This window comes from Herbaspirillum sp. RTI4, assembly GCF_034313965.1.
In the GTDB taxonomy this organism is placed as follows: Bacteria; Pseudomonadota; Gammaproteobacteria; order Burkholderiales; family Burkholderiaceae_D; genus Herbaspirillum.
On sequence record NZ_JAVIWQ010000002.1, the window covers coordinates 1,958,929 to 2,074,271 of the forward strand.

Genomic DNA, 115,343 nt, shown 5'->3' on the forward strand with positions numbered 1-115,343 from the left:
CGAAGCCGTCGCTTTCGCCAGCGGCGCGCTTGATATCTTGCAGTCGGCGCGCATCGTTGGCAGCGTCGAAGAGGCGCTGGAGGGCTGCAATTTTGCGGCGGCGGTCAGCGCCCGTCTGCGGGAATTTTCCCCGCCTATCGTTGCGCCGCGCGCGCTGGCGGCGCAGCTGGCGGGAGATGCCGCTTTGCATGCGGCGTTTTTGTTCGGCAACGAGCGTTTCGGCCTGCCTAACGAGGCAGTGCAGAAATGCAATGTGCTGATCAATATTCCCGCTAATCCGGCGTACTCGTCGCTCAATCTGGCGCAGGCGGTGCAGGTATTGGCGTATGAATGCCGTACCGCGACGCCAGCCACGCCGGTGCTGGCACCCAGCGGTGCCGAGATCGGATTCCAGGGGATGAACGCCGATGTGACCCAGATTGACGGTATGTTCGCGCATCTGGAACAGGCACTGGTGGCGATTGAGTTCCTCGATCCCGAAAGCCCTAAAAAATTGATGCCGCGCCTGAAACGCCTGTTTTCACGGACGCAGCTGGAAACCGAGGAAGTCAATATCCTGCGCGGGATCGCCCGCCAGATATTGGCCCTCAAAAATAAGGCAACACAATGAGTAAACTGAGTCTGCTGAGTCTGGACCGCATTCTGCAATCGCAAGGTTTTGGCACCCGCAAATATTGCCGGGGATTGATTGAAGACGGCGAGGTCGCCATTGCCGGTGAGGTGGTAACCGACTACAAAAGCGCGATCGATACCGAGGGCTTGGTGTTTACGCTGTTCGATGAGGAGTGGACTTACCACGAGCATGTTTATATCGCGCTGAACAAACCGGCCAATATCGAATGCTCACGCAAGCCTAGTCACCATCCCGGCGTGTTGTCGATTTTGCCGGAGCAATTCACCTGGCGCGAAGTGCAACCGGTGGGACGGCTCGATCATGACACTACGGGTTTTTTGCTGATGTCGGATGACGGCGCGTTCATCCATGCGCAATCGTCGCCGAAGCGCCATGTGCCGAAACTGTATGTGGCGACCACGCAGGAAGAGGTCAGTGATGAATTGATCGCACTGTTGCTGGGCGGGGTGCAGTTGCACGATGAGCCGACGCCGCTGGCGGCGCTGAGCTGCCGTCGTTTGGGCTCACATCAGATTGAGATCGTGCTGGAGCAGGGCAAATACCATCAGGTCAAGCGCATGCTGGCAGCGGCGGGTAATCATTGCTGCGCACTTGAGCGTACGGCTATCGGTAGCCTGACGCTGGTCGGGCTGGGTCTGGAAGAGGGCGAGTGGTGTTATCTGGATGCGGCGCAGCGGGCCTTGCTGGCTCCCGCCTGAAATAGCGGGGCCGGGCTGCTAGTGAAGAATGGTGCTGCTACCGGCAATGCCTTCCGGCAGCGCGGCGGCATCGGCAAACAGCTGGGCGCAATCGACTTTGTCGAACTCGTAATGCTGCCGGCAAAATTCGCAATCGATACTGAGATGACCGAGTTCGGCAATCGCTGAATCGATTTCATCTTGTCCCAGCATACGCAGCATGTCGCCGACTTTTTCGCGTGAGCAGGTGCAATAGAACTCGGGATGCAGGGGGTCGAACACGCGCACCGTCTCTTCCCAGAACAAGCGGTGCAGCAGGGTAGCAATATCGGTGCTCAGCAATTCCTCTTCGCGCAGAGTGTCGCCCAGCAGTGCGAGGCGATTCCAGCTGTCTGCTTCGTCGACGGGGGCGTCCTTGCCGCCGTTGGCCGGCAGTTTTTGCAGCAGCAGTCCGCGCGAGACATTGCCGTCGGCCGCCAGCCAGAGCTTGGTATCGAGCTGCTCGGAGCGCAGCATGTAGTTTTCGATGACCTCGGCCACCGTTTCTCCATCGAGCGGCACGATGCCCTGATAGGCTTGCTGGCCCGGCATTTTATCTTTGGGGTCGAGCGTGATGACGAAGCGTCCTTTGCCATGCTGATTGACCAGCTGCGGCAAGCTGGCATCAGCAGCGATGTCTGCGGCAACGGTATCTTCGGATAATTTGGCCGTAGCGCGCATGCGCAGATCGGCGTCGCATTCGACCACCAGCAGCCGCACCGGCCCGTCGCCATGGATTTGCATCACGATCACGCCATTGAATTTGATGTTGGCGGAGAGCAGCGCCGCGGCCGACATCATTTCCCCTAGCATTTTGCGTACGGCGTGCGGGTACTCGTGGTGGGCTTGCACCTGTTGCCAGGTGTGTACCAGCTCGACCAGTTCGCCGCGTACGGGAGCCTGATCGAACATGAATTTTTGCAGGGTGTCTTTCACTCTATTTATCCGATTCGTTGCAGATTTTTTTTGAACAGCTGGCCGCGTGCGACGTAGCTGGCCGCGCTTTTCGCCAGACCGGCAATCTCGTCTTCCGTCAGCGTACGCACCGCTTTAGCGGGCGCGCCGATGATGAGCGAATTGTCGGGAAATTCTTTGCCTTCTGTGACCAGTGCGCCAGCGCCGACCAGTGAATTCTTGCCGATGCGCGCACCGTTCAGAATCACGGCCTGAATGCCGATCAGGGAGCCGTCGCCGATGGTGCAGCCGTGCAGCATGGCCTGATGTCCGATCGTGACATTGCTGCCGATGGTCAGCTTCATGCCTTCATCGGTGTGCAATACGGTGGATTCCTGGACATTGCTGTTATCGCCGATGTTGATCCAGTCGTTGTCGCCACGGATGGTGACGTTGGACCAAATGCTGACATTGGCGGCAATCCGCACCTGGCCGATGACTTCGGCGGACTCGGCGATATAGGCGGAGTCATGGATATCAGGGATGCGGTGTTCCAATTGATAAATAGGCATGATAGAAGCGGTCTCCTGGGTTTTTGTGAGTCTGATTCAGGCCTGTTGTGTGGGCAGGACTGAAGGTACGTTCAGGCGATGAGTTCAGGGGCTGACTTCCCGGATTTTTTTTATGACCAGTGCCTGAATTTTCGGGTGCAGTGCTAACGCGACGTGACCGATCCCGCTGACACCTATATTCTGCGCGCCATCCAATAATGATGATCTTTGTGGCGAGATGATGTTGTCGTGGTGCGAATAGATCGAAACGGTCAGGGCGCGCATTTGCGGAGATTCCGATTCTGCCAGCATGCGTAACCATGGGCTACCGCCACCGTCTTTGATCGGTCCCACCCAGTTCATCTCACGGCAATTGATGCCATATCCTTTGTTTGCCAGGGTAGTGCCGTGATGCGGCGTGCCGAGGGTGATGATTCTGGCGATGCGTGCGCTGCCGTGGGCGCGCAGATAGGCGCGGGCGGCTAGTCCGCCCATGCTGTGGGCGACCAGCACGACGCGGGCTTGTCCGGTTTGTTGGCACAGACGTTCGACGGCCGCATGCACCAGCGGGGCGTAAGCATCGATGCTGCCGAACAGCGGCTCCATATCGAGTGCGCTGTGCGTGATGCCGGCTTTCTGGAAGGCCTTGCTCATCCAGTGCCAATAGCCGCTGTTACAGCCGTAGCCGTGGATCAGTAGCACCGGTAACGTGATGTTATCCGCGACAAGTTTTTCATCAAATCGCTTGAATGGCATGCCCCAGCAAGAGCAAAGCATGCTGGCATTGAACTCACCGAAGAAGAGGCGGGTGAACTGCATCCAGTTCAGATTCTGTGCCGCGACGTTCATGTCCCGCGTGGGCCAGGTCATGAAAAAATTATTGGCGACGATCATTGCGCGGCATACCCCCACCAGCCCGAGGCTCAGGATAAGGTTCCAGACAGCGGGCAAAGGGGTAGCGAACGGCCACAGGTGTGTCAGCAAGAGATAAAACATCATCAGCATGGCGAGCTGGACCAGGAACAAGGTTTTGGTGATACGAGCAATCATGCGCGAGCAATTTCTGTAGAGTCAGGGACGGGATTGTTTTTACATCGAAACGCGGGTGTTGCCAGGCCTGCTCAAAATAAATTTGTGCAAGGCATCTCTCTCAGAAAGTGTGCTTGCAAGGGGCATGGTCTGGCGGGTAGCGGGCCCATTGGCGATATCGTGCAATGAAACCAATGCGTTTACTGCGGACGGTTCGCTTCAGCGAACGCCTGCCTGATGCTCTCAATCGTAAATTCATTGTAAAAAGACGCTGCGCAACATGGCCGAATCTTACAAGAATACGCCAATTATCAGACTTTAGCGGGAGGGGCTACTTTAGCAGATTGTGGCGATACATCGATCAGACGGGTTCCTGCCACGATGTCATGAAGGAATTGACGTTGTGGATTGGCAAATACCGACAGTGCCCACAACAGCAGATTGAATGTGGGTATGCCGACCAGCATCCACCCTTTTGCATCGAGCGCCCAGGCCAGCACCAGCCCTGGCAAGAACCAGCCCCACGATAACAAATAGCGGGTTGTGGCCCGGAACAGGTTGACCCGGCCGCCGGTTTCATCCACCAGCCGGATACGCCAGGTTTTCATGGCCAGTGTCTGACCGCCATGACACCAGAACCAGAGAAAATAAACTGCAAGAACCAGGAATAGCCACATGCCCAGTGCATGACGTAAATTCAGTGCGTGTCTTTGCTGAAAAATCGTGGAAAACAGCATTCCTGCAATAAAAAGCACGCCAAATAACAGCATGGATTCATACAGCATGCTGCTCAGTCGGCGGCGGAGGGAGGGGGCTAGGAGCGTATCCAACTTGGCAGACTATTTTTCTGTCTGCAACGGCTGCGTTGACGGTGATGCACTGGCCTGGCTCAGATCCGGTTCCGGCGTGAGTTGTATGGCACGGGAGCTGCGGGAGGGCAGCGATGGTAAGCCAGCCGCATTTTTAGGGAGTTTCGACTCCGAAAATTTCCTTTTTTGCTCTTCTGACAGTTGCAGGTATTCTTTCCACTGAGTATTTTTTTGCTCTGCATCCAGCTTTTGTGCGCGTGAGTAGTTTTCTCGCACGGCCTTGCGTTGTCCCGGTGTCAGTTTCAGCCACTCGCGCATGCGTTCCTGTACGCGCTGTTGATCGGTCGTCGTCATGCTGGCATAGCGATTGCCGATAACCAGCCATTTTTCTTTACGGCTTGATTCGATTTTGTCCCATTCGGCAGCCAGTGGGGCCAAGCCTTGTTTTTGAGCTGGCGTTAGTTCAGACCAGGCTGGCTTGGTAGCTTCGATTTTCTTGGCTTGCTTGGCGATCGGCAATCCCGCCGTTGTGCCATGCGCTTGCACGGCAGGCGCGGTCTGTGCAGCGACAATACAGGTTGTCATGCATACGACGATCACCGGCAATAGTGCAACGCGCACGCAGCGGCTTGTCGCAAATGCTTGACGCAGTGCGAGAAGTGGCCAGGAAGTGGGTGCGCGGTTCATTATTATTCGGCTTGTTTTGACAGGTAGGCGCTGAATCCATGATCCAGATAAGCGGACAAAGGCAGCTCATCGGTCAATACGCCGGTATCGATTTCAGCAAGCGCTGCGATCCGCTGCTGGTGTTCATGCTCATACAGACCGACAAACAATAAAATGCCCGCCAGCAAGGGGGCTGCAACGCCGAAGCGTTTCATCCAGGAAAATAAGTCAAAGTATTGCGATTGAAATGAACCCATGGTGCCGCTACCCAATGCATTAGCTTGCATTTGCACGGCAACAACGCGAACAGGAGAATCGGCTCTTTTCTTTGAAATCGCAATTTTGCGCGACGAAGCCAGACGTTCGGTGACCGACGTCGGTAAATTATCAAGGTTGGCGTCCAGCGCGTGACGTACGCGGTACGCGAACTGAATTTGTTGGTTTTTCATAAGCTGATTCCTTTGGCTCGCAGGGCTGTTGCCAAGGCATGCGTTGCTCTAGAGCAATGTGTTTTGACGCTGCCTTCGGAGCACCCCATTGCGGTGGCGGTCTCCGCGACATCCATGTCCTGCCAATAACGCATCAAAAAGGCTTCCCGTTGACGTGTCGGCAGTTTTTGTATTTCTTTATCGATCATGTTGAGCGTCTGCTCGCGTTCTACCTTGGTAGCGCTCGATTCGGCTGCTTGTGAGCCTTCTTCAGACTCATAGGCTTCGAGCAAATCGAATTCGTCCTGGTCATCATTGTTTCGCCCACCCATGCTGGAAAACAGCGTGACCCAGGTGTTGCGGACTTTCTCTCTGCGAAAAAAGTCATGAATGGTGTTTTGGAGGATGCGCTGAAACAGCGGCGGCAGCTCGGCTACCGTCTTGTGCCCGTATTTTTCAGCCAGTTTGATCATGGCGTCCTGGACAATATCCAGCGCTACTTCGTCTTTTCGCACCGCATAGACGGCCTGCTTGAAAGCACGCCGTTCTACATTTTCGAGGAAATCTGATAATTCTTTGTCAGTTGCCATGCAATACGTCGCAGCGTGTGATCGCGCGGCAGAGAATAAGTGGGGGGAGGTGACCTGAACTCTCTGACTGGATTTTCATCCCGACGGGTATCTTGATCTGTGCGCATGCTAGCAAAAAACCCCAACTTTGTGTAAAAGTTTGTCAAAAATGCGTGTTTGATCTTGATTTATAAGGATTTTTTACTAAATTAACTTGACCTTGAGGGTGGTCAGAGATTACCGTTACGTTCCGCCTCAGATCTGGGGCGGAAATTAGGCCTGCAGTTGCAACACACAAGTTTGCTGCTGTTCAGGCCACGCTGATAACAAAGCTGTTTGTTCTAACCCGCGCCAAAAGCGCGAGAAGTCAGTAGCGCACCGCATTACATTCAGGCTGAACGAGTCGCGTTGAGCGGCATTTCAAACCTCACTACGGTTGAGGCTCAGAAATGGCGTGACCGCACAAAGAAGGGATGCCGGAAGGATGCTGTGCACTGTGGTTTCGCCAGGCGAGAGCATCCGATCAATCTCCTATGGATCTTGAAAGGAAGTAGCATGAATGCAGAAACCAGTACTCCCATCAGCGGCGCAGAAATCCTCGTCCGTTGTCTCGTCGAAGAAGGTGTTGAGCACGTCTTCGGCTATCCCGGCGGCTCGGTATTGTATATATACGACGCAATCGGCAAGCAGGACAAATTCCAGCATATTCTCGTTCGTCATGAGCAGGCCGCCGTTCACGCTGCCGATGCTTATTCGCGCAGTTCCGACAAGATCGGCGTCGCGCTGGTAACTTCCGGTCCGGGCGTGACCAATGCGGTAACAGGATTGGCAACCGCCTACATGGACTCGATCCCGATGGTGGTCATTTCGGGACAGGTGCCGTCCGGCGCGATCGGACAGGATGCGTTCCAGGAATGCGATACCGTCGGCATCACCCGCCCCTGCGTCAAACACAATTTTCTGGTCAAAGACGTCAAGGACCTGGCGGCGACCATCAAAAAAGCGTTCTACATTGCCAAAACCGGCCGTCCCGGCCCGGTCTTAGTCGATATCCCCAAAGACATCACGATGCACACCTGCGTTTTCGAGTATCCGAAAACCATTGAGCTGCGTTCCTACAAGCCGGTAGATAAAGGCCATTCAGGGCAAATCCGCAAAGCATTGCAATTGCTGCTGAGCGCCGAGCGGCCGATGATCTACACCGGCGGCGGCGTGATCCTGGCGCATGCCGCGCCGGAACTCAATCAACTCGTGGATCGTTTGGGATTCCCTTGCACCAACACGTTGATGGGTTTGGGCGGCTATCGCTCGTCGAGCGACAAATTCGTCGGCATGCCGGGCATGCACGGAACGTATGAAGCCAACATGGCGATGCAGAACAGCGATGTCCTCATTGCCATCGGTGCGCGCTTCGACGATCGCGTGATCGGCAATCCCAAACACTTTGCCAGCAATGCACGCAAGATCATTCATATCGACATCGACCCTTCGTCGATTTCCAAACGCGTCAAGGTCGATATTCCTATCGTCGGCAACGTCAAGGATGTGCTACAGGAATTACTGGCGCAACTGGATGCGAGCGCAGCCAAGCCGAATACCGTTGCTCTCGCCTCCTGGTGGGAGCAAATCAATCAATGGCGCGGGCGCGAATGCCTGAAATTTGCTCTTTCAGATACCGTGATCAAGCCGCAAGCAGTGGTGCAGAAAGTATGGGAAGTAACCGGAGGCGACGCCTTCATTACCTCCGATGTGGGCCAGCATCAGATGTGGGCAGCGCAGTATTACAACTTCGACAAACCGCGCCGCTGGATCAACTCAGGCGGCCTGGGCACCATGGGTGTCGGCCTGCCGTATGCGATGGGGGTGCAAAAAGCCAACCCCGGCGCGACGGTCGCCTGCATTACCGGTGAAGCGTCGATCCAGATGTGCATCCAGGAACTGGCAACCTGCAAGCAATACCACCTGACGCCGAAAATCGTTCTGCTGAACAACCGTTTCCTCGGCATGGTGCGTCAGTGGCAGCAAATTGATTACGGTTCGCGCTATTCCGAATCGTATATGGACTCGCTGCCCGATTTCACCAAACTGGTTGAGGCTTATGGTCACGTCGGGATGAAGATCGAAAACCCAGCCGATATCGATGGTGCCGTCAGAGAGGCGTTTGCCATGAAGGACAAGCTGGTGTTCATGAACTTCATCACCGATCAAACCGAGAACGTCTGGCCGATGGTCAAGGCGGGCAAAGGCCTCACTGAAATGCTCTTGGGTTCGGAGGATCTGTAACCATGCGCCATATTATTTCTGTACTGCTGGAAAACGAAGCGGGCGCCTTGTCGCGTGTAGTTGGCCTGTTTTCCGCCCGTGGTTACAACATTGAAACTTTGACGGTTGCACCAACCGAAGATCCGACCCTGTCCCGCATGACCATCATGACCAGCGGTTCGGACGACGTGATTGAACAAATTACCAAGCACTTGAATCGCCTGATCGAGGTGGTCAAAGTGGTTGATCTCACCGAGGGCGCGCATATCGAGCGTGAACTGATGCTGATCAAGGTCCGTGCAGTCGGCAAGGAGCGCGAAGAAATAAAGCGGACGGCAGATATTTTCCGTGGCCGTATTATTGATGTGACGGAAAAAACCTACACCATCGAATTGACCGGTAACAAAAGCAAGATGGATGCTTTTATCGATTCGATTGAACGTAGCGCCATCCTGGAAACGGTTCGTACCGGCAGTTCCGGCATAGGCCGTGGCGAACGCATACTCAAGGTATGAGGTAACGGTGCCTGCAAGGCAGCGCCGGCACCGAACGCAACACCACTCAGGTAATACCGCTCAAGCAATGCTGATTTAAAAAACCATATAAACCAACAAATTTTTAAAATTATTTACTAAAGGAATCCTCATGAAAGTTTTTTACGATAAAGATAGCGACCTGTCCCTGATCAAAAATAAAAATGTCACGATCATCGGCTACGGCTCGCAAGGTCATGCCCACGCGCAAAATCTGAACGATTCCGGCGTCAAGGTCACGGTCGGTCTGCGTAAAGGTGGCGCTTCATGGGACAAGGCAAAGAACGCCGGTCTGAATGTGTCGGAAGTCAACGACGCTGTCAAAAACGCTGACATCATCATGATCCTGCTGCCCGATGAAAACATCGCTCAGGTCTATGCTGAAAACGTCGCTCCTTACGCCAAGCAAGGTGCCACACTAGCTTTCGCGCATGGTTTCAACGTCCATTACGGCCAGGTCACTCCGCGCGCCGACCTCGACGTCATCATGATTGCACCGAAAGCACCGGGCCATACCGTGCGCTCGACTTACACACAAGGCGGCGGCGTTCCTCACCTGATCGCTGTGTACCAGGATAAATCCGGTTCCGCACGCGATATCGCCTTGTCCTACGCCAGCGCCAACGGCGGCGGTCGTGCCGGCATTATCGAAACCAACTTCCGCGAAGAAACAGAAACTGACTTGTTCGGCGAACAAGCAGTGTTGTGCGGCGGTACTGTGGAACTGATCAAGGCCGGTTTTGAAACACTGGTTGAAGCTGGTTACGCACCGGAAATGGCGTATTTCGAATGCCTGCACGAATTGAAACTGATCGTCGATCTGATCTATGAAGGCGGCATTGCCAACATGAATTATTCGATTTCGAATAACGCCGAATACGGCGAATATGTGACCGGCCCGCGCATCATCAACGAAGAAAGCAAGCAAGTCATGCGCGATGTCCTCAAAGACATCCAGACTGGCGAATACGCGAAAAGCTTCATCCTGGAAAGCAAGGCTGGCGCACCAACATTGCTGTCCCGTCGTCGCATTACTGCAGAACACCAGATCGAAGTTGTGGGTGAAAAACTGCGGGCGATGATGCCATGGATCAAAGCCAACAAATTGGTCGACCAAACCAAGAACTAAAACCGGCTAGCGGCACCACCAGTCGGCATCATCTGGCTCACGCAAGCATGCGTGAGCCGCGCAGGACGGCGCAAAGCGCTGCTTTGCGAATTCCCGTCCGGCGTGCCATGGATCAAAGCCAACAAATTGGTTGATCAAACCAAGAACTAAAACCGGCTAGCGGCACGACCAGTCGGCATCATCTGGCTCACGCAAGCATGCGTGAGCCGCGCAGGACGGCGCAAAGCGGTGCTTTGCGAATTCCCGTCCGGCGTGCCATGGATCAAAGCCAACAAATTGGTCGACCAAACCAAGAACTAAAACCGGCTAGCGGCACCACCAGTCGGCATCATCTGGCTCACGCAAGCATGCGTGAGCCGCGCAGGACGGCGCAAAGCGGTGCTTTACGCATTTCTGTCTAACTCAGCAACCCACCGCAGTCCCACACAAGTTCCTGTTCTATTTCTGCTCGTTCAAGACGACGCCGTTGCGCGTTCCCTTCTCTTGCTTCACACTCAACGATTCATTCGATGTGCGCGGATTTCCGCACGCTGATATCAGGAGAGATTATGTTTTCATTTAAGTATTGTTTGCTTGCAGCAGGAATGGCAATGACCTTTAGCGCATCAGCGCAAAATCTGAGTTCGACGGGAAGCCTGATCGTGCTGCCCGCTACCGGCGAACTGACGTATGCGAACGATCAGGCGCAGGTCATTTTTTCTGTCGAAGAGCAGGATAAGGACAAAACGGTCGCGGCTTCACGCGTCAATCAGAAAATGAAGGCGGGTACGGAAGCCCTCAAGCGACTGGATCCGCAGGCATCGCTGAAAACCGTGGCGTATGCCACGTATGCGGTTTATGCGAACGAAACCGCCTCCACAGCAGGCAAGCCGCGTGTTGTCACCGGCTGGCGCGTTTCGCAATCGCTGCAAGTTACCAGCACCAACCTCGATGGTTTGCCTAAACTGACTGCTGCCGCTCAGACCGCACAGCTCACGCTCAACGGTGTGCAATTCGGCTTGAGTCCGGGCACCATCAAACGCCTGGATGCAGGGCTGATCGATGCCGTCTACCAAAAGTTAAACGAGCGGATTGCCGCACTGGCCAATGCCATGCGGCGTAGTCCTGCCGATGCTTCGCTGGAGACGCTGGACTTTGAAGGCTCCGGCAATTTCTCCAATAATGAAAGTGCCATGCCGAAAGCGATGATGATGCGTAGCGCTGCGCCAATGCAGGATGCCGTTGCGGAACCAAGCTTTGAGCGAGGCGAGACGACGCTCAACTTGCACGCCGTTGCCAAAATCCGCTTCAAGTAAGAACGATATGCCTGAGCCAGCGCTCTGCACGCGCTCAGGCTATTTTTAAAGGGATTCGAGGAGTTGCGGTTAAAATAGCCTGCACCAACCGTCATTCCCGATGCAGCTTCATTCTGATCTCCGCTTTGACAAGCCTCACCCTCTATCGCCCCACACGCTAAACAAAATGATCCCTTTTCGACCACGTAAAGCCAAACGAAACAAGTTGTCGCTGGCAAAAGCTTTACGCGCCGGCAAATCACAGCCCTACGTCAGCCCCGCCGAGGATGCAGAGACCGACGCCGATGAGTTAGTTCTGCGCAAGGTCAGACGGCGACGCGGGATTTATCTGTTGCCGAATGCCTTCACGACCGCTGCCTTGTTTTGCGGTTTTTATGCCATCGTGATGGCGATGAATCTGAAGTTCGACTATGCCTCCATTGCTATCTTTGTGGCGATGGTGCTCGATAGTCTCGATGGGCGCGTGGCACGCATGACCAACACCCAGAGCGAATTCGGTGCGCAATACGATAGCCTGTCCGACATGGTGTCGTTCGGTGCGGCACCGGCGCTGGTGGTCTACGAGTGGTCGCTGCGCGGCATGGGAAAACTAGGTTGGCTGGCCGCATTCGTGTATTGCGCCGGCGGTGCTTTGCGTCTGGCGCGTTTCAATACCAATATCGCCGTCGTCGACAAACGTTACTTCCAAGGCTTGCCTAGCCCGGCAGCAGCGGCGCTGGTCGCCGGTTTTGTCTGGCTGATGGATGACTTGCGTTTCGCCGGCACCGATCTGAGCTGGGTGTCCTGGATCATCACGCTGTATGCCGGGATCACCATGGTGACCAATGTGCCGTTTTACAGCTTCAAGGACATCAACTTCCGCAAGCCGGTACCGTTCATTGCCGCCTTGCTGCTGGTGCTGATGCTGGTAGCGATTACCAGCGATCCTTCCAAGGTATTGTTCAGCCTGTTCGTGCTGTATGGCCTATCGGGCTATGCGATCTATCTGTGGCGCCTGAGCAAAGGCCACCCGGTCAGCATCGTGCAAACCGAAACCGAGCACGACGAAAAAGAAGGTTAGTACCCCGCATGTGGTATCCGGCGAAGAAAGTATCCGCCGGATTGCCATGTTGAAAGCATTAAAGAGCCTCGGATTAAGCGTCGCGCAGTCGCTTAATCCGGGGCTCTTTAACTTCTCCCGAATTACTTCCCCACCAGACGCAGGAAACGATCGCCATGTTGCCTCCTGCGCGATCCTGTCCTTATGCTTGCGCAGATTATTCCTGCTTCAATGGCGCCGCTTCAGGGCGTCCGAAATAATATCCCTGGAACGCATCGCAGCCCATTTTTTTGAGCAGGGTTTGTTGTTCTGCGGTTTCAACGCCCTCGGCGATGACCGTTAATCCCATGCTGTGGCCAAGCGCCAGAATGCTGCGCACGATGGTTCTACTATTATCCTCTGTCATGAGCTCACGGACAAACGATTGGTCGATCTTGATTTGATCGATTGGCAGCCGTTTCAAATAGGCGAGCGAAGAAAAGCCAGTGCCAAAATCGTCGAGCGAAAAACTGATGCCCAGCGCTTTGATGCAATTCATTTTGACGATGATGTCTTCGACATTCTGAATCAGCATGCTCTCCGTCAGTTCCAGTTTGAGCAAGCGTGGATTGATGCCTGTTTTTTGCAGGGCATCCGTGACCGTGTTGACGAAGTTGGCTTGTGAAAATTGCAGCGCACTGACATTGATCGCCATCGTCCAGTGTGCCGTGGAGGCCCTCTTGCTCCAGGTGGCCAGCTGCGCGCAGGCGTTTTCCAGAACCCATTGTCCCAATGGCAGAATGATGCCGGTTTCTTCCGCCAGAGGAATGAAGTCGGCCGGCGACACCATCCCCCGTTTGGGATGATTCCAGCGCACCAGCGCTTCCGCGCCTACGGCTTTGCCATTGCAGTCGACCTGTATCTGATAATGCAGAATGAACTCGTTCATCGTGATGCCCGTGCGCAAGGCTTGTTCGAGTTCTGCGTACGTGGTTGCTGCCGCTTGCATCGCCGGATCAAAGAAACGCGCCGTATTGCGTCCGGCAGATTTTGCCTGGTGCATGGCGATGTGGGTCATTTTCATCAGCTCATCGACGGTTTTGCTGTCGCTATTGAGCAGCACGATGCCCATGCTCGCCGTGATTTCATAGGTGGAGAGATTGACTCGGTAGGGCTGTTTCAGCGCATCCAGTATTTTGACGGACATCACTTCTGCCTGCGTTGCCGTTTCAATCTGAGAGGTACTCAAATTTTCTAGCAGTATCAGGAATTTGTCTTCGCCCAGACTGCCGATATTGTCCGCCGTAACGCACGATTGCAGACGCACGGCGATTTGTTTTAACAGTATGTCGCCGGTAGAGCGGTCAAGCACATCAATGAGCCGCTTGAAATTATCGAGGTCAATATAAAGCAGCGCCGCATGCCGACCGCTCTGGGCTGAGTTCAGGATCGCCTGCGCCACACGGTCGAGCATGAATAATTGATTTGGCAGGCCGGTAGGGGCATCGTAAAAAGTAAGACGATGAATTTTTTCGGCGCTATCGCGTTGCTGGCTGATATCGCGCAGAAGACTGATATTGGTAACTTGTCCTTGCAGCAGTATCCGCGACATCGAGATGCTGAGTGGAAACAGGCTGCCATCCTTGCGCTGTCCTTCCACCTCGCCCCGTATGTCGACAACATGGGCGTCGTCAGCATCGTGGTCATGACGGAGATCATCGGTATGATCTTCATGAAATGCCGGCATTAACTGTGCAACATCGCCGCCTAAAATTTCCCCGCTCGTATATCCAAAAATCCTCGTAGCGGCGCGATTAAGCGATTTGATGATGCCGAGCTCGTCGGTGGTGATGATGCCATCGGCCACATTATCCAGAATCGTCTGCGTGTGTTCGACCGATTCCCGCAGCGCTGCCTGGGTTTCCAGCATGCGTTGTTCCGTTTGTTTGCGTCGGGTGATCTCGGTTCTGATGCTGACGTATTGCACGGGCTGGTTATCGTGATCCAGAAACGGGACAATCGTGGTGTCGACCCAGTAATAAGTACCATCCTTGGCTTTGTTTTTGATCTCGCCTTTCCAGATTTCGCCGGTGCGAATGGTTTCCCACAAATGTTGCATGAACTGTTTTGGATGGTGTCCGGAGTTGATGATCCTATGATCCTGCCCCAGCAATTCCTTACGGCTCCATTTTGAAATACTGCAAAATTTGTCATTAACGTAAGTGATATTTCCGTTCAGATCGGTAATGGCAACGATCGCATGCGCATCCAGAGCGGCTTTGAAACTTTCGAGTTCGCTGGTATGCCCTGGCGTGATATGTGCCGCCAGCGCTGAAAACGGTTCAACTTCGGAGGTGAGTCCGTCATCGGTATCGTCATCGAAACTGGCCGCCTGCTGCTGGGTAAGCGATGGGGGAATATACATTTTATTTTGGTTGTGACCGCAATGAAGGCGATGAGGTCGTTCGCCGCAGTACCGATAAAACAGATGATTTATTGGCGCACAAACAAAGACAGGAGGGGCATGGAGCACGGACGGCACATCTTGACTGGTGCGGATTAATACCAAGCGTAAAGATGGAGCGATGGTGAAAATTCAGATGTGGCTTGGGATTAGTTGGCAATAAATGCAGTAATTGCCAAAATTGATGTAGTGCATTATTGCACGAATGCATCAAATGTTAATGAGAATATTTCTTTTGGGAATTGATGGCGTTTGGAAAATGGGGCTTGAGCATCCCCACTGTTAATTCAAGGTAATGTTGATTGATCTGCGCTAACGTTAACACAGACAGGCACACAGGCGCAGGCGCGATCCATCGCTCAAACCACCAGATCAATGGTCACGCCTGCGTTAAGTCTAAAACGATATGAAGGAGTACCCGAGCAAGCGTAGCGAGCGGCGCAAGCTCAGGATAGGAAGCGTAATCGTACTTGAGTACGATGAGCGCGCAGTCCTGAGATGGCGTCGCGCAGTAGCTCAATCAGCGCTTCCTTAATGCGCAAGCCAGGCAAGCGTGTACAGCCTATCGCTGTTGCCAAACGATTTTTTCAACTGAGCGCGCACGCCCTGTGATTGCTGATAAATCTCGATGAATTTTTTCAGGCGCGGATCAGTGGCATTGTCCTGACGGCTGACGAAGCCAACGGCGAACTGTTTGTCATCAATACCGGAGAGCAGCAAGGCGCTGTTTGGGTCGATGGTGCCGGCGGCGACGATGAAGTGCGGATAGCCTTGCGCCAGATCGACATCATTGAGCGTACGCACCAGTTGCGGGCCTTCCACTTCAGTAAATTTGAGTTTTTTAGGATTGTCGATGATGTCGGCCAGCGTCGATTTAAAACTGGCACCATCGCGTAACTTGATCAGTCCTGCTTTTTGCAGCAACAGCAGGCCACGTCCCTGATTGACCGGATCATTGGCAATCGATACCCGGCCACCGACAGGGATCTCGGCAAAGCTTTTGTGCTTGGTCGAATACAGCCCGATGTTGGCCAGCACGCCGGTAGCGATATAGGCGAAGTGATAGCCGCGATCCTTGATGGCATTATCGAGGAAGGGTTTGTGCTGGAAATAATTGGCATCCAGATCCTTGCTTTCCAGCGCGACATTGGGGGTGGTCCAGTCGCTGAACTCGACGACCTGCACATCGAGGCCCTGTTTTTTTGCTTCGGCGGCGGCGACATGCACCGAATCCGCATAAGCGCCCGGCGTGACGCCTATCTTCAATGGCGCTGCCAGAGCGCTACTCAGCGTGGTGGCCGCCAGTAGCGCGCCAGCCGATTGCAGCAAGATGCGCAATGTCGTGTTGATTTTTTTATTCAATTGCATGGATAACTCCTGTGTGGGGGAAAAGGAAAAGTGATGACGGTATTCATGCCAACCTCATTGGCGGCGATAAGCGGCAGCGGCATGGCGCGCCGGCAAGCGGTCGCCTTCGTTAAATAATTTCTGCCGCAGACTGCCTTCCTGATAGGCGGTTTTATAGCGGCCACGGGTCTGCAATTCGGGAATCACCAGATCGGTGAAATCTTCATAGCTTTCCGGCGTGACGGTGCGACTCAGATTGAAGCCATCGATACCCGCTTCATCGACCCAGGCCACGAGTTCATCGGCCACTTCCTGCGCACTGCCAACCAGTGTCGGGTAGCGGCTACCGAGGTGAAACTGCTCCAGCAGCTTGCGTTTGGTCATGCGTTTGGCTTGCGCTACGCCGGCGGCGGACTGAATGGCATTGCTGCCGGAATAATCGATAGGATCGTCCAGCCCGAAGCGGTCGAAATCAATCCCGACGCTGCTGGCGAAATGCGCCAGACCGGCTTCGGCACTGGCGTGAAGCCGGTAGTCGTCAAATTTTTCCTGCGCCTGACGGGTCGTGTCGCCCACGACGGCGGCGATACCGATGAAAATTTTTAGATCTTCGGCGCGCCGCCCCGCAGCGACTGCCTGTGCGCGTAAATTCTGCACCGTCTTGCGCGTGCTTTCCTTGTCTTGCGCAGCAATGAAAATCGCTTCCGCATGCCGCGTCGTGAACTGTTGGCCGCGTGCCGAGGTGCCGGCCTGATACAGCAAGGGCGTGCGCTGGATCGACGGTTCGCACAAGTGGTAGCCGTCCACCTGATAAAACTTGCCGGCGTGGTGCACCTGATGCACCTTGGCCGGATCGGCAAACAGGCGCGCACCTTTGTCGCGCCGGACCGCATCGTCTTCCCAACTGCCTTCCCACAGTTTGTACAACACCTCCAGAAATTCATCGGCGCGGTCGTAACGCAGATCGTGCTCAGCCTGACCCGACAAGCCCATGGCGCGGGCGGCGCTGTCCAGATAGCCGGTGACGATATTCCAGCCGATGCGGCCACGCGTGAGATGGTCCAGCGTCGACAGGCGACGCGCAAACAGGTAAGGCGACTCGTAGCTCAGGTTGGCGGTGATGCCGAATCCCAGATGCCTGGTGACGGCAGCCATGGCCGATACCAGCATCATCGGATCGTTGACCGGCAACTGAATCGCTTCGCGCAGAGGCAGGTCAACCGAGTTTTGATAGACGTCGTAGACGCCGACGATATCGGCAATGAACAGGCCGTCGAACAAACCGCGTTCCAGCGTTTGCGCCATCGCCGTCCAGTATTCCAGCGTGTTGTAGTTGATCGAGTTGTCGCGCGGATGGGTCCATAAACCGTGGTTGATATGGCTGACGCAATTCATGTTGAAGGCGTTCAGCAGGATTTTCTTTTGATGTTGACTCATTGTTGACTCATTGTTGACTCACGGTTGGTGCGTGGTGAGCATGGTGAAAACGCCTCTGAGCGGGCTACCGGGAGACGCTGATTTGGCGTCCTCTGACTACCCGCTCAGGTCTTTCTCAGCGGCTCCTTAAATCGTTCCCTGGCGCGGTGGCAGGACATCGTTGAGGTAATAGTTGCCCACGGCGTGGAATTTCCAGCGCACCGGATCGTGCAGCGTATGCGTGCGTGCATTGCGCCAGAAACGATCCAGATTCAGTTCCGACAAGCTCGCGCCGCTGCCGCCCAGTTCAAACAGGCGGGTGCCTGCCAACAAGGAAATTCCGGTAGTCAGCACCCGTGCTTCGGCCACCGCAATCGAGGCCGATGCGACGCTTTCCGCACTCAGTGCCGCTTGTGCCTGATCGACCGCACGACCCGCCCGGCGCAGCAAAGCGTCTGCTGCGCGCAGACGCACGGCCAGATCGCCGACCCGTTCCAGCGTCAGCGGATCATCGACGGCGCGGGTGTCGCCTGAATCTATCCACGGCCGCGCATGGGCGCGCACGAAGTCCAGCGTGGCGGCGTAAGCGCCCTGTGCAATGCCCTGATCGATGGCGGCGTGCAGCAGTTGCGCCAGCGGCCCGATAGTGGTCGGCCGGTCGAACGAGGCCTTGAACGGCACTACCCAGTCGGCATCGACCCAGACCTGATCGAACTCCACCGAGCCGCTGCCGGTGAGGCGCTGACCGAAACCGTCCCAATCGTCGATGATCGTGACGCCGGGCGATTGGCGCGGCACGAAGGCAAGGAAGGTGATTTCATTGTGGTCGACCACCAGCGTCGGTATCCACTGCGCATACAGCGCACCGGTGCAATAGAATTTGCGGCCGCTGATGCGGAAGCCGCCTTTTTCTGCGTCCGGCGCGAGATGGGTGCGTCGTTTGTAATCCTTGTGGCCGATTTCCGCCAGGGCATTGCCGAAACGCTGGCCTTGCAGCGCCAGTGCGTAGAAAAATTGCAGTTGCTCAGGCGAGCCGCCGACGCGCAGGACTTCCAGTGCGTAAAAATGATTTTGTGGAATTTGCGCCAGCGAACTGTCCGCCGCGCCGATGATGGCGATGACGGCGGCGAGGGTCACGTTCGATACGCCTGCTCCTCCATATTCTTTGGGAACGGTAATGCCCCATAAACCGCTGGCAGAAAACTGTTCGATTTCCCCCCAGGGCAGGAGGCGTTCGGCGTCGCGCGCGGCAGCGCCGGGAGCGAATTCCTTTGCCAACTGGTGGGCTAGTTGCAGGGCTTCTTCATCGCTGGTGATGATGTGGGCAGCGTGGGCCGGTTGTGCGTCGCGAAGGCTGGTCATGATGAATTCTTTTTCAATGGGGGAGAAGGGCGCTTTAGTTCCACTGGTGGCGTCGGGGCAATGCGCCGTTGAGTTCGTAATTGCCGAGCAGGTGATATTTCCAGCGCACCGGATCGTGCAGGGTATGCACGCGGGCATTGCGCCAGTGGCGGCCGAGGTTGGGGGCGGCGCGGGTGGCGGAGGAGCCGGCCAGTTCGAACAGTTTTTCGCTGGCTTGCAGCGCGATTTCGGTACTCAGTATCTTGGCGTGCGCTACCGCTACCGAGGCCCGGGCGCTGGACTCGGCAGTGATGGGAGCGGCGGCAATGGTGTCGATTTCGGCGGCGGCTTCGCGCAGTATTTCTTCGGTGGCATGCAGATCGATCTGCAAGCGCCCGATCGCGTGGAGGGTGTAGGGGTCGTCGCTGGCGCGCTCCAGACCGGAATCAATCCAAGGCCGTGATTTTTCACGGACGTAACGGATGGTGTCGTCGATTGCCGCCCGGGCGATACCGGTGTCGATGGCGGCGTGGATCAATTGGCTGACGGGGCCGCTCAGTCCGGGCCGGTCGGCCAGTTGCCAGACCGGAAGCACATTGTCAGGATCGACTGCGACCTGATTGAATTTCACGGTGCCGCTGGCAGTGGTGCGCTGGCCAAATCCATTCCAGTCGTCCACCACTTCCACGCCGGGGGTATCGCGTGCGACCAGCACTTGCACCGAACGCTGCTGTTCGTCCAGCGCACGGGTAGGAATCCAGTGGGCGAACAAGGCTCCGGTCGAATAAAAACGGGTGCCGTGCAAACGCAGTTTTCCTTGCTCGGTGGAGAGGGTGGTGGTCTGGTGCAGGATGGTCGGTGTGCCGCGTTCCGGCCCGGCGTTGCCTAGCCGCTGCCCTGCCAGTATCTGTGCGTAAATGCGTTTTTTCTGCGCCGGTGTGGCCAGTTCGCGGATCACGCCGAGGACGCCGAAATGGTTTTGCGGAATCTGTCCCAGCGCCGGATCAGCCACGCTCAGGATGCGGAATACTTCGGCCAGCGTGACGTAGGAAACATCGGCACCGCCGTATTCGCGTGGCACGGTGATAGCGCCCAGTCCACTGGCGGAGTAGCGATCCAGTTCCGCCCAGGGGAGCTGGCGGTCGCGGTCGCGCTGACTTGCGTCTTCTGCGAACACCTCGGCCAGCAAGTGGGCGGCAGCGATCGCGGCTTCGTCGCTGGTAATGCGGTGCGCGTTTTCGATGGGTCGTGGCAAAACGGGGGCAGTGCCGGAGGTATCGGTCATGATGGTCAACAGTGCAAAAAATAGGAGAAAAAATAGGAGAAAAAATAGCGGCGCGGGAATGGGGTCAACAAGGTGTCGCTCTGAATAATTCCCGAGCAGTTCCCGAGCAGTTCAGTAGCCGCTCAGGAGCTGTAGAACGAGCGCATCAGCGTCGGCGATCCAGACGGCGCACCGCGAAATCGCCCGTGAGCTGCACCAGCGTGACCAGTGTCATAAGTCCGATCAGTACGGCAAACATCAGGGTGTTGTTGAAGCGCTGATAGCCGTAGCGGATCGCCAGATCGCCGAGTCCGCCGGCACCCACTGCACCGGCCATGGCAGAGGAACCGATCATGGCGACGACGGTAATGGTGAAGCCGCTGACGATGCCGGGCAAGGCTTCCGGCAGCAATACATGACGAATGACGTTGGTACGCAAGGCACCCATTGCCAGTGCGGCTTCGATCAGGCCTCGATCAACTTCGCGCAGGCTGACTTCGGCAATCCGCGCAAAAAACGGGATACCGGCAATCGCCAGCGGCACCACGGCCGCCCAGACGCCGATGGTGGTGCCGACGATCATCCGGGTCAGCGGCAACAGCACTACCAGCAGAATAATGAAAGGGACGGAGCGCACGACGTTGACGATGGCGCCGATGACGCGGTTCAGGGCCGGGGAGTCGTACAAATCGCCTGGGCCGGTGGTGACCAGCACCAGTGCCAGCAGCAAGCCGCCAAGTGTGGAGACGGATGCGGCGGCGGCGACCATGGTCAGGGTATCGAGCAGGGCGTCCAGGTATTGCTGGGCCAGATAGGAATCAAGCATGGATGGACTCCTTTTCCAGGAAACCCAGCGCGCGCACGCTGTGCGGGGCGAGTCCGAGCAGTTCGGCCCACGCGCCGCTGTGCGCGCCGTCGGCATGCACGCCCGGTTCCACCGAGACAATCAGCCTACCCTGCGCCCGGCCTTGAATGCGTTCTATGCCGCCATGTACCAGCCGGATGGCGCGTGAGCCTAATGAGCCGACCAGACGGGTCAGGTCGGGATCGAGCTGGCTGGCACCATCGATGCGGATATCGAGCAGCAACTGGTCTTGCGGCGCTTGCCGGCTATCGCTGATGCGGTGGCGCAGGTCTGCCGGAAGATCGTGCGCCAGCGGGCGCAACAAAGCGCGGGTTGCTTCTGCTTGCGGTGCGCCGAATACACGCCAGATCTGATCGAGTTCGACCACTCTGCCTTTGTCCAGCACGGCGACACGGTCGCAGACTTCCCGGATCACGGCCATTTCATGCGTGATGAGGACGATGGTCAGCTTCAGGCGTTGATTGATTTCGCGCAGCAATGCGAGGATGGATTGGGTCGATTCCGGATCGAGCGCGGAGGTGGCTTCGTCGCACAGCAGGATGTCGGGCTCATGCACCAGTGCGCGGGCGATACCGACGCGCTGTTTCTGACCGCCGGACAAGTGTGCCGGATAGGCGTCGTGCTTGTCGCTCAGGCCGACCAGTTCCAGCAGTGCTTCGACGCGCAGTTTGATTTCCCGGGCCGGCACACCGGCGATGCGCAGCGGCAGGCCGATGTTGTCCGCCACCGTTTTCGAGGACAGTAAATTGAAGTGCTGGAAGATCATGCCTATGCGTCGGCGCGCTTGCGCCAGTTGGCGTTCGCTCAGCGTGGACAGGTCGATGCCGTTAATCAGCACGCGGCCGCTGGTAGGGGCTTCCAGCAGGTTGATGGTGCGTACCAGCGTCGATTTCCCTGCGCCGCTGCGGCCAATGATGCCGAATACTTCTCCTTTGGCGATGCTGAAATCGATGTCGGTGAGGGCATCGGCGGTGGCAGTTTTGGCTGCGCTTGCCGGTGCGGGATAGCGATAGCCGACCCGCTCGAAACGGACAATGTCTGCGACTTCTGTTTGTGTTTTCTTCTCGGGAGCCGCGAGGTTTTTTTCTATGGGAGGCGCGGCGTGGATATGAGTGCCGGGAGGCGTTGTTAGCAGTGTCATCGGGCTATCCATTCTTCATCAATGCTTCTATGTTAAGCAGACGATAGCGAGGCGACAACGAAGGATTTCGGGTTTGTTTATGCGGTTTGTGCAGAGGGTGTTTGGTTGTTGCCAGGATGCGGCGTCGAAGTTTCCGGCGGCCGCATCCTGCGTTCATGCTGATCTGACGAAGCAAGCTCTGATTACGCTACTGCGCGACGCACTCTCAGGACTGCGATGCTCCTCGTACTCAAGTACGAGTGGGATTCTTATCCTGAGCTTGCGCCGCTCGCTACGCTTACTCAGTGCTTCCTTAATTTACTGGCTGGGCTATGCCACGACAGCCATTTTTGCTGCACTCCCTATTCCTTGTTCAGGAAGAGTTTTATTTTTCTGTTGAGTGCACGCTGCGCGTGACGCTGATCCAGATAGTCCGTATTTTCTTATTTTTTAGAATGAATGCCGAATACCGATGCCGGCGCCGGTCACATTATTTTTACCAGCCAGTTCCGCAGTGGCGGCATCGGACGCCTTGTTGTAATCGATGGTGCCGTAAACCTGTGTGCGCTTTGAGAGGGCATATTCAGCCACGGCGACCAGTGTGTAGCGCTTGCCGTCGCCCACATTACCCGAAGAACCGATAGCGACGTTGCTGCTCCTGTCGTAGTAGGCTGCGCCGGTCAGCGTCCATAGCGGTGATGCCTGGAAATTGGCGCCAATAAAGAAGCCATTGTCCCGGCGTTCGATGCCGGCAACGCCGCCGCTGTAGGCGGCAAGACTATTGGCGGCCCCGAAAACGGCGGTGGTGGTACCTGTGCTGTCGTTGATCCGGTAGTAGCCGCCGAACAGTTTCGCACCGTCGAAGGCATACGATGCGCTCAGGTTGTAGGCCGTGTCTTTCCAGCCGTCATAGACGGCGCTGACAGTTTGCTGCACGCCGCCGCCGATGGCAAACGGGCCGCTCGAGTAACGCAGCGTGGCACCGGCCTGACGTCCGCGTCGCAGCGATCCTGCCTGTTCGCCGGGGGAGTAGCTGATGCTGGTGGAGAGGTTGCCGAAGCTACCCTGATATTTGAGCATGTTGCTGTTGCGCACCAGTGTGGCACCGGCGGGCATCCAGGAATTAAGGTCATAGTTGCCGACGGTCAGCGGATCGAAATGATCGGCCATCAAATCGAACAGCGGGGTGGTCTGGCGGCCGGCGGTGAACTGGCCATAGTCGTTTGCCAGTCCGACATAGGCATGGCGGTTGAACATGCGGCTGCCGTCCGACATGCCGCCGGTATCGGAACTGAAGCCGTTCTCAAGACGGAAGATGGCTTTCAATCCATTACCCAGATCTTCCGTCCCTTTCAGCCCCCAGCGACTGTTTGAGAGCGCGCCGTTATCCATGCGGAAATTGCTGTTGCCGGCGGCATTGTCGTTGCTCACATACCGGAGACTGGTGTCGACAATGCCATAGACGGTGACATTGCTTTGCGCCATTGCGCTGGCGCTGCTTAATCCTGCTGCCAATAGTAATAAGGAATATTTTTTCATGTAGTTCTCCAGAGATTGTGATGAAGGGAAGCGCTCAATAAGCGAGTGCGCAAAGCAAATGCAGCACGACGATGCGTGCTGCGCTTATTCAGTGATCCCCCGGCTTTCTTGTTGTCATTGCGGAGTCAAAAAGTCGTCCGTGATGACCGTTCTTTCATTCCCGGCGCGGTGTGTTGTATGCGCGGGAAGCAGAACAAAAAAAGCTTAGCGTCCGGAGTTTTTTGCGGCAAAGCATTTTTGGCAGATGCCGCGTTTTATATTTTTATTTCCGTACCCGTCTCAGTAAATTATTTTTATTTTCTGAATTTCGACAAGACAAGCTTTAAATTCGGACGGGTAAATGCGCTGAGTACGAACTTTGTTGCAGCTGCTATGATCGCGGAAATTAAATAAAAACCTGGGAGTGGTGATGCGTCGTATGTTTGCCAAACATGGGGCGCGTTGGGCGCTGGCTTTTCTGTTCACTTTACTGGCCGGGGCGCAGGTGGCGGGTTTTATGCCCGCCTCTTTGACTGAGCGTATCGATCTGTTTTTCTACGATCTGCGCATGCGCATTGCCAGCGTCGAGCTTGATCCGCGTATTGTCATCGTTGATATCGACGAAAAAAGCATCGCCGAGCTGGGCCGCTGGCCGTGGAGTCGCGACGTCGTGGCCGGTCTGGTCGATAAAATGGCCGTCGCTTATCAGGCCAAAACGATCGCCTTCGATATTCTTTTTGCGGAGCCGGACAATAGCTCCGGCTATTCCACGATGGCGCGTCTGGCGCAGGGCGAACTGAAATCCCTGCCGCAATTCAGCCAGCAACTGGAACGACTCAAACCGACGCTTGATTTCGACGCTCGTTTCGCAGCGGCCTTGCAAGGTCGCCCGGTGGTGCTGGGCTATAACCTGTCCAATGAGGCCAGTGCGATTGCCAAAGGGCAGTTGCCCACGCCGGTGTTTAGCGTGACCGATCTGGCCGGGCGCAAGCTCGATGCCACGCAATGGAAAGCCTACGGTGCTAATTTGCCGCAACTGCAACAGGCTGCGCGCAGCGGTGGATTTTTCAATCCCTTGCTCGACAGCGACGGCCTGATCCGACGTGTGCCGCTGGTGGCGCAGATTGGCGCGAATTTCTATTCCTCGCTCTCGCTGGCGAGTGCCGAAACGGCGCTGGCGGCGGATCGCATCAAGCCGGTCTTCATCGAGCAAGATGCGGTGCTGTCGGATAGTCAGCTCAACGAATACGGCGCGTTGAGCGGACTATCGCTACGCGTTAAGCCGCGTCCCATCCTCGTGCCGGTGGAGCGTGGATTGACGGCGCTGATTACGTATCGCGGTCATGGTGGCGCGCAGGGCGGTGCGTTCCGCTATGTGTCGGCGGTCGATGTGTTGAAGGGCCGCGTGCCGAACGCTCTGCTCAATCAAAAAATCCTGCTGATCGGCACCACGGTGCCTGGCTTGTACGACTTACGCGCTACACCGGTCAGCCCGAATTATCCGGGGGTGGAAATTCACGCCAACCTGATCGCGTCCATCCTCGATGGCGATTTCAAGCAGCGTCCCGAGTTTTCGCAGGGATTCGATTTGCTACAGGTGATTGCCTTAGGTCTGGGATTGGGATTGCTGCTGCCGCTGCTCAGTCCTTTCTTTGCGATTCTGTTGTCGGTGGGCGCAGCGCTGGCGGTGGCGGGTTTGAATTTCTGGCTGTATGAAGGCGCAGGTCTGGTAATGCCGATGGCCACCGCACTGCTGCTGATACTCGGCCTGTTCATTGGTAATCTGGGCTGGGGCTATCTGTTTGAATACCGTAACCGCCGCGCCATCGTCAATTTGTTCGGTGAGTATGTGGCACCGGAACTGGTCGCGGAAATGGCGGCCAATCCCGCCAGCTACAGCATGGAAGGTGAAAGCAGGGAACTGACCGTCATGTTTTCCGACGTGCGCGGCTTCACCACTATTTCCGAAGGGCTGGAACCGAACGAGCTGCGCGAATACATCAACGCCTATCTGACCGCGATGTCGGAGGATATTCGCGGCAATCGCGGAACGCTGGATAAGTACATCGGCGACGCCGTCATGGCGTTCTGGGGCGCGCCGGTGGTCTTGCCGGATCACGCCGCGCGCGCGGTCGCGACTGCGCTCAAGATGCAGCAAAGTGTGATTGTGCTGAACCAGCAGTTCATTTTGCGCGGCTGGCCGCCGCTTAAAATCGGTATCGGACTCAATACCGGCATGATGCGCGTCGGCGACATGGGCTCCGCCATCCGTCGTGCTTATACGGTGATGGGCGATGCGGTGAATTTGTCGTCCCGGCTGGAATCGATCACCAAGGTGTATGGCGTGGGCATTCTGGTGGGACAACTGACCATGGAAGCGGCACCGCAGTTTGCTTACCGCGAACTCGACCGGGTGCGGGTGAAAGGCAAAAATGAACCGGTGCCGATTTTTGAGCCGCTGGGTCTGAGCGCCGGGCTGAATGAAGCGCAACGCACGCAACTGGACCAATGGCAGCAGGCGCTGGCATTGCTGCGGGCTCAGCAATGGGAGGCGGCTGAGGCGCTGATTCTGCAATTGCAGGCCAGCGATGCGCATGGGCTTTACACCTTGTATTTGCAGCGCATTGCGCATTTCCGGGCGAATCCATTGCCTCTGGACTGGGATGGCGTGACAACTTTCGATACTAAATAAGGACGGCGGCAGTCGTACTGCAAGCGTCTGCTCTTGGGCTGAGGCAAAGAGGCAGTTATTTCCTTGTCGATATTTCCCGATGCTACTCATGAGAAATGTTCCGTAAGAAACACTCTGCATTGCAATTGGATTGACGGGCTAATTTCAGGGAGTTTTTTTTATTTAGCTAGCTTTCCTGTAATTTAGAGACATTTCCCTGATTTTATATGTATTATTTTGCAACTAATCCGTATAATTTCGTTAGTACAATACGTGCTTATTTGAAATTTAATTTGTTAAATCTGGTAGATAGACTAGCCTGATGACGAGATTCACGCGCAGGCATGTTTCTGCGCTGCATAAGAAAAAAATAGAAACGATGGACATCTCACACATTCACAGTCGGACACCGATGTTAGCTTCGCTGTGACTCCGCTTCTCTGTGAAATCACCTCAATGAGGCGATTGCTTGTTACTGGAATCGCCGGACTGGTTTTTCTGGCGGCGACGCCGGCGATGGCAGCCTCCGACGATCACTTCGACATCCTGCGTTTCCAGATCGACGGCAATACCCTGTTGCCCGACGAGCAAGTGCAGCGGTTGCTCGCGCCGCTTGTGGGCCGTGGCCGGGTATATGGCGATGTGCAGAAAGCCCTGGAGGCATTGGAACTGGCGTATCGCCAGGCCGGATTCAGCACCGTGCAAGTCTATGTGCCGGAGCAGGAACTCACCGGCGGCGTGGTGCTGATCCATGTGACCGAAAGCAAAATCGGCACCGTCACCGTCACCGGCAATCAGTATTTCAGCGAAGCCAATATCCGCGCCAGCCTGCCATTTCTGGCGGTCGGCACGATGCCCAACCTGCGCGAGATTTCTGAATCGATTCAATTGGCCAATGACAATCCGGCCAAGCAAGTTGCGGTCACGCTGGGCGCGGCCGATGAGGGCGACGATGCAAAAATCGACGCCAAAGTCGTTGTGACCGACAGCAACCCGCTGCGCATTTTCACTACGCTGGACAATACCGGCAGCCCCGCAACCGGGCAATGGCGTACCGGCATAGCCCTACAGCATTCCAATCTATTCAATAGCGATCAGGTCGGAACGCTGGCCTATACCCTTTCGCCCGATAGTCCCAAGGGCGTCAGCGTGGCCTTGTATTCGCTCGGCTATCGCATCCCGATTTACACCTTCGGCGACAGCCTCGATTTTGTGTACGGTAAATCCAGCGTCAATACACCAAGCTCTTCGCCTACGCTGGGCGGCTCCCTCGGCATCCTTGGCAAAGGCGATGTGCTGGGCGCGCGATGGAATCATTTCTTTGCGCGGCAGGGAGAGGGCAGCAGCAAACTGGTGACCAGTATCGATTACAAAAAAATTGATTCCCGCTGCGATATCAACGGCGTCGATCTGGCCTCGGTCGGATTGGCACCCGGCCCTTGTCTGCCCTATACAGTCCGGCCCATCGGCCTGACTTACATCGCCCAGAGTCAGGGCGTGAACGAAGCCAGCGATTACAGCATCGGCCTGTCGCGCAATATTCCTATCGGCACCACTCACGTCAATACCGACGGTACGGTCGACCGCTATTCCTTTTTAACGCCGGGCAACCGCCGCACCGTCGATGCCTTTATGGTGTTGCGCGGCGGCGGTTCGTGGTTCAAGGGCCTGACTGGCGGCTGGCAAGCGCGGCTGGCGTTCAACGCGCAATACACCAATACCCCCCTGTTATCCGGCGAACAATTCGGCATGGCGGGAGCCAATTCGGTGCGCGGTTTTGGCGAACGCGCCGTTGCCGCCGACAGTGGAATGATCGTCAATGCCGAGTTCTACACACCCGAGCTGGCGGGAGAAAACAAGTTTCCCGGCAATCTGCGCTTTTTGACGTTTGTGGATGTGGGACGCGGCTACAACAACCATGTCGGCAGCAGCGGCGTGCCCGACCAGGTCACGGTTGCCAGCACGGGCGTGGGCATGCGGTTTGCCGTGGGACGCACTTTTAATCTGAAGTTGGATGTGGCGCGGGTCGCCAATCCCGGCACTTCCGTCGCGGACAAGCGCGGCGACTGGACTGCGCATCTGAGCGCGATGTTGGGATTCTGATGTTGGCGAAGAGAGATCATGTGAGTGACGCAAATACTGGCCGCGACAAGCCAACAGCAGGCCGGACGATGGACCTTGTTCCGCCACCGATGACCGTGCGTGTTGTGCGTATTGTGCGTATTGGCGGTCGACGGCTCACCTTGTCTTGGCGTCCGCGCAAGCGTGCCTCCACTTTGTTAGACGGTTTGCTGCGGCGATCATGGCGCATGCTGTTTGGCGCGGCGCTGCGTAAGACCACGATGGCTGTTGCCGTGTGCGCTGCCTGGAGTACGTCGGCTATGGCGGCCGCGCCGGCGCTGAATGCCTTGCCGGTGGTCAGTCAAATCGTGAGCGGTGTTTCCGGTGTGACGCAAAGCGGCAATGTGATGACCATCACGCAGGCGCAGCAAGCGGGCATCATCGATTTCAGTTCATTTAATGTCGGCGCCAGCGCGCTGCTCACTATTCGTCAGTCGAGCGCCGCATGGAGCTTGCTGGCGCGGGTAACCGGCACCGATCCTTCGCAGATCTACGGCCAGATTACCGCGCCGGGTTCGCTCACCCTGATCAATCCGAACGGCATCATGGTCGGTCCTTCCGGCCGCATCGACGTCGGCAGTTTTATCGCCAGTACACTCAATATGAGTAACGATGATTTTCTGGCTGGCCGACTGACCTTTGCTGGTGGCGCTACGGTAGGGGCCGTGCAGAATCTCGGCACCATCAACACCGTGCAAGGCGGCAGCGTATATCTGATCGGCTCCAGTGTGACGAATGGCGGTCTGATCAATGCCCCCGGCGGAGAAGTGATTCTGGCAGCGGGACAGACGGTGCAATTGGTCGACACCGGCACGCCCGGCGTATCGGTCGCTATTACCGGCAGTGCGGGCAATGTCACCAACCTCGGTCAGATTACGGCCGAAGCGGGCCGCATCGGATTGGCGGCAGGACTGGTCAATAACAGCGGCACACTCAATGCCAGCAGTCTGGTCAAGGAAGGCGGACGGATTTTCCTGCGCGCCTCTTCCACCCTCGCCACCAGCGCCACTTCCGATATCCGCGCCGATGGCGTGAGCGGCGGCAATGTTGTGTTGTATTCCGATGGCAGCGCCAATATCGACGGTACTGTGTCTGCGTTGGGCAGTGCCGGCGTCGGCGGCTATGTGGAGACTTCGGGCAAGCAATCGCTGTCGGTAGTCAACACGCCAAAGGTCGGCGCAGGCGGGCAGTGGTATATCGATCCCTATGATCTGACGATTGATGAAAACGGGACGCCCGCCGATACGACCGGCTCCAGCAATGCTATTTATTCTTCGGGCAGTCATTCCGTGATCAAGGCCAGCACCATCATGGATCAGCTCAACGCCGGTACCAGCGTGACGGTGTCGACTGGTGAGGGTGGTGCGGATGGTGGCGGCAATATCAATATCAACAGCCCACTGCTTAAAAATTCCAACGATTCGACATTCACACTGAATGCAAATAACAACATCATCGTCAACGCCGATGTGACGTGGAATGGCGGGACGCTGTCGATGAATCCGAACGGAGGAGGCATGGGGGGGAGCGTTACCCTCAATGCCAATGTACTGATGAACGGCGGCCAGCTGTCTATCTACAACAATGCGCAGCTCAATATTGGCGGCACCAGTGCCGGATCGCTGACGCTGGTAACCGGTTCTAATCTCTCCCTCTCGAATACCTTAAACATCAACTCCTTAGGTGTTCTGAACATGAGCGGCGGTCAGTTTAATGGCGGTGAGAGTATCAGCGGACTTAATAACGACGGAGTATTGAATCTGAATGCGGGCGACCTGAGCCTGGCCGACGGTACTAATACGGGGGGCGCGTTTAATGTTGCGAGTGGCTCGACGCTGAGTTTTACCGGGTATACGAATTTTAACGGCACCACCAACTTTGGCGGGCAGGGCAATGTCGGCTGGGCCGATTCTATTCGCATCAACGGCGGGCTGACGATGGCGGCGAACGGACCGGCGTTGAAGATACACGACGCCGATCTGTCGGTTGATAGTGGCTCACTGGTGACGAATGGCGTAACGACAATCGATGGGGCGGTGACGTTAGACGCAGGGTCAATCTGGAACAACGGCGGGCAAATGACGGTGCAGGCTGTCGGTTCTCTGGCCGCCTTGGGTACTGACTCAGTCTTAACCAATCAGTTGGGCGCATCCCTGACGATACTTTCCTCGAATACGACCAATTGGACAACAGTGGGCTGGCAAAATCTGGTCAACAACGGTACGCTGACCAAACAAGGCAGTGGTTCGGTATTCGTCCCGCTGAAAAATACGGCGACCGGTGTCGTTAATATTCAAGGCGGTACGCTGGGGGCAGACTTCAGTAGTTTCACTCCCAATCAGGGACGCATTATTCTTTCTGATGGCGCGACACTGGAGAGTGATGGTACTTATTTGTATAACGGTGCCACCGGTATCATCAGCGGTAGCGGCACTATCTCTCTGAGCGACATTCTGATTAATAATGGTCTTATCGCGCCGGGCGACGCTACGACGACAGGGACTATCTTGTTGACCGGTGGCGGCGGCTATACGCAAAACTCGACTGGTGTGCTGAAGATCAAGATGGCCGGTACTGCAAACGGCCAGTACGATGTGCTCAGCGTCGACAAGGACATCCATCTCGACGGTACGCTCAATCTTCAACTCATCAACGGCTACCGGCCGGTTTCTGGGGATAGGGCGAGCTTCCTGGTCCTGCCGGAAGGGGGCAGCGTTTCTGGCACCTTCGCCACGGTGACGCCGGCATCCATCACGTTGGGGGACGGGACAGTGGCAGTGCCTCAGGTGGGTTACGCGCAAAGCGCGGGTGAAGCCGCGCGCGTGACCATACTTGGCCCTAGCTCCGACTATTTTACTAACGCTTCGGGAGACATGAATTGGGCCAATCCTGAGAATTGGTCTGCGGCCTTGCCCGGCGCATCTTCCAACGTGTATATCAACGCCGGTTACAGCGTGACGCATGCTTCGGGCGACGACATTGTCAGCAGCCTGCTGATTGCCTATGCCAATTCGCTGCGGGTCTCGGGCGGATCTCTGACGGTGCTAAATAGAACCACACTCAACGGTGGCTTGACTGTTTCCGGCAGCGGGGCGCTGGCGCTGGTGGGAGCTTTGTCCGGTACGGGCACGCTATCGGTTGAAGGGGGAACGGCCACGCTGGGTCAGGTGACGAGTGCGGCAAATGGCGGGACGCTGACGATGAATCTTTCCGGCGGCACACTAGCGCTCACCGATGACGCCAAATTCGGCTGGCTCAATGTTCTCGGTGGCACGCTGAGCAGCGCGGCAGGGGCCAATCTCAATGTGTCGGAAGGTTTTACGCAGAGCGGCGGCAATCTCGTTTTGCTCGGCGATACGGCCTTGTCGCAGAACACCGGTGATTTGAATGTGGGCAATGTCGTTGCCGGCAATCTGGTGCTGGAAGCGGTTGACGGGGCGATTGCCCAAAACGCCGGCACTTCCCTGTACGTCAAAAAGCAGTTGATCGCCTCGGCAGTCGATGGGATTACATTGGGCAATAGCGGCAATCGCATTGCCGCATTCGCTGCCGATAACAGCGGCAGTGGCGATATCGTCTTTCTCAATAGCCGCGATCTGAGCGACAGCGCGCTGGCCGCCGTCACCTTGAACGGAATTACCAATGCCGGCGGCAATATCAGCATTAACAATACCGGTGCCACGGTCACTGCGCCGATCTCCGCTGCTTTCCTGAGCGATCTGGCTCCGTCGAATCCTGATCCCCTGGCTACTTTGGGTATCGATACCAGCGGCGCTATCAGCGCGCCAGCGGGAACGGTGTCGATTGAGGCGCATAGCCCGCTGACCATTGGCAGCGGCGGCGTGAGCGCGCAGGGTAATGTGGGTCTAGTCGCCGGCAGCTCTGCGGCGAACAACGACAATCTGACCGTCAACGGCCCGATCGCCACCAAAACGGGGATCGTTAATCTGTTTGCCGGGACCGGCATTTTTATCAACGCCAAAATCCTCGGCACTCTGGTGGCTAACCGCACGCCGCTGTACGGGAACGGCGCTTCGTCAGGGGTAACGGCCCCGGTTGCCTCTTCCAGCAACATCATTACCTTGACCGCAGATACCACCAGCCAGCTCAATCGCAGCGTGGACAAGACGCAGGCGACAGTCAATGTTGCCGCAATTGTTGGCAGCTCCGATACCAGCAGCCAGACTACGCTAGCCAGCACGCAGACGGTGGGCGGTGAAAGCGGCAGTTTCGGTGGCGACGATAGCGTCAAAGAGAGCAGTACTACGCCGGGCAGCACCAAGTCTGCCTCTGCCAAAAAACCACTTCCGGTGTGCAATTGATGATGCGTAAATTCCTCCTCACAATGCTGGCCTCGCTGGCGCTTTTAATGACGCATGCCGCATGGGCGCAAGTCGGTACGGTGACGCACTTATCCGGCATGTTGACTGCCCGTCATGCTGATGGCACTACCACGGTGCTGGCGGTGAAGTCCTCGATATTGCAGGGCGATACCCTGATTACGCAGAGCGATACCTATACCCGCGTCAAATTTGTCGATAGCGCCGAAGTGGTGCTGCGGCCGGGGACGCAAATGGAAGTGTCCAGTTATTTGTATAACGAGGCGCAGCCGGAAAAAAGCAATGTGGTGCTGAGCTTGCTCAAAGGCGGTTTGCGCGCGGTTACCGGTTTGATCGGCAAGGCCAATCACGATGCGGTGAATTTCAATACGCCAACGGCCACTATCGGCATTCGCGGCACGCATTTCGGTGCGCTGTTTTGTCAGGCCGATTGCGGCGGCGTGGTTGCCGCCGATGGCAAAGCGCCGCCGGATGGTTTGCACATTGATGTGGTGCAGGGAGCCATCCTTGTCAAAAATAATGGGGGGGAGCAAGTGTTCGCAGCGGGGCAGTTTGGTTATGTGGCCAATCCGAGTGCGCCGCCGGTGATCGTACCCCCATCGCAAGGGGTGCAGGTGACGATGCCTTTGTCGATCAGCCGTAATGCGCCGACGGTGCAAACGGCCGCCGCATCCAAGGGCGACGGATGCCTGGTGCAGTAATTTGATCTGCTGTGCGTCGGGCATGATGCTGTGATGGGCGAATTTTAAGCGGGGGAGTAAAAGCCCCGGCCTTTTTTAAAACTCGAAGACCGATGCCGCCATCAGCATGGACAGGCGATGATCGCCGCCTTGCGTAATCTCGCGTTCGATTTGCTCGAACTGACCGGGCTTGGCGTGGGTGACGTAAATGTCTGGCCGCGCGTGCAGCTTCTTCAGTTCGCTCAGCAGCAGACTAGGGCAGAAATGTTTGGACAGGATGGCCAGGGCGAGTTCGCTGTTGACGAAGGCTGATTCGATAATCAGGTAGCGTAAATCAGGGATGCGGTTGACGGCTTCCCACAGCGCATCGCAGACCGTGGTGTCGCCGCTGAACACCATGCTGGCCTTGCTGACATCGTTATCGAGCCGGTAGCCGACGGCGGGTACGGTGTGATTGGCTGGCAGCGCGGTAAAGCTGCGCTGACCGATGACGACGGGCTGGCCGACTTCAATCGTATTGAAACGCAGGAATGGTTTTTCGACGGAAGGGATCTGGCTGAAATCGGGCCAGATCAACCAGTTGAAAATATGCGCTTGCAGGATAGCTTGCGTTTCCCGGGTGGCGTGCATGGTCAGTGGCTTGCCGCGCAGATCGCCGACGCTGTCGAGAATAAACGGCAGGCAGGCAATGTGGTCCAGATGCGAATGGGTGAGGAACACATGGTCGATTTTCGCCATCGCATCGAGCGTCAGGTCGCCGGCACCGGTACCGGCGTCGATGAGGATGTCGTCATCCACCAGTAGCGATGTGGTGCGCAGCGGAGGGCTGGCTTCGTTGCCGCCACCGATGCCGCCACCGATGCCGCCACCGATGCCGCCACCGATGCCGCCACCGATGCCGCCACTACAGCCAAGAATTTTTACACGCATCCTGCCCTTGTTCTTTTGATATTGAGTGATCCCGGTCTTCCTGCGGAAGTGAATGCGGGAAATTGTTTACGAATTATTCGTGCGGTGCGAGTTTGCGATGTTGCCTTAAGAGAACTTATTTTATGGGCGCTGTAATGAAAACCGCGCGAAAACCGCGCGGAAACTGCACAACAGCGCCCGATGGTAGGGTATCCCGCAGTGCAGATCAATAAAAAACCGTATGTTGTTTTAAATATCTTTTTGCCAACACCTTTGGTTTTTTTACCAGGAAATCAGATTGTTAATTATCCGGTCATTTAATTGTCGGATAATCAAACTACATTCAAATAAAACCAAAGCCAATGTCTAATCCAGTGACTGAAAACCCCCGTTCCACAAAACCTCTACAGTTGACGTCCACCATCCAGTCTTTTTTACGAGCCGTGCCGGGGCAACTTCCTGCCGCACTGGTTCTGGCGCTCATTTCCATCAGTTTCACCACGAGTTATGCGGCGATGATTTACGGCAGCGGCGGGTCTGCCTTGCTGGCAGTCGGTTTGCCGCTGCTCTTGCTGTCCCTGTTTGTCATCATGCTGCTATCGGCCTGCACCAGTTCGCTGCCCTTCATGGTGGGCGGGACCGATACCAATTCCGTCGCGGTGCTGTCTTTGCTGGTGGCCGGGATTGTGGGAGAGATGCATGCCAACGGCAGCACGCCGCCGCAAATCGCTGTGACGGTGATGGTGGCGGTTTCTCTGAGTACGCTGATCTCGGGTCTTTGCATGCTGATGCTGGGCGGGGCGCGACGCGGCAATCTGGTGCAATTCATTCCGTTTCCGGTCGTCGGCGGTTTTCTGGCCGGCTCGGGTTATTTGCTGTTGAGCGGTGCTTTCGGTATTGCGACCGGTCAGGAACTGAGCTTTTTCAGTCTGCCGCTGCTACTGCATACCCACTGGCTGGTGCTGGTGCCGATGCTGATGGTGACCGGTTTGATGGTCTTAGCAAGTAAGCGGCAATGGCGGCATCCTATCGTTTTACCGCTGATTTTATTGGGGGCGAGCGCTGTTTTTTTCATTGGCCTGCACTTGAGCGATAGCAGTGTGGAGCAGGCGCGCAGCATGGGCTGGATGTTTCAACCGCTGCCCCACAGCAGTGAATTACTTCCTTTCAATTTGCCGCTGTCGGAAGTGAACTGGTCGCTGCTATCGCATCATTACAGGGAAGTCCTGGCAATGGTGGTGGTGGTGACGCTGGCGCTGCTGCTCAACGCGACCGCGATCAGTCTGGCGACCAAGAGCGAGATTGATTTCAACCATGAGTTGCGCAGCACCGGGATTGCCAATCTGGTTTCCGGCCTGATGGGCGGCGGTATCGGCGCACCTTCGCTCAGCCGCACCATGATCAATTACCGGGCCGGTAGCCGCAGCCGCGTGACGGGTGTGCTGGCGGCGTTGTTTGTTCTGCTGTTCGCCGGCTTTTTTTCCGACATGATCTCGCTGGTGCCTAAACCTGTTCTGGCCGGACTGCTGGGCGCGCTGGCATGGGGACTGCTGGAAGAGTGGGTGATCAAATCCCGACGGCATTTGTCGCGCAGCGACTATTTACTGATCCTCTTGATTCTGGTGGTGATTGCGGTCTCCGGCTTTGTGGCCGGTGTGGTGTTGGGCGTGATGGTTGCCTGCGTCTTGTTTGTTGTCGATTACGGCAGCATATCGTGCATTCAGATGGCATTTTCGGGAAGCTCATTAACCTCCCGGCTGGAGCGTGATCGGGAAACCAGCCTGCTGCTCAAAGAAGAGGGCTATCGCATTTTTGGCGTCTGTCTTCAGGGCTTCCTGTTTTTCGGCAGCTCCAACCAGATGGTCGAGCGCGTTCGCGAGCAGCTACGTTTGCAGGTGGAATATGTGGTCATCGATTTCCGTCGTGTGCAGGGAGTGGATGCTTCTACGTCGCAAAGTTTTATCAAGTTGCGCCAGATCTGCAATGAACGCGGCGTCACGCTGGTTCTGACCGGGGTGACCGAGAGTGCGCGTTTGTCGCTGGCGCATGCCTTGGGGCAGGGCGTCGCTGTGCCGGAATTCGAGTATCTGGATAGCGGGCTTGAATGGATAGAAAATGCGCTGCTGCAAAAATTGCAGACGGAGCAGGTAGCACCGGATTGGCATCAAAGCATGGCGCAGCATTTCGCTGCGGAGCAATTGCCGCATCTGTTTGCGCGGCTGGAAGTGATTGACCTGCAAGCCGGCGATCTGCTGTTCAACAAGGGCGATAACGGCGACGGTATGTATTTTATTGAGTATGGCCAGGTCAGTATCTGGTTGTCCTGGGAGGGGGGCCGGCCGGTTCGATTAAGATCGTTTGGAAGCGGTACTATCGTCGGTGAAATGGCGCTCTATACCGGCCTTCAGCGCACTGCGGATGTCATGACGGACAGGCCGACACGGGCGCACCGCTTGTCTGCCATCCATTTGCGTGAACTGGAGAAAGAAGAACCTGCGACGGCCTTGCAATTGCATAACTATGTGGTGAAAACCATTGCAGGCCGTCTGGCGGTGACGAATGAGGCTTACCGTCTGTCCTTTTAGGGAAATTGTTCCGCTTCCTGTACGATCGAAAAAATGATGTCAGTATTGCTGGCACACCTTCCACGCAAGGAAAAATAAGATGGATCAGCCGCAAACCGATATCAGTGACCGCCTCGAAATGCTGACCGAACTCAGCCTTGCCCTGAGCAGTAACCGCAATATTCCCCTGCTGCTGGAACGTATTTTGCAGACGGCAAAAACGATTACGCTGGCGGACGGCGGTACCTTGTACCGTACCGAAGAAGGCGCGGATGGCGCGGAAAGTCTGGCGTTCTATATCTCTATCAATGATTCGCTGAACATGCATCAGGGCGGCAGCAGCGATCAGAAAATCACCATTCCCAACCTCCCGCTGCGCAATGAAGACGGCACGCCCAATCTGAGCGCTGTGGCCGCTTATGCCGCTAATACAAGGCATTCGGTCAATATTGCCGACGTGTATCAGGCTGACGAATTCAATTTTTCCGGCATGCGGCAGTTCGATAAAAAATATGGCTACCATTCGACCTCGTTTTTGACTGTGCCGATGCAGGATCACGAAGGTGAACTGATCGGCGTATTGCAACTGGTCAATGCCATTAATCCGGCGACAGGGCAGCCGCATCCGTTTTCCGTGACCGACCAGAAATTCATCGAAGCGCTGGCGTCGCAAGCAGCGATTGCGATTACCAATCAGCAATTGATCTATCGCCTGGAAACGCTGTTCGAGCATTTCATCAAGCTGATCAATATGGGCATCGATGAGAAATCGGCGCATACCGGCCGTCATTGCGAGCAGGTGCCGGAACTGGCCATGATGCTGGCCGAGGCCACGCACGAGACCGTCTCCGGGCCGATGGCAGCGTTTACGATGAGCGAGCGCGACCGGCGGGAATTGTGGGTCGCCGGTTTGCTGCACGATTGCGGCAAGATCACCACGCCCAATCATGTGGTGGAAAAATCCACCAAGCTGGAAACCATTTACGACCGCATTCATCTGGTGGACGCACGTTTTGAGGTGCTCAAGCGGGATGCGGAAATTCGGATGCTGAAGAAGCAATATGCCTCCGGCGTGTCTTTCGATGCGGCGCAGGTGGCGGAGATGGCGCGCCAGTTGCAGCAAGAAATCGCAGAGATTGATGCCGACCGTGATTTTTTACGCAAGAGCAATCTGGGCAGCGAAGGCATGAAACCGGAAAGCCAGCAGCGCGTGGCAGAGATTGCCAAGCGCCAATGGGTCGGCCCTGAGGGCGTGCAGGGCAATGTGCTGAGCGAAGACGAGGCGATGAATCTCAGCATCCGGGCCGGTACGTTAAATGAGGAAGAACGCCTCATCATCAACAATCACATCGTGGTGACGATCAAGATGCTGGAGTCCTTGCCCTGGCCCAAACAATTGAAGCAGGTGCCTGAGTACGCGGGCGGGCACCATGAGCGCATGGATGGCAAAGGCTATCCGCGTGGCTTGCGCGGCGACCAGATGTCGGTGCCGGCGCGGGTGATGGCGATTGCCGATATTTTTGAGGCATTGACCGCGATGGACAGGCCTTACAAGCGCGGCAATACGCTGAGCGAAGCCCTGGAAATCTTGGGTGGCTTCCGTCAGCGCGATCATATTGATCCTGATTTATTCGACGTTTTCGTGCGCAGCAAGGTGTATCAGCAGTATGCCGATCGCTTCATGAGTCCGCATCAGATCGATGCGGTCGATCACAGCAAGATTCCCGGTTACGTTCAGTAAACGGGAGAGGTAATCGGCGGCGCGCGTCTTTCACAACGCGTCTTTCAAAACACGCCTTATTTTTACCCCCCTACCGTCGTAAACTCGGGACGATGGGGTTGCGGTGTATCTCTTCTCCCGACATGCTCGCGGAGGATTTCTTTTCTTTTGTGGTGATAATTGTGGCCATAATTGCGCATACTGATGCGTCATTGCGCACCCTCGCCGCCATCTTTGTTGGCCGGGCGCATGTCTAAAGGAGAACATGAATGGAGAGCACGAATGCAAATTGAAAATAGCGTATTTGTCGTGACCGGTGCGGGTTCCGGTCTGGGCGCGGTCACGGCGCGCATGCTGGTCGCTGCGGGCGGCAAGGTGTTGCTGGCCGATATCAATGCCGAGTCTGGCGCGGCAATGGCGCAAGAATTGGGCGCGGCGGCGCATTTTGTTAAAACCGATATTACCGATGGCGAGAGCGCGAAAGCGGCCGTCGATGCGGCGCTGGAAGTGTTCGGCAGTCTGCGCGGACTGGTCAATTGCGCCGGTATCGCGCCGGCGGAAAAAGTGCTGGGGCGTGAGGGCGTGCATAGTCTGGACAGTTTCGCCCGCGTCATCAATATCAATCTGATCGGCACTTTCAATATGCTGCGCTTTGCCGCTGCGGCGATCAGCAAGGGCGAGCCGGACAGTAACGGTGAGCGCGGCGTCATTATCAATACGGCTTCGGTGGCGGCGTTTGACGGTCAGGTGGGGCAAGCGGCCTATTCAGCCTCCAAGGCAGCGGTGGCGGGCATGACCTTGCCGCTGGCGAGGGAGATGGCGCGTTATGGGATTCGCGTGATGACTATTGCGCCGGGCATTTTTGAAACGCCTATGATGCTGGGCATGCCGGCGGAAGTGCTGCAATCGCTGGGGGCGGCGGTGCCGTTTCCTCCTCGTCTGGGGCATCCCTCTGAATTCGCTGCGCTGGTCAGGCATATTGCGGAAAACGGCTATCTCAATGCCGAAGTGATCCGTCTCGACGGCGCGATTCGCATGAACGCCAAATAAATCTTGTCGCTATAAAAAACAACCGGCAGACGCGGGTGCGGGTGCCGGTTGCGGTAGCGATTAATTGGGTGGGGTTCAGATGCCGTCTGGCGGCGTTTCCTGTTTGCGTGGACGGCGGCTGCGTGCCGCTGGTTTGCGTGCAGGTTTTGTCTTTGCTTCGGGCGCGGCGCTGTCTGTCTCGACGGGTGCAAGCGCAGCTACAGGCGGTAGCGGTTCGGCGGCTATCTGCGGCAGATTGTTTTCGATAGGCTCTACCGCCGCGTCGGTTTTCTTTTGCGCCGGCTTGCGGGTTCCGCGTCCCTTGCGGCGCGGTGCGGGGCGGTCGGCGTTGCTGTCGTCGCTATTTTCGTCGCTGGCTTCAACCGCCACGGCAAGCGTTTCCACTTCCTGCTGCGCCGACTCCGGTGTGCGCTGTTCCTGCAGGGCTTCGCTGGCGCTGACGGCTTGTTGGTTGCTGCGATAAACGAAGGTTCCCGATTTATCGTCCCGTCCGAATTCGAGCAGGCCGCGTGCCTGCGCTTCTTCCAGCAGATTGCCGAAGGCGCGGAAGCCGTAATAGGATTCGCTGAAATCCGGCTTGCGGCGCTTGATCGCTTCTTTCAGCATCGAGGCCCAGATTTTGCCGCTGTCGCCGCGTTCGGAAATCAAGGCGTCGAAAGTTTCGACGGCCATTTCGATGGCCTGGGTCTTGCGGGTTTCCAGGTCTTCCTTGCGCGGTTGTCCTTCTTCTGGGGCGCGTTTGGCGGCTGGCTGACCTTGACGGGCGTCGCGCTTGGCAGCGGCGTGTCGGCTTTCTCGCACCAGATCATCGTAAAAAATAAATTCATCGCAGTTGGCCACCAGCAGGTCGGAGGTCGATTGCTTCACGCCGACGCCGATGACTTGTTTGTTGTTTTCGCGCAGCTTGGAGACCAGCGGCGAAAAGTCGGAATCGCCGCTGATGATGACGAAGGTATTGACGTGCGATTTGGTGTAGCAGAGATCGAGTGCATCGACGACCAGGCGGATGTCGGCTGAATTTTTGCCGGACTGGCGCACATGCGGAATTTCAATCAGTTCGAAATTGGCTTCGTGCATGGCGGCTTTGAAGCCTTTGTAGCGATCCCAGTCGCAATACGCTTTCTTGACCACGATGCTGCCCTTGAGCAGCAGTCGTTCGAGAATCGGCTTGATGTCGAATTTTTCATAATTGGCGTCACGCACGCCGAGCGCGACGTTTTCGAAATCGCAAAACAGCGCCATGCTGAGATTGTCTGGGGAGGAGGACATAGGGGGTGTTTTCAGGTGAGGGTGGGCGCCTGCATGACAGGTCGGGGCGATGGGGGATTATAAAGCCAACGCCTTGCCGTACAGGAATGCTTGGCCAGCCACCGCTTGGTAAGTTCCGTGATGTTTGCTGTGATATTTACGGTGATACTTGCTGTGATACTTATGGATACAAACTAAATTGGGCATTTCTCTCGAATTAGGACAATATTCGGATAACTCAATTTTCTCTCTGGGCGCAATCATGTTCAAAAAAATACTGGTCAGTTTTTCGATGTTCGCCTGCCTTGCGTTTGCGGGACAGGTTTCTGCCGCGCAGGACCCTTCCTTGCACGAGGTCTATCAGGCGGCGCAGGCGGGTCGGCTGAAAGAGGCGCAAGACATGATGAAGCAGGTTTTGATCGACCATCCGAACAGCGGCAAGGCGCATTACGTCGAAGCGGAGTTAATGGCCAAGCAGGGCAATACCACCGGCGCGGCAACGGAACTGGCGACGGCCGAGCGGCTTTCGCCCGGACTCTTGTTCGCCAAGCCGGAAGCAGTGCAAAACCTCAGGGATTTGATTGCGCGTCCGAATCAACGCAAGGCGGCATCTCAGGCGGCGGCACCTCAGGCGGCAGTAGCGCTGACGCCGGCCAGCAGCACCTCCATGCCACCCTTGACGCTCTTGCTGATCGGATTGGGCGTGATTGCGGTGTGCTTCCTGCTTTTCCGCGCCATGCGTCGGGGTAATAACGTCGTGATGCAAGCGCCGCCCGGTGGTGCCTATCCTTCTCCTATGGGGCAGGGCGCAGCGCCGGTCCCCGGTTTTGGTAGCGGCAACGCAGGATACGGCGGCCAACCAGGTTACGGTGCAGGAGGCGTGGCGCAGCAGCAGGCGCCAGCGAGCGCGGGCAGTGGTTTGATGGGCAGTCTGGCAACGGGTGCCGCGCTGGGCGCGGGCGTGGTGGCAGGTCAGGCGCTGATGCATCGCTTTACCGATAGCGGTAGCAACAACGGCGGCAATCGCAACGATGCCCCGGCCGATAATTCCTCATGGACGCCGCCACCGGCCGACAATATGGGCGGCAGCGATTTTGGCGTTGCCGATAATTCCTCGTGGGATGACGCCGGCAGCAGCAGCGGTGGCGGCGGCGACGATTGGGATTCGTGAGATTGTTGTTCCGCTAGTTCTCTCGTCTGACGCAGCTTTACATCCAACAGGCCCCTTCAAAAGAGGGGCCTGTTGCATTTTGTGGTGCGGATAAAAATGTTGGTGCTGATGCGAATGCGAGTGCCGGCGCGGGCGGTTCAGTTGGGCAATTAAGAGAGGTCTATTGCCCCGTCCTTTCGCCCTCATTATTTCTGACAGATTTGTCATATTTAAGCTGACTTGCTCCTATGCAGCTTGGGGTATAGTAGTCCTACTTTAACGATTGTGTGAGTCTCATCGATGCAAGCTTGCGATACCAATTTCTTGTTGATTTGCGGCAATTTCCTCAATTTAAATAAACCTCCACTTATTTCCTCTCATCCCGCACATGCATGCTTCAGATAAGACTGTAGCGACTGGTTCGCTGCCGGGTCTAGGTTTTCGTTGTTCTCGTCATCTGGTTCTGCTGACAGCGCTTGTTACCCTGTCGGCCTGTAGCGTAGGGCCTGACTATGTCCGGCCGTCGTTTGAGGCACCCACTGCTTACAAGGAAGCCGGTCCCTGGAAAACGGCGATTCCCGGCCAGATCGATGGCAATCATCGCTGGTGGGAGGCGTATGGCGATAGCGTCCTGAGTGACCTGATCGACCAGGCCAATAGCGCCAATCAGAATATCCGCTACGCCGAAGCGCAGTTCCGTCAGTCGCAGGCGACGGCACGCGTGGCGCAAGCCGGGTTCTGGCCGACTGCGGGAATATCCGCAGGTGCTGCGCGGGGACAAACCAATACCAACGGCACTATTCGACTGGCGGACACTTACACCACGGGCCTGAACGCGACCTGGGAAGCGGATGTGTGGGGTCGCGTACGACGCTCGGTGGAAGCCGGCGATGCAGGTAGTCAGGCCAGCGCAGCGACGCTGGCCGCCGCGCGTCTGAGTATTCAGGCGACGCTGGCGCAGAATTATCTGCAATTGCGGGTGACCGATTTACTGAGTGACCTCTACCTGCGGACGACCCAGGCCTATACCCGGACATTCGAGCTGACGCAGCGTCAATACGCCGCGGGTATCGCTTTGCGTTCTGATGTGGCGCAAGCGGAAACGCAGCTGCTCAACGCACAGGCGCAAAAAATCGATCTGGACGCGACGCGCAGTCAGTTGGAGCACGCCATTGCGATCTTGGTCGGCAAGGCGCCCGCTGTGTTTGCTTTGTCACCCGTCGCCGGACCCGTCGTTGCGGTCATGCCCGCCATTCCTGTCGGTCTGCCTTCCGAATTGCTGGAACGGCGTCCCGATATCGCCAGCGCCGAGCGACTGGTTGCGGTGGCCAACGCCAATATCGGCGTGGCCAAGGCGGCTTACTTTCCTTCTTTGATATTGAGCGCCGGCGGCGGGTATTCCAGTCCCGGTTTTGCTTCCCTGTTCAATACGCCGGCGCGGGTCTGGTCGCTGGGTGCGGTACTGGCAGGCACCTTGTTTGATGGCGGTTTGCGCTCGGCGCGTACGGATCAGGCCATTGCCTTGTTTGATGCTTCCGTGGCGCAGTACAAGCAAACGGTGCTGGGCGGCTTCCAGGAAGTGGAGGACAACCTGGCCGTGTTGCGGGTGCTGGCAAACGAATCCAAAGTGCAGGCGCAGGCGGTGCAGGCGGCCTTGCTGGCGGAACGCTTGATTACCAGTCAGTACCGGGTTGGCACGGTGACCTATGTATCGGTGGTAACGGCGCAGGCAGCGGCACTGGCCAGTCAGCGCACGTTAGTGCAATTGCAGGGGCGTCAGTTGCTGGCGGGGGTAGCGCTGATCAAGGCGACCGGCGGCGGCTGGAGTGCGGCAGAACTGGTGGCCGGTGCGCCAGACCTTGCTAAGCATCCCTGATAAGGCGCCTTTGACGCAGCGACTGTGCGACGCCATCTCATGATGGCAAGGCGCGAGACACTGAATCAGAGTTTCCCCCATTTTTCCAATAAGTTGGCCAAAAAATAAATAAACGGGCAAGCGCAATGAGAACTTCTTCTTCTGCAAAACGTAACACGCTATTCATCGTCATCGCGCTGCTGGTATTGGCGCTCATCTGGTTTGCCGTCGTGCGATGGGGGGCCGATAAAGCGGCCAAGCCGCCAGCGCCGCCGGTAGCGGTTAGTGTGGTGCAGGCCCTTGAAAAAGATGTGCCGATTTATCTGACCGGCGTCGGTACGGTAACGCCGAATGCCACCGTGACCGTCAAGGCGCGCGTGGACGGGGCGCTGGAAAAAGTCGGTTTTGTCGAGGGACAGGAGGTCAAGGCCGGGCAATTGCTGGCGCAACTTGATCCGCGTACTTTGCAGGCGCAGCTGGAACAGGTGCAGGCGCAACGTGCCAAGGATCAGGCGCTGCTGAACAATGCGATGATCGATTTGCAGCGCTACACCACGCTCAGAAGTGAGGATGCAGCGACGCAGCAAACGCTCGATACGCAACGGGCCTTGACGCAGCAATTGGCGGCGGCGATCAAAACCGACGATGCGCAGATTGCCTACGCCAAGGTGCAACTGGGCTTTACGACGATCAATGCGCCGATTTCCGGGCGTGTCGGTGCGCGCTTGGTGGACCCCGGCAACATTGTGCATGCCACCGATGCCGTCGGACTGGTAGTGATCAATCAGATTGATCCGATCACAGTGCTGTTCACGCTGCCGGAAGATGCTGTGCCAGCCATCATTGCCGCGCAGAATGCCGGAAAGGCTGCGCTCAAGGTACTGGCTTTGCCGCGCAGCGGTGGTCCGGCGATCAGCAGCGGTAGCCTGATTCTGCTGAACAATCAGATCGATACCACTAGCGGCACGGTGCAACTCAAGGCGCGTTTTGCCAATGCGAATCATGCCTTGTGGCCGGGGCAATACCTCAATGCGCGTCTGATGCTGGGCGATCATCAAAAAGTAGTGACCGTTCCTGCAGCGGCGATTCAGCGTAATCAGGAGGGCACGTATGTGTACCTGGCGGGTGCTGATAATACGGTGCAAATTCAGCCGGTAAAGGTGACGCAGATTCAGGATGGCGTGGCGGTGGTCGGGGAAGGCGTGCAAGTGGGGCAGAACGTCGTGCTGGATGGACAATATAAATTACGTCCTGGGGCGCGCATTGTTGTCAGCAAGCCGGCGGCGGCCGTGAAAGGGCCGGCCAAGTGAGTATTTCCGCTTTCTTCATCAAACGTCCTATCGGTACGACCCTGCTGGCAGTGGCCATCATGCTGGTCGGGCTGGCGACATGGCCCTTGCTGCCGGTAGCGCCGCTGCCGCAGGTGGATTTTCCGACCATTCAGGTGTCTGCCACGCTGCCGGGCGGTAGTTCGGAAATCATGGCGTCCAGTGTGGCGCAGCCGCTGGAGCGTCAGTTTTCACTGATCGCCGGGCTGTCTCAGATGACTTCGCTCAGCGCGCTGGGCTCGACGCAGATCACTTTGCAATTCGATCTGAACCGCAATATCGATGCCGCTGCGCTGGATGTGCAGGCGGCGATTAATGCCGCCACAGGTCAGTTGCCCGCCAATCTGCCGAATCCGCCGACTTTCCGTAAGGTCAATCCGGCCGATTCGCCGATTCTGATTATGTCGGTGCAGTCGGATGCGCTGCCGATCAGCCAGGTGAGCGACTACGCCGATAACATTTTGGCGCAGCAGATTTCACAGATCGCCGGCGTGGGTCTGGTGAACGTGAACGGTGCGCAAAAGCCGGCGGTGCGGATTCAGGTTGATCCGCAAAAAATCGCACTGTTGGGATTGAGTCTGGAAGATATCCGCACCGTTATTGCCACGACTACTGTCAATCAGCCGAAGGGTACGGTGGATGGCGAGCATCAGAGTTTCACTGTCTACACCAACGATCAGTTGCTGAGTGCTGCGCCGTGGCGCGATATGGTGCTGGCTTACCGCAATGGTGCGCCGATCCGGGTGCGCGATATCGGTACCGCTGTCGATGGACCGGAAAATACGAAACTGGCGGCTTGGGCGTTTGCCGGTGCGGCGGTGTTGCCGGGCAGTACGGTCACCAACGGGCGCGCGATTGTGCTGGCAGTGACCAAGCAGCCGGGCGCGAATGTGATCGAAACGGTGGATCGCATCAAGGAGGCCTTGCCGCGTTTGCAAGCCGCGATTCCTGCCAGCGTTCGTCTCAATACGCTGATTGACCGGACGCAGACGATTCGGGCTTCGGTGGACGATGTGGAATTCACGCTGGTGCTGACCATTGCGCTGGTGGTGATGATTATCTTTGTGTTTTTGCGCAATGTGCCGGCCACGCTGATTCCGAGTCTGACAGTGCCGCTGGCGCTGATGGGGACGGCGGCGATCATGTATCTGGTTGGTTATAGCCTGGATAACCTGTCGCTGATGGCGCTGACGATTGCGGTCGGGTTTGTGGTCGATGATGCCATCGTGATGCTGGAGAACATCTACCGCTATGTGGAAGAGGGCATGTCGCCGATGGAGGCGGCATACAAGGGGGCGGCGGAAATCGGGTTTACGATTATTTCTATTTCGGTGTCGCTGGTGGCGGTGTTTATTCCGCTGCTGCTGATGGGCGGGATTGTGGGCCGCTTGTTCCGTGAATTTGCCGTGACAGTGACCTTGACGATTGTGGTGTCGGTGGTGATTTCGCTGACGCTGACGCCGATGTTGTGCTCGCGCTTCCTCAAGAATTCGCATGCGGAAACGCATGGCCGTCTTTACATGCTGTTTGAGCGCGGTTTCGACGCCATGCTTAATGGCTACAAACGTGGCTTGCATGTGGTGTTGCGGCATCAGTTCCTGACTTTATGCGTGTTCCTCGGGACGCTGGTGCTGACGGCCGTGCTGTTCATCATCATTCCTAAGGGGTTTTTTCCGCAGCAGGATAACGGTGTGATTGCCGGTTTTGCCGAGTCGGCGCAAGACTCGTCGTTTGCTTCGATGAATAAACGAATGCTGCTGGTGGCGGAAATTGTCCGTAAGGATCCCGATGTCAGCGGTTTTGCGATGAGTGGTGGCGCATCGACTTTTAATACCGGTACTTTTTTCATCAGTCTGAAATCGAAGGAGCTGGGACGTACCACGAGTGCGGATCAGGTCATTGCGCGTCTGCGTCCGCAAATCGCCAAGGTGCAGGGCATTAACCTGTTTTTGCAGGCGAATCAGGACATCAATGTGGGCGGTCGCTTATCGCGCACGCAATATCAATACACGCTGATTGATTCCAATCTGGAAGAACTCAATAGTTGGGCGCCGCGCTTGCTGGCGCGCTTCCGTTCTCTGCCGCAATTGACCGATGTGGCGTCCGATCAGCAAAATGCCGCGGCGACGGCGACGCTGACCATCGATAGGGCGCGGGCCTCGAGCTTTGGCATTTCGCCGTCGCTGATCGATGCCACGATCTACGATGCGATCGGCCAGCGTCAGGTGGCGCAGTTCTTTACGCAGATCAACAGTTATCGTGTGGTGCTGGAAGTGACGCCTGAATTGCAAAAAGATCCTTCGCTGTTTAGCAAGCTGTACATCACGTCGCCGTTGAACGGGCAGCAAGTGCCCTTGTCGAGTCTGGTCAAGATCGATACGGAAAAAACGGCTTATTTGTCGATCAGTCATCAAAGCCAGTTCCCGGCGGTGACGATTTCTTTCAATCTGGCGCCGGGCATGGCCTTGGGTCAGGCAGTCGATGCGATTCAGAAGGCGCAGACCGAGATGGCGGTGCCGCAGACACTGATCGGGGCGTTTCAGGGGACGGCCAAGGCCTTTGGCGATTCGCTGTCGTCGCAACCGTATCTGATCGCGGCGGCGCTGGTGACGGTGTATATCGTGCTCGGCTTGCTGTATGAAAGTTATATCCATCCGTTGACGATTCTGTCGACGCTGCCGTCGGCGGGTATCGGGGCGCTGCTGATTCTGATGGCGGGTGGTTACGATCTGAGTGTGATTGCGTTGATCGGGATCATTTTGCTGATCGGTATCGTCAAGAAAAACGGGATCATGATGGTCGACTTTGCGCTGGTGGCCGAGCGCGAGCATGGCATGAAGCCGGAGGAGGCCATTTATCAGGCCTGCCTGTTGCGCTTCAGGCCGATCATGATGACCACCATGTGCGCGCTGTTGAGCGGCTTGCCGCTGATGCTCAGTCATGGTTCCGGTTCGGAATTGCGTCGTCCTTTGGGCTACGCCATGGTGGGCGGTCTGATTGTGTCGCAGGCGCTGACTTTGTTTACGACGCCGGTGGTGTATTTGTATCTGGATCGTGCGCATTATTGGTATATGGAACGCAAGGCGGCGCGTCTGGCACGGCGTGAGCAGGCGCGTAAGGCGCGTTTGCTGACTCCTCCTGAGTCGCATTAGCCTGGCCGGAGTCTGAAGCCCATGAAGATACTGATCGTCGAGGATGAGCAAAAGACGGCGGACTATTTGTTCCAGGGATTGAACGAGCAGGGCTGTACGGTCGATCTTGCCGCCAATGGCATCGATGGCTTGCAGCTGGCGATGTTGCATGACTACGATGTGATCGTGCTCGATGCCATGTTGCCCGGACTGGACGGCTTTTCCGTTCTGCGTTCGCTTCGCACGGCGAAGCAGACGCCGGTCATCATGCTGACCGCGCGCGACCGCATCGAGGACCGCATCAAAGGCTTGCAGGAGGGGGCCGATGATTATCTGATTAAACCTTTTTCATTTCTGGAATTGCTGGCGCGCCTGCAGGCCTTGAGCCGGCGCGGCCGCATGATCGAGCCGGTGCAGTTGCGCATCGGGAATTTGCAGATCGATTTGTTGAGCCATAAGGCTTATCGACTTGCTACGCGCATTGATCTGACGGCCAAGGAGTTCTCCTTGCTGGCGGTGCTGGCGCGGCGGCAGGGTGAAATTCTGTCGAAAACGACGATTGCCGAATTGGTCTGGGACATGAATTTCGATAGCAACACGAATGTGGTGGAGGTAGCGATCAAGCGTTTGCGCGCCAAGATTGATGCACCCTTCGGACAGAAATTGCTGCACACCATTCGTGGCCTGGGATACGTGCTGGAATTGCGCCAGAGCGGGAGCGAGGAGTGAGGCATTCCATTACGGCGCGTCTGGTGCTGATGTTCGCGGCGGCTGCGCTGGTGATTTTTTCCTTGATCGGTATCGTGCTGTATGAAGTGGTCAAGATTGAATTGTCGCGCCGCGAGCGCGATGGTTTGCAGACGACGTTTTCCGATATCAAATACAAGGTGGAGTGGGCGGGTAACGTCGAGCGTTGGGCTCGCTTGCAAACGCGGCTGGATATGCTCACACCTGGCAATGGCAAGGTGAGGTTCTGGATTGTGAGCAGTGACCCACGGTTTCAGTATGGCAAGGATCTGGCCAATATCCGGCACACCGATTTCGGGGGCAATCCCAATGGAGGAGATGAGTCCGGCGATCATCTGGGTGAACTTGTTATCAAAGGAATGCCCTATCCGATGCGTACCTTGACGGCTATTATTCCTGCGTTGGAGGACCGGCCCTCGATACAGTTGATTGTGGGTACGGATACCGGTTCGTACTATCAAACGTTGCACAGGTTTTTGATGGCGTTGATCAGTCTGTCACTGTTGGGTGTGGTGCTGGTGGTGCTGTTTGCCTATTGGGTGGCGCGCGCGGGTTTGTTGCCGTTGAAGCGGCTGTCGGATAGTGCCAAGACGCTGAGTCCGAAGGCGCTTTCGCAAAGGCTGGATATGTCCGCTTTGCCTTCTGAACTGTCGGATCTGGCTGGTGCCTTTAATGGTGCGCTGGGCCGTATTGAAAATGCGTACAAGCAGTTGGAATCGTTCAATGCCGATGTGGCGCATGAGTTGCGTACGCCGCTGGCTAATCTGATCGGCGAGACGCAGGTGGCGCTGTCGCGTGAGCGGAGCGCGGACCAGTTCAAGTCGGTGCTGCAATCGAATCTGGAAGAGCTGGATCGCTTACGGGCGATTATTAACGACATGCTGTTTCTGGCGCGTTCGGATCAGGGCGAGGCGGCGACCAGTTTGCAATCGGCGCTGATCGCGGCTGAAGTGGGAAAAACCATCGATTTCTTTGAGTTTGTGCTCGATGAAATGGCAATGACGGTGGGTGTCGATGGGCCATGCGATGCCAGCGCGATGATAGAAACGGCTTTGTTCCGCCGGGCAATGACGAATTTGCTGCAAAATGCGATTCAGCACTCGTCGCCGGGTGCGCATTTGCGGGTGTCTATTGCGCGACTGGAGGCGGCTATTTGTATTACGGTGTCGAATCCGGGATTGCCTATTGCGGAGCAGCATCTGGGTCGCTTGTTTGACCGTTTCTACCGGATTGATGCGTCGCGTCATGATACGCAGTCGATGCATGGGCATGGCTTAGGGTTGGCGATCGTCAAGGCGATTGCGCAGATGCACGGCGGCATGGTGTCGGCAAGCAATGCTGAAGGCTTTACGCGCATCAGTTTTACTGTGGCGGCGTGAAGTAATGTGGCGGGGTAGGGCGGGATTGACGGGCAGATTAGGAGTGAGCGTGTTATGTGCTTTGCGAATGACTGATATTCTTAAAATAAATTAGTCGTAATATGCTGCGCTGCGCTATAGTTGATTTGTCTCCTCCAATCTCAAAAGAAATTGGATTCAGCCCGCAGCCTCTGGTTAGCGGGCTTTTTTTTGCCTGTTCGCTTCGCTAATTTTTGGGGTGCTATGGTGCGATGCGAGGTCGCTTGACCTGGGGGGATGGCTGGCATGCACGTTGTTGGTATCGACTTTATTGCCTTCGGCAACCCTCGAAGGCCGGGCTTGGTAAAATACAAGGCGTATATTCGTTTTCTTCTTTGAAGGTCTTGATGTCTATTCCTGTTGCCGATCGTCCTGATACCCCTTGTGTTGCTGTCTGTTCGACTACCTTCGATGATGTGTGCCGCGGTTGTGGCCGCACGGTCATGGAGGTTGCCGATTGGGTATTCATGTCGCAGGATCAAAAAAATCTGGTCTGGGACCGGATTACGGCCGAGGGCTTTCCCCGGCGTCAGTCTTGATGTGTTGCTGATTCGTTAATCGCGTCGGCTAAAAAATGATACCCCCGCGTGCCGCAGCATCGTGGTGAGTGCGATCAGGGGCAATCCGGTGAGTGCGGTCGGGTCGTCACTTTCGATTTTTTCCAGGATGGCAATGCCCAGGCCCTCATTTTTGGCGCTGCCTGCGCAGTCGTAGGGCTGTTCTATGCGCAGATACGCTTCCAGTTCGCTGTCGGGCAGATTGCGGAAGGTGACGGCGGTCAGCACGTTTGCCGTTTGGGCGGCTTGTGCCGGATCGGATAGGCGCCCATCCCATAGGCACAGTGCGGTATGAAACATAACGCAGCGCCCGCGCATGGTTTGTAATTGCTGGAGTGCCTTGGCGTGTGAGCCGGGTTTTCCTATTTGCGCGCCGTCGAGTGTGGCGACCTGATCTGATCCGATGACCAATGCGCCGGGCCATCGTTCTGCAACGGCACGCGCCTTGGCTACTGCCAAGCGCAGTGCTGTGACCGGAGGGGTTTCGCCGGGGCGAGCGGTTTCATCGATGGCGGGGACATCAATGTTGAAGGGAATTGCTAGTCGAGACAGCAATTCTGCCCTGTAAGGCGAGCTGGAACCGAGTACTACTAGCGGGTGCGTGAGGGTCGGCATGATGTGGGGTTTTCTGAATGCTGTTTCGATTTTGATGCGAAATCCGCGCAGATGAGTGCTAACACTTTGACTGCTAAGGGATAATCCGTTATTATCGCAGGCTTTCCAGCTTGATCTAGACTATGGACTCTTTAGTAATCGACGCGTTTGAATTCAGTCGGCTCAAAGAGCTGGCAGTAGGGACTATTCCTGTTGCCGATTTAGTCCGGTTGTCGCAAGAGTGCGTAGGTGCGGCGGGATCTATCGACTGGTCGGTTCAGGGCGGCGTTGATCTGCTTGGGCATCCGGGGCTGAAAGTCAGCGTCAGTGGTGAATTGCAGCTGATATGTCAGCGTTGCCTGGGTCCACTGCCTTTCACTATTAAAACTGAGTCTTTTATAGTTCTGGCCGTCGATGAAGATCAGGCTGACGCGCTGGAATCAATGGTGGGCGACGAGGAAATTGACATCATCGTTGGTTCGCAAGCTTTTGATGTGCATTATTTGGTTGAGGATGAGGCGCTGTTAGCGTTGCCTTTGGCTCCCAAGCATCAAATTTGCCCTGTCGATCAGGATGTCGGAGTGGATGTTGTTAGTGAGGACGCCTCCCCGTTCGCTATATTAAAGAATTTGCAGAAGTAAATATCTGTCGTAAATAACCGTCCGATAGTAGGGCGGGAAGTGTATTGCGGTTGGTGGCAGGGTGGCGGGATTTCGTTGCCGGCAATCGAGTATGTTAAAATTTTGATTTCAAGATTCAGGAGTTATCATGGCAGTCCAGCAAAACAAAAAAACACCTTCCAAGCGCGGCATGCATCGTGCACACGATTTTCTGGTTGCGCCGCCACTGGCAGTAGAGCCAACGACTGGTGAAACGCATCTGCGTCATCACATCAGCCCGAACGGTTTCTACCGTGGGCGTAAAGTTCTCAAAACCAAGAACGACGAGTAATTGGTTTTTTGTTGTAGTCGGGACGCGGCGCATTGGATCTCCGCATGGAGTTCATCGGGCGCCGCAACTGTTTTCCGCGCAACGATAATAGTGCGTCATTTTGAATCGCGCCGAAATGAGTTCCGCCTTATGGAACCGACAGGGCTTTGAATCAAAACGATGACAATCAAGATTTCTATCGACTGCATGGGGGGCGACTACGGTCCATCCGTTACCATCCCCGCAGCCATCGCATTCGTCAATCATCAACCTGACGCCGAGTTAATTCTGGTCGGCCAGGAAGATGTGATTCGCGGTGTTCTCAAAAAACTTAAACAGATTTCGCATCCCCGCTTGACGGTTGTGCATGCCTCCGAAGTCGTCACTATGGACGATTCGATTGAGGTTGCCTTGCGCCGCAAGAAGGATTCGTCAATGCGCGTTGCCACCACCCTCGTCAAGCAGGGTGCGGCTGATGCTGCCGTTTCCGCTGGTAATACAGGCGCGCTGATGGCAGTGTCCCGCTACGTGCTAAAAACCATACCCGGAGTAGATCGGCCGGCTATCTGCACCATTCTTCCCAATCAAAAAGACGGTCCTACTTACATGTTGGATCTGGGTGCGAACATTGACTGTGAGCCTCAGCATTTGCACCAATTTGCCTTGATGGGATCGGCGCTGGTGTCGGCAATGGAAGGTAAGGCTCGTCCAACTGTCGGATTGTTGAATGTCGGGGAAGAAGAAATCAAGGGTAATGGCTTGGTTAAGCTCACGGCAGAGCTTTTGCATGCCGATCATGAAAAAGGCATACTCAATTTTTACGGAAATGTCGAAGGGAATGACATTTTTGAAGGCACGACCGACATCGTTGTATGTGACGGATTTGTCGGCAACGTTACCTTGAAAGCATCGGAAGGATTAGGGCGTTTCGTAAAAGCTGTGTTGACCACCGAATTTAAAAAAGGATTTTTTAATAAATTAGGGGCACTCATTGCTTACGGAGCAATCAAAGCGCTGTCGCGACGACTGAATCCATCTCGTTACAATGGGGCCAGCTTGTTAGGCTTGCGTGGCTTGGTATTTAAGAGCCACGGTGGGGCTGATGCCTATGCGTTTGAATGGGCCATACGACGCGCATACGACGCAGCTAAATACGATGTGCTGTCACGAATTACTGCAACGATGGCGGAATTGCTGCCGCAAGTATCTGCGGCGCCGCTGTCGGAAGACGGCATTGGCAATAACGAATTTCAAATACAGAAGACAGTATGACTTTCTATAGCAGAATTTCTGGTACGGGCAGCTTTTTGCCGCCCAGGCGCGTAAGCAATGATGAGCTAGTCACGCAACTCGCAGCTCAAGGCATTGAAACATCCGATGAGTGGATCGTATCTCGTAGTGGCATTTCTGCTCGCCATTATGCAGATGTTGACATGCTGTCGAGCGATATGGCTGTACAGGCTTCCAAGCGAGCCATTGAGATGGCTGGTTTGCAGGCAGACGATATCGACATGATTGTGATGGCAAGCTCCACTCCGGATCATTTCGGTGGATTTCCAAGCACCGCCTGTGTTGTGCAGCGTAAGTTGGGAATTAAAAATGGTGGCGCTGCCATGGATGTGCAGGCGGTGTGCAGTGGCTTCGTTTACGCACTTTCCGTAGCAGATAGCTTTATTAAATCTGGCACATACAAGAATGTGCTTGTCATTGGTGCAGAAGTGTTTTCGCGCATTCTGGATTTCAACGATCGTTCGACCTGCGTACTGTTCGGCGATGGGGCCGGTGCAGTCGTTCTTTCTGCCTCCGATGAGCCCGGTATTCTGTCGACCAAGTTGCATGCAGATGGTAGTTATGCCGATATTTTGTGCATGCCAGGCAATGTCAACCGCGGCATTATTGCCGGTAGCGCATTTTTATACATGGATGGTCCTGCCGTATTCAAGTTGGCGGTGTCTGTTTTGGAAAAGGTTGCGATCGAGGCGTTACAACTCGCTCATTTGGACGCGAGCGATATTGACTGGCTGGTTCCACATCAGGCTAATTTGCGCATCATGCAAAGTACGGCAAAAAAACTCCGTTTGCCTTTGGAAAAAATGATTGTGACAGTCGATCAGCAAGGCAACACTTCTGCGGCCTCCATCCCTTTGGCACTCGATAAAGCTGTTCGCGATGGTCGGATTCGTCCAGGTCAGAATGTGATGATGGAGGGTGTTGGGGGTGGTTTTACATGGGGTGCGGTGATGGTTCGCATGTAGTAAGTATCTGGCAGGCGTACTACTTAGGCTCTTCCGTAGGCGCGCCAGGTCCGATTGTTCAAATAATTCGCAGTAAACACAGGTGACATCGAATATGGCTAATTTTGCTTTTGTTTTTCCAGGACAGGGTTCGCAGACAGTCGGTATGTTGAACGGTTTTGCCGATAATCTGATCGTTCGCGACACGGTAGCTGAAGCTTCCGATGCTTTGAATTTCGATCTGGGGAAATTAATTGCCGAAGGTCCTAAAGATGCGTTGGATTTAACGACGAACACTCAGCCAGTGATGTTGACTGCTGCAGTTGCAATTTATCGCGCCTGGTTGGCCGCTGGCGGACAAGCGCCCACGATTGTTGCCGGACATAGTCTTGGCGAGTACTCTGCATTAGTGGCCTCTGGGGTGATTGCTTTCAAGGATGCTGTTCCTCTGGTGCGTTTTCGGGCGCAGGCAATGCAAGATGCCGTGCCTGTTGGGCAGGGCGGTATGGCGGCTATTCTTGGTCTGTCAGATGAGGATGTCCGCGCTGCGTGTACGGAAGCCGAGCAAGGTGAAATTGTCGAGGCAGTCAATTTCAATGCGCCATCCCAGGTGGTGATCGCCGGGCATAAAGCGGCTGTTGAGCGCGCCTGCGAAATAGCAAAAACAAAAGGTGCAAAACGTGCATTGCTACTTTCCGTGTCAGCGCCGTTTCATTCTTCTTTACTTCAGCCGGCCTCTGTTCGTTTGCAGGCTTATCTGGCCGATATTAGCTTTGCAGTCCCCGGGATTTCAATAATCAATAATGTTGACGTTGCTATCGAAACGTCGTCTGAAGCGATCAAGGATGCATTGGTACGGCAGGCGGCGCGTCCTGTTCGATGGGTAGAAACCGTTCGAAAAATTGCTGATAAAGGCATAACTCATATGATCGAATGTGGTCCCGGCAAGGTATTGACCGGTTTGACCAAGCGTATTGATACAAGCTTGAGTGGTGATGCTATCTTTGATCAGGCTTCGCTGAATACACTACTGGAGTCGTTACAATGAGTAAGCAATTACAGAATCAAATCGCCTTAGTCACCGGTGCCTCGCGTGGTATTGGTCGTGCTATTGCCTTAGAGTTGGCGCAGCAGGGCGCTATTGTTGTCGGCACAGCCACATCGGAGGCGGGTGCGGCAGCAATCAGTGAATACTTGTCGGCTTTTGGTGGCAAAGGCGTGGTTCTGAATGTGAATGATCCGGTTGCCTGCGCTGCAACGATTGAGTTGGTACAAGGGGAATACAAATGCTTGTCGATTCTGGTCAACAATGCCGGTATTACGCAGGATCAGTTGGCCATGCGAATGAAGGATGAGGAATGGGATAGCGTGATTGCGACCAATCTGACTGCAGTAGGCAGGCTCGCACGCGGCGTATTGCGAGGCATGGTAAAAGCCAAATACGGACGAATTATTAATATTACTTCTGTGGTTGGATCGTCTGGAAACGCAGGGCAAATGAATTATGCCGCAGCGAAGGCCGGCGTGGCAGGAATGAGTCGCGCACTGGCGCGTGAGATAGGTAGTCGCAATATTACTGTCAACTGCGTCGCGCCAGGGTTTATCGATACAGACATGACCAAAGCACTGAGTGAGCCTCAAACTGCCGCATTGTTGCAGCAGATTCCTTTGGGTCGCCTCGGAGCGCCAGAGGACGTCGCTACAGCGGCCGCATTTCTTGCGTCCCCTCAGGCTGCTTATATTACCGGCACGACGCTGCACGTTAATGGCGGTATGTACATGAGTTGATTTGCTCGATGTTGAGCTGGTCGTCTATTTTTTGCTTGAGCGGGCTGGCTGGCGAAATTCTAATTTGACCGAAAGCTGTTCTGATTTGTTAAACGAGTTCTTGTAAAAGTAATTATTAGTGCGCAAACCTGATAAAATGCGCGCACTTTTGTAACCATCACCACTGGAGGCATAACATGTCGGATATCGAACAACGCGTTAAAAAAATCGTCGCTGAACAACTGGGTGTCGCAGAAGCCGACATCAAAACGGAATCTTCTTTTGTTAATGATTTGGGTGCGGATTCTCTGGATACCGTTGAACTGGTCATGGCATTAGAAGACGAATTTGAAATGGAAATTCCTGACGAGCAAGCTGAAAAAATCACAACAGTGCAGCAGGCTATTGATTACGCCAAGCTGAACGTCAAGGCCTGAACTGCTTGAACGATTCCAGGAGAATTGCTTGATTCGATCGCGTGAACGTCGCGTAGTTGTTACCGGACTTGGATGCATCTCACCTGTAGGCAATACTGTTGCCGACACTTGGGAAGCTATCCTTGCCGGTAAGTCTGGTATAGCTACTATTACCAAGTTTGATCCCACTCCTTTTTCGACGCGTTTTGCCGGAGAGGTAAAGGGGTTCAATATTGAAGACTATATTCCTGCAAGAGATGCCCGTCATATGGATACTTTTATCCATTTCGGGATGGCTGCGGGAGTTCAGGCAATGGAGGATAGTGGCCTGATTGTGACGGAAGAAAATGCTGAGCGCATTGGTGTCATTATTGGTTCTGGAATAGGGGGGTTGCCTCTGATTGAAGAGATGCATGGCGAATTGACTAATCGCGGCCCCCGTCGTATTAGCCCTTTTTTCATTCCCGCATCAATCATCAATATGATCTCCGGGAACCTTTCGATTAAATACGGACTGAAGGGGCCTAACCTCGCGATCGCAACCGCTTGTACTACCGGTTTGCATAGCATTGGTATGGCAGGTCGGATGATCGCTTACGGCGATGCTGATGTCATGGTTGCTGGTGGGGCAGAAGCTAGTGTTTCGCCTTTAGGTGTTGGTGGTTTTGCCTCTGCCCGTGCTTTATCTGCCCGCAATGACGACCCGGCTACTGCTTCGCGACCTTGGGATAAGGATCGCGATGGTTTTGTTTTGGGCGAAGGTGCCGGTGTTATGGTGCTTGAGGAATATGAGCATGCTAAGGCACGCGGAGCTACCATTTATGCCGAATTAATTGGTTTTGGCATGACTGGGGACGCTTATCACATTACCGCGCCTAATCTCGACGGCCCTCGCCGCTGTGTGACTTTGGCGTTGCGAGATGCGGGTATTGCAGCCGATGAGGTGCAATACTTGAATGCACATGGCACATCTACTCCGCTAGGTGATAAAAATGAAACCGAGGCAATTAAGGCCGCTTTTGGCGAACATGCCTACAAGTTGGTAGTGAACTCCACTAAATCCATGACTGGGCATTTGCTTGGCGGTGCTGGAGGACTTGAATCGGTATTTACAGTGCTTGCATTGCATCATCAAGTGTCTCCGCCTACTATCAATATCTTCAATCAGGATCCGGATTGCGATCTTGATTTCTGTGCCAATACAGCAAGGGATATGAAGATCGACGTTGCTGTTAAGAACTCCTTTGGCTTTGGTGGTACCAACGGTACTTTGGTATTTCGTAAAATTTGAAGCTGAGTGTCGGATTTTTCTCCGGCACTCAAACTCCAGGTGCACAACTACGAATTGATTTTTATCAGATATGTCAATTGCGTTGTCAGCTGAAATTAAGCCTTCTCGCATATTTTTATTTTTCATTGCGGGAATTTGCTTAGGGTTCGGTGCGCTCAGCCTGGTTTTGGAAGTGATGTTGTTCGGCACGCATTTCTCTTTGGGAAAATTCTTTATTCCAATAATTACCTTCGTGGCTGGCTTGCGAAGCGTCCTGAATATTTTATCTTTAAGTCGGAATTCTTATCAACTCGATATTTCTGATAGTGGTCAGATTCGTTTGCGGAATTCCTTATCTATTGATATTTCTGGGTCTAATGCCGTACTTGGTGCGCCTCTGATATTAAACAGCGATTCGCTTTTGTGGCCGTATCTGTTGGTTTTAAGAGTTCAAATGAGTGAAGGTTCGCACAAATCTTTAGTTGTGCTGCCAGACAGTACTTCGCGTCAGAATTTTCGTGCGATTGCCGTGGCCTGCCGCTGGGTGGCAGCTCATCAATTTACCGTGTGTAAAAGGCGATAATGATGAGTATCTGCTTAGCGTGCGCGTAAAATGAAGGGCGATGTTGCATCAGACTATTAACGCATTTCTCCTCGTCCTGATCGGGCTTTGGTGGGATTGTCGGAACGAAGAATAGGATACCTAATTGATTGATTTTTACAATATCTAAAAAATATTATAAATGAGAAAAATAAATCCAATTGGTTGCGCATTCTAAGGTGATTGTCCTGCTAGGGGTGCGGACGTGTGGTGTTGCAAAAAAGCAAGGGATAGGAGTTTTGACGACAGAACGCGAAATTGATCAGTTGCTTGTGGAGCGCGTGCAACGCGGCGATAAAAAAGCATTTGAACTGTTGGTTATTAAATATCAGCGAAAACTGATGCGTCTCGTTTCGCGTCTGGTGAGGGACCAAGCCGAGGCGGAGGATGTTGTCCAAGAAGCTTTTATTAAGGCCTACAGGGCTATTCCTCAATTCCGAGGTGATTCCGCATTTTATACTTGGTTATACCGTATAGGGATTAATACCGCCAAAAATTACTTGGTTACTTTGGGGCGGCGAGCGCCCACCTCGACGGAGGCCGATATTGAAGATGCTGAAACTTTTGACACCGGTGAGCAACTAAGAGATATAAATACGCCAGAGTCCATGCTTGCTACTAAGCAAATAGCACAAACCGTCAATATGGCAATGGATGCTTTGCCCACTGAATTGCGAACTGCAATTACGCTACGTGAAATCGAAGGTTTGAGCTATGACGAGATCGCGGAAGCAATGGCGTGTCCAATAGGTACTGTTCGGAGTCGGATTTTTAGAGCGCGCGAAGCTATTGCAGAAAAACTGCGCCCATTATTGGGGACAGCAATTGATAAGCGTTGGTAAATGCAAATGTAAGTGCGCCTAGTTGAGGCTTAATAAGTCTAAGGTCAGGGAATCATGAATAGTACAGATATCAAGATGCAGATTTCGGCGCTCGTAGACAGTGAGCAGCTTGAAAACTCGATGCATGTCTCCTTGGCTGGACTGCACAATCCAGATGCGCGCGCGGCATGGGACGTTTACCATCAAATTGGCGACGTACTACGCTCGGACGACATGGCATTTTCGTTTAGTGATAAATTTTCTGCGCGCATGTGGGGGCTTCTCGAAGCCGAACCCACCTACATTACTTTGAAGGATTCGATCGCTACTGCGACGCATCTGAATTCAACGAGTGTTAGTGGGAATAATCAGAGTTCGAGAATGACTCGCAGGATTGCCGGATCTGGGGTTGTAACTGTTATTGCGGTGGCAGCTCTGATTTTTATGGTGAAGCCGGAATCGTCTCTACATCCAGTACTAACTCAAGTGATGTTGCCTGCGTCAGCAACAAATCCCGTGTGGCCTACGGTGTCCGCGACTCCATCAAACAAGTCCTTATTCCTTACTGCAGATAAGTTGAGTGCGGATAATGAAGGTCTTCCCGGTTTGGCAAGCTTGGCGCAACAGGGTGATGTTGTGCGCGATCCAAGAATTGATAATTATCTGTTAGCGCATCAGCGTTTTGCTCCACACCCCAATAACTCTACGGAATATGCCCGCACTGCCGTTTTTGCAGTTGATTCCAAAAAATAGATCCATATCTCGGCTTAATCGTATTAATTTAATGTCATCTTTTTAGGTTAATGCTCGCGTTAGGCTCTGTTGGATATGCACTGCACATGTAGTTTCAGGCTTCTAATCAAACACTCCTTGAGTAAGTCCCTTTCAGAAATATTAAAAATGACCTGTTATTGCCCGTAAATTGAAAATTAATTTTTCGGGCATGGTTGCCTTGGTGCGTAAATTTTAGCTAACGGTTCTAGGCGACCTAGTGCGGCTCCTCATCTGGGTTTCTGAAAGACGTAGCAAATAACGCGTATCATTTTGGGAAGTCACAGGATTGGTGGCGCTCGGGCTATCAATTCGGCGAGCCAGTACTAAAATGACAAAATCCCCTATATTTCACCTGCAGGCGTTGCTACGACTTTTGTTGCATACAGTCATGCGCCAGCCTAATGCGCTATGCAAAAAAGCGTCGTGAATCTTGTAGGGCGAAGGAGTGCCGACTGGCGACAGTTGGTGAGACCCAGGATCAAACGATTAGTCAGATGGCATCCTCGATTGTATTTAAACCTCGATAATTTATGAACATATTCTTATTCTTCCCAAAACCCATCCTTCCGATTTTGCTGTCTATTAGCATTTTTGCGATTTTTCCAGGAATCCAAAGTGTCGCTTACGCGGCACCTGCAGTGATTGGTTTGCCAGATTTTGCCGACATCGTTGACCGTACCGGGCCGGCTGTTGTCAACATACGCACGACTGAGCGTGCCAAAGTGGTGCAAGCGCAGGACGGTAGCGAAGACGAGGAAATGCAAGAGCTGTTGCGCCGATTTTTTGGTGCCCCACGTCAAGCGCAGCCGAATACGCCCCGAGGTAAAAAGCCCGCACCGCAACTCGAAGAAGTACCTCGAGGGGTCGGGTCAGGTTTCATTATTTCTGCCGACGGCTACATCATGACCAACGCACATGTGGTTGATAGTGCAACAGAAGTATATGTAACGCTGACTGACAAGCGAGAATTCAAAGCTAAGATTATCGGTTCCGATGCAAGGTCTGATGTTGCCTTGTTGAAAATTGACGGTAGCAATTTACCCCGGCTGGCTATCGGGGATTCGGACAAAATCCGGGTCGGTGAATGGGTCTTGGCGATTGGTTCACCTTTCGGTCTTGAAAGCACGGTAACCTCCGGCATCGTTTCGGCCAAAGCACGCGATACGGGTGACTATCTTCCCCTTATCCAAACGGATGTCGCAGTCAATCCAGGTAATTCCGGTGGCCCTCTGATTAATCTTCGTGGTGAAGTCATCGGAATCAATTCACAAATTTACAGCCGCTCCGGCGGCTTCATGGGTATTTCATTCGCCGTACCGATTGACGAAGCTTTGCGCGTTTCCGATCAGCTTAAGAGCAGTGGAAAAGTTACCCGAGGCAGAATCGGGGTGCAGATTGGTGAGGTTACCAAGGATGTGGCAGAGTCGCTGGGCCTGACTCGTGGACAGGGAGCTTTGGTGCAGCGGGTTGAACCCGGAGGGCCAGCCGAAAAAAGCGGACTCGTACCTGGCGATATCATTCTCAAGTTCAATGGCGCACTGATTGACCGATATAGTGATCTGCCTCGATTGGTTGGTAGCACCAAGCCAGGTTCGCGGGCCGTTCTCAATGTCTGGCGAAAAGGAAGCGCGCGCGATATTAACTTAGTCATCGTCGAACTAGAGTCAGATAAAGTGGTGAAGGCCGCGGATAAAAAAAGCCGACCAGAGCCGTTCGTCAATGCCCTGGGCTTGAGCGTAAGTAATCTGAACGATGATCAAAAGAAAGAACTGAAAATTGAAAGCGGCATTGTGGTTGATGTCGCAGAAGGTGCCGCAGCTCGCTCGGGCATTCGCCCCGGAGATGTGATTCAGCGGCTTAATAATATTGACGTTACTGACGTCCGCCAATTCAACGCCTTAGTGGCTAAGTTGGAGGCCAAGAAAGCGGTCGCCCTTTTAATTCGTCGGGCTGATTCCTCCCGGTTTGTAACGGTTGCTCCCGGCGGCAATTAAAGATTGATGAATTGCTGGAAAAGCTGCATGAGTATCCCTCATGCAGCTTTTTCATTTCTGAAGTAATTTCAGCGCAGCATGTCTGAGTCTTAATCAGTTCTGGGCATATGCCAATAGCGATTCTTCCTCAACTACACAATTGCCGATGGTCCATTTCACACTTTATTCCCGCGGGTATTGCCATTTGTGCGACGAGATGCTGTCTGCATTGCAGGCTTATGCCGCTGATTTCAGATTTACTGTTGAAGTCGTCGATGTCGATGCGGACCCCGCGCTAGTGGTCCTTTACGATGAGCTGGTCCCCGTACTGGTCTATAGCCATAACGGCGCGCCACCGGCACAGTTGTGCCACTATTTTCTCGATAGGGAGGGACTTGTTGACCTTCTTGCGAAGGCCTGATCTCCTGTCCGATAGAGATACACGGCTGCTCACCCCGGAAATCCGGTAAAATGAGGCTTCTATAACCTGCAGCGAAGGCGCTCGCCCCCGGGAAATGTTACCTGGCCGGAGCGCTTTTTTTGTAACCGCAATTTTAATGAAAAATATCCGCAACTTCTCCATTATCGCCCACATCGACCACGGCAAATCAACGCTGGCGGATCGCATCATTCAGCTTTGCGGAGGCCTGTCAAACCGCGAAATGGAAGCCCAGGTTCTCGATTCCATGGACATTGAACGTGAGCGAGGCATCACGATCAAGGCACAGACCGCAGCGCTATCCTACAAGGCGCGTGATGGTCAGATTTACAACCTGAATCTGATCGATACACCCGGCCACGTCGATTTCAGCTACGAAGTGAGCCGTTCACTTTCCGCTTGCGAGGGGGCATTGCTGGTCGTTGATGCCTCGCAAGGGGTAGAAGCCCAGACGGTCGCCAACTGCTATACCGCGCTCGAACTCGGCGTGGAAGTAGTTCCCGTACTGAACAAGATCGATTTGCCTTCCGCCGATCCAGACAATGCCATTTCCGAAATCGAAGACGTCATTGGCATTGATGCCAGCGATGCAGTGCATTGCTCGGCTAAAACGGGTCTTGGCGTCGAGGACGTGCTGGAAGCGCTGATCGTCAAGGTGCCCGCACCAAAAGGCGATGTAGATGCCCCCCTGCAAGCTCTGATTGTCGACTCCTGGTTCGATAACTATGTCGGCGTCGTCATGCTGGTGCGCATCATCAATGGCATGCTGCGGCCAAAGGACAAGATATTGCTGATGGCCAGCGGCACCCAGCATCTGACCGAAAGCGTGGGCGTATTTACGCCCAAGTCGCAATCGCGCGAGTCGCTATCAGCCGGGCAGGTAGGCTTCATCATTGCCGGTATCAAGGAATTGAAAGCCGCCAAGGTGGGCGATACCGTGACACTAGCGGCCAAGCCTGCTGCCGAAGCCTTGCCGGGCTTCAAGGAAGTGCAGCCGCAAGTGTTTGCCGGCTTGTTCCCGGTCGAGGCGAACCAGTACGACGCGCTGCGCGATTCGCTGGAAAAACTCAAGCTCAACGATGCCGCCTTGCAATATGAGCCGGAAGTCTCTCAGGCGCTGGGGTTTGGTTTCCGTTGCGGCTTCCTCGGTTTGCTGCACATGGAAATCGTCCAGGAACGTCTGGAGCGCGAATTCGACATGGACTTGATCACCACCGCACCAACGGTGATCTATGAAGTGATCCTGCCTAGCGGCGCGATCCTGATGGTCGACAATCCCTCCAAGATGCCTGAGCCGTCCAAAATTCAGGAGGTAAGGGAGCCGATCGTTACGGTCAACCTGTACATGCCTCAGGAATACGTCGGCTCCGTGATTACCTTGTGTACGCAAAAGCGTGGTGTGCAAATCGACATGAGCTACCACGGCAAGCAAGTGCAGCTGATTTACGAAATGCCCATGGCTGAAATCGTATTGGACTTTTTCGATAGGCTCAAATCGACTTCGCGCGGCTATGCCTCGATGGATTATGAATTCAAAGAGTACCGCGCTGCCGATGTGGTGAAGGTCGACATGCTGATCAACAGCGAAAAAGTCGATGCGCTGGCAATCATTGTGCATCGCTCCAATAGCCAGTTCCGAGGCCGTGCGGTGGCCGCCAAGATGCGAGAACTGATTCCCCGACAAATGTTCGATGTCGCCATTCAGGCAACGATTGGCTCCAACATTATTTCTCGTGAGAACGTCAAAGCTCTGCGCAAGAACGTGCTGGCCAAGTGCTACGGCGGTGATATCAGCCGCAAACGCAAACTGCTGGAAAAACAGAAGGCCGGTAAAAAACGGATGAAGCAAGTCGGCTCTGTGGAAATCCCGCAAGAAGCCTTCCTGGCAATTTTACAAGTGGAATAACAATGAACCTGCAAGCCCTGTTAGGCAATTTCGCCTTGATTTTATTCGTGTTGATGCTCATTACTGGCGTCATCTGGTTCCTGGATCTGTTTTATCTCGGCCGTCAGCGCCGCGCCCGAGCCGATGCAGCACTGGCAGCGTTCGATGCCCGTAACGCGCAGTTGCGCGCGCAAGGGATTGAGCCAGACAGCACCGGCCGTGTGGAGTTGGCAGAAGGGCTGCTGCGGCAACCGGTATGGATAGAATATTCCGGCAGTTTTTTCCCTGTCATTGCCGTGGTGTTCTTTTTGCGCTCGTTCTTGTATGAGCCATTCAAGATTCCTTCCAGCTCTATGGTTCCAACGCTGCTGGTGGGCGATCTGATTCTGGTCAACAAGTACACTTACGGCATTCGTTTGCCCATCATCAATAAAAAAATCCTTGAAATTAATCAGCCGCAACGCGGCGACGTGATGGTGTTCAAATACCCGAAAGACACGGCGGTCGATTACATCAAACGGGTGGTTGGCGTGCCGGGTGATAAAATAGTCTATAGAAACAAGCGTTTAACGATTAATGGTAAGGCGCTTTCTTATGAGTCGCTGCCTGATTTTCTCGATGAAGAAAGCCTCACGTATTCCAAGCAGTGGCAGGAAAATCTGACCGGCAACGATCACAAGATCCTCAACAATGAAAACGCGCCGAACTACGTGCCTAACCCGGACGCTTTTCCGCAGCACGAATTGTGTACTTACGACTCCGATGGCTTTGCCTGTACGGTTCCGGCCGGTCAATATTTCATGATGGGTGATAATCGGGACAATAGTCTGGATAGCCGCTACTGGGGCTTCGTTCCCGATGCGAATATTGTAGGGAAAGCATTTTTTGTCTGGATGAATCTGGGCAACTTCAAGCGTATCGGCAGTTTTCATTAAGCCTGCGTGCAGCATGGCAGACGTTCCGTAAGGAAGTCTGCCCGGTGAATGCCCGACGTTGTTGGCATTTTCCTTCAGGGCCTAAGTGAGCATCAAATGGATTCATCAATATTGCAAAATCGGCTTGGCCACAAGTTTCAGAATGCTGGGTTGTTGCAGCAGGCCTTGACGCATCGAAGCCATAGCAGCATCCATAACGAGCGCTTCGAATTCCTCGGCGACTCTATTCTCAACTGCGTCGTTGCTTCTCTCTTGTTCGATCGCTATAGCAAAATCGACGAAGGCGATCTGTCGCGTTTGCGCGCCAATCTGGTCAAGCAGCAGTCGCTTTACGAAATTGCCCAGCGTCTGGAGTTATCGCAATTCCTTCGGCTGGGCGAGGGTGAGCTGAAATCGGGCGGTTTCCGACGCCCCTCCATTCTGGCGGACACGCTCGAAGCACTGTTTGGCGCTATTTTTCTCGATGCCGGATTCAATGCCGCACGCGATGTCATCCGTTCGCTTTACATTCCGATCCTCGACAGCGTAGATCCTAAAACCTTGGGCAAGGATGCCAAGACACTGCTGCAAGAATATCTGCAAGGAAAGAAAATTGCCCTGCCGCAGTACAACGTGGTTGCCACGCATGGCGCCGCACATAATCAGGAATTCGAAATAGAGTGTCTGGTCCCCAAACTGGAGATTCAGGTCTTCGGAACCGGTGGCAGCCGCCGTGCAGGCGAGCAGGCCGCGGCCAAGCTGGCATTGGAGGCAGTGCAGACCGCTCTGGTGAAAACACCTTCCGGCGCGCGTAAAGCCCGGCCACGCGCCGCGCAACTGAAGCTGACTGGTATCGCCACGATACAATCGGGCGCACCGACTGGCGAAGACTCTGCTCAGGAGTCCTTGCAGTTGATCGCACATAAAGCCGCTTCCAAAACCGAGAAATCGGATAAAGACAGCAAAGCCACCGCACTCAAGGCAGAACCTAAAACGCATGCCAAAACTGACGCCAAAGCAAGCGACGCCAAAGCATCACACAGCGAATTGAAACCTGACGCCACAACCAAGACCGTCACCCCCAATGACGCTCCCAGCGATACCGGCACACCGGCCGCTTCACCTACCGCTAATAACACTAAAATCGCATGACCGAGCCTTCTACCAGCACGACACTCCCCGCCGATTTCCGTTGCGGCTACATTGCCATCGTGGGGCGTCCCAACGTGGGCAAATCCACGCTGATGAACGCCTTGATCGGCGCCAAAGTCAGCATCACCTCGCGCAAAGCACAAACTACCCGGCACCGTATCACCGGTATTCAGACCTTGCCGGATACGCAATTCGTCTACGTTGATACCCCCGGTTTTCAGACGCGGCACAGCAATCCGCTCAACAAGACACTGAACCGTACCGTCAACAATACCCTGACGTCTTCCGACGTCATTCTGTTTCTGGTCGAAGCCGGCACGTTCAGCGCGGCCGATCAGCAAGTGATCGACCTGCTGCCCAAAGATGTACCGTGCATCCTGGTCATCAACAAGTCGGATCGCGTGACGGACAAAGCCACCCTGATGCCCTTTGCCCAACAGCTTGCCGCCAAGCATCCGTTTGTCGCCGTGGTACCGGTCTCGGCCAAACAAGGTTTTCAACTGGAAAACCTGCAAGGCGAAGCGCGTCGCTACCTGCCGCAAAATCCACCGATGTTCGATGCCGACGACATCACCGACCGCAGCGAAAAATTTCTTGCCTCGGAAATCGTGCGCGAAAAAGTATTCCGTTTCGTCGGCGAAGAGCTGCCCTACACCAGCACCGTTATCATCGAAAAATTTGAACAGGAAGGCAATCTGCGACGCATTTTCGCCGCCATCCTGGTGCAGCGCGAGATGCACAAAGCCATGGTCATCGGTGCCAAGGGTGCGCGTCTGAAGGACATCTCGACTCAATCCCGGCTCGACATGGAGCGGCTGTTCGGCGGCCCAGTTTATCTGGAAATCTGGATCAAAGTGAAATCTGGCTGGGCCGACAATGAAGCCGGTCTGCGCGCCTACGGTTACGAATAGGCATTGCCGCTTTGAGCACGGATCCCGATGCCGGGTTGGCGTCATCCACCGATAGCACGACCGCGCCGGCAGAAACCTCTGCCCCGCGTGTCAAAACCGCTGCTGCCGCCAAGCCGCGCACAAGTACTGCGCGACGCAGCCCAAGCGAACATCGTGTGACAGAGCAACCCGGCTTCATCCTCCACAGCTATCCCTACAAAGAAACCAGCCTGATCGTCGACGTGCTGACACGCGATTACGGCCGCATTGGCTTGATGGCCAAAGGGGCTAAACGCCCGCATTCCAAGCTGCGCGGCGCATTGCAAACCTTTCAACCGCTGGCAGTCGGCTGGTCCGGCAAATCCGAAATCCGCACGCTGATCGCCGCCGAATGGGTAGGCGGACTATTGCCGCTGGAAAAATCGGCACTGCTGTGCGGTTTTTACCTCAATGAACTGCTGGTCAAACTGACCGCCCGCGACGATCCCCATCCCGAACTGTTCGACCACTACGTTGCCACGCTCAACCAGCTGGCGCATGGAGAAGCGCCGCCGATTGTGTTGCGCCAGTTCGAGCGCGCCTTGTTGAAATCGACCGGCGTGGCCGGCAATCTGACGGTCTGCACCCGCAGCGGAAAAGCCGTACAGCCGGACGGTCAATACGTCGTCGATCCCGAACGCGGCGCACGGCTAGCCATGGTGTCCGACGTCTGGCCGCGTGTATCCGGCAAAACTTTGCTGGATATGGAAAGGGAAGACTACGCCGACAGCACCACCCAGATGCAAAGCAAATTCCTGATGCGTTTTTTGCTGGCGCATCATTTGGGCGGCGTGCAGTTGAATACACGGCAGATATTGATCGACCTGATGCAGTTGTAAATCCGTGCTGATGGTCGCCGTATCGACGCCTGTCATCGTCACGATGCAAGTCCGGGCAGGGCAGATGGGGAATGTTGCGTAAAATTGCAGGGATGCCGACGCAGGCAGAATGAGAGCTCCTGTAAAACCCGGCCCGCATCATTGCGGCAGCGTTACTCTCTACCAATGTAGTCAGGCACTTTTAGTCATCGATTCGCAGAGTTTCTAAAGGAACACATGAGCTTTTTACAACCCGCCGGTTCCGCTCTGGAACTGGGCATCAATATCGATCACATCGCCACCTTGCGCAACGTGCGCGGCACCGTCTATCCCGATCCTCTGCAAGCAGCGCTGCAAGCTGAAGAAGCCGGAGCCGATGCCATCACCCTGCATCTGCGCGAAGACCGGCGTCATATCCGTGATGCGGATGTGGAACTGATCCGTCCCCAATTGCGCACCCGCATGAACCTTGAAGCGGCAGTCACGCCGGAAATGATCGACATCGCCTGCCGCATCAAACCGCAGGACGTTTGTCTGGTCCCGGAAAAACGACACGAAGTCACTACCGAAGGCGGGCTGGATGTCGTCACGCATTTCGCGCAGGTGCAGGCGGCTGTCAGACAATTGCAGGCAGAAGGTATACGTGTGAGTCTGTTCATTGATCCCGACACGGCGCAAATTCAGGCCGCCGCCGAAACCGGCGCGGAAGTGATTGAATTGCACACCGGCTGCTATGCCGATGCGCCGGACGCCGCCACCGAAAAAACCGAACTGGCGCGGGTGCAGCAAAGCGTGCTGGAAGGCATGCGGCGCGGCCTTAGAGTCAATGCCGGCCACGGTCTGCATTTTGGCAATGTCCAGCCGATTGCGGCGATCACCGATATCTCCGAACTCAATATCGGCCACGCCATCGTCGCTCACGCCGTCTTCGTTGGCTGGCAATCTGCAATCCGTGAAATGAAAGCGCTGATGCAGCAGGCGCGCAGCATGGATCACCGGGGGGCCTGATGATCTACGGCATCGGCACCGACATCATCCGCATTGCGCGGATAGAAGCGGCCCTGAAACGCAACGGCGACCGCTTTGCCGAGCGCATCCTCGGCGCTGAAGAAATGGAAAAATATCGGGATCGCACGAGGCGGGTTGAGGCGCGCGGCATCCGTTTTCTGGCCACGCGTTTCGCCGCCAAGGAAGCTTTTTCCAAAGCCATTGGACTGGGCATGCGCATGCCCATGACCTGGCGCAGCATGCAAGTACTCAATGCGCCCAGCGGTAAGCCGGTCGTCGTCGCTAGCGGCGCATTGAAAGACTGGATGGAATCCAGTGGCATCACAGCACAAGTCACCCTTACCGATGAAGCCGAATATGCCGTCGCCTTCGTCATCGCGGAGAAAGCATGAACGCAAAAAAAACAGCAGCCCCTTCCTTGCCCGGCCCGGTCATGCTCGATGTGGTCGGCCTTCGCCTTGATGCCGACGACCTGCGTCGTATCCGCCACCCGCTGACCGGCGGCGTCATTTTGTTTGCGCGCAATTATCACAACCGCGAACAACTGACGGCCCTGACGACCGCCATCCATGCCGTTCGGCCGGATGTGCTGATCGCGGTCGATCACGAAGGTGGCCGGGTGCAACGCTTCAAGACGGACGGTTTTACCCATTTGCCGGCCATGAGCAAGCTTGGCGAACTATGGGAGCGCGACGTACTGGTTGCCACCCGCACCGCTACCGACGTCGGTTTTGTGCTGGCCGCTGAACTGCGCGCTTGCGGTATCGACCTCTCGTTTACGCCGGTGCTGGACCTCGATTTCGGCGTGTCCGGCGTCATCGGCAATCGCGCATTTCATCGTGATCCGCGTGTCGTGGCGCTGCTGGCAAAAAGTCTGAATCAGGGACTGGCGCTGGCCGGGATGGCCAATTGTGGCAAGCATTTTCCCGGTCACGGTTACGTCGAAGCGGATTCGCATGTCGCGCTTCCGGTCGATGAGCGCAGCATGGAAGATATCCTCGGTGAAGATGCCGCGCCTTACGGCTGGCTGGGCATGAGTCTGGCGGCAGTCATGCCGGCGCATGTGATTTATCCGCAGGTCGATCCGCATCCCGCCGGTTTCTCAAAAAAATGGCTGTCCATTCTGCGCGACGATATCGGTTTTCAGGGCGTGATTTTCAGCGACGATCTGAGCATGGAAGGTGCCAGCGTCGCCGGCAATGTCGTCGAAGGTGCGCGTGCGGCACTGGCTGCCGGTTGCGACATGGTGCTGATCTGCAATTCGCCTGAGAAGGCCGATCAATTGCTGGACGGACTGCCGTCGGCGATCGATGCCATTTGCTCTGCACGCGTGGCCGCGCTGCGTCCGGTTGCACCAGCATTGGACTGGGACGCTCTGCAACAAGATGCGCGTTATCAGGCAGCGAAGAAGGCCTTGCAGATTTTATGAAATCCCCCGCGACAAGGCCCGTGCCGCAATGAGCGAGACCTTGCCGCCGCCCGATCCGCGTGCCGAGGTGCTCGATACCGTCGCCAAGTTGCCGCACCTGCCGGGCGTCTACCGCTATTTTGATGCCGACAACAAAGTGCTGTACGTCGGCAAGGCGCGCGACCTGAAGAAGCGCGTATCGAGTTACTTTCAAAAGACCCTGTCGAGTCCGCGCATCGCCATGATGGTGGCGCGCATTGCACGGCTGGAAACTACGGTTACCCGCAGCGAAGCCGAGGCCTTGCTGCTGGAAAACAATCTCATCAAGAGTTTGCAGCCGCGTTTCAACATCCTGTTTCGCGACGACAAGTCGTATCCCTACCTCAAAATCAGCGGCCACCGTTTTCCGCGCATGGCGTATTACCGTGGCTCGGTGGATAAGAAGAGTCAGTATTTCGGGCCATTCCCCAATGCTTGGGCGGTAAAGGAATCGATTCAGATTCTGCAAAAAGTATTTTTGCTGCGCACTTGTGAAGACACGGTGTATGCCAATCGCACCCGGCCTTGTTTGCTGCATCAGATTCATCGTTGCAGCGGGCCTTGCGTTGACTTTGTGTCGCAGGAAAACTATGCGGCGGATGTGGATAATGCCGCTAAGTTTTTGCGCGGCCGTCAGACGGAAGTGATGCAGACGCTGGAAACCAATATGCAAGCCTTTGCGGCGGAGTTGAAGTTCGAGCAGGCTGCCGTGGTGCGCAATCAGATGAACGCTCTGTCGCGCGTGTTGCATCAGCAAACGATGGAAGTCGGCAGCGATGCCGATATCGATATCATCGCCGTGATCGTGCAGGGCGGGCGAGCTTGCGTCAATCTGGCTATGGTGCGTGGTGGTCGGCATTTGGGCGATAGGGCGTATTTTCCTTCGCATGTCGATAATGCACTGGCAACGGTGGAAGGCAGTATCGAGACTGAAGTGCTGAAGGCTTTTTTGGCGCAGCACTATATCGAAAAATTTATCCCTGGCACCTTGGTTCTGAATCTGGAAATGAATGAGCCGGAATTGATGCTGGCCCTGAGTGAGCAGTGCGGCCATCGGATTCAACTGACGTTTCAGCCGCAGGGACAGCGCCGGCAATGGCTGGAAATGGCGCACAAGGGTGCGGAGCTGGCGTTGGCGCGGCTTTTGTCGGAGCAAGGCTCGCAGCAATCGCGCACGCGCGCGCTGGTCGATGCGCTGGCGCTGGAACCGGACAACATCGACGAGCTGCGTATCGAATGTTTCGACATCAGTCATACGCAGGGCGAGGCGACGCAAGCTTCCTGCGTGGTGTTCCATCATCACGCCATGCAAAACAGTGAGTATCGGCGCTACAACATCGAGGGTATTACGCCGGGCGATGATTACGCCGCCATGCGGCAGGTGCTACAGCGGCGCTATGAAAAAGTGGTCAGCGGCGATGGCATCATGCCGGGTCTGGTGCTGATCGACGGCGGCAAAGGGCAGGTAGAAATGGCATGTCAGGTGTTGGCAGAGCTGGGTCTCGATATCAGTCTGATCGTCGGTGTCGCCAAGGGGGAGGGGCGCAGGGTTGGTCTGGAAACCCTGATCTTTGCCGATGGCAGGGAAGCGCAGGAACTCGGCAAGGAATCGGCGGCGCTGATGCTGGTCGCGCAAATCCGCGATGAGGCGCACCGGTTTGCCATTACCGGCATGCGCGCCAAACGCGCCAAGGCGCGGCAAACTTCTCAGCTGGAAGAGATCGAGGGCGTCGGTGCCAAACGTCGGCAACGATTGCTGGTACGCTTCGGCGGCTTACGTGGGGTGGTCGATGCCAGCGTGGATGATCTGGCGACGGTCGAGGGGATTTCGCGGGTGCTGGCCGAACAAATTTATCGACAGTTGCATTGACTACCGGAGTTCCTGTGATTTCTTTATCAGGACTTGACGCTTGGCTCTGCTACTATTTCCCACATTGCGTGTAACGAACCTATTCAAAAATTAAAATGCCCTTCAATATCCCTATCTTGCTGACCTGGTTGCGCGTTGCATTGATTCCTTTGGTGGTCGGCGTTTTTTATTTGCCTGAACTTGGCTTGTCGAGGGCGGAGCAAGGTCTGGCCTCGACCTTGATTTTTATTGTTGCCGCCGCGACCGACTGGTTTGACGGTTTTCTGGCGCGGCGCTGGAATCAGACATCGGCCTTCGGCGCTTTTCTCGATCCGGTGGCTGACAAGCTGATGGTCACGGGGGCGTTGCTGGTGCTGGTCCATCTGGATCGGGTGCATCCGATTATCGCGCTGGTGATTATCGGTCGTGAAATCGCGATTTCCGCTTTGCGCGAATGGATGGCGCAGATCGGTGCATCGAAATCGGTGGCGGTTAGTTCGCTGGGGAAAATCAAGACTGCCGCGCAAATGACGGCTATTCCCTTGCTGCTGTTTTCCGGCAGTCTTTTTGGCATCGATACCCGCCTCCCCGGCGAGCTGCTGTTGCTGGTGGCGGCGGTGCTGACGGTCTGGTCCATGCTGTATTACTTGCGCAAAGCATGGCCGCTGATAAAGAAATTACAGGATCACAAGCCAGAAGCTTGACAATGCCTGACTAAGCCCTATAATAGCGCTCTGTTGTTCATGCGGGAGTAGCTCAGTTGGTAGAGCGATACCTTGCCAAGGTATAGGTCGAGAGTTCGAGCCTCTTCTCCCGCTCCAGAATACTAAAGGAAGCTTCAACGCTTCCTTTTTTTATGGCAAACGATGTGAAGCCGATTTCTTTGTGCAAATGTGCAGAGAATGACATTTTCAAAGCGGCTTGCCGATATCCCTCACGGCGGGGTAGCAAAGTGGTTATGCAGCGGCCTGCAAAGCCGTGTACGCCGGTTCGATCCCGACCCCCGCCTCCAAAATAGACGTGTTGAATTGATTATTGAGCCCACTTTCGAGTGGGCTTATTTTTTGCGCGCGCAAAAAATGCGATGTGTACATTTGGGCGGGAGCTACTCACGCAGCGAGTCGATCAAGATGAGCGAAATGAACTGTCAATGCGGGAAGGGACCGTTGGGTGGGGACCCTTGTCCTCGTTAATGCAGATGGAAATTGAGCTGGCTCAGATTGTGGGTATTTAGCCTCGATGCTGCTGACAAAAGCAGTGCTATAAAACGTATCAGGTGTCTTTACTTCCCCCTTGCGGGTAATCCTGGTGCGTCCGTACAAATACGTCTTTCGATCCCCGCATATTGCGCAACGCCCTTAAATGGCTGTTCAAGGCAGCTTTGCCGCAGGCGTGGGGTAGTCAATGAGCGATCTGTTACGGTATCTTTTTGCTAACTCTGTATCTATTGCGGCGCGATCTGAGCAACGATCATAACGTATGCATACGCTACCCCCCCCACCTTCCTTGTCAGAAGAGCTGCCTTCGGGCATGCAGCCACTCTACCGCCGTTTGGCGGAACATTATCTTACCGCGATACGCGCTAATACTTTGCCGCCCGGGCAGCGTATGCCGTCGGTGCGGAGGTTGATGCGACAGCATGGAGTAAGCCTGTCAACGGCACTGCATGCGTTGCGATATCTCGAACAATACGGTTGGTTGGAAGCGCGGCCGCGCTCTGGTTATTTTGTACGACAGCCGCGCAGAGCCATGCTGCGGCCAGTTGCAGAGCCCTTGGATTTGACGCCGACCAATCCCGAGCAATACGCCGGAATTCATGAGCGGGTTTCTGCTTTCGTTTCAAAGTTGCAGCAGCAGCCTCTGTCTATCGATTTGAGCGGAATGAATTGTGCGCCGGAGCTCTATCCGGTCGAGACATTGAAAAATGTTGCCATCCGCAATTTGCGACGCAAGCCGAGTTTGCTGACAAAATCCCCTGAGCATAGTGGTAACGCTGGTTTTCGGGCCATCCTTGCGCGTCGCGCACTCACCGGCGGCATGCATCTGACGGCGACCGATATTGTGGTGACAAATGGGTGTATCGAAGCCATCAATGTCGCTTTGCGCGCCGTAGCGCAGGCCGGCGATACGATTGCCGTGGAGTCGCCTACTTATTTCGGATTGTTGCAGGCCCTGGATAGCTTGGGCATGGTCGCGCTGGAAATCCCCACCAGTCCGCAAACGGGTATTTCGCTGGAAGCGCTGGAGCTAGCCATGCGCAGTCATCCGCATATCAAGGCAGTAGTGGTCGTGCCGAATTTACAGAATCCTCTTGGTTGCATCATGCCTGACGCGAATAAAGCCAGACTGGTCAGCCTGTGCGAGTTGCGGCAGATTCCTTTGATTGAAGACGATACCTATACTGAATTAGCGGATGTCAGTGTGCCGCTGAAGGCGCTCAAAGCGTGGGATACCACGGGTAACGTGATTCATTGCGCTTCGCTTAATAAGGTGCTGGCACCCGGCATGCGACTAGGTTGGCTGACGGCAGGGCGCTGGCAGGCGCGTGTCGAAATGCTGAAATACGCCTATACCCGCGGTAATGAAGAGTGGACTCAAATGAGTGCGGCTGATTTCCTCGATTCGAGTGCTTATGAGCGTCATTTGCGACGATTGCGTAATGCCTTGAAGCAGCAGCGTGAGCAAGTAGCGGAGGCGGTCGCGGAATATTTTCCAGAGGGAACTCGCCTCAATGTTTCCAGTGGCGGTATCGGCTTATGGGTAGAGTTGCCGCAGATGCTCACCTCTGATCGAGTATTCGAGGCTGCACTGAAAGAGGGGATAGGAATTTCACCCGGCCTCATATTCTCGAATTCCAACCGTTATTCGAACTATTTGCGCCTGTGCTGTGGTCAGCCTTACACAGGGCAGGTAGAGCAGGCATTGAAACGGCTTGGTGGCATTACCAAGCGCATGCTTGAAGAAATGGTTGTGGCGACCTAGGCCTAGGGCTTGTTGACGTTTCATCAGCGAGACGGAGTGGTTTTCCGTCTCGTTTTTTTATATTTATTTCAAAAATATTCCTGCCGTGAGCACGGGAATGAATTAATACGATTGCGTCAGTTTCAGCGTTTCCAGATCGATTTGCACTGCATCGGCATTGGCCCCCATCCAAATCTGCCCATCCTGGATCGTGCATTGCAATTGCATGTTGCGCTGAGCCAATCGAGCCAGCGCCGCGCTGGTTTCTGCGGGGATCTGAATCACGCTCAGGTTCCGGGCGCGTTCGACACGACTACCTGTTTGTCCCCACCAGATAGCACCGGTACTGCTATAGCTATAGACGATTACGCGTGTAGCACGGCCGCAGGCTTTCAGTATGCGCTTGTCGTCCGGTTGGCCGACTTCTATCCAGAGGTCAATCGCGCCGGTCAGGTCTTTTTGCCACACATCGGGCTCGTCGATGTCTGCAAGTCCTTTGCCGAAACTCAACATCGGGTCCGCATGCAGCGCAAAGGCCAACAGCCTGATCATCATCCGCTCATCGGTCTCGGAGGGATGGCGGGCAATGGTCAGTATGTGGTTCTGATAGTAATGCCGGTCCATGTCGCTGATTTGCAGATCGGCTTTGAAGATAGTTGCCTTGAGGGCCATATTGATAGGAGTAGTTGAGGGGAGTGATTGGCTAACGGACGTGCAGCTTAACCGAGGTTTGGCCCGTTGCGTAGGTCTAGTTTGAAGTGCGCCGGTTTTTGCTATATACTGCGCGTCTGGTCATTCGGCCGGATTTAATTTTTGTTCACGGTTCGTGGGGTTGTAATGCAGACTCCGCATGCCGCTTGTGAAAGGTAAGACATGTCTCTCGAAAAAGTACAGAAAGCAGCAATTATCACTGATAACGCTCGCGCGTTGAACGATACCGGATCGCCGGAAGTGCAAGTTGCTCTGCTGACAGCCCGTATCAACGACCTCAACGGTCACTTCAAAATCCACAGCAAAGATCATCATTCCCGTCGCGGTTTGATCAAAATGGTCAACAGCCGGAAAAGCCTGCTGTCTTATCTGCGCGGTAAAGATGCATTGCGCTATCGCGCATTGATTGAAAAACTCGGTTTGCGTAAATAATCGCTGTTATCCGATTTGTTTCAATCCGTTTCCGGATCGCTTGTCACAATGCCTGCGTCAGTTTCTGACGCGGGCATTTTGTTATGGTGGCGCGAGCATGGTGTAGCAATTAAGCATTAGCCTTAGTCTTAAAGCGCGCCACTTTTCAGATTGCAATTGTAGTAAGCGTGGCCTCATACGAGTGTCATGCGGTAGCAAGACGATGTGCCGTTTTCAGGCAATTGTCCGTGGTGAGGTGAACGACAGCTCCTGAAAATCTGTCGGTAAAAAAGAAATCCCGGCAAAAGCGTTTTTACCGGGGGATCAAAATAGAAAGGAAACACCGTGTTTAATAAAGTCACTAAAACTTTCCAGTACGGCCAACACCAAGTCACGCTGGAAACAGGTGAAATTGCGCGTCAGGCTTCCGGTGCTGTGCTGGTATCGATTGAAGATACCGTCGTGCTGGCAACCGTCGTTGCACGCAAGGATGCCAAGCCAGGCCAGGATTTCTTTCCCCTGACTGTTGATTACATTGAAAAAACGTATGCTGCCGGTCGTATTCCGGGCGGTTTCTTCAAGCGCGAAGGCAAGCCTTCGGAAAAAGAAACACTGACCTCGCGTCTGATCGATCGCCCGATCCGTCCGCTGTTCCCAGAAGGTTATCTGAATGAAGTGCAAATCATCATTCACGTACTGTCGGTGAACCCAGAAATCGATCCAGACATCGCTGCCATGATCGGCGCATCCGCTGCGCTGTCAGTCGCTGGCCTGCCGTTCAATGGCCCTGTCGGCGCTGCCCGCGTCGGTTATATTGACGGTCAATATGTCTTGAACCCTACCAGCTCGCAACTGAAGACTTCGCTGCTCGATCTGGTCGTTGCCGGTACCGAAACTGCGGTTCTGATGGTCGAGTCCGAAGCCAAGCAATTGTCCGAAGAAATCATGTTGGGCGCAGTTGTATTCGGTCATGAGCAATCGAAGGCGGTCATCGACGCTATCCATGAACTGGTGCGCGACGGCGGCAAGCCGGAAGTGCAGTGGAGCCCTGCGCCGAAGAATGAAGCGCTGATCGCTCGCGTAACGGCACTGGCCGACGACAAGCTGCGCGATGCCTATCAAACCCGTGACAAGCAGGCACGTACTGCCAAGCTCAAGACGGTGACTAGCGAAGTCAATGCGGCTTTGGCCGCTGACGGTAGCGCAGTCGATGCCGCAGAAGTCGGCGGCATTCTGTTCGATCTGGAAGCAAAAATCGTTCGTTCGCAAATTCTGGATGGCGAGCCACGCATTGATGGTCGCGATACGCGCACCGTGCGTCCGATTTCGATCCGCACCGGCGTGTTACAACGTACGCATGGTTCCGCCTTGTTCACTCGCGGCGAAACTCAGGCGCTGGTGATTGCTACGCTGGGTACTGCCCGCGACGAGCAAAAGATCGATGCCCTGATGGGTGAGTACACCGACCGCTTTATGCTTCATTACAACATGCCTCCGTTTGCTACCGGTGAAACCGGCCGCGTCGGTACGCCGAAGCGTCGCGAAATCGGTCATGGCCGTTTGGCCAAGCGCGCTCTGCTGGCTGCACTGCCGGCACCGGAAGAGTTCAGCTACTCCGTGCGTCTGGTTTCGGAAATTACTGAGTCGAACGGTTCTTCGTCGATGGCTTCGGTCTGCGGTGGTTGCCTGGCACTGATGGATGCGGGTGTTCCTATGCAAGCGCACGTGGCTGGTATTGCCATGGGTCTGATCAAGGACGGCAATAAGTTTGCGGTGCTGACCGATATCCTGGGCGATGAAGATCACCTCGGCGATATGGACTTCAAGGTAGCGGGTACCGCCGTTGGCATTACTGCACTGCAAATGGACATCAAAATCCAGGGCATCACCAAGGAAATCATGCAGGTCGCACTGGCGCAGGCCAAAGAAGGCCGCGTGCATATCCTCGGCAAGATGCAGGAAGCCGTACCAGCGGGCGCAGGCGAATTGTCTGACTTCGCACCGCGTCTGATCACGATCAAGATCAATCCGGAAAAAATCCGTGATGTGATCGGCAAGGGCGGCGCAGTGATTCGCGCGCTGACCGAAGAGACGGGTACGCAGATCGATATCAGCGACGAAGGCGTCGTTACTATCGCTTCGGTGGATGCCACTGCAGGTCAGGAAGCCAAGCGTCGTATCGAAGAATTGACTGCCTCGGTTGAGGTGGGCAAAGTCTACGAAGGCACTGTGCTCAAATTGCTCGATTTCGGCGCAATTGTGCAAGTGTTGCCAGGCAAGGATGGCTTGTTGCACATCAGCCAGATCGCCAACGAACGCGTCAATGCGGTTGCTGACTACCTGAAAGAAGGCCAGCAAGTGCGCGTGAAGGTTCTGGAAACCGATGACCGTGGCCGTCTCAAATTGTCGATGAAGGCTGCGGCGGAAGAGGGCGCGGCACCTGCTCCTGCTGTTGTTGAGGCTGCTGAGTAACTCTTTTGCAACATTGCCCGGACTGTGTTTTTGCAGGCCGGTTAGAAAACCGCTCCATGGCTCTTTGCTTGGGGCGGTTTTTTTATGGTGATGGCGATTCCGGTGAAGAGCCCAAATTTTTCTTTTCTGCGATTCTTTGGCATTTCTAAATTGTCGGTGGTGCGCAGCAAGAAGTACGGTGGCGGGTTACCATTCGGCACCGACTGCGATCGAGCATGTTGCGGCACTGTTTCTGTATTACCTGAGCGCTGCCAGCTTTACTTATTCAAAGGATGTCGCTATGCAAGCAATCGAGATTACCCGCCCTGGCGCGCCAGAAGTATTGCAACTCTGTGAGCGCCCGATGCCCGTTCCGGGGCAGGGTGAAGTGTTGATCAAGGTTCATGCTGCTGGCGTCAATCGCCCTGATGTCGCTCAACGCCTTGGCAATTATCAGCCACCTGCTGGTGCTTCCGATATCCCCGGATTGGAAGTGGCCGGCGAAATCGTTGCTGGCGATCTGGCTGGCAGCCGGTTTAAGGTGGGTGATCTGGTATGTGCGTTGTTGCAAGGTGGCGGTTATGCGCAATTCTGTACGGCGCCGTTGGCTCAATGTTTGCCGCTGCCAAAGGGTTTGACGGCTTTGCAAGCAGCGGCTTTGCCGGAAAATTTTTTTACCGTTTGGAGTAATGTTTTCGAACGTGGAAATCTGAAGGGTGAGGAAAGCTTGCTGGTGCAGGGAGGCTCTTCAGGCATTGGCGTGACGGCTATTCAGCTGGCGACCGCACTCGGTCACCGTGTTTTTGCTACCGCCGGCAGTGCTGAAAAATGTCGTGCCTGTGAGCAAATGGGGGCTGTGCAAGCAATCAATTACCGGGAGCAGGATTTCGTCGAAGAAATCAAGGCGGCAACCGAAGGCAAGGGTGTCGATGTGATTCTTGATATGGTGGGTGGCGATTACGTGCCGCGTGAATTGCGTGTTCTTGCTGAGGATGGTCGTTTGGTGTTGATTGCGGCGTTGGGCGGAGCCAAGTCCGAACTGGATTTATGGCAAATTATTCGTCGTCGCTTGACTATCACCGGTTCTACTTTGCGTCCGCGTTCGGTGGCATTCAAGGCGGCCATTGCGGTGCAATTGGAAGCCGCTGTGTGGCCCTTGATTGAAAGCGGTAAGATAGCTCCTCAGATTTATCGCACATTCCCATTGGAGCAAGCTGCGCAAGCGCATGCTTTGATGGAGTCGAGCGAGCACATAGGTAAAATTATGTTGGTGGTGGCATAAGCAATTGATCGAATAGATCGATCGCAACGCCCGGTTTCGCAGCGGTCATAAATATTACTAGGATAAGTTCAGCACTGCTCATTTGACCCGGCATCCTCCTACGCGCTAGAATGGCGGGTTATTCAATATTAGGCTTCTAACTTTACTCGTATGCGTCAAAAACTCATTGCTGGCAATTGGAAAATGAATGGCAGTCTGTCTGCAAATGCAGATCTGCTGTCGGGAGTTTGCGCGGGGCTGTCTCAGCCGCATTGCGAGGTAGCCGTATGTGTGCCGACGCCTTATCTTGCGCAAGCGCAGTTGGCGCTTGCTGAGTCAAAGCTGAAGCTGGGTGCGCAGGATGTTTCGGCTCATGCAGCGGGCGCTTACACGGGTGAGGTTTCTGCTTCGATGTTGCTGGAGTTTGGCGTGCAGTACGTGATCGTGGGGCACTCCGAGCGTCGTGCTTATCATTCTGAGAGTGATGCCGTAGTAGCGCAAAAAACACTTGCAGCGCTTGCGGCAGGCTTGACCCCGATTGTTTGCGTTGGCGAAACTCTGGAGCAGCGTGAAGCCGGGCAAACGAATGATATTGTGGCTAATCAGCTCAATAGTGTGTTGGCTGTGATTTCCAGCGACGATGTGGCTCGCATTGTGGTGGCTTATGAGCCTGTTTGGGCCATTGGTACCGGGAAAACTGCAACACCGTCCATGGCGCAAGAAGTGCATGCATTTTTGCGCTCTCAGTTAGCAATCAAGAACGCAGCGGCGGCTCAGCTAGTGGCGATTTTGTATGGTGGTAGCATGAAGCCCGATAATGCTGGCGAATTGCTGGGCATGGCCGATATTGATGGCGGACTTATTGGCGGCGCGGCTCTAAAAGCAGCAGATTTTCTTGCCATTATTCAAGCGGTCTGACGCTTCATATTTGATTTATCTGAAATTGGAAACTGTAAATACATGAACACTTTTTTTACCGCTATTGTTATTGTTCAAGTGCTGTCTGCGCTGACTATTATCGGACTGGTTTTGCTGCAGCACGGTAAAGGCGCCGATATGGGAGCTGCTTTTGGTTCTGGTGCTTCGGGCAGTTTGTTTGGTGCCACTGGCTCATCGAATTTTTTGTCTAAGTCGACAGGGGTGGCTGCGGCAGTATTTTTTGCGGCGACACTGGCGTTGGCGTATCTCAGTAATCATCACGCGGTAGCGAGTGGTGGTGTTATGGATGCACTGCCAATTCCGTCAACAGTCGTTCCGACTCCGGCTGCGCCAGTTGTTCCAGCCACCCCGGTTAATGAAATTCCGAAATAACTTTCCTTGTTTTGTTTCGCGGTCGCTAGCCTTGGGCGATCGAGTGTTAAACAATCAGTTTTAATCCTATTTGTGCATTGAACAAGAATGACAAGCAGGTTAAAATAGCAGCCTTAAGCCGACGTGGTGAAATTGGTAGACACGCTATCTTGAGGGGGTAGTGGCGTAAAGCTGTGCGAGTTCGAGTCTCGCCGCCGGCACCAGAAATGAAGTGGAAAAGCCAGCAAAGGAGTAAAGCCTGAGCTGGCTTTTTGTCGAAGGGATACGTTGCTCGATATTGAGAATCATTCCTAAATTTTTGTTCAACATACCTGCGCCCAAACGTGAACCTCGATAATTATCTCCCCGTATTACTGTTTATTTTGATTGGCATCGGCGTAGGTATCGCCCCTCAGTTGCTTGGTCGTCTACTCGGCCCGCACAAGCCTGATGCCCAAAAAACTTCTCCCTATGAGTGTGGCTTCGAAGCGTTTGAAGATGCCCGCATGAAATTCGATGTGCGCTACTACCTCGTAGCCATTCTGTTCATTTTGTTCGACCTTGAAACTGCTTTTTTCTTTCCCTGGGGCGTCGCAATGCGCGATCTGGGCTGGTCCGGCTTTGTCACGATGATGGTGTTCATCGCTGAATTTGTAGTCGGCTTTTGGTACATTTGGAAGAAGGGTGCCCTGGACTGGGAATAACTTATGTCAATTGAAGGCGTATTGAATGAGGGGTTCGTAACCACCTCGCTGGACAAAGTAATCAACTGGACGCGCACAGGTTCAATGTGGCCGATGACCTTCGGTTTGGCGTGTTGTGCTGTTGAGATGATGCACGTTGGGGCGTCCCGCTATGATCTGGACAGGTTCGGAATTATGTTTCGTCCGTCACCACGTCAATCGGATGTGATGATCGTTGCCGGCACACTGTGCAATAAAATGGCACCGGCATTGCGTAAAGTTTACGACCAGATGGCTGAGCCGCGTTGGGTTATCTCCATGGGTTCATGCGCTAATGGCGGTGGTTATTATCATTATTCTTACTCGGTGGTGCGCGGTTGTGATCGCATCGTGCCGGTCGATGTCTATGTGCCAGGTTGCCCGCCCACAGCGGAGGCTTTGCTGTACGGCGTCATCCAGTTGCAAAACAAGATCAAGCGCACTAATACCATTGCGCGCTAAGAGGGTAGAACGATGACTAAACTGGAAACTCTCGAAGCAGCCGTGCGCAATGCGCTGGGGGGGTATCTGCAAAATCTGGTCGTGGAATTGGATCAGGTCACCATTATCGTTAATGCAGGCGATTATTTATCTGCAATGCGTGTATTGCGCGATCACGCCGATACTCGCTTTGATCAGATGATGGATTTATGCGGTGTCGATTATTCTGCTTATGGCGACAGTGAATGGGATGGCGCGCGTTTTGCCGTTGTCTCACACCTGCTATCGGTGCAACACAATTGGCGCTTGCGCGTGCGGGTATTCGCGCCGGATGATGATTTGCCGCTAGTGTCTTCGGTAACGTCTATCTGGTCGACAGCCGACTGGTACGAACGCGAAGCTTTTGACTTCTTCGGTATTCTCTTCGACGGTCACAACGATTTGCGTCGTATTCTGACTGACTATGGCTTTATTGGTCATCCTTTCCGCAAAGACTTCCCTGTTTCCGGCTATGTCGAAATGCGTTACGACGCAGAGCAAAAACGTGTGGTCTATCAACCTGTCACCATCGAGCCGCGTGAAAACGTTCCGCGCGTGATTCGCGAAGAAAATTACGGGATCAAATAATGGCAGAGATCAAGAATTACACGCTCAATTTCGGTCCTCAGCATCCAGCTGCACATGGTGTTTTGCGTCTGGTGTTGGAGCTTGACGGTGAGGTGATCCAACGCGCCGATCCGCACATTGGTCTGCTGCATCGCGCGACCGAAAAGCTGGCAGAGCAGAAAACCTATCTGCAATCAGTGCCATACATGGATCGGCTCGATTACGTGTCGATGATGTGTAACGAGCATGCTTATGTCATGGCGATTGAAAAGATGTTGGGTGTCGAGGTGCCAGTGCGCGCCCAGTACATTCGCGTCATGTTCGATGAGATCACCCGCTTGATGAATCACCTGATGTGGATTGGTGCACATGCGCTGGACGTCGGCGCCATGGGGGTGTTGCTGTATGCCTTCCGCGAACGTGAAGATTTGATGGATTGCTACGAAGCGGTCTCCGGTGCGCGTATGCATGCCGCGTATTACCGTCCGGGCGGCGTCTACCGCGATTTGCCCAATGCCATGCCGCAATATCAGGCTTCGATCATGCGTAATGACAAGGCGATTCGCGCGCTCAATGAGAATCGTCAAGGCTCCTTGCTCGATTTCATCGATGATTTCACCAAGCGTTTCCCGACTTATGTCGATGAATACGAAACCCTGTTGACCGATAACCGCATCTGGAAACAGCGACTCGTCGGTGTGGGTGTGGTTTCCCCTGAGCGAGCGCTGGCAATGGGCTTTACCGGTCCGATGCTGCGCGGCTCCGGGATCGAATGGGACTTGCGACGGAAACAGCCTTACGAAGTCTATGACCAGTTAGATTTTGATATTCCTGTTGGCAAGAATGGCGATAGCTATGATCGCTATTTGGTACGGGTTGAGGAAATGCGCCAATCGAATCGCATCATTTCCCAGTGCGTTGAGTGGTTGCGAAAAAATGAAGGCCCGGTCATTGTCGACAATCACAAGATTGCACCGCCGCCGCGGGTCGACATGAAATCGAACATGGAAGATCTGATTCACCACTTCAAATTGTTCACTGAAGGATTCCATGTACCGCCGGGCGAGACTTATGCGGCAGTTGAACATCCCAAAGGGGAATTCGGTATTTATCTGATTTCTGATGGTGCCAACAAGCCATACCGCATGAAGATACGCGCTCCTGGCTTTGCGCATTTGCAAAGTCTGAACGAAATGGCCAAAGGTCACATGATTGCCGATGCAGTAACGATTATTGGATCGCAAGATATTGTATTTGGTGAGATCGATCGTTAATCGATGATGTGATGCTGATGCTTTTTCCTATTGCTATATTGCAATAACAACCCCGCGCAGAAGATTGCGCACGGACGGTCAACGACATGCTGTTATCTCAAGAAGCCTTACATAAAATAGATCGCGAGCTGGCGAAATATCCAGCCGATCAAAAGCAATCTGCCGTTATGGCAGCATTGGCAATTGCCCAGGATGAACATGGTTGGTTGCCGCCCGAACTGCAGCATGAAATCGCTGACTATCTGGACATGGCGCCGGTAGCAGTACAAGAAGTCGCCACGTTCTACAACATGTACAACACGCGGCCAGTCGGGAAATTCAAAATTACCGTATGCACCAATTTGCCTTGCCAGTTGTCAGGCGGTGCCAATGCAGCCGCTTATCTCAAGCAAAAATTGGGCATTGGATTCAAAGAAACTACATCGGACGGCCAGTTCACTCTGCTTGAAGGCGAATGCATGGGCGCTTGCGGAGATGCGCCTGTGATGTTGCTCAATAACAAACGGATGTGCAGCTGGATGTCGAACGAAAAAATTGATGCGCTGATTGTAGAGTTAAGCGAAGGCACTGCCAAATGACCTCATTGCACAATCGTCATATCAATCCATTGATTCTTGCAGGTCTAGATGGTGCCAACTGGCATCTGGCTGACTATGTCAAGCGCGGAGGTTATGCCTCTCTCAAGCGTATTCTTGCTGACAACATCACTCCAGAACAAGTGATTGCCGAACTGAAGGCATCCTCGCTGCGTGGACGTGGCGGCGCCGGTTTTCCGACTGGCCTGAAATGGAGTTTCATGCCGCGTCAGTTTCCAGGTCAGAAGTATCTGGTCTGCAATAGCGACGAAGGCGAGCCGGGCACATTCAAGGATCGGGACATTCTGCGCTACAACCCGCATGCATTGATCGAAGGAATGATCATTGGCGGCTATGCAATGGGTATTACCGTTGGGTATAACTACATTCACGGCGAAATTTGGGACGCCTATGCGCGTTTCGAAGAGGCGTTGGAAGAGGCGCGTGCTGCCGGTTTTCTTGGCGACAATATCCTCGGTTCCGGTTTGAATTTCCAGCTGCACGGCCATCACGGCTATGGTGCTTATATTTGTGGAGAAGAAACGGCGTTGCTGGAATCGCTTGAAGGTAAAAAAGGCCAGCCGCGATTCAAGCCACCGTTCCCTGCGAGCTTCGGCTTGTACGGTAAGCCGACCACGATCAACAATACTGAAACTTTCGCCGCAGTGCCTTTCATTTTCCAGATCGGCGCAGCCGCTTATGCGGGTATAGGCAAGCCAAATAATGGCGGTTCGAAGATATTTTCGATTTCAGGCGATGTGGAATTGCCAGGAAATTATGAAGTACCGCTCGGAACGCCATTTGCCAAATTGCTGGAACTGGCAGGTGGTATGCGCGGCGGGAAAAAAATCAAGGCTGTGATTCCTGGTGGTTCTTCTGCACCCGTTATTCGGGGCGATGTCATGATGGATACGGACCTCGATTACGATTCGATTGCCAAGGCTGGTTCCATGCTAGGTTCTGGTGCGGTCATCGTAATGGACGATACCCGCTGCATGGTTAAGTCCCTGATGCGCCTGTCGTATTTTTACTTCGAAGAATCTTGTGGTCAATGTACACCTTGCCGGGAAGGTACCGGCTGGATGTATCGCATGGTAGAGCGAATTGAAAACGGTCAAGGTCGTCCAGACGATTTGGATAAGCTCAACGCTGTTGCCGACAATATTCAGGGGCGGACAATTTGTGCGTTGGGAGATGCGGCGGCAATGCCGGTGCGTGCTTTCATCAAGAATTTCCGTGAAGAGTTTGAGTATCACATCGAGCATAAACATTGCCTGGTGCCGTCTTATATCTAGCCACTGCCTGCCGCATGGCATGCGGTGATAGGGCGTTGTGTAATGCCAGCTAAAAACTGGCAGCACAGAACGCATTGAAGCAACAGCACATACTTAGTTTGGGCAAAAAGCCATGGTCGAAATTGAAATAGACGGCAAGAAAGTGGAAGTACAAGAAGGCAGCATGGTGATGGACGCTGCCAACAAACTTGGCACGTACATTCCGCATTTCTGCTATCACAAAAAACTGTCCATCGCGGCTAATTGCCGGATGTGCCTGGTTGACGTCGAAAAAGCACCCAAGCCCCTGCCTGCCTGCGCGACTCCTGTCTCTGCGGGCATGATCGTACGCACCGCGAGCGATAAGGCGGTCAAGGCGCAGCAAGGCGTGATGGAATTTTTATTGATCAATCATCCCTTGGATTGTCCTATTTGTGACCAGGGTGGCGAATGCCAATTGCAGGATCTTGCAGTCGGATATGGCGGTTCTACCTCACGTTACGAAGAAGAGAAGCGTGTAGTGACCCCCAAGGATGTCGGTCCGCTGATATCGATGAAAGAAATGAATCGCTGCATTCACTGCACCCGTTGCGTCCGTTTCGGTCAGGAAGTTGCTGGCGTCATGGAGCTGGGGATGCTGGGTCGTGGCGAACACGCGGAAATTACTACTTTCGTCGGCAATACGGTGGATTCCGAGTTGTCGGGAAACATGATCGATCTGTGTCCGGTTGGCGCACTGACCTCCAAGCCTTTCCGTTACAGCGCTCGTACCTGGGAATTGTCACGCCGCAAATCGGTGAGTCCGCATGACGGCATGGGAACCAACCTGACTGTGCAAGTCAAGGGTGGCAAAGTGATGCGCGTCCTGCCGCTGGAAAATGACGATGTCAACGAGTGCTGGATCTCGGACAAGGATCGTTTTTCCTACGAGGCTCTGGACAGTGAACAAAGACTGACCGCACCGATGCTCAAGCAAGATGGTGTCTGGCGCACAGTCGATTGGCAAACCGCGCTCGAATATGTTGCCCACGGATTGCGCAATATCAAACACGAACATGGTGCTGACGCAATCGCTGCGCTGGCAACGCCTACTTCGACGCTGGAAGAAATGAACTTGCTGCAAAAAGTAGTGCGCGGTATCGGTTCTGAAAATATTGAATTCCGTCTGCGTCAAACAGATTTCACGCTGGATCATCAAGTCACGCCTTGGCTGGGCATGTCTATCACCGAATTCGGCCAGCTGGATCGGGCATTAGTTATCGGGTCTTTCCTGCGCAAAGATCATCCGCTGCTTGCAGCTCGTCTGCGCCAATCGGTGAAGAATGGCGGTCATGTCAATGTGCTGCATGCCACTGACGATGACTTGTTGATGCCGATTGCGAACAAGTTGGTGCGCGCACCGTCCGATTGGCTCGCTGCATTGGGTGAAATAGTTGCTGCTGTAGCCGCGCTCAAGAATGTTACGGCACCGGCTGGATTCGAAGCTGTCGTTGCGACGGAAGCGGCGCAGAAAATTGCGGTCAGCTTAATGTCTGGTACTGCAAAAGCGATCCTGCTCGGTAATGCTGCGAGCCAACACCCGCAAGCGTCGCAACTGCATGTGGCTGCGCAGTGGATCGCCCAACATACCGAATCCAAACTTGCGTATTTGACAGAAGGCGGCAATACCGTCGGTGCTTATCTGGCAAATGCCATTCCTGCTGCAGGCAAGGCCCAGCCAGTGTTTGGCGTGGCGCGCAAAGCGTATCTGCTGCTGAATGTCGAACCAGAATTGGACAGCAGCAACCCGCAAGCTGCACGGACTGCACTGAAGCAAGCCGAGATGGTGGTGGTGATGTCACCTTACCGTCATGGTGAAGAATATGCGGATGTGTTGCTGCCAATTGCACCGTTCACTGAAACTTCCGGCACCTTCGTCAACTGCGAAGGACGGGCCCAAAGTTTCAACGGTACGGTCAAGCCACTCGGTGAAACGCGTCCAGCCTGGAAGGTTCTGCGGGTACTGGGTAATTTGCTTGGCTTGCCTAACTTCGACTATGAGACTTCCGAGTCAATCCGTGCAGAAGTGCTTGGTGCGACCATACCGTCGCAGGCTGAACTGTCTGCCCGTCTGAACAACACGGCATCCTTGGTTCTGACGCCTGCATTTGCGATGGATGCGGGTGGTTTAGAACGGATTGCCGATGTGCCAATTTACTTTACCGATGCGATTGTGCGTCGTGCGCCTTCTCTGCAGCAGACGACAGATGCACGGCCGCCTCGTGCCTGGCTTCCTGCTGCCTTGGCAAAGCAGCTCGCCGTGTCGACTGGGGACCTTGTGAAAGTGACTCAAGGGCAGGGCAGCAGCGTGTTGACTGCAGAAGTTGATACTCGGTTACCGGCTAATGTGGTGCGTATCGCCGCAGCTCATACCGCGACGGCAGCGCTGGGCTCAATGTTCGGCACGATCATGGTGGAGAAAGCGTGATGGAACACTATATTGCTGCTCTCAATAATATTGGTCTGTCTACTCTTGGCTTTTATGGTTGGGCGCTGGTCTGGAATGTACTGAAGATCCTGGTCGTCATGGTGCCGTTACTGGTATGCGTTGCTTATCTGACGTATTGGGAGCGCAAGTTGATCGGTTGGATGCATGTGCGCCTTGGCCCCAATCGTGTCGGTCCAGCGGGTTTGCTACAACCGATTGCCGATGCGCTCAAACTTATTTTCAAGGAAGTAACTACTCCGGCCAAAGCCAATAAGATACTTTTCTTTATCGCGCCGATTATGACCATCATGCCGGCTCTGGCCGCATGGGCAGTGATCCCGTTCGGACCTGAAAAAGTGCTGGCTAACGTCAATGCCGGATTATTGTTTGTGATGGCAATTACTTCGATGGAAGTCTACGGCGTCATCATCGCTGGATGGGCTTCGAATTCGAAATACGCGTTCCTAGGTGCGATGCGCGCCTCTGCGCAAATGGTTTCATATGAAATCGCAATGGGTTTTGCTCTTGTAATCGTGCTCATGGTCACCGGCAGCCTGAATCTCACTGACATTGTGATGGGGCAGAGCAAAGGTTACTTTTTCGACCATGGCGTTAATTTCTTGTCTTGGAATTGGTTGTCGCTGCTGCCGGTGTTTGTGATTTATGTTATTTCCGGTATCGCTGAAACCAATCGGCATCCGTTTGATGTGGTTGAAGGTGAGTCCGAGATCGTCGCCGGTCACATGATCGAATACTCAGGGATGTCATTCGCCATGTTTTTCCTGGCGGAATACGCCAACATGATTCTGATCTCAGCATTAGCGTCACTGATGTTCCTCGGTGGATGGGCCTCGCCGTTGCAAGTTCTTGATTTCATCCCGGGCTGGATATGGCTGGGTCTGAAGACTTTCTTTGTTGTGTCCTTGTTCATCTGGGTACGTGCTTCGTTTCCGCGCTACCGCTATGATCAAATCATGCGTCTGGGCTGGAAGGTATTTATTCCACTGACGCTGGCCTGCTTAGTGATTGTCGCTATCTGGATGCAGACACCCTGGAATATTTGGAAGTAACGGAAAAGGTTGATACGAAGATGGAAGCAATTAAGGATTTCTTTAGCAGTTTGATGCTGCGTGAATTGCTGAAAGGCCTCGCGCTCACTGGTCGCTATCTGTTCGCCCGGAAAATCACCATTCAGTTTCCTGAAGAAAAAACGCCGCAGTCACCGCGTTTTCGAGGTCTGCATGCGCTTCGCCGCTATCCCAACGGGGAAGAGCGTTGCATCGCCTGCAAACTGTGCGAAGCTGTGTGTCCTGCGATGGCCATTACTATCGAGTCTGAGCAACGTGACGACGGTTCGCGCCGAACCACTCGCTATGACATCGATTTGACCAAGTGTATTTTTTGTGGATTTTGCGAAGAATCTTGCCCTGTCGATTCTATTGTGGAAACGCATATTCTGGAATATCACGGTGAAAAACGCGGTGACTTGTACTACACCAAGGAAATGCTGTTGGCAGTTGGCGATCGTTACGAACCGCAAATTGCCGCTGCCCGTGCAGCAGATGCAACGTATCGCTGATTAAAGTAAATGTGGCAGTGCGGCGGCATGTCCCGTATCTGCAAATTGTGCTGTAGTGCTTTCAATAGCCGACTTTTGGTTGATTATGGAATTTAAAACTTTCTTGTTTTACGCGTTCTCGCTGATACTTATATTGGCAGCCTTGCGCGTTATCACCGCACGCAACCCTGTTCACGCAGCCTTGTTTTTGGTGTTGGCGTTCTTTTCGGCAGCGGGTATTTGGCTGCTGTTGCAAGCGGAATTTCTGGCCATCGTTCTGGTGCTCGTGTATGTAGGCGCAGTCATGGTGCTGTTCCTGTTTGTCGTGATGATGCTCGACATCAATTTGGAACAAATGCGCGAAGGGTTCTGGGGATATTTCCCCATGGCGGCCACTATTGGTGTGGTGATCGTGCTTGAAATGGCGGCCATACTCATGCGGAATTTCTGGATCAGCGAGGCGCAGGTGCCTCCGGCTTCTGCCAACATTGGAAGCACCAAAGCGCTCGGCATGTTGATTTACACAGAATACGTTTACGCATTTGAAATCGCCGCCGTCATTTTGCTGGTGGCGATTGTCGCGGCAGTCTCACTGACTTTACGAACCCGCAAAGACACCAAACATTTCTCGCCGTCCGAGGCAGTTAAAGTCAAGCGCAGCGACCGCGTCCGTTTAGTGAACATGAAATCGGAATCCCCACGCAACGATCCGCCCGCAGCTGCGGTGACGGACACTCAGGCTTAAGAGAACCACCATGAATTTATCGTTGGCACATTACCTGGTTCTCGGCGCGCTGCTGTTTGCTATTTCTATCGTCGGTATTTTTCTCAATCGGAAAAACATCATCGTGCTACTGATGGCGATCGAACTGATGCTGTTAGCGGTCAATATGAATTTCATCGCTTTTTCGCATTATCTTGGCGATGCGGCGGGGCAGATTTTCGTTTTCTTTATTCTGACGGTGGCCGCGGCTGAATCGGCGATCGGACTGGCTATTTTAGTACTCGTATTCCGCAATCTGAATACCATCAATGTAGAAGACCTGGATAGTCTGAAAGGTTAGGCGCTGTGACGCTGGAGCAGGACGAGTTCGTTTGAGTCGGCGGTAACGCAGCTCAGCTTTCATTCAAAATAGCGATAAGGTTTATCATGGCGGGGCAACTTAACCCACACCTTCTACTTGCCGTACCACTGGCTCCGCTGGTTGGCTCAGCAATTGCCGGCTTGTTCGGCACAAAGTTTTTCGGCAACGTCGTCGGACGTAAAATTTCACACAGTGTGACCATTCTTGGCGTGCTCATTGCGCTGATCATCTCGATACAGACACTGCTCGCAGTTGTTGGCGGGGCCAGTTACAACGGCACGCTATACACCTGGATGACGGTAGCTGGAATGAAGTTCGAAGTCGGTTTCCTGATTGATAGCCTGACGGCGTTGATGATGTGTGTAGTGACCTTCGTTTCCCTGATGGTGCACATTTACACCATCGGCTACATGAAAGACGATGAAGGCTACAACCGCTTCTTTTCATATATTTCACTGTTCACCTTTTCGATGCTGATGCTCGTCATGAGCAACAACTTCCTGCAACTGTTTTTCGGTTGGGAAGCAGTGGGTCTCGTGTCTTACTTGTTGATCGGTTTCTGGTACACGCGGCCGACTGCAATCAAGGCGAACATGAAGGCCTTTCTGGTCAACCGTGTCGGCGATTTCGGTTTCATCCTCGGTATCGGTTTGCTGATGGCCTATGCTGGTTCGATGAACTACGCTGAAGTCTTCGCTAGGAAAACCGAGCTCGCTCAGCTCACATTGCCAGGTACTAACTGGATGCTTCTTACCGTGGCATGTATTTGCCTGTTCATCGGTGCGATGGGTAAATCGGCGCAATTTCCGCTGCACGTCTGGTTGCCTGATTCGATGGAAGGTCCTACACCTATCTCCGCGCTGATTCATGCCGCTACGATGGTTACTGCAGGTATCTTCATGGTGTCCCGTATGTCGCCGCTGTTCGAATTGTCCGATACTGCGTTGTCAGTGATTCTGGTGATCGGTGCGATTACGGCACTGTTCATGGGTCTTCTTGGCATCATGCAAACCGACATCAAGCGAGTGGTTGCCTATTCGACCCTGTCACAACTAGGTTATATGACTGTGGCACTCGGTGCTTCGGCGTATTCCGTGGCGGTATTCCATCTGATGACACACGCTTTTTTCAAAGCGCTGCTATTCCTGGGAGCGGGTTCGGTCATTATCGGGATGCATCATGATCAGGACATCCGTAACATGGGTGGTCTGCGTAAATACATGCCGATTACCTGGATAACTTCACTCGTTGGCTCGCTTGCGCTGATCGGCACGCCTTTCTTCTCGGGTTTCTATTCCAAAGACAGCATCATTGATGCCGTGCATGCATCGACCTTGCCTGGTGCCGGCTTTGCTTATTTCTCTGTGCTGGCGGGTGTGTTTATCACGGCCTTCTATTCCTTCCGCATGTATTTCCTGGTGTTTCACGGAGAAGAGCGGTTCGGCAAAGCGGCACATGGTAGCCATGACCAGCATGCATCGGCCGCTGTTAGCCACGACGCACATGATGCAGCACATGCAGTGGATGATGCTGTTCACGACGATCACGCTCACGATGGATTAGCGCCGGGGCAGAAACCGCATGAGTCGCCACTGGTTGTCACTTTGCCGTTGATTCTGCTGGCTATTCCTTCTGCAATTATTGGTTTCCTGGCAATTGGTCCGATGCTGTTTGGTGATTTCTTCAAAGGCGTGTTGTTTGTCAGTGAAACGCATGCCGCCATGGAGGAACTTGCACATGAATATCATGGGCCTGTCGCCATGGCAGTGCATGCACTGACCTCGCCGCCATTCTTGCTGGCATTGGCTGGTGTGCTTGTGTCTTATTACTTCTACATGGTCAATCCACGTGTGCCAGCATGGATCAAGGATAAATTTTCGCCTATCTACACGCTGCTGGAAAACAAGTACTACCTTGATAAATTTAATGATGTTGTCTTCGCCGGCGGTGCGCGCTTGCTTGGCGGCGGTCTTTGGAGTATCGGCGACAAGGGTTTGATTGATGGCTTGATCGTCAATGGCAGTGCCAAAGTCGTCAACTGGTTTTCTAAAGTCATGCGGCTGGGGCAGACCGGCTATATCTATCATTATGCTTTCGTAATGATCATTGGCGTTCTGGGTTTCCTCGTGTGGTTCCTGCCGTTTCCGTTTGCCAATTAAGTTGGCGGAGTAAAGTTAAAAATAACCATGATGCAGTCATCTCTTCCTCTCCTCAGCATCGCGATCTGGTGTCCGATCGCCTTCGGTGTCCTCGTCCTGTTGATCGGGCGCGACAGTAATCCAGCGCTGGTGCGCTGGTTGTCTCTCTTCGGTTCCTTAGTCAGTTTTGTCGTGACATTGCCGTTGGTGCAACAGTTCGACAATTCTGCTCACGGCATGCAGTTTGTCGAAAAATTTGCCTGGATCGAACGCTTTAGCATTAGCTACTATCTTGGCATTGATGGTTTGTCGCTCTGGCTTTTGCCTCTGACGGCATTTATCACCATCATCGTCGTGCTGTCCGCGTGGGAAGTGATACAAAAGCGTGTTGCCCAATATATGGGGGCGTTTTTGATTCTGTCGGGCCTGATGATCGGTGTGTTTTCGGCGCTGGACGGGTTGCTTTTCTACGTGTTTTTTGAAGCCACGCTCATTCCGATGTTTATCATCGTCGGTGTCTGGGGCGGCGCGAATCGCGTATATGCCGCGATCAAATTTTTCCTCTACACCTTGCTTGGTTCCTTAATGATGCTGGTGGCGTTGATTTATTTGTACTTTGTTTCAGGCGGAAGTTTTGAAATCCCGGTATGGCATCAGACGGCATTGTCGATGCAAGAGCAAATCTGGATTTTCCTGGCATTCCTGATGGCCTTTGCCGTCAAGGTTCCTATGTGGCCGGTGCATACCTGGTTGCCGGATGCCCACGTTGAAGCGCCGACGGGCGGTTCCATTGTGTTGGCTGCGATCATGCTCAAGCTCGGCGCTTATGGTTTCCTCAGATTTTCCTTGCCCATTACGCCTGACGCCAGTCATTACCTCTCGGGCTTCATGATTACGCTGTCCCTGATTGCCGTGATTTACATCGGCTTGGTCGCACTGGTGCAGGAAGATATGAAGAAGCTCGTTGCGTATTCGTCGATCGCGCACATGGGTTTCGTTACGCTTGGCTTTTTCATGTTCAATGATTTGGCATTGCAGGGCAGTATTGCGCAAATGATTTCGCACGGGTTGGTGTCGGGCGCCATGTTTATGGCGATCGGGGTCATGTATGACCGCATGCACACTCGTCGGATTGCTGATTACGGCGGAGTCGTCAATCGCATGCCACGCTTTGCTGCTTTTTTCGTCCTGTTCTCACTGGCCAACTCGGGATTGCCGGCTACCTCGGGTTTTGTAGGCGAATTCATGGTGATTCTGGGTGCGGTCAAATTTAATTTCTGGATTGGCTTGTTGGCGGCCACAGCATTAATTCTGGGGGCTTCCTATTCTCTGTGGCTGGTCAAACGGGTGATATTTGGTGCGATTGCCAATCACCATGTCGACGAGCTGACCGATATCAACAAGCGTGAATTCCTTATATTGGGATTGTTGGCCATCGGCATACTTGTCATGGGCTTGTATCCTGCCCCGGTTATCGATGCGATGCAGGTGTCGGTGGCGGATCTGTTGAAGCATATTGCGATCTCCAAGATCAACTAAGAACACTTAAGCGGCACATATGATTATTTCGAACCTGATCCCTGTTTATCCAGAAATTTTTCTTCTGATTGCAGCCTCTGTAATTTTGCTGATCGATATGTTCCTGCCCGATGGGAAGCGATTCATTACGTATTTGCTTTCGCTGCTGGCGCTTGCTGTTTGCGCCGCCCTGACCATCCTTACTTTTAATGGCGGTGCGACGGTCTATACCTTCAGCAACATGTTTGTGGGCGATCCGCTTTCGAGCCTCTTGAAGCTGGCTTCTTATATCGCTGTTGGTGCAACGCTGGTTTACTCGCGCCAATATGCTACCGAACGCGGGATGATCGGTTCGCAACTGGGGGGTGAGTTTTACCCGCTTGCGTTGTTCTCCCTGCTGGGTCAGATGGTCATGATTTCCGGCAATAATTTTCTCAGTATGTATCTGGGACTGGAATTGATGTCCTTGACGCTTTATGCGCTGATTGCATTGCGACGCGATAGTAACGTGGCCACTGAGGCCGCGATGAAGTACTTCGTGTTGGGGGCGCTGGCTTCGGGGTTCCTGTTGTATGGCATTTCGATGCTCTATGGCGCAACCGGTTCGCTGGAACTGAACGAAGTGTTCCGCGCCATCATCTCTGGTTCTGTTGATCGTAATGTGCTGATTTTTGGTCTGGTATTTGTGGTTGCCGGACTGGCGTTTAAATTGGGTGCAGTTCCTTTCCATATGTGGGTGCCGGATGTGTATCAGGGTGCGCCGACTGCGGTTACGTTGTTGCTCGGCGGTGCGCCAAAACTGGCGGCTTTCGCGCTGACTTTCCGTTTTCTGGTCGAAGGCCTGTTGCCTCTGGCAATCGACTGGCAGCAAATGCTGACGGTGCTGGCAGTGTTGTCCATCATCATTGGTAATCTGACCGCGATTGCACAAACCAATTTCAAGCGGATGTTGGCCTATTCGACCATTTCGCACATGGGTTTCATGCTCCTGGGTTTGCTATCAGGTGTGGTCGATGGCAATCTTTTTTCTGCAGTCAATGCCTATAGTTCTTCCTTGTTTTATGTCATTACCTATGTGCTGACGACGCTCGGTACTTTCGGATTGATCATGATGATGTCGCGCTCCGGGTTTGAAGCGGATCGGCTCGAGGATTTGAAGGGCTTGAATCAACGCAGCCCATGGTTTGCAGCGATGATGATGCTGATGATGTTTTCTCTGGCAGGTGTGCCGCCGCTGGCGGGCTTCATGGCTAAATTCTCCGTGTTGCAGGCCGCTCTGGGTACGGGGCAGCTTTGGCTGCCGATTGTGGCAGTCGTGTTCTCACTGGTCGGTGCCTTCTATTACTTGCGCGTGGTCAAGCTGATGTATTTTGATGATGCAACCGATACCGCCAAGTTGACTGCTCCTATCGATGTGCGAGTTTTAATGAGCATCAACGGTCTGGCACTTTTGCTCTTCGGATTGTGGCCAAAACCATTGTTAGATGCTTGTACCAATGCAATCGTGACGACCCTGAGCGTGTATCTCGGCAAAATTGTCTCCTGATAACCTTGAGCATTTTTCCCTCTGACAGCGTTCGTTTCCTGTGAGCGTTTCCATTTCCTCCTGGCTGGTGATTCTGCTGGCATTGCTGGTTGCTAATGTGCCCTTCTTTAATCAGCAATTGTTCGCTTTTCTTCGCCTGAGTAAAGCGGACAATTATCGCAAACCTATCTGGATGCGATTGTTGGAACTGCTGGTGTTCTACATCCTGTTAGGTGTAACCGGACGTCTGATGGAGGCGCAGGCTGGTAATGTCTTTGTGCAGACCTGGGAATTTTTTGCCATCACTGCTTGCTTGTTTCTGGTGTTCGCTTTTCCTGGTTTTGTATTTCAGTATTTGCGCAAACATCAAGCTTGATGTTCCTCTTAAGCGCCTCTACTTCGGGAAGCAGTGATGACCATGCCGCTAGATGAAATAAAGCTCGATAGTCAACAAGTCTATGACGGTCACTTTCTAAAAGTACAGCGCGACACCATCAGGTTGCCAGACGGCGCGCAAGCTACACGCGAATATATCAAACACCCCGGTGCGGTTGTCATCCTTCCCTTATTTGACGACGGAAGCGTGCTGCTGGAGCGACAGTTCCGTTATCCTCTCCACCGCGTTTTTACCGAATTCCCGGCCGGGAAAATTGATGCCGGCGAGGCAGCTTTGGCATGCGCCAAGCGAGAGTTGCTTGAGGAAACAGGTTTTACGGCGGCGCGTTGGGATTTCGTGTGCACTATTCATAACGCCATCGCCTACGCCGATGAGCATCTGGAAATTTTTCTTGCGCGTGATTTGACTGCCGGACAAAGCCAGTTGGATGATGGTGAATTTCTTGAGGTATTTACGATGCCATTATCGGCATTGCTGGGGCAGGTACGCGGTGGTGAAATCACTGATGTGAAAACCATCATCGGTACCTTCTGGCTGGAAAAAATCGTAGCCGGGCAATGGCAACCGACCCCAAGTTGATTATTAGCAGTCTGTAAGACGCCGTATGTACACACATGCTGAATATATATCGACAGGCCCTGTGTCTGCGATCCCCGACAAACAATAACGCTTCAGCCCCCTTATTCCGAGGCGCTTCGGGAATCCATATTTGCTTAAGGATTCCCGAAGCAGCTGACGTTCGTCGCAGGAAGTGGTGCGCTTCCCTCTCTCTTTCTCTCTGCACCGCCTCGCCTCGCCTAATACCGGCTACTGATCATTACATATTCGGATAATTCGGCCCGCCGCCGCCTTCCGGACTGACCCATACGATATTTTGTGTCGGATCTTTGATGTCGCAGGTTTTGCAATGTACGCAGTTTTGCGCATTGATTTGCAGACGTTGCGTTTGATCATCATTAGTCACGTACTCATACACCCCGGCAGGGCAATAGCGCGCTTCTGGTCCCGCATATTTGAGCAGGTTGATGTTGACTGGCACTGAAGCATCTTTCAGCGTCAAATGCACAGGCTGATCTTCCGCGTGATTGGTATTGGAAATGAATACCGATGACAGACGGTCAAAACTCAGCTTTCCATCCGGCTTGGGATAAACGATGGGTGTGTAATTGGCGGCTGGTTTCAGGCATTCGTGATCGGCGTGCGAATGATGCAGCGTCCACGGTGCCTTGCCGCCGAATATCACCTGATCAATACCTACGAGCAGCGTGCCGGTGTACAAACCCTTGCTCATTGCCGGTTTGAAATTGCGGGCCTTGTGCAGCTCCTCATGCAGCCAGGATTGTTCGAATGCCGTGGCGTAGTCGCTCAACTCATCGGACTGGCGACCTGCACTGACTGCATCAAAGGCCGCATCGGCCGCCAGCATGCCGGTTTTGATCGCGGCATGACTACCTTTGATGCGGCTCGCATTTAAAAAGCCCGCTTCGCAGCCGATCAGCGCACCGCCATTGAACGTGAGTTTAGGTAAGGATTGCAGACCGCCAGCAGTGATGGCGCGCGCGCCGTAAGAAATTCGCTTGCCGCCTTCAAGGAAGCGCCGAATTTCTGGATGCGTTTTGTAGCGCTGAAATTCTTCGTAAGGAGATAAATAAGGATTTTCATAAGCGAGTCCAACCACAAAACCAACAGCAACCTGATTATTTTCGAGGTGATACAGAAATGAACCGCCGTAAGTATCGTTGCTCATTGGCCAGCCTGCGGTATGCACCACCAGACCTGGCTGATGTCGCGCCGGATCGATTTCCCACAACTCCTTGATGCCCAGCGCATAGGTTTGCGGATCTTTCCCTTTATCCAAGGCATATTTGGCGATCAATTGTTTGCCAAGATGGCCGCGGGAGCCCTCGGCGAACAAGGTGTATTTGGCGTGCAGCTCCATGCCTAATTGAAAGCTGGCAGTTGCTTGTCCGTGGTGATCGACACCCATATTGCCTGTCGCCACACCTTTGACCGCGCCATTGTCGTGGTAAAGAATTTCAGCGGCAGGAAAGCCGGGAAATATTTCAACGCCCAGCGATTCAGCCTGCTGACCCAGCCAACGCACCACGTTCGCTAAAGAAACGACATAGTTGCCGTGATTCTGAAAGCAAGCTGGCAGCAGCCAGTTCGGTGTCTTGTAGTATTTTTTCTCGCTCAGAAACAGGAAGCGATCTTCGCTGACTGCCGTATTGAGTGGGGCGCCGCGCTCTTTCCAGTCGGAAAATAATTCGGTGAGGGCTTTCGGATCCATGACTGCGCCGGACAAAATATGCGCGCCGAGTTCGCCGCCTTTTTCCAGTACGCAAACGCTGAGTTCTCGACCTTGTTCCGCAGCGCGTTGCTTGAGCCGTATTGCCGCTGAAAGTCCGGCCGGCCCACCGCCGACAACAACAACATCGTATTCCATGGTGTCGCGCGGACCGTATTGAGTAAGCAGGTCCGAAGTTTGTGTATCCGTCATGTATTTTTATTCCACTATGTTTTTGTCGCCCGGCATGGTCGCCGCTGTTCGCTTTTTTGCCTGTCTCCCAACTGACGTTTAAAAATTCCGTTTGTAAGCGGGCTTCAATCTAAATGTCAGGACCCCTATTTTATTTGATTTTGCGAGATCGGCCGGTATTTGCTGCAAACTGCGAGATTGTGTAAGTTTGCGGATTTTTCTACGGATGAAATTAATTCGTCGCGCCATAAATAATTCATGTCACCACGTTTAAAAAAGGATTGCTGAATGAACGCCAGAGTACTGATGCATACACTGCGCATGGATCTTCGCTGGGGAGACCAGGATGCTTTTGGCCATGTCAACAACACGGTCTATTTTCGCTACATGGAGCAAGCACGCATCGATTGGCTGGCAACGATGGGCAATACATTGGAGGCCGTGGCAGAAGGGCCTGTCCTACTGGACGCGCACTGCCGCTTCATGCGCCAGTTGAAATATCCTGGATCAATTGATATCCAGGTTTATGTCGAAACGCCTGGACGTACCAGCTTGCAAACGGCTTACGAAATTCGGCGCGTGGACCAGCCGGAAGTATTAGTTGCTGAAGGCAGCGCAAAAATCGTGTGGATCAATTTTCAGACAGGCAAACCGATTCCATTACCCCATTTTTTACGGCAACAATTGCCCCAACCGTAAGTTTACTGAAAGGTACATGGCCCAGAATTATTCTGTTACTGTATGCGCGTCCTACCGTCGCAGCGTTACGGCGGAGCTAGCAAATGGCAGCACAACCAGAATTACAATTGCCGACAAAAGTAATCGGCAAATTAATAAACCCCCAGGAGGAAGACATGTCATATAAAACCCAAGCCTTTGTTGCCGCCGCTCTGTTGAGCCTTTCCCTTTCCAGCCATGCTGCCGACCCGATTCTGATCGGCGTATCGGGTCCTTTCACCGGCGGTTCAGCGCCGATGGGCGTATCAATGCGCGATGGCGCCAAGTTGGCGGTCGCTGACATCAATGCCAAGGGCGGCGTATTGGGTCGTCAATTGAAACTGATTGAACGTGACGATGAAGCGAAAAATGAACGCGGTGTGCAAGTTGCGCAAGAATTGATCAATAAGGAAAAAGTTGTCGCAACCGTCGGGTTTGCCAATACCGGTGTTGCACTGGCGTCGCAGCGCTTCTATCAAGAAGCAAAAATTCCGGTCATTAATAATGTCGCCACCGGCAGTGTGATTACTCAGCAATTTAAAGCGCCGGAATATCCAGACAATTACATTTTCCGCACTTCTGCAAACGATACGATTCAATCCCGCATGATTGTTGACGAAGCGGTGACCAAACGTAAATTCAGCAAAGTAGCCATTCTGGCGGACTCGACTAACTATGGTCAGCTTGGTCGCGAAGATCTGGAACGTGCACTGACGGCCAAGAGCATCAAGCCGGTTGCTGTTGAGAAGTACAACATCAAGGACGTCGACATGACGTCTCAGCTGCTCAAGGCAAAGCAGGGCGGCGCAGAAGTCCTGCTGACCTATGGTATCGGACCTGAGCTGGCGCAAATCGCTAACGCCATGGAAAAGCTCAACTGGCATGTGCCAATCATCGGCAGCTGGCCGCTCTCGATGGGTAACTTCGTCGACAATGCAGGCAAGAACGGTGAGGGCGCACGGATGCCGCAAACCTTCATTCAGGATGGCAACACACCAGTGCGCAAGACTTTCATCGCTTCTTATCAAAAAGCCTACAAGGTCGACCGCATGCCATCGGCTGTCTCTGCCGCGCAAGGTTACGATTCCATCATTCTTTTGGCGGCGGCAATTAAGCAAGCAGGTGCTACTGACGGTGTAAAAGTCCGCGCCGCGTTGGAAAGCCTGAACGGCGCAGTAGAAGGCGTGGTCATGACTTACAACAAGCCATTCACCCACGACGACCACGAGGCGATCAAGTCTAACCAAGTGTTAATGGGCGAGGTCAAGAGCGGTCGCATTATTGAGTCGAAATAAATTGCCTTGCAGAAATGCGGGGTTTCGCTAACGGTTTCCCCGCAGCGCAAAGACAGGCGTGCATTCCGCCTCAAGCCAGTCACCGCCTACCGGAGACTGGCTTTTTTTCAAAAACATGATAGACGCAAGACCGGTACCAATTTCTTGTGCCGGGTAGTCGTTCCTGCCTTATTGTTTTGATTGCCGTATCTGGGATAAATAAAATGGAAATATTGCTGCAACTCCTCATTAGCGGAATTTCTCTCGGCATGATTTACGCCGTGATCGCATTCGGTTATCAACTCACGTTTGCGACGTCGGGGACATTGAACTTCGGACAGGGCGAATCGCTGATGTTGGGCGCGCTGGTGGGCTTGAGTCTGGTCGGGACCATCCACGGCGGCCCCTATCTCAATTATTGGCTGATGATTCCTGTGGTACTGATCTTCGGTGGTTTGCAAGGGATGCTGGTGGAGTGGATCGCTGTTCGTCCCGCCATCAAAATAAAATCCGAATTCGGCTGGATCATGTCGACGATTGCACTGGCAATCATCTTTAAAAATGTCGCAGAAAATATCTGGGGTAAAGATGATTTACCTTTCCCTAGCCCTTTGTCATCGACTCCGTTCCAAATTTTCGGTGCCAATGTGCAGCCGATGCAAGTCCTGGTGGTGGTCGGCGCTCTCGGCATGATGCTGGCGGTGGAATTGTTCAACCGTAAATCGATTTACGGGAAAGCAGTCGTAGCAACGTCAAACGACCGTGACGCCGCCGGATTGATGGGCATCAACACCCGCATGGTCATCACATTTTCCTACGCACTTTCATCAGCTACCGCGGCATTCGCCGGCGTGCTGGTCGCACCGCTGACGCTGACTGGCGCCACCATGGGTACCGCACTGGGTTTGAAAGCATTTGCTGTCGCCATCATCGGCGGACTCACTTCCGGCATGGGCGTCATCGTTGGTGGTTTGATTTTGGGTATCGCAGAAACCACCACCGGTTTTTATATCTCCACTGGTTACAAAGAAGTGCCAGGGCTGGTGTTGCTCTTGCTGGTGCTGGCGATTAAACCCGCAGGCCTGTTCGGTAAAACAGCGATCAAAAAGGTCTGACAATGAAAATAATCAACATCTCTCTGGCAGTCATTGGCATTGCCGCGCTGGCCTTGCTGCCGCAATTTGTGCATAACCCGTACTACCTGCACATGGCTGAAACCATTCTGATCTACGCCATCCTGCTGTTCGGTCTGGATATCGTGGTCGGCTATACCGGTCAAGTGTCGCTGGGCCATGCCGGCTTGTTCGGCATCGGTTCCTACACCACCGGCGTGCTGTACTTCAAACTGGGACTGCCATTCCTGGTCGCCGCGCCTGTTAGTCTGGGCGTGACCGCCGTGTTTGGTGCCATCCTGGCTTTGCCAGCGCTGCGTGTGACCGGCCCGTACCTCGCGATGGTCACACTGGCATTCGGTACCATTATTCAGATCCTGATCAATGAAATGACCTTCCTGACGGAAGGCCCGCTCGGCATCAAGGTCCCCAAGCCGCTGCTGATGGGCGTCAAAATGACCGAGGTCCAGTATTTTTATCTGGTGGCGATATTGATGGTGCTGTCGCTGATCGTGATTCACCGTATCGTCAAATCGCATCTGGGCCGCGCGTTCGAGGCATTGCGTGACAGTCCGATCGCTTCCGATTGCATGGGCGTGTCGGTCTATCGTTACAAGGTGTACGCCTTCGTCATCAGCGCCGCGCTGGCAGGACTGGCGGGTAGTCTCTACGCGTATTCCGAAGAATACATTTCGCCGAATACCTATAACTTCGAATTGACTATTTTGTTCCTGTTGGCAGTCATCATGGGCGGTCGCAAGACGCGCAGCGGTTCGCTGATTGGTGCGCTGATTGTCGTCATGCTGCCTAGTCTGCTGTCCGATATTGAATTGTTTCGCCTGATTGCATCGATTGCCGCCGCTATTGGCGTGATCGTCAGCGCGGCTTTGCTTATCAAGCAGCGCAAAACGCTGCGCCAGATATTGCCGCCGCTGGTAGCAGTAGTGGCGATGGCTGTATTTTCCTATCGGCTGGAAAACATTACCGACTGGCGCTTGACGATCTTCGGCATGATGATGCTGTTCGTCGTGTATTACCTGCAAGACGGTATCGTCGGCTTTGTGCGGGGATTGTTCGGCCGTTTGCGGCTTAAGTCAGTGGTGCAAGTTGCAGAAAATGTGACTGTCGAAGCGGTTCAGAGTGCGGTCGAAAATCGTGCCCAGCCAGGTACTACTTTGCTGGAAGCAAAACAAATTCTGATGCAGTTCGGCGGTCTCAAGGCACTCAACAGGGTCGATTTGAATATCGTCCAAGGCACTGTACATGGCCTCATCGGTCCCAATGGTTCCGGCAAGAGCACGATGATGAATGTGCTTACCGGTATTTACAAGCCAACCGATGGTGCCGTCGAACTCAATGGCCGTGTTATTTCCGGATCGACCCCTTCAGCGATTGCTTTGGGTGGCGTGGCACGTACTTTCCAGAACGTGCAACTGTTCGGTGAAATGACCGCGACAGAAAACGTGCTGGTCGGCTTGCATCACACGTTCAAGAGCAATGTGCTCGATGTGATGCTGCATACCCCGCGTTATATGCGCGAAGAGCGTGATGCGCGGGCGCGGGCAGCGGCCATTCTGCAATTCGTCGGTCTGGCTGATCTGGCGAATGAAGAAGCGCGCAATCTGCCGTACGGCAAACAACGCTTGCTGGAAATCGGCCGCGCACTGGGTCTGAATCCGACCTTGCTGCTGCTGGACGAACCTGCTGCGGGTCTGACTGCCCCTGATATCAAGGATCTGGTCGCGATCATCCGCAAGATTCGCCAGACCGGCATCACCATCATCCTGATTGAGCATCACATGGATGTGGTCATGTCGATTTGCGATACGCTGACCGTGCTCGATTTCGGACAAAAAATTGCAGAAGGAAAACCGGCTGCGGTGCAGTCCGACCCTAAAGTCGTGGAAGCGTATCTCGGCGGTACCGCCGGCGAAGCGGACCTCAATGCGCATGGCGCGCCCTCCACCGGCATGGGAGCTTAAGATGCTGAAAATTTCTAATTTGCAGGCCGCTTACGGCAAGGTTGAAGTGTTGCATGGCATTTCGCTGGATGTGCCAAAGGGCAAAGTAGTGACCCTGATCGGCTCCAATGGCGCTGGCAAGACCACCACCATGCGCGCCATTTCCGGCATGCTCAAACCGAAAAGCGGCACCATTATGCTGGCCGGAAAAGATGTGACTGGTCTTGATTCACATCGGATTGCACGGGCCGGGTTGGCCCATTCGCCGGAAGGCCGACGTGTATTCGCCACGATGAGCGTGACAGATAATCTCTTGCTGGGTGCCTTCCCTCGCTTTACCGGATCGCGTCCTAAGGGAGATATTCAGGATGATCTGCAACAGGCGCTGGAATTATTTCCGCGTTTGCAAGAGCGCCGGAATCAGCTGGCAGGTACTTTGTCCGGCGGCGAGCAGCAAATGCTGGCGATGGCGCGGGCAGTGATGCTCAATCCGGAAGTCATCCTTCTGGACGAGCCATCAATGGGGCTGGCACCGATTCTGGTCGAAGAAGTCTTCCGCATCATTTTGCGTCTGAAGGAAAAGGGCACCACCATGCTGCTGGTGGAGCAGTTTGCGGCGGCTGCCTTGAATGTGGCGGATTATGGCTATGTGCTGGAAAACGGACGTATTTCGGTACACGGTCCCGCCGAACGCCTTAAAAACGACCCGGCAGTGCAAGCGGCCTACCTTGGTGGCGGCGCACAGCACTGATGAGTTGAAAATGTCGACAGGTCGGCATAGTTGTAAAAAAAGCACCGGATGTTACGGTGCTTTTTTTATGGATGATCGCTATATAGATTGCTCTAGTAAAACTGTTGCTTAAAATAAATTTTATATACGAGGCCGCAACAACAGATTAACTAAAATTAACATTTTTTATGGATTATAATGTCGAAAAGACAACATAAACCGAGATTGTCCATTAGACCCCGGACTGCTATCGTGCACCAGTCCGGTGTGTCCCGGATACGCCCGGATTTCTAATGGATACCATTAGAAATCCCCAATGAAATCAACGAGCTCAGTGCAATTTGGAGTGACCATGCCCCCAGAAACGCCGTTCGATCTCAAATTCACATCCCGCGAAGTCACCGCCTGGGGTGGCCTGGCCCTTTTGAAGCGCATGCTTGACGGCATGGGTTTCAAAGAAGCTCTGAAAAGCTGGGATCTACCCCAGCCCGGCTCCAACCGGGGCTATGCGCCAGAACAACTCATTGAACAAATGATCGTCAGTATCTGGTGCGGCGCGGCGCGCTTTGCCCATGCCGACATCACCCGCCTGGACAGCACCCTGGTGCGCCTGTTCGGCTGGGGCAAAGCCGCAGACCACAAAGCCATCGTCAGGTTATTCCAGCGCTTTGACCAACCCAGCGCCAGTCGAGTGCAAAGCAGCAGTTACCGTTGGCTCTTCGACAAACTCCAACTCAACCCCATCACCCTGGATGTGGACTCCACCGTATTGACCCGCTGGGGCAGCCAGATCGAAGGCGGCGCCAAGGGCTACAACCCCAAGAACAAGGGTCGCGCCAGCCACCACCCGTTGTTGGCGTTCGTAGCAGACTGGCGCCTGGTGGCCAACTTCTGGCTGCGCCCGGGCAACACCGCATCGAGCAACAACATCGAGAGTTTTATTGAGTCCACACTGGAGAACCTGGGGGCCACCAAGGTGGGCCTGTTTCGCGCCGACAGTGGTTTTTATGACAAGACCATAGTGACCCTGCTCAAAGCCAAGAAGATCAGCCACATCATCAGCGCCCGACTGACGCATGCACTACAGCAATCTATCGTAGATCAGTGCAAGTGGCAGCAAGTCGAGGTGGGTCTGGAAGTCTCCGAGTTGAGCTACCAGCCGCAGGGCTGGGGGACACCACAGCGCCTGGTGGTGGTGCGCCAGCATATCAAACGCAAGAATGGTGCGGTGGCGGGCAAGACGCTATCGTTGTTTGCCGATGACCCGGATCTGCAGGGCTGGCGCTATGGTGCCATGCTCACCGACTTGAGCATTCCGGCGCTGGAGGTGTGGCGCCTGTACCGCGGGCGTGCAGATTGCGAGAACCGGATCAAGGAGCTCAAGGCGGACTTTGGCTTGGGCAGCTTTGTGTTGCGCGACTTCTGGGCTACCGAGGCGGCACTGGGGGTGACGATGCTGGCCTACAACTTGATGAGTGTATTTCGCCATGCGGTGATGCGCCAAAAGGTGCATCACACGCTGGCAACGCTGCACCACCAGGTGCTGGCTGTGGGGGCACTGTGGGATGACAACACGAAGAACACCAAGCAGACGTTCCGTCTGGCAGTGGCGCGCAAACGAAGACCGTGGTTTGAGGGCTTGTGGGCCAATGCGGGAGAGCCAGTGAAGCTCACGCCGAGCCCATCAAATTCCTAATGGACAATCTCGGATAAATATGTTAGAAAATTTTCGAATAAATTGCATAATCTAGACATTACGAAATTGTATTCACTAATGTTATTTCTGCAGAAAAAAGCGCGTATAAATAGCCGCTATTTTTGTCGTCGTCGTCCCGTTGCTGGGTAAACGACGGCCATTTTTTGTGCGCGTGGTGGCGCTTCTAGTGATGAAAAGTAATTGAGTAAATGATTAGTAAAATAAAATTTGAAGTTATTGCGCTGCAAAGTTTTGTTATTTTGGTTCTGGCATCCCCGACTTTATTTGCTGCGGACCTTGTAGCTCGCCCGTCAGCTTCGCGAAATATCCTGAATGAGCAGGACTTCACTCAAGGAGCCCCAGCGCGCATGCCAGCAAGTGCCGACGTACCGTCGCCGCCGATAGTGATACCTGCTCCGACCCCTGCGTCTGACATGGGTTTATTACCCAAGCGTACTTCCCCACTCAAGGTCGGAATCCCTGCGATGGCGTCTGAAAATGAAGAAGCGGGAACGGTCAATGTAGACGATGAGATTTTGCATTTGCTGCGAGAGTCCGATCAGGCATTCACCGGTACTTCGCTGACCTTGCCAGAAGGAATCGCCGAAGGCGATGGCAAGGAACAGAATTTTCTGTCGCTGGAAGAAGCACTGGCGCGCGCTTTGCAAAACAGCTATAGCTATGCCGCCTCCAATGCGCAAGCAGAGGGAGCGGGATACGCCAAAAATATCGCACTGGGTCAATTCGGGCCGACGATTGATGTACGCGGGCAGCGCGGGCGCGAGTATTCTGCCCCGGCCTCGGTTCTGGATCAGAGCACCGGTCTGGCACAGCTATCGAATATCCACCTGCGCACGGATACCAGCATCATCGCGCGCCAGCCGCTGTTTAATCCCAGTACCTATTTCGATTACCGCAAGCAGTCCGCGATGGCCGTTGCCGCCGACCGCCGTACCGAAGACGCCCGCGAAACCTTGTACTACCAGGCCATCAAGGCCTATTACGATTTGTTGCGCGGTTATGCCGCCGTATCGTTTGCCGCCAGCTATGCCAAACGCATGGACAGCTTGCTCGAATACATGCAAAAACGGATGGATGGCGGCGGTGCCAGCAAAGTCGATTTCGAACGCGTGCGTGGGCGCACTCTGACTGCTCAGGCATCGGTCATCGAAGCCAATGGCGTGCTGGAAAGCGCCATGGTTACTATGGCGCAACTGACGGGCGTACGCACACAACGCTTGGGCGTACCGGCGAAGATGATGCCGGTTGTGCCCGCATCCTCCAAACTGGCGCTGGAGCGCGTGTATGAAAGCAATCCCGCAGTACGCGCCGCGCGCGCGGATGCGAATGCGGCACGCCAGGAAATGTATTCAGCGCGTGCCCGTTTCTCGCCGCAGCTCTCGATTGAAGTCACGCAAGGACGCACGCGGGGTGCCGGTGGTGATCCTGCCCTCACTACGGATCGTCGTTACATGCTGGTGCTCAGCATGAATGTCTTTAACAGCGGTGCCGACTATTACTATCAAAAACAAATTGGCAGCAAGCTGGAAGAAAAGAACAACACCGCTCTGGATACCGAGCGCAAATTAAAAGAACAGATTCAGATCAATTACCGCACGCTGGACGCCGTCAAGAAACGCATCGATATCGCCAAGCAGGCCTATCAGGCTAACGCCAATGTCGCCGATGTCTTTCTGGATCAGCTGGGTACCGGCAATAAACAATTGCTCGATGTACTCGATGCCTACCAGCAAGCGTATCAATCGCGCACCGACCTGGCGCAGATGTTATTTCTGCAAGCGGACATCAGTTATCAGATTCTGCGCAACACCGGACGGGCATCGCAATTCGTCCAAGAAATGCCCGCACCATGATGCGGCAATAGGGGAGAGGGAATGGAAGGGGGAAAAGAACAAAATTTCTGGCCGGGCTTCGTCGATGCCCTCTCCAACGTCGTGTTGGTGATGATTTTCGTCGTCGTCGTATTCGTCGTGACCCTGTTTTACTATTCGCAAAAACTGGCCCAGATCAAAGCACTCAAGCTGATCCAGAAAAGAGATCTGGTTGAGGAAGTCGTCGCGCCCACCAAAAGACAACCGCGTGCTGGTACAGACGAGCAGAGTGATCCCGATGCCCAACGCGTCAGGCTCGATGCCGAAAGTAAAAGCGAAGAAATTAAATTACTGAAAAACCGGATCGTGACGCTGGAAGCCAAGCTGTCTAAAAATTCCAGCAACGCCAATGCCGGCAGCATGCAGAGCGACGAGGGCGTACCGAATAAAACCATAGAGGTTCTGAAGTCCACCAAATCGCCTTCCACCGATACTGCGCCCGGAGTCAAGGTCGAACGACAGAACGACAGCATTACCCTGCGTTTCGACAGCGAGGGCGTGGAACTCACCCCTGACGCCATCAAGCTGCTCGACGCAAACCTGTCGCGCTGGGTGGACCGGCTCAAGGGACAACAAGGCAAGTTAGTCATTACCGGCGTCGTCGCATCGGTGTCGTACACCGAAGGTCGACGCCGCGCCTATTACCGCACGATTGCCATACGCAATCATTTGCTGGATTTAGGTGTGCCTGCGGTCAGTCTGGTGAGTCGGGTCGTGCCGGGCGAAGAAAGTGCGGAAAACGACGCCAAGGTGGTGATTCAGTACGTGGCGGGCGGCAAATGAAATTTTTACCAAAGCCCGGCACCGCATTGGCCCATCTGCGACGCAGCCAGATCGTGGCGCGTGGCCTGATACCGCTGTTCGATCGCGGCATGGAAGCGCATCGCACCATGCCCCGACCCAAGCTGTTTGTGCTGATCGTCGTGTGGACCATGCTGGTGCTGGTGGTCTGGGCTTACTTTGCCAAGATCGACATGGTGGTGCGCGGCGATGGTCGCATCGTCTCGTCCGAACATAATCAAGTGATACAGCATCTGGAAGGCGGCATCGTCGCCGCGATTTTCGCGCGCGAAGGCGCGGTAGTGCGCAAGAACCAGGTGCTGATCACGATCAGCGACGTGCGAGCCAGCGCCGATCAGAGCGAAGGCCGGGTCAAGCTGTTGGGCTTGCGCACGCGGGTAGCGCGGCTCACGGCAGAAGCCAACGGCGCAGCCGTATTGCGTTTGCCGGAAGACATCCCGCGCAGCGACCCGGCAGTGCAAAGCGAGCAGGCCGCCTTCGATGCGCGGCAAGCCAAACTCAATGGCGAGTTGAGCATCCTGCGCGAACAGTCGGCGCAGCGTCAGGCAGAACTGTCGGAAACGGTCGCGCGGCAGAAAAGTCTGGCCGATGAATACGCGCTGGCGCAGCAGCAATATCACCTGGTGCATTCAATGTTTACCAAAAATGCCGCCTCGCAAATGGAAGATATTCAGGCGCAATCGCATTCGCAGGACGTGCAAAGTCGGCTCAGCGCGGCCAGCGCCATGATTCCCCGACTACGTGCCGCGATTGCCGAAGCGCAAGCCAAACTCGGCGATGGCGTATCGCGTTTTCGCGCCGAAGCACGCGCCGATCTGACCACAGCGGAAACCGAACTGGCGCGCTTGTCGGAAGAAATGAAATCGCGCAACGACCGGGTTTTGCGTTCCGAAGTCAAAGCGCCGATGAATGGTGTAATCAACCGGATTTTCATTAATACCGTAGGCGGCGTGGTCAAGCCCGGCGATCCGATTCTGGAAATGACGCCAATCGACGACAAGCTCGTCATTGAAGCCCGCATCCGGCCCACCGACCGCGCCCAACTCGCCATCGGCCGGCCGGCGCGTGTTCGTGTTACCGCCTACGATTCCGGCGTGTACGGATCGATGAATGGCGTGGTCACGGAAATCAGTGCCGATACGGTGCCGGAAGAGAACGCCCGCGGCGAGCGCGATTACCGCGTCAAAGTGGAAGTCACGCGCGATGCCGCACAGAGCGGCGTCAAAAACCGCGACAGTGATACGCCGCTGATGCCGGGCATGACGGCCACTGCCGACATCGTGGTGGGACGGCGCACCGTATGGCAATACCTGATGTCCCCGCTGAGCCACTTCGGTCAGATGGCATTACGCGAACCGCGTTGAATGAACGAGGGTAGCTGCCAATGAAATGTAATTTACTGAAGAGACTGGACAAACCTGCATCATGAAAACGCTACGCAAATTCTATTTTCTGGCGGCGATCCCATCGCTGTTCCTGCTGCTGGGCGGCACCATGTTCAGTGGCTTCGTTCTGCATGCGATTCACATCAATCCGGTTCTGAATCTGTTCATCATCGCGGTGGCCATATTCGGCGTCGGTCTGATCGTCTACAACATCTATACCGCCAACTGGGAATACGACAAACTGATGTTGTTCCATTCGCGTGCCGCTGCCGGTGAAACGATGGAAGATCTGGTGCAGGACCCGATTTTCGCCGGTTCAGAAATCGCCAAAGTGCTGGTTAGCGTGGCCAGCACCAAAGGCCGCCTGACATCGCGTATCGAACAGGAAACGATTGAACGCTCGCTGTCGGAATTACATGCCCATCTGGAAGCACAGATGGAGTTTCCGCAATATCTGACGGGCTTCATGATTGCGCTCGGTCTGCTCGGTACCTTTATCGGTTTGCTGGAAACGCTGGTCAGCACCGCCGATCTGATCGACGGTTTCGGCAAGGCCAGTCAGGGAGCCGATATGGACGCATCCTTTATCCATCTGGTTGCCGATTTGCAAAAGCCACTGGCCAGCATGGGTACCGCTTTCAGCGCCTCGATGTTTGGACTGATAGGATCGCTGGCGCTGGGTCTGACGCTGATTTGTCTGCGCGGCGCAGGCAAGCGCTTGCTGGTCGTCACACGCGAATGTATCAGCGACATGGTGCAGCATGTGGTGCATGAAATGTCGGGGCCGGGCTCCTCCCAGCGGCAAGGAATTTCAGAAACGTTCCTGACCGAATTTCTGCACGATCTGATGGTGCTGCAGCGCGAATCAGTATTGACCTCGCGCAACAGCTCCGAAGCCTCGTTGCAAGCCGGCATCAAGCTGGAGACGATGAATGAGCGCCTCGGCAGCGTGGCCAAGTTGTTCATGGAAAGCATAGAAGAATCGAAGAGCGCACGTCAGTTGATGGCGTTCGGACCGCGCATGCACGAAGTAGGGCAGCAAACGCTGGAAGAGATTCGCAACCTGTCGCAGATCGTGAATCAGAAACTGGCGTCCGGCGAAGACATCACGAATAGTTTTTCCCTGTTGAACGAACGCCTGACGGTCAACGGCGATATTGCGTTACGCAGTTCCGACCTCTTGCCGAAAATCGTCAGCACCATGCAGAGCGGACAAAATGCGCTGGCATCGGCCTTGTCGACATTGCAAGGGCAGCAAATCGATCAGGCCAGTATTTACGAGAAATCGGCACAGCATATTGCGCAGTTGCCCGCCTTGCTGACGCAGGTCTCTACCCGCATGGCCGATGAATTGAATGCCATCCAGTATCAGGGTGAAATCCATGCTTCCGTGGCAACGCGTCTGGGACAACTGGGTACGGCCATCAGTGAAAACACCAGCAATGTCGCGCGCGATGCCTTGACCGCGCGTCAGTTGCAGATCGATATGGCGAAACACATGGCGATGCAAAATGAGCGCATCAAGGGACTCGATTCGATTCCCGAAGCGCTGTCGTCCATCAGCGAAGCATTGATGCGTCAGAACGTGAACGCGCAAACCATCATCGAAGAAATGCGCGCCGGACGACAAACGCTGATCAAGGATTTGCGTCTGGAATTGCGTGAAGCAATGCGTGAAATTTCTACCCGTTCCGGTAAAAACTAGGTCAGCAAGAGCATGAGCCAATTACCCGATCATCCGACTCAGACCACTGTCGCTGCCACCACTCAAGATGGTGGCGATACCGTGTCGTTAGCCGGCGTCGGCGTACTGCGCGAGGCGCTGGCCGGCATCACGAACGATCCCATGTATCTCACCCTGATGCGGGCTTACGGCAAGCGCATGGTGGAAATCGTCGTGGCAGGCGTCATGATCAATGTGTTCGGCTTACTCATCCCGCTGTACTCGCGGCTGGTGTACGACAAAGTGATCGGCAATCGTATTCCGGCCACGCTGTGGGCCTTGACGCTGGGGATGCTGCTGTTCGTGGTGCTGGATTTTGCTTTGCGGATCATTCGCACTTTTTACATCGAGCAACTGGCCGGCAAATTCGATATCGATTTCGACAAGGCGGTGGTGCAAAAACTGCTGGCAGCGCGGGTCTCGTGGGCGGTCGGCGTGGTGCTGGCCAAATACCGCGACATTACCAGCGCGCGCGATTTGTTGTCCTCCAGTTATATGTTGATCATTATTGATTTCCCGTTTTTGATTTTGTACCTGGTGGTCATCGGGATGATCGGTGGCGCCATCGTCTGGGTCATTCTGGTCGGCGGCGCATTGCTGGTGGGCGTGCAACTGCTGTGCAAAATTCCAGCCAGTGATTATGGTGCGATCGCCATGCGCAGCGGCGCGACCAAGACCGACAAACTGGCCAGTATGGTGTATGGAATTGAAACGCTGAAAACCTCGGCCTTGCAGCAGCGCATCATCGGCTTGTTCGCGCACGATGCCGAGCAAACCGCTGTTGCTCAGGCGAAAAGCCGGTTCTGGATGTCGGTGGGTTATACCGTTTCTTCCAGCGGTTACACCTTGATTACGGTTGCCACGCTGGTGGTGGGCGTGTATCTGGTGGAAGCCAACGAACTGACTGTCGGCGCACTGGTGGCCGCTTCCATGCTGGCCGGGCGGGCGACGTCGATGCTGTCTTCGGTAGCGATGGTGCTGGGCCGTATCGATGCCTTCAAACGCGCCCGCAATTCCTTCGAAGAATTGTTTGTTAATAACGAACACGCCGATCCGGGTTCGGGTGAGGTGGACCGGCAACAGATACAAGGAAAAATTCAGGTAATTGACCTTGATTTCAGTATCAATCCCAACGAACCTAGTATGCTTAAACGCATCTCTTTCACCATCAATCCGGGGGAAAAAGTTGGTCTGGTGGGGCGCTCCGGTTCGGGGAAATCGACGCTGATGCGTTGTCTTGCCGGAGTGCATGCCGCCGATGCCGGCCATGTGTTGATCGACGGTATTGCCGTCGGTGCTTTTCCTGCCGCAGTACGCATGCGTTGTATTGGTTATAAACCGCAGGACCCGTTTTTGTTTGATGGCACCCTGGCTTCCAATATTTTTATCGACAACACGGTGAGCACCGCTGTTTTTCAAGCGGCGTTGTTGGTCTCCTGTGTAGATGATTTGATTGCTGGAGGGCAGCTGCGGCTTGACCAAGTGGTGACTGCGCCGGGCAATCTTTCCGGTGGGCAGCGGCAGATGCTGGCGCTGGCGCGCACGATCGCTGGCATGCCCAGCGTGTTGTTGCTCGATGAGCCGACGACAGGAGTCGATCAGATGACCGAAAACCGCATCATCGAACGACTGGTTGCCTTCGCCGCACAACGCACACTGGTGGTTGCTACGCATAGCCCTGCGCTGTTGCGTCACATGGATCGCATTATCGTTATTCAAGATGGAAAAATTGTGGCTGACGGACCGCGCGC

98 protein-coding genes and 3 tRNA genes (2 of these 101 only partly in view) are annotated in these 115,343 nt (G+C 54.4%); 81 read left to right on the forward strand and 20 right to left on the reverse strand.

What is annotated here, in order from left to right:
* Nucleotides 1-610: the 3' portion of an RNA methyltransferase gene (locus RGU70_RS08925; protein ID WP_322209048.1), read on the forward strand. It extends 167 nt beyond the left edge of the window; the window shows 610 of its 777 coding nt (coding positions 168-777); the start codon falls outside the window, past its left edge; its stop codon occupies nt 608-610.
* A 5-nt stretch (nt 611-615) separates the two neighbouring features.
* Nucleotides 616-1,332: a pseudouridine synthase gene (locus RGU70_RS08930; RefSeq protein ID WP_322210745.1), complete on the forward strand. Its 717-nt coding sequence runs from the start codon at nt 616-618 to the stop codon at nt 1,330-1,332.
* An 18-nt stretch (nt 1,333-1,350) separates the two neighbouring features.
* Here the strand turns inward: RGU70_RS08930 and hslO are convergent, their stop codons facing one another.
* The 7 genes from hslO to RGU70_RS08965 form a co-directional block, all read right to left on the reverse strand.
* Nucleotides 1,351-2,286, reverse strand: a complete 936-nt coding sequence (gene hslO / locus RGU70_RS08935) for an Hsp33 family molecular chaperone HslO (RefSeq protein WP_322209049.1) — start codon at nt 2,284-2,286, stop codon at nt 1,351-1,353.
* 5 nt (nt 2,287-2,291) lie between these two features.
* Nucleotides 2,292-2,816: a gamma carbonic anhydrase family protein gene (locus RGU70_RS08940; protein ID WP_322209050.1), complete on the reverse strand. Its 525-nt coding sequence runs from the start codon at nt 2,814-2,816 to the stop codon at nt 2,292-2,294.
* An 84-nt stretch (nt 2,817-2,900) separates the two neighbouring features.
* Nucleotides 2,901-3,845, reverse strand: a complete 945-nt coding sequence (locus RGU70_RS08945; protein WP_322209051.1) for an esterase/lipase family protein — start codon at nt 3,843-3,845, stop codon at nt 2,901-2,903.
* A gap of 290 nt (nt 3,846-4,135) precedes the next feature.
* A complete protein-coding gene (locus RGU70_RS08950) occupies nt 4,136-4,609 on the reverse strand; it encodes an RDD family protein (RefSeq protein WP_416186495.1) in 474 nt (157 codons plus the stop codon).
* A 54-nt stretch (nt 4,610-4,663) separates the two neighbouring features.
* Nucleotides 4,664-5,218, reverse strand: coding sequence for a DUF3106 domain-containing protein (locus tag RGU70_RS08955; protein ID WP_322209053.1), 555 nt, complete (start codon nt 5,216-5,218; stop codon nt 4,664-4,666).
* A gap of 104 nt (nt 5,219-5,322) precedes the next feature.
* The gene (locus RGU70_RS08960) at nt 5,323-5,748 is read right to left on the reverse strand and encodes a DUF3619 family protein (protein ID WP_322209054.1); all 426 of its coding nucleotides are present in this window, start codon (nt 5,746-5,748) and stop codon (nt 5,323-5,325) included.
* Nucleotides 5,745-6,317, reverse strand: a complete 573-nt coding sequence (locus tag RGU70_RS08965) for an RNA polymerase sigma factor (protein ID WP_322209055.1) — start codon at nt 6,315-6,317, stop codon at nt 5,745-5,747. Before RGU70_RS08965 ends, RGU70_RS08960 begins: the two co-directional genes overlap by 4 nt.
* A 534-nt stretch (nt 6,318-6,851) precedes the next feature.
* On the opposite strand from RGU70_RS08965, the gene RGU70_RS08970 reads away from it, so the two are divergent.
* The 5 genes from RGU70_RS08970 (at nt 6,852) to pssA (ending at nt 12,575) form a co-directional block, all read left to right on the forward strand.
* Nucleotides 6,852-8,579, forward strand: coding sequence for an acetolactate synthase 3 catalytic subunit (locus RGU70_RS08970; protein WP_322209056.1), 1,728 nt, complete (start codon nt 6,852-6,854; stop codon nt 8,577-8,579).
* A 2-nt stretch (nt 8,580-8,581) separates the two neighbouring features.
* Nucleotides 8,582-9,073, forward strand: a complete 492-nt coding sequence (gene ilvN / locus RGU70_RS08975; protein ID WP_322209057.1) for an acetolactate synthase small subunit — start codon at nt 8,582-8,584, stop codon at nt 9,071-9,073.
* Between the two features lie 130 nt (nt 9,074-9,203).
* Nucleotides 9,204-10,220: a ketol-acid reductoisomerase gene (gene ilvC / locus RGU70_RS08980; protein ID WP_322209058.1), complete on the forward strand. Its 1,017-nt coding sequence runs from the start codon at nt 9,204-9,206 to the stop codon at nt 10,218-10,220.
* Between the two features lie 590 nt (nt 10,221-10,810).
* Nucleotides 10,811-11,515 (forward strand): SIMPL domain-containing protein, encoded by a 705-nt coding sequence (locus tag RGU70_RS08985; protein WP_322209059.1) that lies wholly within the window; start codon nt 10,811-10,813, stop codon nt 11,513-11,515.
* A 166-nt stretch (nt 11,516-11,681) separates the two neighbouring features.
* Nucleotides 11,682-12,575 carry a CDP-diacylglycerol--serine O-phosphatidyltransferase gene (pssA, locus tag RGU70_RS08990; RefSeq protein WP_322209060.1) on the forward strand — a complete coding sequence of 298 codons (894 nt, stop codon included), beginning with the start codon at nt 11,682-11,684 and terminating at the stop codon, nt 12,573-12,575.
* Between the two features lie 196 nt (nt 12,576-12,771).
* Here pssA and RGU70_RS08995 read toward each other — a convergent pair whose 3' ends face one another.
* The 8 genes from RGU70_RS08995 to RGU70_RS09030 all read right to left on the reverse strand — a co-directional run bounded on the left by RGU70_RS08995 (nt 12,772) and on the right by RGU70_RS09030 (nt 23,889).
* Nucleotides 12,772-14,958 (reverse strand): EAL domain-containing protein, encoded by a 2,187-nt coding sequence (locus RGU70_RS08995; RefSeq protein WP_322209061.1) that lies wholly within the window; start codon nt 14,956-14,958, stop codon nt 12,772-12,774.
* A 570-nt stretch (nt 14,959-15,528) separates the two neighbouring features.
* On the reverse strand, nt 15,529-16,365 hold the full coding sequence (locus RGU70_RS09000) for a MetQ/NlpA family ABC transporter substrate-binding protein (RefSeq protein ID WP_322209062.1): 837 nt from the start codon (nt 16,363-16,365) through the stop codon (nt 15,529-15,531).
* 54 nt (nt 16,366-16,419) lie between these two features.
* Nucleotides 16,420-17,781: an LLM class flavin-dependent oxidoreductase gene (locus RGU70_RS09005; protein WP_322209063.1), complete on the reverse strand. Its 1,362-nt coding sequence runs from the start codon at nt 17,779-17,781 to the stop codon at nt 16,420-16,422.
* Nucleotides 17,782-17,907: 126 nt separating this feature from the next.
* Nucleotides 17,908-19,122 (reverse strand): SfnB family sulfur acquisition oxidoreductase, encoded by a 1,215-nt coding sequence (locus RGU70_RS09010; protein WP_322209064.1) that lies wholly within the window; start codon nt 19,120-19,122, stop codon nt 17,908-17,910.
* A 34-nt stretch (nt 19,123-19,156) separates the two neighbouring features.
* Nucleotides 19,157-20,386, reverse strand: a complete 1,230-nt coding sequence (locus tag RGU70_RS09015; protein ID WP_322209065.1) for an SfnB family sulfur acquisition oxidoreductase — start codon at nt 20,384-20,386, stop codon at nt 19,157-19,159.
* A 145-nt stretch (nt 20,387-20,531) separates the two neighbouring features.
* Nucleotides 20,532-21,191, reverse strand: coding sequence for a methionine ABC transporter permease (locus tag RGU70_RS09020; RefSeq protein WP_322209066.1), 660 nt, complete (start codon nt 21,189-21,191; stop codon nt 20,532-20,534).
* The gene (locus RGU70_RS09025; protein ID WP_322209067.1) at nt 21,184-22,371 is read right to left on the reverse strand and encodes a methionine ABC transporter ATP-binding protein; all 1,188 of its coding nucleotides are present in this window, start codon (nt 22,369-22,371) and stop codon (nt 21,184-21,186) included. The genes RGU70_RS09020 and RGU70_RS09025 overlap by 8 nt, the downstream gene beginning before the upstream one ends.
* 429 nt (nt 22,372-22,800) lie before the next feature.
* Nucleotides 22,801-23,889, reverse strand: coding sequence for a porin (locus tag RGU70_RS09030; RefSeq protein WP_322209068.1), 1,089 nt, complete (start codon nt 23,887-23,889; stop codon nt 22,801-22,803).
* Nucleotides 23,890-23,964: 75 nt separating this feature from the next.
* Between RGU70_RS09030 and RGU70_RS09035 the strand changes: the two genes are divergently transcribed.
* The 5 genes from RGU70_RS09035 (at nt 23,965) to RGU70_RS09055 (ending at nt 33,701) form a co-directional block, all read left to right on the forward strand.
* Nucleotides 23,965-24,282 carry a hypothetical protein gene (locus tag RGU70_RS09035; protein WP_322209069.1) on the forward strand — a complete coding sequence of 106 codons (318 nt, stop codon included), beginning with the start codon at nt 23,965-23,967 and terminating at the stop codon, nt 24,280-24,282.
* 16 nt (nt 24,283-24,298) lie between these two features.
* The gene (locus RGU70_RS09040; protein ID WP_416186496.1) at nt 24,299-26,560 is read left to right on the forward strand and encodes a CHASE2 domain-containing protein; all 2,262 of its coding nucleotides are present in this window, start codon (nt 24,299-24,301) and stop codon (nt 26,558-26,560) included.
* A 435-nt stretch (nt 26,561-26,995) separates the two neighbouring features.
* A complete protein-coding gene (locus RGU70_RS09045; protein ID WP_416186497.1) occupies nt 26,996-28,642 on the forward strand; it encodes a ShlB/FhaC/HecB family hemolysin secretion/activation protein in 1,647 nt (548 codons plus the stop codon).
* 20 nt (nt 28,643-28,662) lie between these two features.
* The gene (locus tag RGU70_RS09050; RefSeq protein WP_322209071.1) at nt 28,663-32,982 is read left to right on the forward strand and encodes a filamentous hemagglutinin N-terminal domain-containing protein; all 4,320 of its coding nucleotides are present in this window, start codon (nt 28,663-28,665) and stop codon (nt 32,980-32,982) included.
* The gene (locus RGU70_RS09055; RefSeq protein WP_322209072.1) at nt 32,982-33,701 is read left to right on the forward strand and encodes a FecR family protein; all 720 of its coding nucleotides are present in this window, start codon (nt 32,982-32,984) and stop codon (nt 33,699-33,701) included. The genes RGU70_RS09050 and RGU70_RS09055 overlap by 1 nt, the downstream gene beginning before the upstream one ends.
* A gap of 75 nt (nt 33,702-33,776) precedes the next feature.
* Here RGU70_RS09055 and RGU70_RS09060 read toward each other — a convergent pair whose 3' ends face one another.
* Nucleotides 33,777-34,610: a 3',5'-cyclic-nucleotide phosphodiesterase gene (locus RGU70_RS09060; RefSeq protein ID WP_322209073.1), complete on the reverse strand. Its 834-nt coding sequence runs from the start codon at nt 34,608-34,610 to the stop codon at nt 33,777-33,779.
* A gap of 389 nt (nt 34,611-34,999) precedes the next feature.
* Here RGU70_RS09060 and RGU70_RS09065 point away from each other — a divergent pair, with 389 nt between their 5' ends.
* From RGU70_RS09065 to RGU70_RS09075, 3 genes are all read left to right on the forward strand, one after another.
* Complete coding sequence (locus RGU70_RS09065) at nt 35,000-37,174, forward strand: SLC26A/SulP transporter family protein (RefSeq protein WP_322209074.1); 2,175 nt, start codon at nt 35,000-35,002, stop codon at nt 37,172-37,174.
* 79 nt (nt 37,175-37,253) lie between these two features.
* Nucleotides 37,254-38,894 carry an HD domain-containing phosphohydrolase gene (locus RGU70_RS09070; RefSeq protein ID WP_322209075.1) on the forward strand — a complete coding sequence of 547 codons (1,641 nt, stop codon included), beginning with the start codon at nt 37,254-37,256 and terminating at the stop codon, nt 38,892-38,894.
* Between the two features lie 261 nt (nt 38,895-39,155).
* Entirely contained in the window at nt 39,156-39,923 is a 768-nt protein-coding gene (locus RGU70_RS09075; RefSeq protein WP_322209076.1) for a 3-hydroxyacyl-CoA dehydrogenase, read from the forward strand.
* 75 nt (nt 39,924-39,998) lie between these two features.
* Here RGU70_RS09075 and RGU70_RS09080 read toward each other — a convergent pair whose 3' ends face one another.
* Nucleotides 39,999-41,192, reverse strand: coding sequence for an NYN domain-containing protein (locus RGU70_RS09080; RefSeq protein ID WP_322209077.1), 1,194 nt, complete (start codon nt 41,190-41,192; stop codon nt 39,999-40,001).
* A gap of 241 nt (nt 41,193-41,433) precedes the next feature.
* On the opposite strand from RGU70_RS09080, the gene RGU70_RS09085 reads away from it, so the two are divergent.
* The 7 genes from RGU70_RS09085 (at nt 41,434) to RGU70_RS09115 (ending at nt 51,318) form a co-directional block, all read left to right on the forward strand.
* Nucleotides 41,434-42,342, forward strand: a complete 909-nt coding sequence (locus RGU70_RS09085; RefSeq protein ID WP_322209078.1) for a tetratricopeptide repeat protein — start codon at nt 41,434-41,436, stop codon at nt 42,340-42,342.
* 367 nt (nt 42,343-42,709) lie between these two features.
* Nucleotides 42,710-44,197 (forward strand): efflux transporter outer membrane subunit, encoded by a 1,488-nt coding sequence (locus RGU70_RS09090; protein ID WP_322209079.1) that lies wholly within the window; start codon nt 42,710-42,712, stop codon nt 44,195-44,197.
* A 125-nt stretch (nt 44,198-44,322) separates the two neighbouring features.
* Nucleotides 44,323-45,486, forward strand: a complete 1,164-nt coding sequence (locus tag RGU70_RS09095; protein ID WP_322209080.1) for an efflux RND transporter periplasmic adaptor subunit — start codon at nt 44,323-44,325, stop codon at nt 45,484-45,486.
* A complete protein-coding gene (locus RGU70_RS09100; RefSeq protein WP_322209081.1) occupies nt 45,483-48,656 on the forward strand; it encodes an efflux RND transporter permease subunit in 3,174 nt (1,057 codons plus the stop codon). Before RGU70_RS09095 ends, RGU70_RS09100 begins: the two co-directional genes overlap by 4 nt.
* Nucleotides 48,657-48,677: 21 nt before the next feature.
* Complete coding sequence (locus tag RGU70_RS09105; RefSeq protein WP_322209082.1) at nt 48,678-49,364, forward strand: heavy metal response regulator transcription factor; 687 nt, start codon at nt 48,678-48,680, stop codon at nt 49,362-49,364.
* The gene (locus RGU70_RS09110) at nt 49,361-50,761 is read left to right on the forward strand and encodes a heavy metal sensor histidine kinase (protein WP_322209083.1); all 1,401 of its coding nucleotides are present in this window, start codon (nt 49,361-49,363) and stop codon (nt 50,759-50,761) included. Before RGU70_RS09105 ends, RGU70_RS09110 begins: the two co-directional genes overlap by 4 nt.
* Before the next feature lie 365 nt (nt 50,762-51,126).
* On the forward strand, nt 51,127-51,318 hold the full coding sequence (locus RGU70_RS09115; RefSeq protein ID WP_322209084.1) for a DUF1289 domain-containing protein: 192 nt from the start codon (nt 51,127-51,129) through the stop codon (nt 51,316-51,318).
* A 15-nt stretch (nt 51,319-51,333) separates the two neighbouring features.
* Here the strand turns inward: RGU70_RS09115 and RGU70_RS09120 are convergent, their stop codons facing one another.
* Entirely contained in the window at nt 51,334-51,951 is a 618-nt protein-coding gene (locus RGU70_RS09120; protein ID WP_322209085.1) for a Maf-like protein, read from the reverse strand.
* A gap of 122 nt (nt 51,952-52,073) precedes the next feature.
* Here RGU70_RS09120 and RGU70_RS09125 point away from each other — a divergent pair, with 122 nt between their 5' ends.
* From RGU70_RS09125 to RGU70_RS09250, 26 genes are all read left to right on the forward strand, one after another.
* The gene (locus RGU70_RS09125; RefSeq protein WP_322209086.1) at nt 52,074-52,571 is read left to right on the forward strand and encodes a YceD family protein; all 498 of its coding nucleotides are present in this window, start codon (nt 52,074-52,076) and stop codon (nt 52,569-52,571) included.
* A gap of 127 nt (nt 52,572-52,698) precedes the next feature.
* On the forward strand, nt 52,699-52,881 hold the full coding sequence (gene rpmF / locus RGU70_RS09130; protein ID WP_083439269.1) for a 50S ribosomal protein L32: 183 nt from the start codon (nt 52,699-52,701) through the stop codon (nt 52,879-52,881).
* Between the two features lie 159 nt (nt 52,882-53,040).
* Nucleotides 53,041-54,132 carry a phosphate acyltransferase PlsX gene (gene plsX / locus RGU70_RS09135; protein ID WP_322209087.1) on the forward strand — a complete coding sequence of 364 codons (1,092 nt, stop codon included), beginning with the start codon at nt 53,041-53,043 and terminating at the stop codon, nt 54,130-54,132.
* Nucleotides 54,129-55,115 carry a beta-ketoacyl-ACP synthase III gene (locus RGU70_RS09140; RefSeq protein WP_322209088.1) on the forward strand — a complete coding sequence of 329 codons (987 nt, stop codon included), beginning with the start codon at nt 54,129-54,131 and terminating at the stop codon, nt 55,113-55,115. The genes plsX and RGU70_RS09140 overlap by 4 nt, the downstream gene beginning before the upstream one ends.
* 94 nt (nt 55,116-55,209) lie before the next feature.
* The gene (gene fabD, locus RGU70_RS09145) at nt 55,210-56,142 is read left to right on the forward strand and encodes an ACP S-malonyltransferase (RefSeq protein WP_322209089.1); all 933 of its coding nucleotides are present in this window, start codon (nt 55,210-55,212) and stop codon (nt 56,140-56,142) included.
* Nucleotides 56,139-56,882 (forward strand): 3-oxoacyl-ACP reductase FabG, encoded by a 744-nt coding sequence (fabG, locus tag RGU70_RS09150; protein ID WP_322209090.1) that lies wholly within the window; start codon nt 56,139-56,141, stop codon nt 56,880-56,882. The genes fabD and fabG overlap by 4 nt, the downstream gene beginning before the upstream one ends.
* Before the next feature lie 176 nt (nt 56,883-57,058).
* Entirely contained in the window at nt 57,059-57,298 is a 240-nt protein-coding gene (gene acpP, locus RGU70_RS09155) for an acyl carrier protein (protein ID WP_322209091.1), read from the forward strand.
* Between the two features lie 28 nt (nt 57,299-57,326).
* Nucleotides 57,327-58,568, forward strand: a complete 1,242-nt coding sequence (fabF, locus tag RGU70_RS09160; protein ID WP_322209092.1) for a beta-ketoacyl-ACP synthase II — start codon at nt 57,327-57,329, stop codon at nt 58,566-58,568.
* Between the two features lie 70 nt (nt 58,569-58,638).
* Nucleotides 58,639-59,130 carry a protein YgfX gene (locus tag RGU70_RS09165; RefSeq protein WP_322209093.1) on the forward strand — a complete coding sequence of 164 codons (492 nt, stop codon included), beginning with the start codon at nt 58,639-58,641 and terminating at the stop codon, nt 59,128-59,130.
* 257 nt (nt 59,131-59,387) lie between these two features.
* Nucleotides 59,388-59,990, forward strand: a complete 603-nt coding sequence (rpoE, locus tag RGU70_RS09170) for an RNA polymerase sigma factor RpoE (protein WP_322209094.1) — start codon at nt 59,388-59,390, stop codon at nt 59,988-59,990.
* A gap of 54 nt (nt 59,991-60,044) precedes the next feature.
* The gene (locus tag RGU70_RS09175; RefSeq protein WP_322209095.1) at nt 60,045-60,722 is read left to right on the forward strand and encodes a sigma-E factor negative regulatory protein; all 678 of its coding nucleotides are present in this window, start codon (nt 60,045-60,047) and stop codon (nt 60,720-60,722) included.
* A gap of 551 nt (nt 60,723-61,273) precedes the next feature.
* Complete coding sequence (locus tag RGU70_RS09180; RefSeq protein ID WP_322209096.1) at nt 61,274-62,737, forward strand: DegQ family serine endoprotease; 1,464 nt, start codon at nt 61,274-61,276, stop codon at nt 62,735-62,737.
* Nucleotides 62,738-62,882: 145 nt separating this feature from the next.
* Complete coding sequence (locus RGU70_RS09185; RefSeq protein WP_322209097.1) at nt 62,883-63,137, forward strand: glutaredoxin family protein; 255 nt, start codon at nt 62,883-62,885, stop codon at nt 63,135-63,137.
* Between the two features lie 136 nt (nt 63,138-63,273).
* Nucleotides 63,274-65,061: a translation elongation factor 4 gene (gene lepA, locus RGU70_RS09190; RefSeq protein ID WP_322209098.1), complete on the forward strand. Its 1,788-nt coding sequence runs from the start codon at nt 63,274-63,276 to the stop codon at nt 65,059-65,061.
* A 2-nt stretch (nt 65,062-65,063) separates the two neighbouring features.
* Nucleotides 65,064-65,975 (forward strand): signal peptidase I, encoded by a 912-nt coding sequence (lepB, locus tag RGU70_RS09195; RefSeq protein WP_322209099.1) that lies wholly within the window; start codon nt 65,064-65,066, stop codon nt 65,973-65,975.
* A gap of 96 nt (nt 65,976-66,071) precedes the next feature.
* Nucleotides 66,072-67,106, forward strand: coding sequence for a ribonuclease III (gene rnc / locus RGU70_RS09200; RefSeq protein WP_322209100.1), 1,035 nt, complete (start codon nt 66,072-66,074; stop codon nt 67,104-67,106).
* A complete protein-coding gene (gene era, locus RGU70_RS09205) occupies nt 67,103-68,017 on the forward strand; it encodes a GTPase Era (RefSeq protein WP_322209101.1) in 915 nt (304 codons plus the stop codon). Before rnc ends, era begins: the two co-directional genes overlap by 4 nt.
* A gap of 11 nt (nt 68,018-68,028) precedes the next feature.
* Nucleotides 68,029-68,874, forward strand: coding sequence for a DNA repair protein RecO (gene recO, locus RGU70_RS09210; RefSeq protein ID WP_416186498.1), 846 nt, complete (start codon nt 68,029-68,031; stop codon nt 68,872-68,874).
* Nucleotides 68,875-69,090: 216 nt separating this feature from the next.
* Nucleotides 69,091-69,861, forward strand: coding sequence for a pyridoxine 5'-phosphate synthase (pdxJ, locus tag RGU70_RS09215; RefSeq protein WP_322209102.1), 771 nt, complete (start codon nt 69,091-69,093; stop codon nt 69,859-69,861).
* Entirely contained in the window at nt 69,861-70,253 is a 393-nt protein-coding gene (gene acpS / locus RGU70_RS09220; protein ID WP_322209103.1) for a holo-ACP synthase, read from the forward strand. The genes pdxJ and acpS overlap by 1 nt, the downstream gene beginning before the upstream one ends.
* Entirely contained in the window at nt 70,250-71,290 is a 1,041-nt protein-coding gene (gene nagZ / locus RGU70_RS09225; protein WP_322209104.1) for a beta-N-acetylhexosaminidase, read from the forward strand. The genes acpS and nagZ overlap by 4 nt, the downstream gene beginning before the upstream one ends.
* Nucleotides 71,291-71,318: 28 nt before the next feature.
* Nucleotides 71,319-73,178 (forward strand): excinuclease ABC subunit UvrC, encoded by a 1,860-nt coding sequence (uvrC, locus tag RGU70_RS09230; RefSeq protein ID WP_322209105.1) that lies wholly within the window; start codon nt 71,319-71,321, stop codon nt 73,176-73,178.
* 95 nt (nt 73,179-73,273) lie between these two features.
* The gene (pgsA, locus tag RGU70_RS09235; RefSeq protein ID WP_322209106.1) at nt 73,274-73,861 is read left to right on the forward strand and encodes a CDP-diacylglycerol--glycerol-3-phosphate 3-phosphatidyltransferase; all 588 of its coding nucleotides are present in this window, start codon (nt 73,274-73,276) and stop codon (nt 73,859-73,861) included.
* A 41-nt stretch (nt 73,862-73,902) separates the two neighbouring features.
* Nucleotides 73,903-73,978 (forward strand) — tRNA-Gly (locus tag RGU70_RS09240).
* Nucleotides 73,979-74,095: 117 nt separating this feature from the next.
* Nucleotides 74,096-74,169: transfer RNA gene (locus RGU70_RS09245), tRNA-Cys, on the forward strand.
* Between the two features lie 467 nt (nt 74,170-74,636).
* Nucleotides 74,637-76,139 carry a PLP-dependent aminotransferase family protein gene (locus RGU70_RS09250; RefSeq protein ID WP_322209107.1) on the forward strand — a complete coding sequence of 501 codons (1,503 nt, stop codon included), beginning with the start codon at nt 74,637-74,639 and terminating at the stop codon, nt 76,137-76,139.
* A gap of 102 nt (nt 76,140-76,241) precedes the next feature.
* Here RGU70_RS09250 and RGU70_RS09255 read toward each other — a convergent pair whose 3' ends face one another.
* Nucleotides 76,242-76,790, reverse strand: a complete 549-nt coding sequence (locus tag RGU70_RS09255) for a YaeQ family protein (protein WP_322209108.1) — start codon at nt 76,788-76,790, stop codon at nt 76,242-76,244.
* Nucleotides 76,791-76,991: 201 nt separating this feature from the next.
* Between RGU70_RS09255 and rpsO the strand changes: the two genes are divergently transcribed.
* The 22 genes from rpsO to RGU70_RS09365 all read left to right on the forward strand — a co-directional run bounded on the left by rpsO (nt 76,992) and on the right by RGU70_RS09365 (nt 98,401).
* A complete protein-coding gene (gene rpsO, locus RGU70_RS09260) occupies nt 76,992-77,261 on the forward strand; it encodes a 30S ribosomal protein S15 (RefSeq protein ID WP_322209109.1) in 270 nt (89 codons plus the stop codon).
* Nucleotides 77,262-77,585: 324 nt separating this feature from the next.
* Nucleotides 77,586-79,712, forward strand: a complete 2,127-nt coding sequence (pnp, locus tag RGU70_RS09265; protein ID WP_322209110.1) for a polyribonucleotide nucleotidyltransferase — start codon at nt 77,586-77,588, stop codon at nt 79,710-79,712.
* Between the two features lie 280 nt (nt 79,713-79,992).
* Complete coding sequence (locus RGU70_RS09270) at nt 79,993-80,973, forward strand: NAD(P)H-quinone oxidoreductase (protein WP_322210748.1); 981 nt, start codon at nt 79,993-79,995, stop codon at nt 80,971-80,973.
* Between the two features lie 150 nt (nt 80,974-81,123).
* A complete protein-coding gene (gene tpiA / locus RGU70_RS09275) occupies nt 81,124-81,870 on the forward strand; it encodes a triose-phosphate isomerase (RefSeq protein ID WP_322209111.1) in 747 nt (248 codons plus the stop codon).
* Nucleotides 81,871-81,912: 42 nt separating this feature from the next.
* Entirely contained in the window at nt 81,913-82,263 is a 351-nt protein-coding gene (gene secG, locus RGU70_RS09280) for a preprotein translocase subunit SecG (RefSeq protein ID WP_322209112.1), read from the forward strand.
* Between the two features lie 117 nt (nt 82,264-82,380).
* Nucleotides 82,381-82,466: transfer RNA gene (locus RGU70_RS09285), tRNA-Leu, on the forward strand.
* Between the two features lie 120 nt (nt 82,467-82,586).
* Complete coding sequence (locus RGU70_RS09290; protein ID WP_322209113.1) at nt 82,587-82,946, forward strand: NADH-quinone oxidoreductase subunit A; 360 nt, start codon at nt 82,587-82,589, stop codon at nt 82,944-82,946.
* Between the two features lie 3 nt (nt 82,947-82,949).
* Nucleotides 82,950-83,426, forward strand: a complete 477-nt coding sequence (locus tag RGU70_RS09295) for a NuoB/complex I 20 kDa subunit family protein (RefSeq protein WP_029363014.1) — start codon at nt 82,950-82,952, stop codon at nt 83,424-83,426.
* 12 nt (nt 83,427-83,438) lie between these two features.
* On the forward strand, nt 83,439-84,032 hold the full coding sequence (locus RGU70_RS09300; RefSeq protein ID WP_322209114.1) for an NADH-quinone oxidoreductase subunit C: 594 nt from the start codon (nt 83,439-83,441) through the stop codon (nt 84,030-84,032).
* Nucleotides 84,032-85,285: an NADH-quinone oxidoreductase subunit D gene (locus RGU70_RS09305; protein WP_322209115.1), complete on the forward strand. Its 1,254-nt coding sequence runs from the start codon at nt 84,032-84,034 to the stop codon at nt 85,283-85,285. Before RGU70_RS09300 ends, RGU70_RS09305 begins: the two co-directional genes overlap by 1 nt.
* Before the next feature lie 86 nt (nt 85,286-85,371).
* Nucleotides 85,372-85,863, forward strand: coding sequence for an NADH-quinone oxidoreductase subunit NuoE (gene nuoE, locus RGU70_RS09310; protein ID WP_322209116.1), 492 nt, complete (start codon nt 85,372-85,374; stop codon nt 85,861-85,863).
* Nucleotides 85,860-87,155, forward strand: a complete 1,296-nt coding sequence (gene nuoF / locus RGU70_RS09315; RefSeq protein ID WP_322209117.1) for an NADH-quinone oxidoreductase subunit NuoF — start codon at nt 85,860-85,862, stop codon at nt 87,153-87,155. Before nuoE ends, nuoF begins: the two co-directional genes overlap by 4 nt.
* A gap of 112 nt (nt 87,156-87,267) precedes the next feature.
* On the forward strand, nt 87,268-89,601 hold the full coding sequence (gene nuoG / locus RGU70_RS09320; protein WP_322209118.1) for an NADH-quinone oxidoreductase subunit NuoG: 2,334 nt from the start codon (nt 87,268-87,270) through the stop codon (nt 89,599-89,601).
* Nucleotides 89,601-90,671 (forward strand): NADH-quinone oxidoreductase subunit NuoH, encoded by a 1,071-nt coding sequence (gene nuoH / locus RGU70_RS09325; RefSeq protein WP_322209119.1) that lies wholly within the window; start codon nt 89,601-89,603, stop codon nt 90,669-90,671. Before nuoG ends, nuoH begins: the two co-directional genes overlap by 1 nt.
* Before the next feature lie 20 nt (nt 90,672-90,691).
* Nucleotides 90,692-91,180: an NADH-quinone oxidoreductase subunit NuoI gene (nuoI, locus tag RGU70_RS09330; RefSeq protein WP_322209120.1), complete on the forward strand. Its 489-nt coding sequence runs from the start codon at nt 90,692-90,694 to the stop codon at nt 91,178-91,180.
* Between the two features lie 85 nt (nt 91,181-91,265).
* Nucleotides 91,266-91,904 carry an NADH-quinone oxidoreductase subunit J gene (locus RGU70_RS09335; RefSeq protein ID WP_322210749.1) on the forward strand — a complete coding sequence of 213 codons (639 nt, stop codon included), beginning with the start codon at nt 91,266-91,268 and terminating at the stop codon, nt 91,902-91,904.
* Between the two features lie 10 nt (nt 91,905-91,914).
* Complete coding sequence (gene nuoK, locus RGU70_RS09340) at nt 91,915-92,223, forward strand: NADH-quinone oxidoreductase subunit NuoK (RefSeq protein ID WP_322209121.1); 309 nt, start codon at nt 91,915-91,917, stop codon at nt 92,221-92,223.
* A gap of 86 nt (nt 92,224-92,309) precedes the next feature.
* Nucleotides 92,310-94,403, forward strand: a complete 2,094-nt coding sequence (gene nuoL / locus RGU70_RS09345) for an NADH-quinone oxidoreductase subunit L (protein WP_322209122.1) — start codon at nt 92,310-92,312, stop codon at nt 94,401-94,403.
* A gap of 27 nt (nt 94,404-94,430) precedes the next feature.
* The gene (locus RGU70_RS09350; protein ID WP_322209123.1) at nt 94,431-95,921 is read left to right on the forward strand and encodes an NADH-quinone oxidoreductase subunit M; all 1,491 of its coding nucleotides are present in this window, start codon (nt 94,431-94,433) and stop codon (nt 95,919-95,921) included.
* Between the two features lie 19 nt (nt 95,922-95,940).
* The gene (nuoN, locus tag RGU70_RS09355; RefSeq protein ID WP_322209124.1) at nt 95,941-97,446 is read left to right on the forward strand and encodes an NADH-quinone oxidoreductase subunit NuoN; all 1,506 of its coding nucleotides are present in this window, start codon (nt 95,941-95,943) and stop codon (nt 97,444-97,446) included.
* A gap of 40 nt (nt 97,447-97,486) precedes the next feature.
* Nucleotides 97,487-97,801 carry a DUF2818 family protein gene (locus RGU70_RS09360; RefSeq protein ID WP_322209125.1) on the forward strand — a complete coding sequence of 105 codons (315 nt, stop codon included), beginning with the start codon at nt 97,487-97,489 and terminating at the stop codon, nt 97,799-97,801.
* Nucleotides 97,802-97,837: 36 nt separating this feature from the next.
* Nucleotides 97,838-98,401 carry an NUDIX hydrolase gene (locus tag RGU70_RS09365; RefSeq protein ID WP_322210750.1) on the forward strand — a complete coding sequence of 188 codons (564 nt, stop codon included), beginning with the start codon at nt 97,838-97,840 and terminating at the stop codon, nt 98,399-98,401.
* Nucleotides 98,402-98,639: 238 nt separating this feature from the next.
* Here the strand turns inward: RGU70_RS09365 and RGU70_RS09370 are convergent, their stop codons facing one another.
* The gene (locus tag RGU70_RS09370) at nt 98,640-100,322 is read right to left on the reverse strand and encodes an electron transfer flavoprotein-ubiquinone oxidoreductase (RefSeq protein ID WP_322209126.1); all 1,683 of its coding nucleotides are present in this window, start codon (nt 100,320-100,322) and stop codon (nt 98,640-98,642) included.
* A gap of 285 nt (nt 100,323-100,607) precedes the next feature.
* Between RGU70_RS09370 and RGU70_RS09375 the strand changes: the two genes are divergently transcribed.
* The 11 genes from RGU70_RS09375 to RGU70_RS09425 form a co-directional block, all read left to right on the forward strand.
* Nucleotides 100,608-101,000, forward strand: a complete 393-nt coding sequence (locus RGU70_RS09375) for a thioesterase family protein (RefSeq protein ID WP_322209127.1) — start codon at nt 100,608-100,610, stop codon at nt 100,998-101,000.
* A gap of 155 nt (nt 101,001-101,155) precedes the next feature.
* Nucleotides 101,156-102,313, forward strand: coding sequence for an ABC transporter substrate-binding protein (locus RGU70_RS09380; RefSeq protein ID WP_322209128.1), 1,158 nt, complete (start codon nt 101,156-101,158; stop codon nt 102,311-102,313).
* A 203-nt stretch (nt 102,314-102,516) separates the two neighbouring features.
* A complete protein-coding gene (locus tag RGU70_RS09385; protein WP_322209130.1) occupies nt 102,517-103,407 on the forward strand; it encodes a branched-chain amino acid ABC transporter permease in 891 nt (296 codons plus the stop codon).
* 2 nt (nt 103,408-103,409) lie between these two features.
* Nucleotides 103,410-105,386, forward strand: a complete 1,977-nt coding sequence (locus RGU70_RS09390) for an ABC transporter permease subunit (RefSeq protein ID WP_416186499.1) — start codon at nt 103,410-103,412, stop codon at nt 105,384-105,386.
* A 1-nt stretch (nt 105,387) separates the two neighbouring features.
* Nucleotides 105,388-106,116, forward strand: a complete 729-nt coding sequence (locus tag RGU70_RS09395; protein WP_322209131.1) for an ABC transporter ATP-binding protein — start codon at nt 105,388-105,390, stop codon at nt 106,114-106,116.
* 331 nt (nt 106,117-106,447) lie between these two features.
* Complete coding sequence (locus RGU70_RS09400; protein WP_322209132.1) at nt 106,448-107,791, forward strand: IS1380 family transposase; 1,344 nt, start codon at nt 106,448-106,450, stop codon at nt 107,789-107,791.
* Between the two features lie 485 nt (nt 107,792-108,276).
* Nucleotides 108,277-109,665, forward strand: a complete 1,389-nt coding sequence (locus RGU70_RS09405; protein WP_322209133.1) for a TolC family protein — start codon at nt 108,277-108,279, stop codon at nt 109,663-109,665.
* Nucleotides 109,666-109,686: 21 nt separating this feature from the next.
* Entirely contained in the window at nt 109,687-110,466 is a 780-nt protein-coding gene (locus tag RGU70_RS09410) for a hypothetical protein (protein WP_322209134.1), read from the forward strand.
* Nucleotides 110,463-111,848 carry an HlyD family type I secretion periplasmic adaptor subunit gene (locus RGU70_RS09415; protein ID WP_322209135.1) on the forward strand — a complete coding sequence of 462 codons (1,386 nt, stop codon included), beginning with the start codon at nt 110,463-110,465 and terminating at the stop codon, nt 111,846-111,848. Before RGU70_RS09410 ends, RGU70_RS09415 begins: the two co-directional genes overlap by 4 nt.
* Before the next feature lie 61 nt (nt 111,849-111,909).
* The gene (locus RGU70_RS09420) at nt 111,910-113,574 is read left to right on the forward strand and encodes a biopolymer transporter ExbB (protein WP_322209136.1); all 1,665 of its coding nucleotides are present in this window, start codon (nt 111,910-111,912) and stop codon (nt 113,572-113,574) included.
* A 12-nt stretch (nt 113,575-113,586) separates the two neighbouring features.
* Nucleotides 113,587-115,343, forward strand: partial view of a peptidase domain-containing ABC transporter gene (locus tag RGU70_RS09425; RefSeq protein WP_322209138.1) — the 5' portion only. 16 nt of this gene lie beyond the right edge of the window; only the first 1,757 of its 1,773 coding nucleotides appear in the window; it begins with the start codon at nt 113,587-113,589; the stop codon falls past the right edge of the window.

What these genes read in the sequence shown, in the direction of transcription:
- RGU70_RS08940 (WP_322209050.1), bottom strand. Translation starts at nt 2,816, where the DNA reads ATGCCTATTTATCAATTGGAACACCGCATCCCTGATATCCATGACTCC.
- RGU70_RS08945 (WP_322209051.1), bottom strand. Translation starts at nt 3,845, where the DNA reads ATGATTGCTCGTATCACCAAAACCTTGTTCCTGGTCCAGCTCGCCATG.
- RGU70_RS08950 (WP_416186495.1), bottom strand. Translation starts at nt 4,609, where the DNA reads ATGCTGTATGAATCCATGCTGTTATTTGGCGTGCTTTTTATTGCAGGA.
- RGU70_RS08955 (WP_322209053.1), bottom strand. Translation starts at nt 5,218, where the DNA reads ATGACAACCTGTATTGTCGCTGCACAGACCGCGCCTGCCGTGCAAGCG.
- RGU70_RS08960 (WP_322209054.1), bottom strand. Translation starts at nt 5,748, where the DNA reads ATGAAAAACCAACAAATTCAGTTCGCGTACCGCGTACGTCACGCGCTG.
- RGU70_RS08965 (WP_322209055.1), bottom strand. Translation starts at nt 6,317, where the DNA reads ATGGCAACTGACAAAGAATTATCAGATTTCCTCGAAAATGTAGAACGG.
- RGU70_RS08970 (WP_322209056.1), top strand. Translation starts at nt 6,852, where the DNA reads ATGAATGCAGAAACCAGTACTCCCATCAGCGGCGCAGAAATCCTCGTC.
- ilvN (WP_322209057.1), top strand. Translation starts at nt 8,582, where the DNA reads ATGCGCCATATTATTTCTGTACTGCTGGAAAACGAAGCGGGCGCCTTG.
- ilvC (WP_322209058.1), top strand. Translation starts at nt 9,204, where the DNA reads ATGAAAGTTTTTTACGATAAAGATAGCGACCTGTCCCTGATCAAAAAT.
- RGU70_RS08985 (WP_322209059.1), top strand. Translation starts at nt 10,811, where the DNA reads ATGACCTTTAGCGCATCAGCGCAAAATCTGAGTTCGACGGGAAGCCTG.
- pssA (WP_322209060.1), top strand. Translation starts at nt 11,682, where the DNA reads ATGATCCCTTTTCGACCACGTAAAGCCAAACGAAACAAGTTGTCGCTG.
- RGU70_RS08995 (WP_322209061.1), bottom strand. Translation starts at nt 14,958, where the DNA reads ATGTATATTCCCCCATCGCTTACCCAGCAGCAGGCGGCCAGTTTCGAT.
- RGU70_RS09000 (WP_322209062.1), bottom strand. Translation starts at nt 16,365, where the DNA reads ATGCAATTGAATAAAAAAATCAACACGACATTGCGCATCTTGCTGCAA.
- RGU70_RS09005 (WP_322209063.1), bottom strand. Translation starts at nt 17,781, where the DNA reads ATGAGTCAACATCAAAAGAAAATCCTGCTGAACGCCTTCAACATGAAT.
- RGU70_RS09010 (WP_322209064.1), bottom strand. Translation starts at nt 19,122, where the DNA reads ATGACCAGCCTTCGCGACGCACAACCGGCCCACGCTGCCCACATCATC.
- RGU70_RS09015 (WP_322209065.1), bottom strand. Translation starts at nt 20,386, where the DNA reads ATGACCGATACCTCCGGCACTGCCCCCGTTTTGCCACGACCCATCGAA.
- RGU70_RS09020 (WP_322209066.1), bottom strand. Translation starts at nt 21,191, where the DNA reads ATGCTTGATTCCTATCTGGCCCAGCAATACCTGGACGCCCTGCTCGAT.
- RGU70_RS09025 (WP_322209067.1), bottom strand. Translation starts at nt 22,371, where the DNA reads ATGACACTGCTAACAACGCCTCCCGGCACTCATATCCACGCCGCGCCT.
- RGU70_RS09030 (WP_322209068.1), bottom strand. Translation starts at nt 23,889, where the DNA reads ATGAAAAAATATTCCTTATTACTATTGGCAGCAGGATTAAGCAGCGCC.
- RGU70_RS09040 (WP_416186496.1), top strand. Translation starts at nt 24,299, where the DNA reads ATGCGTCGTATGTTTGCCAAACATGGGGCGCGTTGGGCGCTGGCTTTT.
- RGU70_RS09045 (WP_416186497.1), top strand. Translation starts at nt 26,996, where the DNA reads ATGAGGCGATTGCTTGTTACTGGAATCGCCGGACTGGTTTTTCTGGCG.
- RGU70_RS09055 (WP_322209072.1), top strand. Translation starts at nt 32,982, where the DNA reads ATGATGCGTAAATTCCTCCTCACAATGCTGGCCTCGCTGGCGCTTTTA.
- RGU70_RS09060 (WP_322209073.1), bottom strand. Translation starts at nt 34,610, where the DNA reads ATGCGTGTAAAAATTCTTGGCTGTAGTGGCGGCATCGGTGGCGGCATC.
- RGU70_RS09070 (WP_322209075.1), top strand. Translation starts at nt 37,254, where the DNA reads ATGGATCAGCCGCAAACCGATATCAGTGACCGCCTCGAAATGCTGACC.
- RGU70_RS09075 (WP_322209076.1), top strand. Translation starts at nt 39,156, where the DNA reads ATGCAAATTGAAAATAGCGTATTTGTCGTGACCGGTGCGGGTTCCGGT.
- RGU70_RS09080 (WP_322209077.1), bottom strand. Translation starts at nt 41,192, where the DNA reads ATGTCCTCCTCCCCAGACAATCTCAGCATGGCGCTGTTTTGCGATTTC.
- RGU70_RS09085 (WP_322209078.1), top strand. Translation starts at nt 41,434, where the DNA reads ATGTTCAAAAAAATACTGGTCAGTTTTTCGATGTTCGCCTGCCTTGCG.
- RGU70_RS09090 (WP_322209079.1), top strand. Translation starts at nt 42,710, where the DNA reads ATGCATGCTTCAGATAAGACTGTAGCGACTGGTTCGCTGCCGGGTCTA.
- RGU70_RS09095 (WP_322209080.1), top strand. Translation starts at nt 44,323, where the DNA reads ATGAGAACTTCTTCTTCTGCAAAACGTAACACGCTATTCATCGTCATC.
- RGU70_RS09105 (WP_322209082.1), top strand. Translation starts at nt 48,678, where the DNA reads ATGAAGATACTGATCGTCGAGGATGAGCAAAAGACGGCGGACTATTTG.
- RGU70_RS09115 (WP_322209084.1), top strand. Translation starts at nt 51,127, where the DNA reads ATGTCTATTCCTGTTGCCGATCGTCCTGATACCCCTTGTGTTGCTGTC.
- RGU70_RS09120 (WP_322209085.1), bottom strand. Translation starts at nt 51,951, where the DNA reads ATGCCGACCCTCACGCACCCGCTAGTAGTACTCGGTTCCAGCTCGCCT.
- RGU70_RS09125 (WP_322209086.1), top strand. Translation starts at nt 52,074, where the DNA reads ATGGACTCTTTAGTAATCGACGCGTTTGAATTCAGTCGGCTCAAAGAG.
- rpmF (WP_083439269.1), top strand. Translation starts at nt 52,699, where the DNA reads ATGGCAGTCCAGCAAAACAAAAAAACACCTTCCAAGCGCGGCATGCAT.
- plsX (WP_322209087.1), top strand. Translation starts at nt 53,041, where the DNA reads ATGACAATCAAGATTTCTATCGACTGCATGGGGGGCGACTACGGTCCA.
- RGU70_RS09140 (WP_322209088.1), top strand. Translation starts at nt 54,129, where the DNA reads ATGACTTTCTATAGCAGAATTTCTGGTACGGGCAGCTTTTTGCCGCCC.
- fabD (WP_322209089.1), top strand. Translation starts at nt 55,210, where the DNA reads ATGGCTAATTTTGCTTTTGTTTTTCCAGGACAGGGTTCGCAGACAGTC.
- fabG (WP_322209090.1), top strand. Translation starts at nt 56,139, where the DNA reads ATGAGTAAGCAATTACAGAATCAAATCGCCTTAGTCACCGGTGCCTCG.
- acpP (WP_322209091.1), top strand. Translation starts at nt 57,059, where the DNA reads ATGTCGGATATCGAACAACGCGTTAAAAAAATCGTCGCTGAACAACTG.
- RGU70_RS09165 (WP_322209093.1), top strand. Translation starts at nt 58,639, where the DNA reads ATGTCAATTGCGTTGTCAGCTGAAATTAAGCCTTCTCGCATATTTTTA.
- RGU70_RS09175 (WP_322209095.1), top strand. Translation starts at nt 60,045, where the DNA reads ATGAATAGTACAGATATCAAGATGCAGATTTCGGCGCTCGTAGACAGT.
- RGU70_RS09180 (WP_322209096.1), top strand. Translation starts at nt 61,274, where the DNA reads ATGAACATATTCTTATTCTTCCCAAAACCCATCCTTCCGATTTTGCTG.
- RGU70_RS09185 (WP_322209097.1), top strand. Translation starts at nt 62,883, where the DNA reads ATGGTCCATTTCACACTTTATTCCCGCGGGTATTGCCATTTGTGCGAC.
- lepA (WP_322209098.1), top strand. Translation starts at nt 63,274, where the DNA reads ATGAAAAATATCCGCAACTTCTCCATTATCGCCCACATCGACCACGGC.
- lepB (WP_322209099.1), top strand. Translation starts at nt 65,064, where the DNA reads ATGAACCTGCAAGCCCTGTTAGGCAATTTCGCCTTGATTTTATTCGTG.
- rnc (WP_322209100.1), top strand. Translation starts at nt 66,072, where the DNA reads ATGGATTCATCAATATTGCAAAATCGGCTTGGCCACAAGTTTCAGAAT.
- era (WP_322209101.1), top strand. Translation starts at nt 67,103, where the DNA reads ATGACCGAGCCTTCTACCAGCACGACACTCCCCGCCGATTTCCGTTGC.
- pdxJ (WP_322209102.1), top strand. Translation starts at nt 69,091, where the DNA reads ATGAGCTTTTTACAACCCGCCGGTTCCGCTCTGGAACTGGGCATCAAT.
- acpS (WP_322209103.1), top strand. Translation starts at nt 69,861, where the DNA reads ATGATCTACGGCATCGGCACCGACATCATCCGCATTGCGCGGATAGAA.
- nagZ (WP_322209104.1), top strand. Translation starts at nt 70,250, where the DNA reads ATGAACGCAAAAAAAACAGCAGCCCCTTCCTTGCCCGGCCCGGTCATG.
- uvrC (WP_322209105.1), top strand. Translation starts at nt 71,319, where the DNA reads ATGAGCGAGACCTTGCCGCCGCCCGATCCGCGTGCCGAGGTGCTCGAT.
- pgsA (WP_322209106.1), top strand. Translation starts at nt 73,274, where the DNA reads ATGCCCTTCAATATCCCTATCTTGCTGACCTGGTTGCGCGTTGCATTG.
- RGU70_RS09250 (WP_322209107.1), top strand. Translation starts at nt 74,637, where the DNA reads ATGCATACGCTACCCCCCCCACCTTCCTTGTCAGAAGAGCTGCCTTCG.
- RGU70_RS09255 (WP_322209108.1), bottom strand. Translation starts at nt 76,790, where the DNA reads ATGGCCCTCAAGGCAACTATCTTCAAAGCCGATCTGCAAATCAGCGAC.
- rpsO (WP_322209109.1), top strand. Translation starts at nt 76,992, where the DNA reads ATGTCTCTCGAAAAAGTACAGAAAGCAGCAATTATCACTGATAACGCT.
- RGU70_RS09270 (WP_322210748.1), top strand. Translation starts at nt 79,993, where the DNA reads ATGCAAGCAATCGAGATTACCCGCCCTGGCGCGCCAGAAGTATTGCAA.
- tpiA (WP_322209111.1), top strand. Translation starts at nt 81,124, where the DNA reads ATGCGTCAAAAACTCATTGCTGGCAATTGGAAAATGAATGGCAGTCTG.
- secG (WP_322209112.1), top strand. Translation starts at nt 81,913, where the DNA reads ATGAACACTTTTTTTACCGCTATTGTTATTGTTCAAGTGCTGTCTGCG.
- RGU70_RS09295 (WP_029363014.1), top strand. Translation starts at nt 82,950, where the DNA reads ATGTCAATTGAAGGCGTATTGAATGAGGGGTTCGTAACCACCTCGCTG.
- RGU70_RS09300 (WP_322209114.1), top strand. Translation starts at nt 83,439, where the DNA reads ATGACTAAACTGGAAACTCTCGAAGCAGCCGTGCGCAATGCGCTGGGG.
- RGU70_RS09305 (WP_322209115.1), top strand. Translation starts at nt 84,032, where the DNA reads ATGGCAGAGATCAAGAATTACACGCTCAATTTCGGTCCTCAGCATCCA.
- nuoE (WP_322209116.1), top strand. Translation starts at nt 85,372, where the DNA reads ATGCTGTTATCTCAAGAAGCCTTACATAAAATAGATCGCGAGCTGGCG.
- nuoF (WP_322209117.1), top strand. Translation starts at nt 85,860, where the DNA reads ATGACCTCATTGCACAATCGTCATATCAATCCATTGATTCTTGCAGGT.
- nuoG (WP_322209118.1), top strand. Translation starts at nt 87,268, where the DNA reads ATGGTCGAAATTGAAATAGACGGCAAGAAAGTGGAAGTACAAGAAGGC.
- nuoH (WP_322209119.1), top strand. Translation starts at nt 89,601, where the DNA reads ATGGAACACTATATTGCTGCTCTCAATAATATTGGTCTGTCTACTCTT.
- nuoI (WP_322209120.1), top strand. Translation starts at nt 90,692, where the DNA reads ATGGAAGCAATTAAGGATTTCTTTAGCAGTTTGATGCTGCGTGAATTG.
- RGU70_RS09335 (WP_322210749.1), top strand. Translation starts at nt 91,266, where the DNA reads ATGGAATTTAAAACTTTCTTGTTTTACGCGTTCTCGCTGATACTTATA.
- nuoK (WP_322209121.1), top strand. Translation starts at nt 91,915, where the DNA reads ATGAATTTATCGTTGGCACATTACCTGGTTCTCGGCGCGCTGCTGTTT.
- nuoL (WP_322209122.1), top strand. Translation starts at nt 92,310, where the DNA reads ATGGCGGGGCAACTTAACCCACACCTTCTACTTGCCGTACCACTGGCT.
- RGU70_RS09350 (WP_322209123.1), top strand. Translation starts at nt 94,431, where the DNA reads ATGATGCAGTCATCTCTTCCTCTCCTCAGCATCGCGATCTGGTGTCCG.
- nuoN (WP_322209124.1), top strand. Translation starts at nt 95,941, where the DNA reads ATGATTATTTCGAACCTGATCCCTGTTTATCCAGAAATTTTTCTTCTG.
- RGU70_RS09365 (WP_322210750.1), top strand. Translation starts at nt 97,838, where the DNA reads ATGACCATGCCGCTAGATGAAATAAAGCTCGATAGTCAACAAGTCTAT.
- RGU70_RS09370 (WP_322209126.1), bottom strand. Translation starts at nt 100,322, where the DNA reads ATGACGGATACACAAACTTCGGACCTGCTTACTCAATACGGTCCGCGC.
- RGU70_RS09375 (WP_322209127.1), top strand. Translation starts at nt 100,608, where the DNA reads ATGCATACACTGCGCATGGATCTTCGCTGGGGAGACCAGGATGCTTTT.
- RGU70_RS09380 (WP_322209128.1), top strand. Translation starts at nt 101,156, where the DNA reads ATGTCATATAAAACCCAAGCCTTTGTTGCCGCCGCTCTGTTGAGCCTT.
- RGU70_RS09385 (WP_322209130.1), top strand. Translation starts at nt 102,517, where the DNA reads ATGGAAATATTGCTGCAACTCCTCATTAGCGGAATTTCTCTCGGCATG.
- RGU70_RS09390 (WP_416186499.1), top strand. Translation starts at nt 103,410, where the DNA reads ATGAAAATAATCAACATCTCTCTGGCAGTCATTGGCATTGCCGCGCTG.
- RGU70_RS09395 (WP_322209131.1), top strand. Translation starts at nt 105,388, where the DNA reads ATGCTGAAAATTTCTAATTTGCAGGCCGCTTACGGCAAGGTTGAAGTG.
- RGU70_RS09400 (WP_322209132.1), top strand. Translation starts at nt 106,448, where the DNA reads ATGCCCCCAGAAACGCCGTTCGATCTCAAATTCACATCCCGCGAAGTC.
- RGU70_RS09405 (WP_322209133.1), top strand. Translation starts at nt 108,277, where the DNA reads ATGGCGTCTGAAAATGAAGAAGCGGGAACGGTCAATGTAGACGATGAG.
- RGU70_RS09410 (WP_322209134.1), top strand. Translation starts at nt 109,687, where the DNA reads ATGGAAGGGGGAAAAGAACAAAATTTCTGGCCGGGCTTCGTCGATGCC.
- RGU70_RS09415 (WP_322209135.1), top strand. Translation starts at nt 110,463, where the DNA reads ATGAAATTTTTACCAAAGCCCGGCACCGCATTGGCCCATCTGCGACGC.
- RGU70_RS09420 (WP_322209136.1), top strand. Translation starts at nt 111,910, where the DNA reads ATGAAAACGCTACGCAAATTCTATTTTCTGGCGGCGATCCCATCGCTG.